The sequence below is a fragment of the Streptomyces sp. NPDC007905 genome (assembly GCF_042959345.1).
Taxonomy (GTDB): domain Bacteria; phylum Actinomycetota; class Actinomycetes; order Streptomycetales; family Streptomycetaceae; genus Streptomyces.
In genome coordinates this window covers 1-115343 of record NZ_JBIBKS010000017.1, presented here as the reverse complement: position 1 = coordinate 115343, position 115343 = coordinate 1, and the positions used below count along the sequence as shown (strand labels likewise).

Sequence of the window (115343 nt, the reverse complement as noted above, 5' to 3'; positions counted from 1 at the left end):
CGGGTCGACCTGCAGGAACTTGCTGAGGTCGTCGAGTATTCGGGGACCGCCCGCGTGGATGATGTAGAAGTCCAGGTCGGAGGCGTCCCAGCCGTGGTTGCCCGCGAGGTCCTTGAGCGCCGGGGCGAGCGGCTCCATGGTGGCCGGCACCCGCTTGTCCAGCAGGAAGTGGAAGCCGGTCGCCCGGACGTCGTACGCGATCCAGTCCTCGGTCTTGGGGATCAGGTACGACCCGTTGCGTTCGAGTTGGACGCCCGTGCCGCCGCGGCCGCGCACCACGGCCGCGGCGATGCCGTCGCCGAACAGGCCGTTGGAGAGCAGTGAGCCGACACCGAGGTCGGTGGGTTGGTAGCACAGCGAGCAGAACTCGCAGGCCACGATGAGCGCGTTGCCCTCCGGGTAGGCCGAGCAGAAGTCGTGGGCCCGGTTGATGGCCGCGCCGCCGGCCGCACAGCCCAGCTGGGCTATGGGGAGCTGCCGGGTGGTGCTCGGGAAGTCCATCTCGTTGATCAGCCACGCGGTCAGCGAGGGCATCATGAAGCCCGTGCAGGACACGTAGATGATGACATCGATGTCGGAGGTCAGGAGCTCCGCGTCGTCCAGCGCCCGCTGGATCACCTCGGGGACGCGGGCCTTGGCCTCGGTCTCGTAGAGTTTGTTGCGCTCCTCGAACCCCGGGTGTTTCAGGGTCTCCTCGATGGGTTGCACGATGTGCCGGGTGCGGACGCCCGTGTTCTCGATCAGCCGGAGGGCGAGCGGGAGCTGGGGGTGGTCCGCGTGGTGCTCACGTGCCAGCTGCAGCGTCTCCTCCATCGTGATCACGTGTTCTGGTACGGACACCGAGGGTCTGCACAAAGTAGCCATGAGCCGTCCCTGCTTTCGCCGTCCGGCAGACCTGCGGCCGCCGGTCAGAAGGTGGTCCACCCAGGTTCACCCGAGGGGGCGACTATCTCTCGTCGGATTACTCCGAATCGGGGACAACAGGTACGTATCGGACCCGGCGTGCCGACGACTCCGAAGAGGGCCCGATGACGCCCGGGGCCGCTGAACCACTGGCCTCGACGACCACCCAACTCGCCCCGGACCCGCAGGCCGGCCGCCTCGCCCCGCTGATCGTCCCGGGACACGGCGAACCACGACACCCTCGCGACCCCGGCCCGGAACCGCAGTGGGTGATCGCCGTGGACCTCCGCTCCTTCCGGCATCCGGCCGAACGCGCGACCGCCGCCCCCGCGACCGCCGCCCCCGCGACCGCAGCCTTCGCCACCTCGCTCGCGGAGGGCGAGGCGGTGGCGGCCGACCACCTGACCGTCTTCGTGACGGCGTGCGACCTGACGGAGGAGCAGATCCGCGCCCACGCCCACGCCCCCGCCCCGGCCGCCAGGTCTACCCCGCCCACGTGGCCTGGCTGGCTCTCAACGGCTCCCCGGCAGGCGTGATCCCGGTCCTCACCGCCAACTTCTCGGCGCGGGGCGGCTCTTGCGCCGTCGTCGCCTACGGACCGCGCCGCCACCACGGCTTCCCGGACGAGGCCTGCGCGTTCTTCTGCTTCCTTGCGGAACCGGCCCCCGACCCGGCCGCGCAGGCGACGGCGAGGTTCAGCAGGCGCGGGAGAGCGGCGGCCTCGACGTGACAGCCGCGCACCGCTACGGGCGTTTGCTCCAGGCGTACGAGGCAATGTTCTGGGCAACGCCGGGGGCAGCCGGCCCGAGGGGCGCGGGGAACCGGGCGACGAGCCACCACACACCGGTGCCCACGACCGATACGACTACGGCGCCCCACTGCTGTGCGCGATACAGGCCACGTCGATACGATCCGCCAGCTTCGCCAGCTCAATGGTCAACGCGGCCACGGTGTCCTCATCGAGCTGCTCCCCGGCCTCGACGAGATGCAGCCACCGCCCGCCCACGGTCCGCAACAACTTACTCACGTCGGCCGCAGCCACCTGCAAGGTACCGCGGTCGTCGACGATCAGAGGCAGAGTCACTTCGCGGTTCACAAACGGGATGGTAGCCGCGCAGCGCTCACGCACCCTGCCAAACCGTGGTGATGTTGCAGAACTCCCGGATTCCGTGCCCGGACAGCTCACGCCCGTACCCGGACCGCTTCACACCACCGAACGGGAACGCCGGATGGGAGGCGGTCATCCCGTTGACGTACACGCCACCCGCCTCCAGGTCGCGGGCGAACCGCTCCACCTCCCTCTCGTCCCGTGTCCACACGTTCGAACTCAGTCCGAACGGGGAGTCGTTGGCGATCAGGAGCGCCTCGTCCAGGTCGCCTGCCCGGTACAGCGTGGCGACCGGCCCGAACGCCTCCTCGTGGTGGATGCGCATCTGACGGGTGATGCCCGCCAGCACGGTCGGCGGGTAGTACCAGCCCGGTCCGTCCGGACGCTCCCCGCCGCACAGCACCTGGGCCCCGCTCCGCTTCGCGTCGTCGACCAGCTCCTCCAGGTCGGCCCGCCCCTGCTCGCTGGAGAGCGGCCCGATCTCGGTGTCCTCCTCCAGCGGGTCGCCGATCTTCAGGGCCTTCATGCCCGCGACGAACCTCTCGGCGAAGGCGTCGTACACGTCGGTGTGCACGATGAACCGCTTGGCCGCGATGCAGGACTGTCCGTTGTTCTGCACCCGCGCGGTCACGGCGACCTGCGCCGCGCGGTCGAGGTCGGCGGAGGGCATGACGACGTACGGGTCGCTGCCGCCCAGCTCCAGCACCGTCTTCTTGATCATTTCGCCGGCGGTGGAGGCGACCGCGCGGCCGGCCGGCTCGCTGCCCGTGAGCGTCGCGGCCTTCACCCGCTCGTCGCGCAGGATGTCGTCGACCGCGGCCGAGCCGATCAGCAGAGTCTGGAAGCAGCCCTCCTGGAAGCCGGCCCGGCGGAAGAGGTCCTCCAGGTACAGGGCCGTCTGGGGGACGTTCGAGGCGTGCTTGAGCAGGCCCACGTTGCCCGCCATCAGCGCGGGCGCGGCGAAGCGGATCACCTGCCAGAGCGGGAAGTTCCACGGCATCACGGCGAGGACGGGCCCCAGCGGCCGGTAGCGGACCCGCACCCGGGAGGCGCCGGAGTCCCTCACGTCCCCCTCGGGCGGTTCCTCGTCGGCCAGCAGGCCCTCGGCACGTTCGGCGTACCAGCGCATCGCCTTGGCGCACTTGCCGGCCTCCGCGCGGGCCTGCTTGACCGGCTTGCCCATCTCGGTGGTCATGACCCGGCCGATCTCCTGCTGATCTTCTTCCAGCAGGTCGGCGGCCTTGTTCAGCAGTCGGGCGCGTTCGGCGAAGGTGGCCGTCCGGTAGGTGCGGAACGTGGCCTCGGCGAGCTGGAGCCGGCGTTCCAGCTCCTCCTCGCCCATGGGCTCGTACGTCTTGAGCGTCTCGCCGTTCACCGGGTTCACCGTCGCGATGGGCATGGCTGACCTCCCTGGGAGCGGGCTTGCTACGACCTTCGCGCGCGACTGCGCCCGTCGCAAGGCGTAGGCCCCTGTTCAGGCCGAGTGCTCCGTCAGCCGGTCCAGAAACGCGGCCTGGGCCTTGATCATCACGTCACGGGCCCGGTCGAGACCGAACCACGCCACCCGGTCCAGTTCGGGGAACTCCTGCATCCGGCCGGACCCCGGCGGCCACTGCATGGTGAAGGTCCCGGGCTCGATCGTCTCGGGGTCCAGGTCCGCCTCGACCGCCCACGCCGTGACGATCTTGCCGTTGGTCTGCGCGACCTCGCCGAGAGGTATGGCCTCCCCGTCGGGCGGCGCCAGCCCCAGTTCCTCCTGGAACTCCCGCCGGGCCGCCTCCCAGGCGGGCTCGTCCGGTTCGTACTCGCCCTTGGGCACGGTCCACGCCCCCGCGTCCTTCTTCGCGAAGAACGGTCCGCCCATATGGCCGAGCAACACCTGAAGCCCCTCGTCGGTGTACCGGAACAACAGCAGTCCCGCGCTGCGCTTCGTCGCACGCACCGTCACGGCCTGACCTCCGGGTGAGCAGCCAGCAGGGCCTCTACGGTATCGGTCTCCTCGGGCCGTTTGTCCTCGCGGTAGCGGACCACGCGCGCGAAGCGCAGGGTGACGCCGGCGGGGTACCGGGAGGAGCGCTGCAGGCCGTCGTAGGCGATCTCCACGACCAGTTCGGGGCGCACCCTGACCACCCAGCCGTTGTCCTCGACGGCCAGTTCCCGCAGCCTCTCGGTCTGCCAGGCGAGCATCGCGTCGGTCATGCCCTTGAAGGTCTTGCCGAGCATCGCGAAGCTGCCGTCCGGGTTGAGGGCGCCGAGGTGGAGGTTGGACAGCTTGCCGGTACGGCGGCCGTGGCCCCACTCGGCGGCCAGCACGACCAGGTCCAGCGTGTGCACGGGCTTGACCTTCAGCCAGGAGGCACCGCGCCGGCCCGCGCTGTAGGGGGCGTCCAGCGCCTTGACGACCACGCCCTCGTGGCCACGGGCCAGCGTGTCGGCGAGGAAGCGTTCCGCCTCGGGAATGTGCTCCGGCCCCGACGCCACGGTCCGGCGGACCCGCATCGGTGCGGGCACCAGATCCACGAGCAGAGCGTGCCGTTCGGAGAACGGCAGGTCGAGCAGGTCCTGGCCGTCGACCAGCAGTACGTCGAAGAAGACAGGGGAGACGGGCACCTCCCGGGCGGCCTTCGCCACGTCGGTCCGGGAACCGACCCGGCCCGCCGTCTCCTGGAAGGATCGGGGCCGCCCGTCCGCGTCGAAGGAGATCACCTCGCCGTCCAGGATGAACCGCTCGCTCGACAACCCCAGGGCGGCCGCGGTCACTTCGGGAAGCCGGTCGGTGATGTCGTCCAGCGTGCGGGTGTGGATCCGTACCGCGCTGCCCTCCCGGTGGACCTGTACGCGGATGCCGTCCAGTTTCTCCTCCACCGCGCACGCGCCGAGCTTCTCGACCGCCTCGGCGACCGAGGAGGCGCTGTGGGCCAGCATCGGCAGCACCGGGCGGCCGACCGTGAGCCGGAACCGGTCGAGGGACTCGGGCCCGTCGGCCAGCAGGGACTGGGCCACCGTCTGCAGCGAACCGGCGAGCATCACCGCCCGCCGTACGTCCCCCGGGTCCGCGCCGGTCGCCTGAGCGAGGCCCTCCACGGCGACGGCGTCCAGCGCGCCCTGCCGGACCTCGCCGGTGAGCAGGCCGAGCAGGAGCCGCTGCTCCTCCTCGGTGGCCGCGCCCATCAGCTCCCCGACGATCCGGGCCCGTTCCGCCTGGGATCCGGGCCCGGACACCTTGCCCAGCTCGCTGAGTCGCGCGTCGACCTCCCGCACGGTGAGGGAGGGCTCGGCGGCCGCCGGCACCGGGCGGCTCAGCACCTTCCAGCCGACGCCGAGCCGCCCCTGCGGGAGCCGTCCGGCCAGATAGGGGATGACGATCGGCACGTCGTCCGCCTCCGCGTCCCGGAACAGTTCAGCGAGCAGGGCGGTCTTGCGGGACCGGGCCGCCGTCGCGGCCACCTCCCGGGAAACCTCCGCGAGCCGGGTCAGCAGCATGCAGTCAGGGTGACCCGGGGGCGTGGGGTCTACACCCGCGCGGCCGCGTCGAGGCCGGCGAACAGCAGCTCCCCGTTGATCGCCGCACCGGCCCGGAACCCACGGCTCACCGCGTTCACCACCTGCTCGGCGAGGCCGCTCGCGTTGCCCGCCGCCCACAGCCCGGGCACGCTCGTCGGGCCCGCTCGTCGATCACCGGGTAGGGGCCGAAGGGCGTCTCGCGCAGCTCCGCGCCCAGCCACACGAGCAGGTCGTTCTGCGGAACGGCGGGCGGGGCGACGTGGAGCACCTCGCGGTCGTGGACCGGGCCGTCCGCGAGCCGGATCCCGGTGAGCCGGTCCTCCGCGGCGAGCACCTCCGCGACCTCGCCGGGTATGACGGCGACCCGGCGGCCGCAGGCCTGCGCAGGTCCTCGTCCGTCAGCCCCGCCTCCCGCACCCGGTGCAGGAACAGCCGCACGTCCTTGGACCACTGGGTGACCATCAGTGCCTGGCGCACGCTCGGCGGACCGGTCGCGAGCACCCCGGTCGCCCGCTCGCGGATCTCCCAGCCGTGGCAAGAGGGGCAGTGGACCAAACTCGGCGGGTGACATGCCGTCCCGGGTCGGACAGCCCTGCGGACGGGCGGACGGCGGAGGGGCGGACGGCGCGTTATGCGGCTCGGTGCGTTGCGCGGCTCGCCCGCGTCGACCACCAGCGGGCGTCCGCCGTGCCCGGCCCGGCACCAGCGCGGCGGACAGCCGGCCGCGCCGCCTCCCACCACGACGGCTTCGTACCTCTCGGTTCCTGGCCGCGGCCGTGCGGAGATCGTCCGGTACGCGTGGAGCTGCCGCCGCGCGCGGACGGCGGTGCCGCTCGCGAGCACGACGGCGAAGTCCTCGCCCTTCGTCGCGTCCACGACCCGGTCCCGGACCACATGTGACCACCTCCGCCGCCGACGGTCGCGCCGGCTGCCGCATTGACAAATGGCTTTGCCGATTCTGCAATACGGTCATGAGCACCGAGACACCCGAGAACGCCGAGAGCACGGACGGTGTTCTGGCGGGCGTGGGCCCCCGGCTCCGGCGGATCCGCAAGGAGCGGGAGGTGACCCTGGCGGCGCTGTCCGAGGCGACCGGCATCTCCGTCAGCACCCTGTCCCGGCTGGAATCCGGCCTGCGCAGACCCAGCCTGGAGCTGCTGCTGCCGATCGCCCGGGCCCACCGGGTTCCGCTGGACGAGCTGGTCGGCGCCCCGCCGGTCGGCGACCCCCGGGTGCGGGCGAAGCCCCTCGAACGCCATGGCCGCACCTTCTGGCCGCTGACCCGCCGGCCCGGCGGCCTCCAGGCCTTCAAGGTCCTCGAACGCGGGCGCGGACAGGAGCCGGAGCCGCGCAGCCATGAGGGCTACGAGTGGCTCTACGTCCTCTCGGGCCGGCTCCGGCTGGTGCTCGGGGAGCACGACGTGGTGCTGTCGGCAGGGGAGGCGGCCGAGTTCGACACCCGGGTGCCGCACTGGTTCGGGTCGACGGGGGAGGGACCGGTGGAGTTCCTCAGCCTGTTCGGACCGCAGGGGGAGAGGATGCATGTACGGGCCCGGCCGGCTCACAAGTGACGCAATCGACTGTTCCCCGATGGGCAAGCGACCGCTTAGTATGCGGTCGACCCCAGACGAAGCTGTCCCGTGGAGGCCCCGCATGCAGGCATGGCAAGTGCACGAGAACGGAGAGCCGAGCGAGGTGATGCGCCTGGCGGAGGTGGAACGGCCCACGCCCCGTGACGGCCAGGTGCTGCTGCGCGTGCGTGCCGCCAACATCAACTTCCCGGACGCTCTGCTGTGCCGGGGCCAGTACCAGGTGCGGCCGCCGCTGCCGTTCACGCCCGGTGTGGAGATCTGCGCCGAGACCGAGGACGGCCGCCGGGTGATCGCCAACCCGGCCCTGCCGTACGGCGGCTTCGCCGAGTACGCCGTCGCCGACGCCCGCGCCCTGCTGCCCGCGCCCGAGTCGCTGGACGACGCCGAGGCCGCCGCGCTGCACATCGGCTACCAGACGGGCTGGTTCGGTCTGCACCGCCGGGCCCGCCTGGAAGCGGGGGAGACCCTGCTCGTGCACGCCGCCGCCGGCGGTGTCGGCAGCGCGGCCGTGCAGCTCGGCAAGGCGGCCGGGGCCACGGTGATCGGCGTGGTCGGAGGTGCCGACAAGGCCGCCGTCGCCCGCGAGCTGGGCTGTGACGTGGTGGTCGACCGCCGCAGCCAGGACGTCGTCGCGGCCGTGAAGGAGGCCACCGGCGGCCGGGGCGCCGACGTGATCTACGACCCCGTCGGCGGCGAGGCCTACGCCCAGTCCGCCAAGCTCGTCGCCTTCGAGGGCCGGATCGTCGTCGTCGGCTTCGCCAGCGGCACCATCCCCAGCCCGGCCCTCAACCACGCCCTGGTGAAGAACTACTCGATCGTCGGCCTCCACTGGGGCCTGTACAACACCAAGAACCCCCAGCTGGTCCAGCACTGCCACGAGCAGCTCACCGAGCTGGCCGCGCGGGGCGCGATCAAGCCGCTGGTGAGCGAGCGGGTGCCGCTGGACGGCGCCGCCGCGGCCGTGCAGCGGGTCGCCGACGGTGTGACCACCGGCCGGGTGGCCGTGGTCCTGGAGAAGGGAGCCGCCGCATGACCGACGCAGCCGAACTCAAGCGCCTTACCGGCGAGCTGCTGGCGGCACACCCGCCCGCCACAACCGACAGCCTGGACTTCCTGCGTGCCCGCTTCGACGCCGGTCTCGCCTGGGTGCACTACCCGCAGGGCCTCGGCGGCCTCGGCGCGCCGCGCTCGCTCCAGGCCGTCGTGGACGCCGAGTTGGGGGCGGCGGGCGCGCCCGACAACGACCCGAGGCGCCTCGGCATCGGCCTCGGGATGGCCGCGCCGACGATTCTGAAGTACGGCACGGAGGACCAGAAGCGGCGCTACCTGCGTCCCCTTTGGACAGGGGAGGAGGTCTGGTGCCAGCTGTTCAGCGAACCCGGCGCCGGCTCCGACCTGGCCGCCCTCGGCACCCGGGCCGTCCGTGAGGGCGACGACTGGGTGGTCAACGGACAGAAGGTGTGGACGTCCAGCGCCCACATCGCCCGCTGGGCCATCCTCATCGCCCGTACCGACCCGGACGTGCCCAAGCACGCGGGCATCACCTACTTCATCTGCGACATGACCGACCCGGGTGTCGAGGTGCGGCCGCTGCGCCAGATCACCGGCGAGGCGGAGTTCAACGAGGTTTTCCTGACCGACGTCCGCATCCCCGACTCCCGCCGCCTCGGCGAGGTCGGCGACGGCTGGCGGGTCGCCCAGACCACGCTCATGAACGAGCGGGTCTCCATCGGCGGGATGCGCCTGCCCCGCGAGGGCGGCATGATCGGCCCGATCGCCAGGACCTGGCGGGAACGCCCCGAACTGCGCTCCCACGACCTGCACCAGCGTCTGCTCAAGCTGTGGGTGGAGTCCGAGGTCTCCCGCCTCACCGCCGAACGCCTGCGCCAGCAGCTCGTCGTCGGTCAGCCCGGCTACGAGGGCTCCGGCATGAAGCTCGCCTTCGCCCGGCTCAACCAGGAGATCAGCGGCCTGGAGGTGGAACTGCGCGGCGAAGAAGGGCTGTTGTACGACGACTGGACCATGCGGCGCCCGGAGCTGGTCGACTTCACCGGCCGGGACGCCGGATACCGCTACCTGCGCTCCAAGGGCAACAGCATCGAGGGCGGGACCAACGAGGTCCTGCTGAACATCGTCGCCGAGCGCGTCCTGGGCCTGCCCGCCGAGCCGCGCACCGACAAGGACGTCGCCTGGAAGGACCTGGCCCGATGAGCACACAGCCGGATCTTCTCTATTCCGAGGAGGAGGAGGCGGTGCGTGCCGCCGTCCGCGACCTCCTCACCGACCACTGCGCACCGGCCGGCGTGATCACCCGCACCGAGTCGGACGCCCCGCACGACCTCGCCCTGTGGAAGTCCCTCGCCGACGGCATGGGCCTGGCCGGGCTGCTGGTGCCCGAGGCGCAGGGCGGCCAGGGTGCCACACACCGCGAAGTCGCCGTCGTCCTCGAGGAGCTGGGGCGGGCGGTCGCGCCCGTGCCGTACCTCACCAGCGCGGTCGTGGCCACCGAGGCCCTGCTGGCCTGCGGGGACGAGGAACTGCTCGGCCGACTGGCCTCCGGGCGGTCCATCGGCGCCCTCGCCGTCGGGCTGCACTCGGCTCCGGGTGCCGCCCTGACGACCGTACGGCTGGAGAACGGCACCCTGCACGGGGAGCTGACCGGCATCGCGGACGCGGCCGTCGCCGACGTCCTGCTCGTCCCGGCCGACGACGGCGGGCTGTACGCCGTGGCCGCCGACGCGGTGACCGTCACTCCGCAGATCTCCCTGGACCTGACCCGCCCGCTCGCCACCGTCGTCCTCGACGGCGCGCCCGGCCGCCGTGTCGGCGACGCGGAACCCGCCGTACGACGGGCCCTGCGCGCCGCCGCCGGACTGCTGGCCTCCGAGCAACTCGGGGTCGCCGACTGGGCGTTGACCGAGACGGTCCGGTACCTCAAGGAGCGCAAGCAGTTCAACCGGCCGGTCGGCGGCTTCCAGGCGCTCAAGCACCGGCTCGCCCAGCTCTGGCTGGAGGTCGTCAGCCTCCGGGCCGCCGCCCGCGCCGCCGCCGACGCCCTCGCCACCGGCGAGGACACCGACGTGAGCGTGGCCGTCGCCCAGGCCTACGCCGCTCCCGTCGCCGTACGCGCCACCGAGGAGGCGCTGCAGCTGCACGGCGGGCTCGGAATGACCTGGGAGCACCCCGTGCACCTGTACCTGAAGCGGGCCAAGGCCGACTCGATCGCCTACGGAACCGCGGGTGCCCACCGGGAGGCGCTGGCCGAACTGGTCGACCTCCAAGCGCCCTGACACACGGCACGACGAAGCCCGCCCCGCCCGGGGCGGGCTTCGTCGTGCGCGCCCGCGCGACGAAGTGAACAGAGGGCAGCAGTCCGGCCAACTCCCTGTCGGAAGGGGCCTTTGGATGGGCGGGGCGCGCATACTCTCCCCGGTCACGTCCGGCACCCCAAGGGAGGCAGCGCATGGCCCTCACCACCCGTCGCACAGCCCTCACCACCCTCGGCGCCGCCCTCGCGGGCGCGATCGCCCTTCCCTCCGCCCAGGCCCGGGCCGGAGGCGGCCACCGCGGCCCGCGCCCGCTGTGGCATGCGCACGCCCACAACGACTACGAGCACCCGAGGCCCCTGTTCGACGCCCTCGACCACCGTTTCGGCAGCGTCGAGGCCGACATCTTCCTCGTCGGCGACCAGCTCCTCATCGGCCACGACGCCTCCGAGCTGGACCCGACCCGCACCCTCGAATCCCGCTACCTCGACCCCCTCGCCGCCCGCGTCAGGGCCAACCACGGCTCCGTGTACCGGGGGTGGCGCCGGTCGCTGCAGCTCCTCGTCGACATCAAGACCGAGGGATCCTCGACGTACCTCGAACTCGACCGCCACCTCAGGCGCTACCCGCACCTGTTCACCAGCTACGCACACGGCCGCGTCCACCCCGGCCCGGTCACCGCCGTCATCTCCGGCGACCGCGCGGCCCGTGCCCCGCTGGAGGCCCAGACCGAGCGCCGCGCGTTCTACGACGGCCGGCTCACCGATCTCGGCGCCGCGGCCCCCGCCTCCTTCATCCCGCTGATCAGTGACAACTGGACGCTGAACTTCACCTGGCAGGGCGAGGGCCCCTTCCCGGACGCCGAGCGGCAGAAGCTGCGCGGCATCACCGGCGCCGCCCACGCGCGCGGCCGACAGGTCCGGTTCTGGGCCACCCCGGACACGCCGGGCCCGGCCCGGGACGCTCTGTGGGCGGAACTGCTCGCCGCGGGCGTCGACTACCTCAACACCGACGACCTCGCCGGCCTGGAGGCGTTCCTCGACGCACACCGGTCCGCGTAAGACCACACGATCGGAGGACACGTCAGCCGCCCGGACGAACCCTCCGCTACGCCACACTTGCGGCCGAACGCCGCTCTTGGGGCGTGGCGGAGGAGGTTCCCATGGCCATTTCCATCTCTGTGGTGCTGCTGCTCCTGATCCTGGCAGTGGTGTTCATCCGCAACGGCGCGCTGAAGATCTCGCACGCCCTGGTCTGCATGCTGCTCGGCTTCTACCTGGCCAGCACCAGCATGGCGCCCACCATCCACAGCGGGCTGACCGCGACCGCCGACCTGGTGAGCAGTCTGCGGCCCTGAGCGGGCGCCGGTCAGGACGAGAAGACGCCGATGCCGTTCGCCACGGGGCGCTCGGCGCCGCCGCTCGGGTGGTTGCGGACCTTCACACCGCTCGCTCCGGTATCGCGGGTGACCATCTCGGTCGAGCCGCCGCCGTCGAGGTTGAAGGCGTCGGACGCGCCGAGTTCACGCATGGTGGCCGCCTCTTCGGCGACGGTCATGCCGGTGCGGTAGGCGGCGGCTCCGTCCAGCGCGAGCAGCAGCAACTGCTGTCCGCCGCCCTTGAAGCCCACCACGGTGCGTACGGCGGAGGTCGCGTCGTCCAGCCCGGACAGCGGCTTGCCGTCCCGGAGGACCGGGTAACCGCCGATCGCGAACGTGAACGGGACCTTGGCCGTGGCCGCCACCAAGGCGTGCGTGACGCTCACCCGCTCGCCCGACGACAGCTTGCGCAACTGCTGTGCGCCCTTCTCGCGCCCCACCAGGACCGTGGTGTCCGCGGCGATCGAGCCGCTGCCCGGGTGGTCCGAGGCGGCGACCACCCGGCCGCCGCGCACCTGCACCTCGTAGGTGTCCGCGCTGCATCCCGCCGCCCGGTCGGTGTCCGTGCCGCAGGTGGCGCGCACCCGGGAGGCGCTGCCCCACCGCGAGGTGAACGCGCCGACGGAGTTCTGCGGCAGCGCGTACTGGTTGAGGCCCTTGAGAGGGAGGTTGCCCTCCGGTGTGGTCACGGTGCCGGTGAGGGTGAGGCGGTCCAGGTGGGCGCGCCGGTCGGTGCCCACGCCGAGGACGTCCCGCGTGGTGGTACCGGGCGGCAGCGCGGGCCCGAACCGCTGGCCCTTGGGCACCGCCGCCTTGAGCACCTGCCCGCCCGCGATCGCCGGTCCCACGCTCGCGCCGGTCGCCTCGACGCCCGGGTGCTGAGTCTCGGTGATGTTGAAGAAGTCACCGTTGACACCGGCGACCGCGCCGGCCGCGTCGGCCAGCTTCGAGACGGTCGCGCGGGCCGCCACCGCTCCCGGATACAACAGGTCCAGGCGGACGTGCGGGTTCGCCAGGTCGACGGTCAGCAGGTGGGCGTGCGCCTTTCCTGCCGCGGCGTCGACGTCGAACTGCCGGTAGGTGACACCCGGTGCGATCCGTCTGCCCAGCGGTACGGCGCCGGCCGGCGCCGCCCCCGTCAGGGCCGCACCGGCCAGCACACCGAACGCGGTGAGAACCGTGAGAACCGATCTGCCTGCCGCCGTCTGCCGCCGATCGCGCGCCACTGCGCCCCCTGATGTCTCGTCAACTGTCCCAGTGCTCGGGGGAAGTGCACCAGACGCCGATGGCCCAGGGGGCGGCTAGGCCTCGACTACGCGAGAACGGGTGAGAAAACGCACCCCCTCGGGTGTCTCGAGGGAGAAACCGCTCCCCCGTCCGGGTACCACGTCCACGATCAGCCGGGTGTGGCTCCAGACCTCGTACTGGCTGCGCGACATCCAGAAGGTCACGGGTTCCTCGACGCCCTCCACGGCCAGCTCCGCCAGCAGCACGTCGGAGCCGCCGGTACGGAACTCGCCGTCCGGGTAGCACATGGGCGCACTGCCGTCGCAGCACCCACCGGACTGGTGGAACATCAGCGGGCCGTGCTCCGCGCGCAGCCGGCGCACCAGCGCGGCGGCCTGCGGCGTCAGTTCGACGCGGGGGACTACCTCTTCCATGGTCACCGTCCTGAAGAGCCGGGGCGTCGGGCGTGCCCCAGTCTCACGGGTCGTCAGTGAGGCGTCCAGCGGGCGTCGTCGGCGAGACACGGGTCAGCCGTGGCTGAGTACGTTGACCACTTTGCCGTTCGGATCCCGTACGAAGAACCGCCGTACCCCCCACTCCTCGTCGGTGAGCGGGTGCACGATCTCCGCGCCCCGCTCCCGCATCGCCGCGTACACCGCGTCCACGTCGTCGACCTCGATGCTCAGGTCCGGTGCGACGGGCGCGGTGCGGTCCTCACTCATGAGACTCAGCTGGACTGCGGGATTCCCGGCGGACGCCGGCGTCACGATCCAGCCGTGGTTCATGACCTCCTCGAAGCCCAGGACCCCGTAGAAACCCCGCGCCCTCCGCCAGTTCGGTCGACTGAATGTTGGGCACGACACGGCGTACGTACATCTCGCGGCTCCGCTGGTCGGCCGGACGGCGAGGGACAGTGCGGGCAGCCTATCCGGAGTCAGTGGCCGCACCCCGAGCCGGCCCGGCCCCATCCCGGTACCGGAGGCCGCGGCCACATCGGGGGATCGGGCAGGGTCTCGCCCGGCCGGTCGGACAGCAGGCCCGTGGTCGGCGCTCGGCCGCTGAGCCGGCAACGTGGCCTGGTCACCGGTGAGGAGAACCTCGCCGGGTCGCCGTCGGTCACCGCGCCGACCTGACCGTCCTGGCCGGGGACCCGCCGGCGGTCCCCGACGGGGGGCCGGCCCACCTTCCGGTCGTCCTCACGGTGGTGGGGGGCCGTCCCACGCCGGGCCGCCTTCTTGCAGAGGGCGGGTCCTCGGCCGGGGCGGCGTCAGGGAGCGGTGGCGGTGTGTCCGGGCGGGGCCGCCGCGGCCGGCGGGTTCACCACGTCCACGTCGCTCGCCCGGACGTAGGCGAGCCGGTGGTCGAACTGGATCTCGTAGTACGCCTCCTGGCCCTTCACGACCGGGGCGGGGGCGTCACCGAAGGACGATCTGTCGACGTAGGTACCGAGGACACGGGACTGCGTCACGTACCGCTGGCCCGCGCGCAGGGAGTACGGGAGCGGCGACTCGGGCTGCTCGTCGACCCCCTCCGGGTAGGCGTCCTCCTCCGGAAGGGCGCGGCCGTACACGGAGATCTCCTTCAGGCCCTCCTTCGGGGTCACCACGCGGCCGCGCGCACCGACGGCCGTCGGGTGGGCCTTGGGGTTCCTGAACCATGCCTTGTGGCCCTGGAACCAGATCGCCGTCCAGTCACCGCTGCGGTCGGCGACCGCGAAGGTCTGGCCCGCGGAGACCCGCGAGCCCAGGTCGTTGACGTCCTCCGTGGAGTCCTGGCCGTCCGGGCGCCGCCCCGGGTCCTGGATGAGCGGGGCGTCGTCGGCGGGCTGGCTGTGCAGGCGAACGGCGCTGGAGCCGTGCGGCGCACACGGCACACCGGGCTTGGCGCACCCCGTGAAACGCGGTTTGTACTGGGTGTAGTCCGGCAGGATCATCACGACGTCGCTGTTCGGCCCGGCCGTGGCCCGCAGCGGCGCACCGAGCAGGTCGAAGTAGTGCCGCCAGTCCCAGAAGGGGCCGGGATCGTCGTGCATCTCCGGGATGCTGTCCTCGGTCGGGGCCGGCACGTTGTCGTGGCCGAAGATGTGCTGCCGGTCCAGCGGGACCTGGTACTTCTTCGCCAGGTACCGCACCAGGCGGGCCGAGGACCGGTACATCTGCTCCGTGTACCAGGCGTCGGGGTGCCGGAGGAAGCCCTCGTGCTCGACGCCGATCGAGCGGGCGTTGATGAACTGGCTGCCGGAGTGCCAGGCCGCGTCCTTGGTCTTGATGTGCTGGGTGACGTGGCCGTCGCTGGAGCGGATGGAGTAGTGCCACGAGGCCTCCTCCGGATCCTGGATGGTCAGGAGCATCGACGCCAGGGGTGCCTCGGTGTCGTGGATGACGATGTAGTCGATCCGCTGGTCCTTGGGCCGGTCGGCCAGGTCGTGGTTGCCGTAGCGGTCGTCGTTGATCCGGACGTAGGGCGCGCCGAGCCAGGAGCAGGACAGCTCGGGCGGGCACTCGACGTTCTTCGGCCGCGGCCCGCCCTGCGTGGCAGGAGCGTGCGGGCGTACGCCGGGGCTCGCGGTGAGGATGACGTGCTGTCCCGCGTCGGTGGTGCGCTCCGCGCCCCGGCGGATCACGTCGAAGACGTCGTTCGCGTACGTCGCCGCGGCCCCGGGGTCGCTCGTGCCCGGGAAGCGCGCCACGGCGTCCCACCAGTCCGCCGGGTTGGCGCTGAAAGGCTTGTGGAGCTGCCGTTGGGTCGCCGCGAGGAGGGCCGCGCCGCCGCGCACGTTGGCGGCGTCGTCCGTCCGCAGCTGCGCGGCCGGGAGTCCGGTCAGGGTCGCGGCCCGCTGCAGGTCCGCCGACTGCGCGGCGGGTTGGGCGGGGGGAGTGGCGTCGTGCGAGGGGGGTGGCCCCGCCGCCACGGCACGCGGCCGGGCGGACGCGTCCGGAGCCTGCGGTGGGGGGGACTTGCGGGTGTCCACCAGGTGCATCGGCCCGTAGCCGCCGACGACACTCGGGGTGCCCGGATGGGAGTCCCACCGCGACTGCAGGTAGGACACGCCCATCAGCACGCTTCGGGGGACGTGGTATTCGTCCGCTGCGGCCGTGTAGTCGTCCTGCAGCCGTTGGTCGGCCGGGGTGCCGGTATCGGCCGAGCGGTCCATCAGCAACGGCACCAGCAGCGCCGCCGAAGCGGTCACGCAGATGATCCGCCGGTGCCCGCGTACGGCACTGGAGACGCGGGGGGCGACGCGTTTTCTCATGCGGGGTGCCTCCAACGAGGTTGAGTGAGGCCGGACAAATGCGACCAGGGCGAGCGGGGTTGCCCTGCGCGTCACCCCTTGTACGTTTCCGTGCCTCGCGCGCCGCGTCGCGCCGAGCGTCACCGGCGTGGACCAGCCGCCGGGCACAGGCCACCCGGTCGGCGGCAGTCCGTCCGCTCCGGCGGGGGAGGGCTCAGTCCTCCTCGACCGGGTCCACCCGCCAGTCGGGATGGCCGGGCATGGGCGGGGTGTGCGGCCCGTACAGCCACGGGGTCAGAAAGGGGTTCAGGTCCTCGCCGGCCACGTGGGACGCCAGCTCGACGAAGTCCCGGGTGCCGGCGACCCGGCCCCGGTACGTCGTCACCCAGGACCGCTCGATCCGGGCGAACGTGTCCTCGCCCACCTTCTGGCGCAACGCGTAGAGCACCAGTGCGGAGCCGTCGTAGCGCATCTGGCGGAACAGGCTCCGCTCGGTGGGCTCGGCGGGCGCGCCGTCGTCGTGTCGCCACTGGTCGTGCTGCTCGTACGCGGCCCGCATCGTGTCCTCGAGGTCGGGGCCGCCGTGGCTGTCGGAGTAGAGGCGCTCGTAGAAGCGGGCGTGTCCCTCGCTCAGCCACAGGTCGGACCACCGCCGGATCGCCACGCTGTCGCCGGTCCAGTGGTGGGTGAGTTCGTGGATGAGGTTGCGTTCGGCCTCGACGCGGTCGCCCAGCAGGTCGGAGCTGGGCACGGCGGACAGCGACTGTGTCTCCAGGGCCACCGGCAGGTCGGTGTCGGCGACCAGTACGCCGTAGCGGCGGAAGGGATAGGGGCCGAGCCGCTGTTCCAGCCACGCCAGGTGCTCGGGGGTGAGCGAGCGGTACGCCTCGGTGTCGCCGACCAGGTTCCGCGGGACCACGTCCCGGACGGGAAGCCCGCGCGGGCCCCTGCCGTCCACGAGGGTGAACCTCCCGATGGCCAGCTGGACCAGCTGGGCGGCGACCGGATGCTCGGAGTCGTACGTCCACCGGATCCGTCCGTCGGGTTGCCGGACGCGCTCCACGAGCCGGCCGTTGGCCACCGCGGTCAGGTCGGGCGGGGTGGTGATGCGGAAGGTGAACGGTGCGCGCAGGCTGGGGTGGTCGTCGGCCGGGAAGATCATCCTGGCGCCGTTCGGCTGGGGAGAGAGCAGGGTGCCGTCGGGCGTGGGTACCCAGCCGTAGTCCTGGATCGCGTCGCTTCGGTGCCGTCGCTGCGTCGGGTCGGCGGTGTAGGCGACCCGGACGGTGAACGTGCTCCCGCGGGTGATCGGCTTCGCCGGAGTGACGACCAGCTCGTCGCCGTCGCGCACGGTCCTGGCCGGTGTGCCGTCGACGCTGACGGTGCGCAGGGTGTTGCCCGCGAAGTCGAGGTCGAAGCGGGACAGGGCCTGGGTGGCGGTGGCACTGATGGTGGTGGTCGCGGGGAACGGCGTGGCGGGGGCCCGCCAGTCGAAGGCGAGGGTGTAGCGGCGGACCGTGTATCCGCCGTTGCCGTCGAGCGGCACGAGCGGGTCGCCGATGCCCGGGGCCCCGGGCGACGGGGCGTCGCCGGGTGAGCGGGCGGAGGCACCGGGGGCCGGGTGACCGGCGCGGGGCGGCGTGCGGTGTTGTCCGTAGGGGACGCCGAGGGTGAGGACGGCGGCGCCGGTGATACCGACGGCGCCGGTCAGGGCGAGGACCGCGTGGCGGGTACGGACGCCACGCCGGGTGGGCGCCTTCACCGGACGGACCGGTGGGAGGGGTGAGTTGTACGGATCGGTCGACCGCCGGCAGTCGTGATGTCCATGGTGGCACTATGTCAGTAAGAGATCATTAATGCGATGTTTGCCCAAATATCGGGGAGTAAGTAAATCGGATATACCAGGCGGTCGCGCTCGAACGGCGACGCCGCCGGCACCGACCCGGCGTGCGCCCTGTCCCCGTACGGCTCGTGCCCGTGGCGGTGACGGCGGGGGCCGGTGACGGTGCCGGTACCGCCACGGGCCGGCGGCAGACGCACGGCGGTGCCCCGGGCAGGCCGCCGTCGGTAGGCGATTCAGCTTGACTTCGAGCGCGCTCCAATTCGTAGCGTTCCGACCATGAGCACTGCACAGCACAAGATCGGTTCGGGTTTCGGCGCCGAGAGCACCGCCGACGAGGTCCTGCGGGGCATCGACCTCACCGGAAAGCTCGCGATCGTCACCGGCGGCTACTCCGGGCTCGGCCTGGAGACCACCCGAGCGCTGACCAAGGCGGGCGCCGAAGTCGTCGTACCGGCACGGCGTCCGGACACCGCCCGGGAGGCGCTGGCGGGCCTGGACGGTGTCGAACTGGACGAGCTCGACCTGGGCGACCTGGAGAGCGTACGGGCGTTCGCCGAGCGGTTCCTCGCCTCCGGCCGGACGGTCGACCTCGTGATCAACAACGCCGGGATCATGGCGTGCCCGGAGACCCGGGTCGGGCCCGGCTGGGAGGCGCAGTTCGCCACCAACCACCTGGGGCACTTCGCCCTGGTGAACCGCCTCTGGCCGGCGGTCGAACCCGGCGGCGCCCGGGTGGTCTCCGTGTCCTCCCGCGGCCACCACTTCTCCGGCATCCGCTGGGACGACATCCACTGGCGGCACGGCTACGACAAGTGGGAGGCCTACGGCCAGGCCAAGACGGCGAACGTCCTGTTCGCCGTGCACCTCGACCGGCTCGGCAAGGAGCACGGTGTGCGCGCCTTCTCGCTCCATCCCGGCGGTATCATCACCCCGCTCCAGCGGCACCTGCCCAAGGAGGAGATGGTGGAGCGCGGCTGGATCGACGAGCAGGGCAACGTGCTCAACCCCGAGGGCTTCAAGTCCCCGCAGCAGGGCGCGGCCACCCAGGTGTGGGCGGCGACGTCGCCTCAGCTGGAGGGTCTGGGCGGCGTCTACCTCGAGGACTGCGACATCGCCGAGCCCGCCTCCGAGGACGACCAGCGCTTCGGCGTCAAGGCCTGGGCGACGGACCCGGAGCAGGCGGCGCGCCTGTGGGCGCTGTCGGCGGAACTGACGGGCGTCGACGCGTTCGCAACCGCCTAGCGCTGTGACCGGACAGGTTCACCGGCTCGCGACGCCCGGCACGGCACCTCGCCGTGTTGTCGCATCACCAGGGTACGTCCCGTACGCGGGCGATGCTCCGCCTTTGCGATGCTTCCCCGCTGCCTGAACGGCGTCGGAGGTGCCCCCAGCACCGGACGCCGCGAGCTTTCCGGGGTGCTGCGCGGAGTCCTCATGGCGGTCGCGCCGCGGGGCCGGGGGAATGCGCCATCAGGGTCTCTGCCGGCGGCTCGGCTGTCGTGGTGCGGACTCGTCCTCCTGCGAGGTGGTGCTCACCTGTTTCGAGTCGAGTACGTGATCGCCGTACAGATCCTGCAGCCAGTTGGTCTGGTAGATGGTGTCCAGGTAGCGCTCGCCGAGATCGGGTGCGATGGCCACTGCGGTGAGGCCACGCGTGTTGTGCCGGGCCAGCCAGTCCGTCGCGCCGCTGACCACCGTTCCCGTGGAGCCGCCGAACAAGAAGCCGCGTCGGGCCATGCGGTGGCAGGTACGGATGGTGTCCGCCTCCTCCACCCGGATCACCTCGTCCACATAGGCCTCGTCGAGCAACGGGGGAACCATGCTCATGCCCAGGCCGGGGATCATCCGGCGGCCCGGTTCACCGCCGAACGCCACCGAGCCCACGCTGTCCACGGCGACGATCCGCACCGGCCGGTGCCACTGCCGGAAGTAGCGCGCACAGCCCATCAGGGTCCCGGCGGTGCCCGCACCGATGAACAGCACGTCCAGCCGCGGGAAATGACCGGCGATCTCCGGCGCCGTCGTGCGGTAGTGCGCCCGCCAGTTGCCCGCGTTGGTGTACTGGCTGAGCCACACGTACCGCTCGTCGGACGCGCACAGCGTGCGCACGTACTCGATCCGCGTGCCGAGGAACCCGCCGTTCGCGTCCAGGTCGGCCACGACGTGCACCTGGCTGCCGAGCGCCTCCATCAGCAGTCTGGTCGACAGGTTGCAACGGGAGTCCGTCACACACAGGAACCGGTAGCCCTTGCTCGCGGCGATCATGCTGAGCGCCACGCCGAGGTTCCCGGAGGAGGATTCGACGAGGATGGAATTCGGTGTCAGGACTCCGTCCCGCTCGGCGCTCTCCACCATCTCGTTCGCGGCCTTCAACTTGATGGAGCCGGCGAAGTTGAAGCCCTCGCACTTCAGGTAGAGGGGGCATCCGAAGATCGACTCGAGGTCGACGAAGAGACGGCCTTCGTTGAAGTCATGGGGAGCGGAAATTACGGGCACGGTGGGCCTCCTGGTGCCAGGGCCGAGGACGAGAGCCTCAGCCGTACCGGCGCAGGTCGTGGAAGAAGTCGTCGATGAGGCGGAGGTTGCCCGCCCCGGCTGCCTCGTCGTAGACGTACTTGCCGACGGCGAGGTCGAGGACGCCGAGTCCGAACGGCGAGAAGATCACTGGACGGTCGGCGGGCGGTGCGGCCCGTCCGAGCATCACGTCGTTGAGCGTGCCGTTCAGGAAGTCGCGGTTGCCGGTGCGCTGCTCCACCAGGTGGGGGGAGGTGTCCGCTTTCAGGCAGTGCTCGACGTCGTCGACGAAGTTGGCCGAGTCCAGCAGGATCTCGGGTGCGAGGTCGCGCAGCGAGATGTGCAGGACCAAGGGGTTGTGGCTGAACCAGGCCGGGTCGGTGACATGGGGCTCGCCGGCCACGGTGGCGAAGACCACGAGGTCGCTGGAGCGGACGAGGTCCTCGGCGCGGTCGTGGACGGTGACCTCCGCGGCCGTGCCGGCCTGGCGCAGGTAGCCGCGGAAACCGGCGGTGCTGTCGGCGGACACGTCGTGCACGCCGATCGTGTCGAACGTCCAGCCGGTGCCGGCCAGGAAGGCGTGGATGTAACGGGCGATCAGACCCGTACCGAAGAACCCGACACGGCTCGGCCGGGGCCGGGAGCGGCTGAGCCAGTCCGCGGCCAGCGCGGCGGAGGCCGCGGTTCTGGTCGCGCTGATGATGGAGCTCTCCAGGCAGGCGAAGGGGTAGCCCGTCTCCGGGTCGTTGAGGATGAGGACCGCGGAGGCCCGAGGCAGCCCGGCACGCACGTTGTCGGGGAAGCTGGAGATCCACTTGAGGCCGTCCACGTGAACCGACCCGCCGACGGAGGCCGGCAGCGCGATGATCCGTGCGCCGGGACGGTCGGGGAAGCGCAGGAAGTACGACGGCGGGTTGACCGAGTCCCCGGCGGCGTGCAGCCGGTACGTGGCCTCGACCAGCTCCACGATCTCCTTCTCGCGCCCGCTGAGCGCCTGCTGCACCTGCGCACCGGAGATCACCGCGAACGTCGGCGACGAGCCCGGGTGAGGCGTGGCCGACCGGGCGGCCGTTGGCAAGGGACGGGTCATCGCCGGCTCGCTTCCGGGGTCGGGCGGCCGTCGGCCAGGCGGCGGGGCTCGGCCATGCCGACCAGTACCTGCCGCTCTCCGGTGAAGGCCTCTCTGCTGTGTGCGGTGCGGATGTTGTCGACGAGCATGAGGTCACCGGCCTGCCAGGGCTCGCGCCGGGTGTGCGCTTCGTAGGTGGTGTTGAGCAGCCGGACGACGTCCTCACCGATCGGGCTGCCGTCTCCGTAGCGGGTGTTGAACGGCAGTCCGTCCTCGCCGTAGACGTCCACCATGTACTCGCGCACCTCCGGGTCCAGCGTCCACTCGTTGAGGAAGGCGATCTGGTTGAACCAGCAGCGCCTGCCCGTGAGCGGGTGCCGTACGACGGCGCTGCGGCGCTGCTCGGTGTGCAGGGAGCCATCGGGCTGCCAGGTGAACTCGATGGCGTGGTCGCGGCAGTACCGCTCGATCTCGGTGCGGTCGTCGGTGCCGAACGACTCGCCCAGGGATGCCCCGATCTCGTCGTTGTAGGTGCGGGTCAGCAGCCAGCCCTCACGTTCGAACCGTTCCGTCAGCCCGGCGGGGAGGGCCTGGAGTACCTGCTCCGCGTCGGCCACCGCGGTCGCCCCGCCCTGTTCGGGCGCGGTGAGACACGCGAACAGCATGAGGCCGGGAACCTCCAGTGTGTAGCTCAGTTCGTGGTGCATGCACATCGGCTGGTTGGCCGGCCAGGTGGTGGAGGAGTACAGCCCCGGGCCGTGCGCCTCACGCGGGGCGAACGCCTCTCTCTCCGGCATGAGACCACCGGCGAGTCCCGTGAAGACGGCACCGACCTGGGCCGCCTCGCGCAGATTGAGGCCGCGGACGACCAGCGCCCCGTGCTCGGTGACCTGCGCCCGCAGCGACTCACGGTGCTCGGCCGCCCAACTCGCCGCATCGGGTGGACCCTCGACGTGCAGGATCGCGGGTCTGTCCGGCCGCAGCTCCACGTCGAGGGGTGCTGCCAAGGGTGAGGACGACATCTCGGTTTCCCTTCGGTTGCGTCTCAGGAGGAGGCCAGTGGTGCCACGACACCCAGGACGGCCTGCGCCGCCTCGGCCGGGCGGGTGCGGGGGAAGTAGTGGCCGCCGTCGGCCAGCTCGTGCAGTTCCACGTGTTCGGCGAAAAGCAGCCAGTCCCGGTAGCGGTGGGCGTGGCCGGCCGTGTGCGAGTCGTCGGCGGCGACGACCACCGAGACCGGCGCGGTCAGCTTCACCGGCGGTGTGCCTTCCAGGGCCTCGCAGAAGTAGCGGTGCGCGGTCAGGCAGTCGTGCCGGTAGGCGGCACCGATGTGTTCGGCGTGCCGCTCGTTCAGTTCCGCGAGTTCGGTGTAGCCGCTGTCCGCGGTCAGCCGCGCGGCGATCTCGGCGTTGCTGCGGCTGGTCAGTTCGCCGATGGCGGCGCGCCGGTCGCCGGCGGTGCCGAGCAGCTGCGCACCGAGAAACACCCGGGTCACGTCCACCCCGCGCTCCTGGAGTTTCCTGGCCGTCTCCAGGGCCGGCGCGGTGCCCGACGAGTGGCCCCACAGCAGGACCCTGGTCAGGCCACGCGCGGTGACCTCGGCGGCCACCCGCTCCGCGACCCGCGCGATCGACGCGAACGGCTCGTGGTGGGCGGCCAGGTCGTGACCGGGCAGGTCCACCGCGAGGACCGCGATGCCGCTGCCCGCCAACGCGCTCGCCATCGGCTGGTAGTTGACCGCATTGCCGCCCGCGTAGGGGAAGCACACCAAGGCGCACTCCGGCGCGCCGCCCGCTTCCGACAGCGGCTGGAGCAGCTCCGGGTGCTGCCGGGCCGAGCCGTCGAGGAGGGCGGCCAGGTCGGCGAGCACCGGGTGCCGGGTGATGTCCTTGAGGGACACCGCGCGGTCGAGCGCGATGGTGAGTCTGACGGCCGACAGGGAGGTGCCGCCGGAGTCGAAGAAGTGGTCCTTCCGGCCGATCCGGTGCTCGGGCACGCCCAGCACATCGGCCCAGGCGGCCGCCAGCTTCCGCTCGGTCGGTGTGAGGGGGGCGCGGTCGTGCTCCGCGGTCGCGCCGCTTTCGGCGGCCGGCGCGGTCCGCTCGGCCAGCGCGGTCAGGGCCTTCCTGTCGGTCTTGCCGTTGGCGGTCAGCGGGAGGCTGTCCTGCCAGTGAAAGGCCGAGGGGACCATGTAGGCGGGCAGTACCGCCCCGAGTGCCTCGCGCAGTACGTCCGGCTGCTGAGGCTCGCCCGTGTAGAAGGCGATCAGGTGTTTGCTCCCGGCGGCCCGCTCGGTGCAGACCACCGCGCCGTCGCGCACCCCGGCCACCCGCAGCAGGGCGTTCTCGATCTCGCCGATCTCGATGCGGAAACCACGGATTTTGACCTGGTTGTCCCGCCGCCCGAGGAACTCCAGCTTGCCGCCGGGCTGCCAGCGCCCCCAGTCACCCCCGAGGTAGAGCCGCTCACCCGGCCGGTAGGGGTCCTCCCGATAGGACTCACGGGTCCGCTCGGGATCGTTGACGTACCCCCGGCCCACGCAGACACCGGAGAACGCGATCAGCCCCGGGGCGCCCAGGGGAACCAACGCCAGATGCTCGTCCACGACGTAGACGCGCACGTTGTTGACCGCACGGCCCAGCAGCACGCGCTCGGGCACGCCGTCCATGACCTCGTGGTTGGTGTCGTCCGACGTCTCGGTCAGTCCGTAGGCGTTGACCAGCTTGATCCCCGGCTGGATCGCGAACCAGCGCTGCACCAGCTCCCGTTTCAGCGCCTCACCGGTCACCGACACACATCGCAGATCCGGAAGGGCGCGGGGGTGCTGCTCCAGGTACGCGGCCACGACCTCCAGATAGGAGGGCACGACCTGCGCCACAGCGGCCCGGCCGCGGACCAGGGTGTCCACGAACCGCTCCACGTCCACAATCACGTCCTGCCCGACCAGCAGCGTGCGCCCGCCCACCAGCAGCGAGGACACCAGCTGCCACAGCGAGATGTCGAAGCACTGCGGGGCGGTCTGCGCCACCACGCACCCCTCGCCGATCCCCAAGTCGTCGATCTTGGCGTAGAGATGGTTGAGCAGGCCAGCGTGCTCGCACATCGCCCCCTTCGGCTCGCCGGTGGAGCCGGACGTGAAGTAGATGTAGGCCAGCTGATCGGCCTCGACCTTCACTCCGGGGTCGGTATCGGCGTGCGGTTCCGCGTACGCGTCCTGAACCAGCAGCCGCCGGGTTCCCGGCAGGGTGGCCAGCGCCTCGTCGAGTGCGTGGGTGCTGCCGGCTTCGGTCAGGACCAGCCGGCACCCCGCGCGCGACAACGTTGCCGCTATGCGTCCGGCCGGGAAGTGCGGTTCGATCGGCAGGTACGCGCCGCCCGCCTTGAACACCGCCAACGTCGCCGCCATCCAGTCGAAATGGCGTTCGGTCACCACGGCGACCACGTCCTCGCGGCCCACGCCCCGCTCCAGCAGTGCCCGTGCCAGCCGGTTCGCGCGCGCGTTGAGTTCCCCGTACGTCCATTCCCGCTCGCCGTGCACGGCCGCCACCGCGTCCGGGTGCGCCCGGGCACGCTGCTCGAACAGTTCGTGGGCCCGTGCGTCAGGGAGCGGACGGTGGGGCCCGGCCAGCCCTTCCAGCTGGTCGCGCACCTCTTCGGCCGACAGCAGGCTCTGCCGCGCGTGCTCGGCGTCCACGTCCGTGGTCATCAGCCGAAGCGCCGTCAGGTGGTACCCGCCGATCCGGGCCGCGGCTGCGGCGTCCAGACGGTCCGTGCGGTACCGGAGCCGCAACCTGAGCCGGCCCTCCCGGTCGGACCACCGCACGTGCAGGACGCCGTGGTCGAGCAGGGCGTCCTCGGCCTCCATCGGACCGCACACGACCTCGTGCGACGGCTCCGCCGCGCCCAGTTCCCGCCACAGCTCGTCCACCGGGAACTCCCGGTGCGCCAGCACCTCGGCCTCGGCGTGATGAGCGGCCGACACCAGCGCACGCCAGGATCCGGGGGGAACCACCAGGCGGCACGGCAGCGGCTCGCCCCGCACCCCGGCGGCGTAACCCGTCACCACCTCGTGCTCACCGGACAGCGCGGCCAGCACCTTGGCATGCGCGGCCAGCAGCAACGCACTGACCGGTACTCCAAGCTGCCGCACCAGCCCACGCGCCGCGTCCGCCACGTCGTCCGGCACCACGGCCTCGTGCTCGGCCGCTCCCGGAGCCGGCTCCCGCACCCACCGGGGCACCGCGGTGGCGCCGCCGGCGGTCAGCACACGGCTCCAGAACTCCCGGTCCGCTTCCACGTGCGTTCCCATCGAATGGCCTTCCTCAACTCGTGGTCGCCGCAGGGGCGTCGGCCGATGACGCTGCCGTTGCCCGGCCGGTGCCGCGGGACTGCTCAGCGGCATCCGGCATGTCCCCGGCAGGGTTGCCGCCCCACCGGGCGTACGGGGGGACTTCCTCGCCCTTCATGAGGAAGGAATCGGGCGCCAGTACCGCGCCTTCGCCGAGCGTCACGCCGTAGTGCACATGGGCGCCGACGCCGAGCGTGCAGCCGGCACCGAGCGTGGTGCCGTCGGACTTGAAGGTGCCGTCCTCCTGCGAGTGGCACTGGATCTTGCTGCCGACGTTGAGGGTGCAGTCGTCGCCGATGGTGGTGAGGGTCCGCTCGGTCAGATAACAGCCGTCGTCGAACACCCTGGTGCCGATGCGCACCCCGAGCAGCCGCCAGATCAGGCTCTTGAAAGGCGTTCCGTTGAAGATCTCGAGGTGCCGGTCCGGAACCTTCCACAGGCGTTCGTGCCACCAGAAGTACGGGTCGTAGATGGAACACAACCGGGGGCGCAGCGAGCGGAACGACGTGATGCAGCGTTCCAGCAGGATGTAGTACCCGGTGGAGAACGCGAGCGTCACCGCCAGATACCCGGCGATCACCACATGCCCGACCAGGCCGTACAGGTCCACGGAGGTGAGCGCGAACAGCGTGAGCGCGAAGGTGTGCAGCCACCGCACGAACAACATGAAGACCATCGAGCGGACGTTGTAGCGGTTCTTCGCGCAGAGACGGCGGCGCAAGGTGTCCCCGGTCCTGAGATGGTCGAACCGTGAGTCACGGTCCACCGAGCGGGGGATCTCGAAGCACGGCGAGCCGAGAAGCCCCACACCTGTGCGGACCTCGCCGTCGATCGGAACCATCACCTTCGTCGCGAGCAGGCAGTTCTCACCCGTCCTGCCGTCGGCGGGATAGGCGATGTTGTTGCCCAGGAAGTTGCGCGGACCGATCGACACCCGGGACAGCCGGAACGACGTGCTGGAGTAGTCGGCATTCATGATGGAGAGCCCGTCGGCCACCATCGTCCCGCTGCCGACCGACACCAGCAGGGGGGTCTCGTGCTGGACTTCGGTGCCGAAGTTGGACCCGGTCTGCTCGACCCGTGACAGGTCGTAGCCGAGGCCGCGGAGGTAGTGCACGATGTAGGAGCTGTCACCGAAGAGCCAGGCGAAGAACCTGATGTTCGTCAGGCCGGCCGTCGCCCGGTGTGCCGCGTAGTGGAATCCGTAGAGCGGATAGACCCGGTCCGGCCTGACGACCAGACCCAGCAGACGCGGAACGCTGTACAGGACGACGAGGCCCATGACGACGAAGCCGAGGAACAGCAAGAGGGAGAGGCTCAGCGCGTCGGTGATCAGCTCCGGCCGGGACAGCGCGGCCATCTGCGGATCGAGCCGCTTGCCGATCGCCGGTACCTCGGTGCACAGCATGTACATCCCGCCGACTGCCAGCGGTATGTACAGGAAGAACATCTGAAGCAGCGTGACGAGACCGAACCACGCCCGGCGCCCCGTGCCGCACGCGGCCGGCGCGACCCGCAGGTAGTCGACCTCCGTGGGCTGCGCCGGTGTTCCGTGCCAGTGCTCACCGTCCGGGACCGCCTGGCCCCGGTACAGGGCGGACGAGTGACCGAGCTGCGCGCCGTCGCCCATCGAGGCGTCGATGTCCAGGACAGTCTTCTCGCCGACGAACACGTCGCGGCCTAGGGTGATGCGGCCGGTCTGGATATGCCCATCGTGCGCCCGGTAACCGAGGAAGAAGGAATCCTTGCGGATCACGGTCCCGGCGCCGATGGTGAGCAGGTCGGTGCAGACCGGGACGGAGCGGGACAGGATCGTGACACCCCTGCCGATCCGTGCGCCGAGCGCTCGGAGATACCACACGTACAGCGGATTTCCGACGAAGAGGATCATCGGATTCGCGTGGAGCAGTACCTTGACGAGCCAGAAGCGCAGATATGGCAGGCCCCAGACGGGGAACTCGCCCGGTTTCCAGCGGCCGACGAGAAGCCATTTGGCGATGACCGGGAACACGCACAGAGCGAGGAAACCGATGTCGCCGAACAGCAGCGACCGCAGATAGATGTCGGCCAGATCCGAACCGGTGGCGATCCACTCGTATCCATCGGCGGTGACGAATCCGGCGACCAGGGAGTATCCCAGGAAGAACAGCAACTGGAGTGTTCCGCAGAGAACATGGTTCGGCCGGCTCGCCCCCGTCACCGGAGCCGGCGACGTCGTCTGCTCCGACGGTGGCGCGGGGACCGGCGACGCGGCGGGATCCGGGGCGGCCTTCACGAGAGCAGCCGTCAGGCTACGGATCGTGGGGTACCGGTAGATGTCCTTCATGGACGGCGACGGCAGGTCCGCTCTCTTCCTGACCCGCGCGCAGAACTGGGCCATCACCAGGGAATTGGCACCGAGGTCGTCGAAGAAGTGGCTGTCGACCGGAACGCGCTCGGCACACACGACGTCAGCCAGGGCATCCGCCAATTCTGTCTCGATTCCCGCCGCTGCCGGGCCGGCGTCGCCCCGTGCGGTGCCGGCGCTTTCGTCCGGGCCGGCGTCGCTCCGCGCGGTGCCGGCGTCTTCGTCCGGGCCGGCGTCGCTCCGCGCGGTGCCGGCGTCTTCGTCCGGGCCGGATATATGGACCGCGGAGGACTGCTCCACCATTCGAACTCCTGGAGGACGTCTGGGTCGCCGAGGGCCGCCGTTGGCGGGACCGGGGCTCTCGGGCACGGAAGAACGGCCTACCGAGCCATCGGGCCCGAGGCACGTGCTCTTTCCTGATCACGAACCGCCAGGTTCAGTCTCGGTCCGCTCTCGTCACGTTGCCACTTCGCATTGACCACCGTTCGAGCGAGGAACGCTCGACGACCCCGTGTTCCCCGGCTCCCCGCGGCATTGGGCCGCGCCACGGATCACCCGAATGGCTGCCCCTCCGGCAGGCGGTGGCGGGGCGCTGTGGGTCGGCGACGGGGCTGGCGCCGTACCGGCCGTGACGCGGTACCTGCCCGTCCTCGGCCGCCTCGCCGCCCGCGCGCACCCGTGAAGGCCGGTGCTGCGCCGTCGGCCTGCGGAAAACGCGAATGGGATGGGGAGGTCTTCCTGCTGCTCACGCGGGTACCCGGTGTCACGGACGCGCACGGGGTCGGCAGACCCGGTGCCCTCGACCGCCGGCCGACCGCCGGCAAGGAGGAAGACAATGAGTACGGTCAAGGAAACAGTGGACGTCGAGGTCCCCCTCCACACGGCCTACAACCAGTGGACCCAGTTCGAGGACTTCCCGAACTTCATGGAGGGTGTCGAGGAGGTCCGGCAGCTCGACGACCGGCACAACCACTGGACCACCAAGATCGGCGGGGTGCGGCGCGAGTTCGACACCGAGATCGTCGACCAGCTGCCGGACGACCGGATCACCTGGCGGGCCGTCGGCGGAGACACGCAGCAGCGCGGGTCGGTCCGGTTCGAACGCCTGGACGACATGCACACCCGCGTGGAGCTCACGATGGAGATCGAGCCCTCCGGTGTCGCCGAGAAGGGCGCGGACATGCTGGGCGTGATCGACCGTCGGGTCAAGGGAGATCTGCACCGCTTCAAGGACTACATCGAGCAGCACGGCGGCGAGAGCGGCGCCTGGCGCGGACGCATCCGGCCCGGAGACGCCGGCTCGACCCTCTGACAGCGCCTGACGCTCCCGCGCTCACGGCCGAGCGCCCCGGGCGGGCCCGCACCCCGTGGGACCCGTCCGGGAGCGTGTCCGCCGCCCTCACGGCCCTCCTGCGCCCTCCGCGTCCCGCGGGCCGAGGACCGGAGCACGCCGTCACGACGACTGGCGTACGACCAGTGCGGGGCGGAGGATCACCGTCGGTTCCGGCACGTCCTCGCTGTTGAGGCGGGCGATCATGAGGCGGGCCAGCTCCCGGCCCATGTCCTCCAAGGGCTGCCGCACCGACGTCAGCGGTGGGTCGGAATCAGCGGCGACGGGCGAGTCGTCGAAGCCGACCACGGCCACGTCACCGGGCACCTGACGCCCCGACTGCCGCAACGCCTGCAGTGCTCCGGCGGCCATGCTGTCCGACGCGGCGAACACCGCGTCCAGGTCGGGGCAGCGCGCGAGGAGCTCGCGCATCGCCTCGGTACCGGACGTCCTGGTGAAGTCACCCTGGGCCTCCGGAAGAGCACGCAGCCCGCTCTCCTCGAGCACGTCGCGGTAGCCGGTGCGCCGGTCGACCCCCGCCTGGATGTCCAGGGGCCCGGTGATCGTGGCGATACGGCGCCGGCCTCGCTCGACGAGATGCCGTACCGCCAGCCGGGCCCCCGCCACGTTGTCCACGTCGACGGACCAGTCGGGGACGTAGCCGGTGGGCCGCCCCACCAGCACGGTCGGAGTCCCGGACTGCTCGAGTTCGCCGGGCAGCGGGTCGTCGCCGCGGAAGGAACTGAGCAGGACCCCGTCGACGTGGCGCGCCTTCAGGAACGCGGTCAGCCGGTCACGGTCCGGCTGGGACTGGGCGATGGCCAGCAGCAACTGGACCCCTTCGTCGGCGAGGCCCGCCGTGGCCCCCCGCACGATGGCCGAGAAGTAGGGCTCCTCCCAGAAGACCCGCTCCTCCGCGACGGCCACGACGAAGGCGACCGTGTCGGTGCGCCGGCGCACGAGTGCGCGGGCCGCCGAATTGGGCACGTAGCCCAGTTCGCGTACGGCACGGAGCACGGCCTCGCGCGAAGCGGCGCTCACCCGGCCGGAACCGTTGATGACCCGTGAGGCCGTTCCCCGGCCCACCCCCGCGTGGGCCGCCACCGCCTCGAGCGTCGCGCGTCGTCCTTCCAACTGCCGCTCTCCCTCCGCACGCCGTAGGGACGACCACGGATGGCACCGCCCCTCGTCAGCCCCCACAGGCCGTGCCCCAGGTTAGCCCGTCGGACGTCCGGTCCTCCGGCCACACCCGAGGGCGGTACGGCGTGCGGAAGAGGGGCGCTCGCCATGTCGCCGCGCGCGGGGCGATCACTCGGGCCTTCGCCGACGCGCCGCGCGGTCGATCCACATCGACGTGGTCAGGCACCACACCGCGATCACGCACAGCACCAGCGGGACCGACCGTGCCCCCGCCCACTGGACCACAGCGCCCAGCGCGGGGCCTGCGGCGACGCCACCCAGCATGGAGGCCGCGATGACATGGGCGCCGGCGCTGCGGGCCATGGGAACGGTCCTGGTGAGCCAGGGCAGGCCGGTGGGGAAGACCGGAGCGATGAACAGGCCCACGCCCGCGTACATGAAGGGTGCGAGGGCGGGAACGGAGGCCGCCGCCAGGCAGACGGCCATGCCCGCACAGCTGACCTTGATGATGACGTGTTCCGGCCGTCGCAGCGTCAAGGGGACCACCAGGAAGCGGCCCACCGTCATCATCAGCCAGAACACCGAGGTGGCCGAGGCGGCGAAGGCCGATCCGTAGCCGATCGTCTCCAGGTGCGTGGGTTCCCAGCCGCCGACGCCCGCCTCCACCCCCACGTGCAGGATGTACAGCGCGACGAAGGCCGCCAGGAGCAGCCTTGCCCGGGACCGTCCCGGGCAAGAGCGGGGCGCGCCCGTCGTCCTGCGGTCGGCTCCTTCGTCCTGCGGCGGGGTCCCGTCGCCGACTCCGCGCAGGAACAGCAGCAGCATGGCCGACACGACGCCGCACGCGGCGAAGGCGAGCGCATGGCGGTCCGGGCCCACCAGGCCGATCAGTGCCGGTCCCGCCACCGCACCGACGCCGAAGAACGCGTTGAGGACGTTGAGCATGGCGGTGCTGCGCTCCCCGAAGCCCACGGCGAACAACTGGTTGAGGCCGTAGTCGATGCCGCCGAAGCCGAGCCCCGCGAAGAACGCGGCGGTCAGTGCCAGTGGCCAGGTCGGGGCGAGGGCGAACCCCAGGGACCCCACCGACATGAGGCCGTAGGAGACGCCCAACAGCGTGCGGTTGCCGACTCGCCGGTGCACCCGGTTGAACGTGAGCACCCCGCCCACCCCACCGATGAAGTGGGCGGTCAGACCGACCCCGGCCGCGGCCGGTGAAAGACCGAACTCCGTGCGCAGGGCCGGGATCGAGGGGCCGTAGAACGACTGCAGCGCACCGATCAGGGCGAAGCCCACACAGGAGGCGACGAGGGCAGGCGTGCTGAACAGGCGGACACGGCGAGCACCGGCCCCCACACCGCTTCGCCTCGCCGACCGGTCGAGCGGGACCGGCCCCGCGCCCGTCGGCTGCTGCTCCCTCATGTGAGGCGCCCTTCCTCGTCGTTGAAACGGGCGACGATCTCATGGGCGAAGGCCATGATGGTTCCCTGCGGACTGATGCCCGTGACCCCCGGCAGCACGCTGGCGTCGCACACCCGCAGGCCCTCGAAGCCGTACGGCCTGCCCCACGCGTCGCACACCCCGCCGCGTTCCGCCCGCCCCATCCGCGCCGACGCCATGCCGTGCACGGAGACCAGCTCCCAGTCGCCCGGCGCCACGCGCAGGCAGAACGCCTCGGCCTCGGCCGGGCTGCGCAGTGCCGGCGCCGCGGACACGGGCGGCGTTATGTGCTCCGCCCCCGCGGCGAACAGGAGCCGCGCGCCGATGCGGAAGGCGTCGCGCAGCACGCTGTGGTCCACGGCCGTCATGCCGTGCCGCACCAGCACTCCGCCGCCGGGCAGCGTCGTCACCCTCGCCGTGCCGTGCAGGCGCACCTGCGTGGTGTAGACGCCCAGGCGGTCGTAGTCGGCCAGGAGACGCTCGACGTCGGCGGGGGAGCGGCCCGCCAGCGCGGCGGCCAGCGCGCCGCGCGAGACGTTGGACGGCATCATCAGGATGCCCCGGTCGCCGAACTCCTGCAGTTGCGCGGTGAAGATGGTGCCGCGTTCCGCCGCCACCTCGTGCGGGAAGCGGGCCACCGTGCGCAGATTGACGTGCAGGGCCAGTCCGCGCCCGGCCCGGTGCCGTTGGATGCCGCTGCGCCGGAGCAGCGCGGGGGTGCCCAGCGGTCCGGCGGCGAGGAAGACCGCGCGTGCCCGGTAGACGGTGCGTGCGCCGTCCGGACCGGTGGCGAGGACTCCGTGTACGGTGCGGCCGTCGTGCAGGAGGCGCAGGACCCGGGTGCCGGGGAGGATCCGCGCGCCCAGCGCTTCGGCCCGCGGAAGGTAGCTGACCGCCATGCTCTGCTTGGCGCCGCTGGTGCATCCGGTGGTGCAGCGGTTGCGGTGCGCACAGCCCCGTACCGCGCGGCGGGCGTGCTGCCAGCGCCAGCCCAGGAGGTCGGCCCCCTCGGTCAGGAGCCGGGAGTCGCGGTTGTCGTCCGGACCGCCATGGCCCTGCACGAGGGCGCCCAGGCGGGTGCCGACCGTCTTCAGGTGCGGGGCGAGGTCCGCCGCGCGGTAGCCGTCGATGCCCGAGACCGCCGCCCAGCGGGCGAGGAGCGCGGGCGGAGGCTCCCACAGCAGGCCGCCGTTGACCAGCGTGGTGCCGCCGACGGCCCGCCCCTCGCCGTAGGCGATGGTGGGTGTCCCGAACACGGGTGTCAGCCCGCCGTTGCGGTACAGGGTGCGCATGTTCTCGGCCGGGCCGGCCGCGGCGAGGCGCGCGGTGTCGGCCCGCGGACCCTCCTCCAGGACCGTCACCTCACGCCCCGCCGCCGCGAGTTCGAGTGCGGCCACGCTGCCGCCGGCGCCCGAACCGACCACCAGCACCTCCGTGTCGACGGTCCGCCGCCGCCGGGCCGGGAACGTCCTCATCGCGGTGTCCCCTCTCCCGTCCGGCCGTCGAGGGCGCCCAGCAGGGCGAGCGCCGTGCTCGACCGCACCACCTCCGAGAAGCCGGGCAGCGCGGCCAGGACCCGCATTCCGTGCCGTCCCTCCTCGTCCGTCGCCCTGCGCAGTGACCGCCCGCCGTTCGCGAGCCGGTATGCCAGCGGCAACGCGCGCAGCACGGTCATGTATCCGACGCGCTGGGACAGTGGCAGCGTGCGCAGGGTCTCCACCACGTGTGTCTCGGCGGCCGCCCGGGCCGCCGGTGCGCGCAGACAGGGGTACTGGCGCGCCCAGTACGAGCGCAGGCCGCTGGAGCGCAGCGCGGCGCGCAGCAGCCTCGGTCCGGGCCTCATCGCACCCCCCTCGCCGCCGTCGCCTTCTCCCGCACGAAATCCGCCAGCAGCCGTGGCGCGCCCTTGCCGAGCACGGTGTCCAGGGCCTCCAGGAAGAGATGGGCCTCTGCCTCCCCCGCCACCAGCGGGGGCGACACGATCAGGGCGATGTGCCGGTTGGAACCGAAGAAGGTGAGGATGCCGTGCTCGCGGTAGAGCGCGGCGATCACCGCACCGGTGAGCACCTTGGCGAACGCCTGGGGATCCTTGGCCAGTTGGACCGGGACGAGGTCGCGTACGGCCGAGGGCAGCCGGGGGCCCTGGTGCAGTCGCAGCCCGTGCAGCGCGCCCCGGCCCGCGGCCCCCGCGACCATCTTGGGGTGCCGGGCGGCGATGCCGGCGAGGCCGGGCGAGAGGATGTCGCCGAGTTTCCGGGCGCGCGCCGGGAAGTCCTCCTCGACGGCGACGGCCACCGCTTCCAGCGCCGTGGCCGTCTCCTCGCCGAATCCGTAGTACGTGGTGCTGTGCAGCGTGGCGTCGCGCAGGTTGTCGTACGCCCGGCGGAAGACCGGCTCGCGCGCGACGTACCCGGAGATGGAGGACTTGCCGCCGCCGAACGACTTCGACGTCGTCACGACGTCGGGGACCAGGCCGGGGTGGTGCATGAAGTGGAACAGCTCGCCCGTCTTGCCCCAGCCGGTGTACACCTCGTCGAAGACCAGCACGATGTCCTGCTCGGTGCAGATGCGACGCACCTCGCGCAGGAACGCGCCGGAGCACTCACGCAGGCTGGAGGCGCTGAACGGCTCGACCACCACCGCGTAGACGTCGCTGCGGCCGCGCCCGTCGGTGTGACGCTGCAGGGCGAGCCGGAACGACTCGAGGTCCCCGTAGGCGAAGGAGTCCGTGCCCGGCAGCCTCGGGTACTCGAAGTGGATCTCCGGGGAGGCGGTGAGGCTGCCCGCGCCGAGCAGCTTGCCGTGGAAGGCGATGTCGGTGTGGAGCACGGTGCCGCGGCGGCCGCCGTGGTACTTGTACGCCAGCTTGACGGCGCCCTCCACGGCCTCGGCCCCCGAGTTCGGGAAGTAGGAGATGTTCAGGTCCCCCGGGAGCAGAGCGGCGAGGTTGTGGCTGAGCGCGGCGACGTAGGGGGACAGGTAGTTCTTGTGGACCTCCATGCGCCGCAGCTCACGGAAGTGGTCGCGGGCCTTGAGGATGCGGGGGTGGTTGTGGCCGTGGTTGAGGACGCCCACGCCGCCGGTGAAGTCCAGGATGCGGCGCCCGTCCCGCAGCCGAATCCAGGCGCCTTCGGCACTGTCGACGAGGTCGCGGCCGAAGCCGAAGGTGCCGGTCAGGGAGACCTGACTGCGGCTGACGTACCTTTCGTACAGGCTGTGGACCTGGTCGATGCCCAGGCGTTCGGCCTGGTCCACCGTGAGCAGCTCAGGCACCGTACGCCTCCTGGGTGCGCAGCCGGTCGGCGATGAGGCGGCCGGCCCTGCGGCCCTCGCGCACGGCGTAGTTGGTGCCGCGGTCCTCCGGGAACACCTGGGCCATGCTCGCCAGGTACAGCCCGGTCAGGCCGGTCTGCAGCGGTGGCATGTCCCTGGTGTAGCGGGGGGTGATCACGGGCTGGGCGTACTCGGCGCGCCAGACGTGGTAGTCCTCGACCCAGGAGCGGTCGAAGCCGGGGAACATCCGGCGCAGGTGCGGGAGGCTGTACGCGAAGACCTCCTCGTCACTCATCCGGTACAACGCGTCGTCGCGAGGCAGGTACTTGGAGAGATAGACGACGTGGCGGCCTCCGTAGTGCTCCGGGGCGTCCATGTTGGTGTGCTCGATCACGCCGACGTAGGGGAACGACGGGTCGTTGACGTTCAGCCAGTACGTGTCGGAGAGCCTGCGGTTGTTCTCCAGCACCAGACAGACGTTGGCCAGGTAGCGGATGCCGCGCAGCCGGCGTACGAGGGCCGGGACCGCGGGATGGCCGGCGGGGCTGTCGGAGCCGACGGGGTCGAGCAGGTCGGCCGCCTGTTCGGGGGCGTTGGTGAGCAGCACATGCCGCGCGGGGACGACGTCGCCCTCGCGGGTCCGGACGCCGGTGACGCCGGTGCCGTCGGTGACCACCGAGTCCACGACGGTGTCGGTGCGCAGGTCCGCGCCGAGCTCGGTCAGCCGTTTGTGCAGCGCGGTGATCAGGGTCTCGCTGCCGCCGCGCAGATAGTGCAGGACCTCGCTGCCCGACCGGGTGCGGCTGCCGCCGCGCAACCGCAGTTTCGTCCACATCCAGGTGGCGCCGACCTGCTCGGCGTGCTCGCCGAACTTCCCTTCCAGCAGGGGCCGCCACACCACGTCGTAGACCCGGCGTCCGCCGAGCGAGACCAGCCACTGCTCGGCCGTGAGGTGCTCCAGGGCGCGCCAGTCGTCGACCCGCCGGGCCCGCAGCGCCATGACGCCGAGCCGGATCCGGTCGAGCAGCGGCAGGGGAACGAAGCGCAACAGGTCCAGGGGGCTGGAGAGGCGGTAGATCGCATTGGCGTAGTACATCCCGGTGCGGGTGAGATGGGGCTCCACCGCGTCCGACAGGCCCAACCGGGCGCACAGGTCGAGGATCTCCCGGTCCGAGTCGAACCAGTGATGGTAGAAGCGCTCGATGCGCCTGCCGCCGCCGACGTCGAAACTGCCGGCCAGCCCGCCCAGTTCCGGCTCCCTCTCCAGGACCGTCACGGGACGGCCCCGCTCCGCCAGTTCCAGGGCGGCGGCCAGGCCGGTGAAGCCGCCGCCCACGATCACGGCGCCGGGCGTGCCGGCCTCCTGCGTGTCCTGCGTGTTCACGAGTACTCCTCAACGTGGGCGGGGAAACGCGCCTCGGCCGTGCCGTGCTCGGAGCCGGTCCGTTCCATGACGAGATAGGACGGGCGGCCCTGCACCTGCCGGAAGACGGCGAGCAGGTACTCGCCCAGCACCCCGCAGGCCAGCAGCTGCATCCCCAGCGCGCCGAGCGGGGCCGCCTGCCGGGCGCTCCCGCGGACCACGCCGACCCCGCCGGCCCCCAGCAGCAGGGCGACGCCGAGGTAGGCCGGGATCCGCAGGGGCAGGGCGGCCGTGCCCGCCAGGACGCCGGTGCGGGAGAGCGCCAGCATCTTGCGCAGCGTGTACTTCGTCGTGCCCGCGGCCCGGGGGTCACGCTCGTACGTGATGCTCGTCTCGGGGAAACCGGTCCAGCTGATCGCGCCGCGCAGGAACAGCTCACGCTCTGCGAGCGAGGTCACGAAGTCGACGACCTTGCGGTCCAGGAGCCGGAAGTCGCCCGTGTCGAGGGCGACGGGCTGGTCGCAGATCCGGGACAGCAGGCGGTAGTACAGGTAGGCGGTGGCCCTCTTCCGGCGTGTTTCACCGTGCCGGGCACCGCGGCGGGCGGACACGACCGACCAGCCCCTGAACCACAGCTCCGCCATGCTCGGTATGAGTTCGGGAGGGTCCTGAAGGTCCGCGTCCATCAGGACGACGGCGTCGCCCACGGCCTCGGCGAGGCCGGCCAGACATGCGGCCTGGTGCCCGAAGTTGCGGCTGAGGCGGACTCCGCGGACCCGGGAGGACACGGAGCCCGCGGGGGCGTCGGCGAGGAGCTTCTGGATGAGCGCCCAGGTGGCGTCGGAGCTGCCGTCGTCGACGTAGATGATCTCGTGCGGCAGGTCGCGCAGGGCGCCGGTGACCCGCGCGTGGGTCCTTTGCAGCACCTGCTCCTCGTTGTAGCAGGGCAGGACGACGCTGATGAGATACGAGCGCGGGGGTGCGCTGCTCGGCTGGTGCGTAGCGATGGGAACCCTCCTTGCGGTGCGGCACGGAGCAGGTCGGCATGCGCTGTACGGGGCCGGGTGGCTGAGCCGGGTTCGCGGGCGTCGCTCACAGGTTCCGGAGCAGCGCGAAAGGCGGCCGGGGCACGAGGTAGAAGTGGTCTCCCGTGACCCGGTGTTCGCGGTGCGCGGCGACGGTCAGCTCGCTCCAGGGCCGTCGGTCCGCGTCCTCGTCGGCGTCCCCGACGATCGTCGTCACGGGGCAGTGCAGGGGCGGATCGTCGTGGCGCGGGGTGTAGCCGTGGAACATCAGGCCGTCGGCGCGGACATACGGGACCACGAGTTCCCGGAACTCGGGGTCCGCCGCGAGCTCCGGGTCGGTCCCGCCCAGGGCGAGCAGGCGGGCGACCACGGCGTCGTCGTCCTCGTCCTGCTCGGTGGCGGCCTCATCGGGTTCCGGGTAGGGGGCGTCGCGGGAGCCGGACGCCACGAGGTGGGTCACCCGGATGCCGCGCCGCTCCAGGCAGCGGGCCGCCTCCAGCGCCACGGCGGCGCCCATGCTGTGGCCGAACAGCACGATCGGCCGGTCGGCCAGCGGTTCCACGGCGTCCGCGATCGCGTGGGCGAGCACGCGCAGATCCGTGGCCGCCGGCTCCGCGATCCGCTCGGCGCGGCCCGGGTACCGCACGGCATGCACCTCGGTCCCGGGCAGCCGCCGCCCCCAGGTGCGGAAGAAGGCGGCGGATCCCCCGGCGTGGGGAAAACAGATCAGCCGTCGCGCGGGATCGGGCAGGGGATCGGGGCAGTGCAGCCACAGGGTCCGAGGGCTCTGCCCGGGGCCCGGGGGACGAGGAGGCCGAGCGGCCGGGACGAAGGAAGCGGTCGCGGCGGACCGGGCGGTCGTGAGGCGGTCGGTGGGGGTCACTTCGCGGACTCCTCCTGCGTGCGGTGGCGGCGTGCCCGCAGAGCTCGGGCGCGGCGGGCCGCGGACCGTCGGGCTTCGGCGTGGGCGTCGATCGCGTCCGCGCCGCCGCCGCGGATCAGCGCGGCCTGTGCCGAGACCGTCGTGTGCCGGAACAGCGCGACGATCGCGGGGCGCCTGCCCGTGTGCCGTTCCAGTGCGTCCTGGAGCTGGAACATCGCCAGCGAATGGCCGCCCAGGTCGAAGAAGTTGACGTCGGCGGGTACGTCCGCGATCTGCAGCACCTCGGCCCACGCCGCCGCGACCGCGGCTGCCGGATCACCGCCGCGGCCGGGGGCGGCCGTCGCCGCCGGTGCGGGCTGCGCCGCGGGGTGCGGCTCGTCGGCGCGGGAGCGCAGCCGCGTGCGGTCGGCCTTGCCGTTGACGGTGCGCGGGAAGGAGTCGAGCACCTCGATCCTGGCCGGCACCATGGGCGCCGGCAGTGATCGTGCCAGCTGTTCCCGCAGGTCCTGGGCGGGGGGCAGCGAGGGCGCGAGCACGAACCCGGTCAGACCGGTGCCCGCGGCGTCGGGTACGACGACCGCCTCGCGCACTCCGGACAGCGCGCACAACGCGGCCTCCACCGCGCCGAGTTCGATACGGTGACCGCGAATCTTGACCTGGTGGTCGCGGCGGCCAAGGAAGTCGAGCGTGCCGTCGTCCCGCCGGCGGACGAGGTCGCCCGTGCGGTACATCCGCGCGCCGGGCTCTCCCGCGAAGGGGTCGTCGAGGAAGGACCGTGCGGTGGCCTCGGGGCGCCCGAAGTAGCCGTGGCTCACCCCGGCGCCGCCGATGAACAACTCGCCCTCGGCGCCGCGCGGTACCGGGCGCAGCCGGTCGTCGAGCACGTACAGCCGTACGCCGGGCACGGGACCACCGATCGAGACCGGCCCCGGGGCGTCGTAACGGCGGTAACTGGCCCAGACCGTCGCCTCGGTCGGCCCGTACTCGTTGACCAGGGCCACCTGACCGGTGTGCGTGGCGAAATGACGTTTCATCAGGTCTGCGGTGAGCGGCTCGCCCGCCGTGATGACGGACTCCAGCGTGCGCAGCCGCCGGGGCCCCAGCCGCTCGGCGGCATCCAGCACGACGGAGTACAGGGACGGCACGCACAGCAGCCGTGTCACCCCGTGGTGTTCTATGAGGCCGACCAGCCGTTCGGGGTCACGGACCTCGTCGGGCGTGGCCACGACCAGGTGCCCCCCGGCCGTGAGGGTGCCCCACAGCCCGGCGACGGAGGAGTCGAAGGCGAGGGGCGAGACGAGCAGGAAGACCGGGCTGCCCGGATAGACCATGCGTCGGGCCAGCGTCGACGCCGCCAGCTGGCGGTGCCCGACCTGGACGCCTTTCGGCTCGCCCGTGCTGCCGGAGGTGTAGATGAGGTACGCGGGGTCGTCCCCGGTGCCTTCTGCCCAGTCGTCCGCGAGGGCCTCGACTGCCGGGGCGTCCGCGAGGGCCCCGGCCGGCTCCTCGTCCTCGTCCTCGGTGTCGTCGTCGCTACCGGGCTCCCGCCCGGCTCCACGGTCCGCACCGGGCCCCGCCACGTCCTCCAGCCGGATCAGCGGCAGGTTCAGGCCGGCGAGGCGGCCCGCCGTGTCCCCGGTGACCACGACCGCGCCGACCCGGGCGTCGGCCAGCACATCGGCGATGCGGCGGTCGGGGTGGGCCGGGTCCACGGGGACGTACGCCGCCTTGGACCGCAGGACGCCGAGCACCGCGGCCACCGTCGCGGTGGACGGTGGGACGAGGATGCCGACGCGGCAGCCGCGGCCCACGCCCGCCTCGGCGAGCCGGGCCGCGATCCGGCCGGCCCACGCGTCCAGCGACCGGTAGTCGAGGGCGCCGTCCCCGCTGCTCACCGCGGGGGCGGCGGGTGTGACACGGGCGAAGCGCGCGACGAGTTCGTGCACCGGCCTCAACCCGTCGCGGGGCAGGGGAACGCCACTGTCCCCTGCCTCCGTCCCGTCCGGCGGCTGCGCCGCGGGTGCCGGACGGTGGGAGAGCACGTCGGCGCCGGTCTGGAGCGATGTGGTCATCAGGACTCCTCTGCTGAGCGTCGGTCAGGTCGGGCGGTCAGGGGCGGCCGGTGTGCGAGGCGAGAGACCGGCGAGCCGGGGCGTGTCGTCACACGGCACGTGTCACGGCGCGGCACGCAGCCCGGCGAGTGCGGCGCGGTGCGGCGAGTGTCATGGCGAGGCACGCGGCGCGGTGCGGTGCGCGTCATGGTGAGGCACGCGGCGCGGTGCGGCGCGCGAGGAGCAGCAGCAGGCCGGTGACGGCCAACGTGACGAAGGCGAGCGCGTCCCAGTACAGCCGGCCGCGGCCCTGGCCATGGAGCGCGACGAACAGCGTGCCGCCCGAGAACGCGCCGAGTGCCTCGCCGAAGGACCAGCACACCTGGCGCAGGTTGAACGCCTCCAGGCTGGACTCGATGGGGAGCCCGGCGTACGCGGTGCTGATCATCGGCCCGAACGCCATCTCGGCCACGGAGAACACGAGGATGGCGAGGACGGCGCCGACGGCCGGTTCGAGGTGCAGGCCCAGCGTCAGCATGGAGAGCCCGAAGAGCAGGTTGGCGCCACCGAGCACGGCGAAGGGCGTGACACCCGCTCTCATCAGCCTGCTGACCACCGCGGTCACGCCGGTCTGCAGGACGACGATCCAGAAGGCCGGCCCCGCCAGGAGGAAGGAGCGCAGCGTCGCCGAGTCGAACTGCCGGGCCACGTAGTACGCGAAGGCCGAGTAGAACTGGGCGTACACGAACGTGCCGAGGACGCCGGCGACGACCGTGCGCCGTATCGCGGCCGTGGTGACGACCTGCCGCAGCACCTTCCTGCCCACCGGCCATCGACCCGACGACGCCGGCGGCCTGACTCCGCGCGGGAGCCCGGGCAGCATCACGACCGCGGCCGCCACGTAGCACAGTGCCACGACGCCCATCAGTTTCTGCGGCTGCGAGGGCGAGTACAGCGCGTTGGCGATGAACGGCCCCAGCGCCGCGGCCGCGTTCACGGCTATCTGGAGCAGGGAGAAGACGCGGTTGCGGCCGATGTCGTCGTGTACCACCTCGGCGACGAGGACCCGTGAGTACAGGAAGTGGGCGCTCACGCCGCATCCGGCCAGGACGAGCAGCCCGCACAGCATCCAGTCCGCGTCGGCAAGGGGCAGCAGGCCGAACGCGGCGGCCGAGAGCAGGACGGACCCCACCATGCCCGGTGCGTAGGAGATCCTGCGCAGCCGGCGCGCCGCGAGCGTGGCCGACAGGCCTGCCGAAGCGGTGTAGCAGAACAGACCGGCACCGACGACCGCGGTACCCGACCCCGGGGACCGGGCCGCGAGCAGCGGACCGAGCACGGGGATGACGCTGTACAGGCCGAGGCTGCCCACGAGCGTCTCCAGCGCGAGCGCCGCGCGCAGCGGTCGCTGCCCACCGGCACCGCCGTCCCCTGGCGCGGACGTCGACGCGGTCACCGCCGTCGGTGCGGTCCCACTCATGGACGGGCTCCTTTCTGTGCGCTGCGGTCCCCGCTCTCAGGACCTCGATGGGCAATAGGTTGCCATCATTGGCACAGTGAAGGCAATCTCTGTGGAGCAGATGAAGTGATTGCTCGCGCGGCAGGCCATCAAATGTCCCGTTATGTATGGCAGTCGCTACCTTCAACAGGGAGGCAAATTTTGGCAACCACAACCTCGCATGAGACAGCGGTGCGCATCGCCCCGTACGGCACGTGGACCTCGCCGATCCAAGCGGCCGACGCGGCGGTGGGCGAGGCCCGCAGGGAATGGGTCGGCTTCGTCGGCGACCAGGTGTGGTGGACCGAGACCAGGCCGTGGGAGGGCGGGCGCGCCGCGCTGGTCGGCCGCACCCCCGACGGTTCCGTCTGCGACGTCCTCGGCACCGGGTGGAACGTCCGCTCCCGGGTCATCGAGTACGGCGGACGCCCGTGGCTCGCCCTCGGCCGGGACGCCTCGGCCGGGTTCGTCTTCACGCAGGGGGACGACCAGCGGGTGTACCGGTCCGTGCCGGGATCCGTTCCCGCGCCGCTCACGGCCGAGCCCCCGTTCGCCGCCGGAGCGCGCTACGCCGACTTCGCCCGGGTGGGCGAGGAGGTCTGGTGCCTGCGCGAGACGCTCGCCGACCCGGCGGGCACCAGGGTCCGCCGGGAGCTGGTGGCGCTGCCCCTGGACGGCAGCGCGGCGACCGACCCGGCCGCGGTCCGGGTCCTCGCCGCCAGCCACCACTTCATGACCGGCCCGAAGGTGTCGCCGGACGGCCGCCGGGTGGCCTGGATCGGCTGGGACCACCCGCACATGCCGTGGGACACCACGGCCGTGCTGTGCGCCGACGTGCGACCCGACGGAACTCTGCGGCCCGCCGTGCAGGTCGCCGGCGGCCCGGGGATCTCGGTCGGCCAGGTGGAGTGGGCCCCGGACCGGCCCGGGGCGCTGTACGTCCTGAGCGACCCGGACGGCTGGTGGAACATCCACGAGATCGGCCCGGCCGGGGACAGCCGCTGTGTGTGCTCCCGCGCGGAGGAGTTCGGGGAGCCGCTGTGGCGGATCGGCGCGCAGTGGTTCCTGCCGGCGGACGACGGACGGCTGTTCGTGGTGCACGGGACGAGCGAGCGCCGGCTCGCCGTCCTGCGGCGCGACGGCTCACTGCGCGACGTGCCCGCCCCGTACAGCGAGTGGGCGGCGCTCGCGACCGACGGCCGCCGGATCGCGGGGACCGCGGCCGGGCCGCGCCGGCACTCTTCGGTGGTGCTCGTCGACCCCGACCCGCCCACCGGCACGGCCCGCCTGGAGGTGCTGCGCGGCGCGGAACCGGAGCACGCGGACTGGTTGCCCCACGGCCGCCACGAGGTCTTCACGAACGATGACGGCGAGGACGTGCACGCGTTCGTGTACCTTCCGCACAACCCCGAATTCACCGCTCCGGAAGATGAGTTGCCTCCCTTCCTGGTGCAGGCGCACGGGGGACCCACCACCCGCAGCCAACTGGTGGTGAACCACGAGATCGCCTACTTCACCAGCCGTGGCATCGGGATCGTCGACGTGCAGTACGGCGGCTCGACCGGCTTCGGCCGGTCCTACCGCGAACGGCTGCGCGGCAACTGGGGCGTGGTCGACGTGCGGGACTGCGCCGCCGTGGCCCGTGGCCTGGTGGCAAGGGGCCTCGCCGACCCCGAGCGCATCGGCATACGGGGCGGGAGCGCGGGCGGCTGGACGGCGGCGGCATCGCTGGCCTCCGAGCCGGGGCTGTACCGCGTGGCGGGGATCTACTACCCGCTGCTCGACCCCGAGGAGTGGCGCGACCGCGGCACGCACGACTTCGAGTCCCGCTATCTGGACAGCCTGGTGGGCCCCTGGCCGCAGGCAGCCGGGCGCTACGCACAGGTCTCGCCGCTGCGCCGCGCCGACCGCATCCGGGCCCCGTTCGTCATCATGCAGGGCACCGAGGACCCGGTCTGCCCTCCGCGTCAGGCGGAACGGTTCCTGGAACGGCTGCGCGGTGGCGACGTCCCGCACGCCTACCTCGCCTTCGAGGGCGAGCGGCACGGGTTCCGCAGGGCCGAGACCGTGGTGGCCTGCCTGAACGCGGAACTCTCGGCGTACGGGCAGGTGTTCGGTTTTGACGCACCCGGTGTGCCGCGACTCGACCTGTCGGTCTGACGCGGCACGCGTCGGCCGGTGTCCCCGACGGGGGGACACCGGCCGAGTGTCCGGCGAACCGCTCGTCGACCGCGGAGGGTCACACCGCGCGGTCGGCGGGTGCCGGTTGTTCCGCCGTCACGACGTGACGCGCCACACGGGCCGCCTCGCGCAGCACGGTCCCCCGGTACCGTCCGCTCAGCCTCCCGACGGCCGGCAGCACCCGGCACTCCTCGACGCTCCGGTCGGCGAAGGGAAGTGCGAGGCCGATCAGTGGGAGCACGCGGAGCGGGGAGCGGTCGTCGAAGAGCGCGCTCAGTTCGGGGTCGGTGATCCGGGACCGCCCGTCGAGCGGGGCACCGACGACGAGGGTGTCCTTGCCGCCGACGGTGCCGCGCACGACGCCGAGGGTCCCGTCCGGATCGGGAACCGCGGCCGCGACCTCCCGGCGGATCTCCTCGTAGCAGCGGTTGGCGTCCCACATGTCGAAGGCCCGGTACAGCTCGACGTCGAGGGCCGGCCACTTGGCAAGGAAGTAGTCCGCGTTGACGCCGAACTCGCGGAAGTTGGACGAGACGTCGCGGACGTGCGGCAGGTGCAGCCCGTACACGTCCTGCCCCCGCACGATCGGAACGCCCGCGGCGTGCACGCGGTAGCCCCATTCCTGGTCCTCGCCGCCCCAGCCCCGGAAGTTCTCGTCGAAGAACAGCGCGTGCCGTCGGACGGTGGCGGCGGGCAGCGCGATGAACGCGCCCCAGACCTGCGTCCACGGCAGGACGAACGGATCGAAGCACCACCGTTTGTCGTGGCGGGCGCCGGGCGAACTCTCCAGGTCCGCGAGCAGCTTCCGGTAGTGCCGGTGTTCCGGGAGATCCGTGGTTTCGGCCGGCCGGTCCGAGCGGCCGTCGAGGCCGACGATCTGACCGACCACGCAGACGGTTCGACCGTCCGCGTAGTACCGGTCGTACAGGGACTCCAGGCACCGCGGGGGCAATGCCAGGTCGGCGTCGAGGAAGACCACGACCTCTCCCGAGACCTGCCGCAGTGCCAGGTTCCGGGAGCGGCTCAGGTTCCACTCCTCGTCGACCAGCACGGAGACGATGGTGAGCCGGTCGGCGAACTCCTGGCAGGCGGCGACGTATTCCGGCGTGTACTCAAGGGCCCCGACGACGATCTCGAACTCCGAGCCGGGCAGGGTCTGTTCGGCGAGCGCCGCGAGCGCGATGCGGAAATTGCGCAGGCGCTGTTTGTACGGGATCACGATGCTGAACCTGGGATCACCCATCACACGCCTCCTTTGGCCCACACGATGCAGGCAATACATTGCCAGGGGCTTGCCTTGATTGGCAACCCCTGGTTGGATCAGGGCGCGTCGGCTCCACACGGGAGGGAAGGGAGAACCGCATGCACAAGGACACGATCGGGGTCGTGACGGTGACGCGAGGGCGTCCGCACCTGCTCCGGCGCGCCATGGACTCCGTGTACAGGCAGGACTTCGACGGTCTCATCGAGCACGTCGTCGTCATCGACGACGACCCCGGGAGCGTGCCGGCGGCCCTCGGGGCCCCGACCCGGCCGGGACTGCGGGTGACCGTGCAACAGGTGCCGCGCCCGGCCGCCGAGCGCGACGAGCCCCCCGGGGACAAGCGCCGGATCTACCCGCGCCTTTCGCGGCTGTTCAACACGGGCGTCCGGCTTTCCTCGGCGGACTGGACAGCGTTTCTGGACGACGACAACGAGTACGAGCCCCACCACCTCAGCAGCCTGCTGGCGTGCGCCCGGCAGCACGGCGTCGAGGTCGCCCACTCCGGCCGGACGCTGTGGCACGCCGACGGCTCCCCCTATCTCGACAAGGCCTGGCACACCGTCGACGATCCGGCCGAGGCGGCGCGGATCCACCAGCTCATGTGCGACAAGGGCGTCCGCGTCCCCGGCACCAACATCCTGCTGGACCGCGCCGATCCGCGGCAGCCCGGAGGGGCCTTCCGCACCAGCAGCGTGATCCAGCCGCAGGACCCCGTCTCCCTGGTGGACCAGAGCGTGTGGCTGGTGCGCCGGGAGCTGCTGCTGCGGCTGCCGATCCCGGAAACGTTCACCGAGGCGGAGCACGAGGCCAACACCGCTCCCGACGACAAGCTGTTGCGGACGCTGCAGGACAACGGCATCCCCATCGTGTCGACGAAGCTGCCCACCGTGCGCTACTACCTCGGCGGCGTGTCGAACAGGATCACCCAGCCGGCGGCTACCACGGTGACCGAGTAACCCCGGTCGCCGAGGCGCCGAGGCGCCCGGTCGCCAGGTCACCGGGCGCCCGGGTACACGGACGGCCGGCCGCGCGGCTCACGGCGCCTGCGCACCGAGGGGCCCGGGCCTCCCGCCGAGGGCGAGCAGCACCGCCGCGAGCGCCGTGAGCAGCGCGCACACCCAGAACACACGGGCATAGCCGGCCCATTCGGTGACCACGCCCGCGGTGGCGCCGCCCAGCATCACCCCGACCTGGAACGCTCCGGTGAACAGCGACGAGGCCGCCCCGACCCGGTCGGGCATGGCCTCCTGCAGGATGGTCACGGGAATGCTCAGCACCACCGCCATGAAGAAGGCGTTGAGCGCCTGGAGCGCGAGAAGCGCGGCCTTGGACTCGGCCAGCGGAAGCGCGGCGAAGAACAGCGTCCCGAGGACGGCGGCGTACGTCACCAGCCGCCACTTCCCGATGCGTTCCGCACGGGCGCCCAGGTACATCATCACCGGGATCTCGAGCGCGGAGGCGAGCCCGAGGAGGAGTCCGGTGAAGCTCGTGTCGTACGCGAGCTGCTTGGTCACGAACAGCGCGATGTCGATCTGGTAGACGCTGTTGACCGTCAGAAGCAGCACGGTGGCGATGAGCAGGATCCACGAGGACCGTCCGGTGCCGGAGAACGGGTTGCCGTTCTTGGGGCGTGCCTCGACCGCCCTGGGCTCGTTCGGCAGCAGCCCGAGACACAGGCCGCCGGCCAGCAGGTACATCGCCGTGACGACGAGGTACATGACCCCGAATCCCCGGGTGCCGATCAGCAGGAAGCCGAGCGGGGGGCCGATGACCCAGGTCATCGAGGTGAGGGCACGCAGCAGGGAGTTGAAGAACGTGGCGTCCAGCGACCGCGTCCGGGCGAACTCGCGCGTGTAGGCCAGCAGTTGGGGGAAGCAGGCGCTGCCGAGGGCGAAGAAGACCGCTCCCACGGCGAAGAGCAGGTAGTAGTCGCGCACCACGACGTAGGCGAAGGTGCCGACCGCGGACAGCAGGGTGCAGACGGCGAGCAGCAGGCGCCTGTTGCCGATCCGGTCCGACAGCGCACCGAAGGCGAGTCCCGAGAAGACCCCGAGGATGCCTCTGCCGAGGAAGAACAGACCGATCATCAGCGGACCGACGCCGATCTCGTCGGCCAGGAACAGGCTGCCCGAGGTGCTCATCATGGCGCCTGAGACACCGATCAGGCCCGTGTTGGCGACCAGGCCGGTGAGAGCGCCGTCCTCGGCCAGTCCCACCGCCCCCGTGCACACCGCCAGGGCGCGCGAGCGGACGGACTCGCCAAGAGGCCGTGCCTTGCGTTCGTGAGGGGAAGCGCTCACGTGTGGCTCCTCGGTGGGTGGGGGCTGCGGAGCCGCTCGGCGCCTCCGTAGGGCAAAACAGTGTCCCCCGATATTGCCAATCGGGTTGAGGTATAGGCAACATTGGGGGCAAGTATTTGACAAGCGAGGAGGATCATGCGAGTCGTCATCACCGGCGGGGCCGGCTTCCTCGGATCCCACCTGTGCGATCTGCTGCTGCGACGGGGCGACAGCGTCGTCTGCGTCGACGACCTGTCCACGGGCCGGCTGGAGAACCTGGAGGAGGCGAGGCAGAACCCGGCCTTCCGATTCATCGAGTGCGACGTCACCCGGGCGCTGGACGTCACGGGTGCCGTTGACGCCGTGGCCCATCTGGCCAGTCCGGCCTCTCCACCGGACTACCTCCGGCGCCCTCTGCAGACGCTCGCCGCGGGCAGCCGAGGCGCCGAGAACGCGCTGGTGCTGGCCCGGCGGCACGGCGCGCGCTTCCTCCTCGCCTCCACCAGCGAGGTCTACGGCAGCCCCGAAGTGCACCCGCAGACCGAGGACTACTGGGGGCATGTGAACCCGATCGGGCCGCGCAGCGTCTACGACGAGAGCAAGCGGTTCGCGGAGGCCCTGACCACGGCCTACCGCACAAGCCTCGGTGTGAACACGGGGATCGTCAGGATCTTCAACACCTACGGCCCGCGGATGAGGGAGGACGACGGAAGAGTGGTCAGCAACTTCATCACCCAGGCGCTGGGCGGGCAGCCTGTCACCGTCTACGGCAGCGGCCGGCAGACCCGCAGCTTCTGTTACGTCGACGACCTCGTCCGCGGGCTGGCGGCCATGCTCGACTCCGACGAACCGGGGCCGGTCAACCTGGGCAATCCTGCGGAGTTCACGGTCGGGCAACTGGCCGATATGGTACGGCGCATGACCGAGGTCTCCGCGCCGGTCCAGTACCGGCAACTGCCTCAGGACGACCCGCCGCGGCGTCGCCCGGCGATCGACCGGGCCGCCCGGACCCTGGGCTGGCGTCCCGCCATCGGCCTGGAGGAAGGGCTGCGCCACACGATCGACCACTTCCGGGCGCGATCGGAGGAACTGCGCGGCGCGGAACTGCGCGGCGCGGACCTCACCGTCGCCGGATAGCCCCTGCCCGCGCAGCTGCGGCCGGGCCACCGCCGAGGTGCTCGACGACGCGATCGCGCCACGTCGTCGAGCACCTCGGCGGACCGGCGTCAGGCAAGGCCCGGAGGATGGCTTGCGGAGCATGCCTGCGGCGCGATCGGGCCGGCCGGACAGGTGCCGTTCCTGCCCGCCGACCTGATCCGGAGGGCACCCACTAGGCGAAGCGTGCGTGATCGGCGAGGACCTCCTCGATCACACGCAGGTGGGTGGTGGCATGTTCCTCATCGGTGTCGATGCACTCGGACAGGACCAGCATCGCCTTCCACAGGGCCCAGCCGCGGGCCCGGGCCCACATGCCGTCGTCCTGGCCGATCGTGTTCCGGAACGCGTCCCGGCTGTCGCCGGAGAACATCGTCCATGCGATCACCAGATCGCAGGCGGGGTCACCGACCCCCGAGGTGCCGAAGTCGATGACGGCCGTCAGTTTGCCGTCCATGACCAGCAGGTTGCCGCCGGCGATGTCCCCGTGGAACCACACGGGCACACCTCGCCATTCGGCGGCGAGGGCGGACTCCCAGACCTCGGCGGCCCGTTCCGTGTCGACCCGGCCTTCGAGGGCGGCGAGGCAGCGGCGGGTCTCCTCGTCGTAGTGGGCCGGCGACGCTCCCCGGTACCAGCTGTGCTCCCCGGCGGCAGGGCCGCCGGTGGTGTCGCAGCGCTGCAGGGCCAGCAGGAAGTCCGCGACGGCGACCGCGAACTGCGCCATGTCGGCGATGCGTTCCGGGGAGGAGGTCCGGCCGTCCAGCCAGCCGCGCACGGACCAGGGAAAGGGGTATCCCTCGCCCGGGGCCCCCTTGGCCAGAACCGTGGGAACGGCGAGGGGCAGCGACGGAGCCAGGCGTGGCAGCCACTCGCACTCCTTGTCGACCGCGGGGACGTAGCCGGACGCGGTGGGCAGCCGGACCGACATGTCGTCACCGAGGCGGTACGTGCGGTTGTCCCAGCCGTCGACCTCCACGGGGACCACGGGTAACCCGGCCCACTGCGGGAACTGAGCGGCGATCAGTCGTCGGACCAGCGCGGCGTCGATGCCCGCGCGGCCGTCGGGGGGTGTGTTGACCATGCAGCGATGATTGCCCGAGACGGCGGCGTCCCGCAACGGACTTGACAACTTCCGGTCAGAACGGCCCGTCCGGGGAGGGTAGAAGGTTGCCATGATATTGCCCATCGAGGCAATATTGGGGAACGGATGCGGTGTGGGTGGGACCGCACCCGCCCCGGCGGGTCGGCCCGCAGCCCACCGAGTGAAAGGGTTCTCATGGCCACCAGAAGGAAGTTCGGAGATCCGGCGCTCTTCGGCGAGGTGTGGGCCGACGACTACGACGAGCAGACCAGCCTCGACCCCACACCCGCGGTCGACTTCCTGGCCGGTCTCGCCTCCGGCGGACGCGTCCTCGAACTCGCCGTCGGCACCGGCCGGGTGGCGCTGCCACTGGCTGCCCGCGGCGTCCGCGTCGAAGGGGTCGAGGGGTCCCCGAGGATGGCCGCACGACTGCGCGGGAAGCCGGGCGGCGACGGCGTCCCGGTGACCGTCGGCGACATGGCCGACGTCCCCGTGGAGGGTCCCTTCACCCTCGTCTACCTCGTGTACAACACGCTCTTCAACCTCCTGGAGGCCGAGCGTCAGCAGGACTGCTTCCGCAACGTCGCACGCGTACTGGGCGAAGACGGCGCCTTCGTGATCGAGGCGTACGTCCCCGACCCGTCCTTCTTCGACCGCGGCCAGTGCGTCCGGGCCCTCTCCGTCACGGAGGACTCCGCCACCATCGAGGTGTACCGCTTCGACCTGGCCGCCCAGCGCTTCCGCAGCCAGAAGATCACCTTCGATGCCGACGGTGTACACCTGCGCCCGCACGCCGAGCGCTACTGCTGGCCGGCCGAACTCGACGTGATGGCGGCTCGGGCGGGCCTGCGCCTCGACCGGCGCCTCGCGGACTGGTCCGGCCGGCCCTTCGGCTCCGACAGCACCGGGCACGTGTCGGTGTACCGGCCCGCCCGATGAAGCCCGGCGCGCTCGCCCTGGTCACCGGGGCCAACCGCGGCATCGGTCTGGAGACCGCCCGGCAGCTGGCGCAGCGGGGTGCCGTCGTCCTCCTCGGCAGCCGCGACGCCGTACGGGGCGAGGCGGCCGCCCGGTCCCTGGACCCGGACGGCGCGCGGATCCTGCCCGTGGCGCTCGACGTGACCGACACGCGGAGCGTCGCCGCGCTGGCGAAGCGGCTGGAGCGGGACCACGGGCGGCTCGACGTCCTGGTCAACAACGCCGGCGTCTTCGTCGGCGCCACCGCGGCCGACACCACGGCCGAGGTCACGCGGGACATCCTCGCCGTCAACGTCGTCGGTGCGGTCGCCGTGATGCACGCCATGCTGCCGCTGCTCCGCCGCTCGTCCGCGCCCCGTGTCGTCAACGTCTCCAGCACCACGGCGTCGTTCGGTCTGACCAGCTCGGGTGCGGACCTTGCGGGCGATGCCTCGGTACGCCTGGCGTACACCGCTTCGAAGGCGGCGCTCAACATGCTGACGGTCCAGTACGACAGGGCGTTCCGGCAGGACCCGGACCTGGCACACATCAAGATCAACTCAGCGTCGCCCGGCTGGACGGCCACCGGCATGAACGGCTTTCGCGCACCGCGCACCGTCCGGGAAGGCGCACGGGCCGTCGTCACCCTCGCCACCCTCCCCGACGAAGGCCCGAGCGGTGGCTTCTTCGACGAGCACGGCCAACTTGTCTGGTAGGCCCGCCGGTTCGCCGGACCGCTCAGCGCGTGCGGCCGCAGTGCCCGACGAAGCCAAGGAACCCGACACGCCCGGAAGAGAGCACTCATGAACGCATCCCGGACATTCCCTGCGTCCGGCTGGTCTCCGGCGCCGACGACCGACCCCGAAGCAGTGCGGGACCGCGACCGGCGGCACGTCTGGCACACCTGGACGCCGCTGGCCGCCGACCGCTCTGCGCTGACCCTCTCGCACGGCTCGGGCCACCATGTGTGGGACATCGACGGTCGCGCCTACGTCGACGCCTCGGCGCTGAACTCCACGTGCGGCTACGCGCATCCCGACGTGCTGCGGGCGGTAGTCGACCAGGCGTCCCGGCTGCACCACTTCGACCTCTCGGTGGCCGGACACGAGCCCGCCGGCCTGCTCGCCGAACGCCTCGCCGGTCATCTGCCTCCCGGCCTCGACAAGACCCTCTTCGTCAACAGCGGATCCGAGGGCTTCGACGCCGCCGTCATGATCGCCGTGTCCTACTGGGCCCACCTCGGCCGGCCCCGTTCCCGGGTGGTCACCTTCGCCCGTTCCTACCACGGCGCCACCCTCCTCAGCCGCAGCCTGTGCACGCTGCCGCGCAACCGCCACCTCCTCGACTCCCCACTGCCCGTGACCCGGGTGGAACTGCCCGTCGAGCCGCGGCTGCTGCGCCGCGAGGAATCGCTGCCCGCCCTGCTCACCGCGTTCGAGGAGGCCATCGGGGACGAACCCGGCGACCTGCCGGCCGCCGTCGTCGTCGAACCGTTCCTCAACGTGGGGGGCGCGGTCGTGCTCCCGCCCGGGCTTCCTGCGGGAGCTGCGGGCGCTGTGCGACGCCTCCGGCACGCTGCTGGTTCTCGACGAGGTGTTCACAGCGTACGGCCGTTGCGGAGCGATGTTCGCCACTCTTCGGGAGCAGGTCACCCCGGACATCCTCGTCAGCAGCAAGGGGCTCAGCGGCGGCTATGTGCCGATCGCGGCGGTCACCGTGCGCCGGCACGTCCACGACACCTTCGACCGGGACCCGGTCATCGGGGGGCTGCGCTACGGGCACACCACCTCCGGCCACGCGGTGGCCTGTGCCGCGGCGCTCGCGACCCTCGACGTCCTGGAGAAGCAGCGCCTGCCCGAACGCGCCGAACGACTCGGCACCGACCTGGTCGGCCGGCTGGCACCGCTGACCGGCACGCCGGGGGTGCGGGACGTGCGCGGACTGGGCCTCATCCTGGTCGTCGAGACCGATTCCCCGGACCGGGCGAGCCGCATCCTGGCCCGGGCCCGGGAACGGGGCCTCCTGCTGCGTCAGGTCGGTGCGGCCGTCATGGCGGTGCCGCCCCTGGTGATCGACGACGCGGGGGCGGCCGCCGTGGTCGACGGCCTGACCGAAGCGGTGGTGGACACGGCGGCCTGACACCGTCCACAGGAGCCGGAGACGGAAGGAGGGGAAGGCCCGGCGGCCTTCCCCTCCTTCCGTCTCCGGCAGCTGTCAGCGGATGCCTTCGCCGTACGCCGTCATGTCGCCGCTGAGCACCGTGCTCGGGCGCCCGTCCGCGCCGACCGGGACCGAGCCGGCCACCGTGCACCGCTCCGCGCGCCGGTCCCGGTCGCCGTAGTCGAAGACGGCGTAGTGCTGCGTGGCCCGGTTGTCCCAGATCGCCAGGTCGCCCGCGCGCCAGCGCCAGCGGACGGTGTGCTCGGGCAGGGTGACGTACTCCTGCAGTACGCGCAGCACGTCGCGCGAGGCCTGCGGGGTCAGACCGACCGCCCTGCGCGCGAACCCGCCGAGCAGCAGGGCGCGTTCCCCGGTCTCGGGGTGGACGTGCACCGCCGGGTGCTCGGTCTCGAACAGGGTGGAGATGTACTCGCGCCGCGCCGCCACCGTGGCGTCCGTGTAGTCGGAGTCGTTGCTGTGCACGATCCGCAGCCGGTCGGCCAGCGCCCGCAGCGGCTCGGGCAGCGCCTCGTACGCGGCCACGGTGTTGGCCCACATGGTGTCGCCACCGACCTCGGGGGCGGTCTTGTTGTGGAGGAAGGCGAGCGCGGGAGGCCGGTCGACGAAGGTGAGGTCCGTATGCCAGTGGTTGGCGCGGGTACCCTGCCGCGAGTCGATCTCCCTGACCTCGGGCCTGTTCTCGGGGGCACGGTAGATGGGATGGCCGAGCGTCAGTTCGCCGAATGCCCGCGCGAAGGCGGCCTGGCTCGCGTAGTCCAGCCGCTGGTCCCTGAGGAAGACGACCTTGTACCGGAGCAGGGCCTGGCGCACCTGCTCGACGGTGGCCGCCTCGGGCGGACCGGCCGTGTCCACGCCGCTGATCTCGGCGCCGATGCGGCCGGCCAGCGGGGTGACGGTCAGGCGGGTCGGCTTCAAGGGGGTCATGGTCATGATGTGTGCCTCTCTGTCGGGCTGTCTGTCGGGCTGCCGGTCACGTCCCGTGGGGCCGCGGGCCGAGGGCGCTCACCGGGCCGCGACCGCTCCCCGGTTCGCGAGCTCGTCCAGGAGCTCGGCCTGTTGCCCAAGGGAACGGGCGGTCATCAGGTCTCGGACGGAGACCGCGACGCCCAGCTCCCGGCTCGCCGTGCGGGCCAGGCGGGTGGCCAGGAGCGAGTCCCCGCCGAGGTCGAAGAAGTCGGAGTCCGCACCGAGGGCGCCGTGGCCGAGCAACTCCGCCCACAGGCGGGTCAGCAGGGCGCCGGTGTCCGGTGCGGGAACGGGGCCGCCCTCCGGTGTTCCGGGTACGGGCGAGGCGGGTTCGGCCACCCGGGGCGTCCCCGCCGCTGCCGCTGCCGTTTCCCTGTCCCTGGCCGTTCCCTTGGCGAACCGTGACGCGTCCGTCGACGGCGCGGCCTCCGGGGCGATCCAGCGCGGGCCGGCGAACGGGTAGCCGGGCAGGTGGACCCGGCGGTGGTGGCCGGGGGACAGGGCGCGGCGGGGGAGGGGCTGGCCCTGGGCCCACAGGGTGCCGAGGGCGGTGAGGACCTCGTCGGCGGGGCGGGCCGTGCGGGACGGGGAGAGCGGGACGGACGCGACACCCGCCGCCTCCGCCAGTGCCGACAGGACACGGCCGGGTCCCACCTCCACGGCCAGGGCGCCGGGGAAGTGCTCGGCGATCGAGGCCATGGCGTCACCGAACCGTACGGTGCGGCGGGCCTGTTCGACGAAGAGCTCCGGCCTGATGTCCGCCCCCGGCAGCACGAGCCGTCCGGTGACGTTCGTGGCGAAGGGCACGGCGGGAGCGCGGACGGTGAGAGTGGCCAGTTCCTCGGCCAGCAGCGGCAGCGCGGGCTCGACGAGCGCGGTGTGGAAGGCGCGGTTCGCGGCGAGCCGGCGAGCCGGGACGCGGCCCGCGAGGCGCCCCGCGAACTCCTCCACGGCCTCCTTTGGGCCGGCCACCACACAACCGTCGGGAGAGTTCACGGCGGCCGGCTCCAGGTCGAGGCCGGAGACGGCGATCAGTTCGCGGGCGCGGGACTCGTCGCAGTTGAGAGCCAGCATGGCACCCTCCGGGCACCGCTGCATGGCTCGTCCGCGAGCGGTCACCAGGCGGGCGGCGTCGGGGAGTTCGAAGACTCCGGCGACACAGGCGGCCGTGATCTCGCCGAGGCTGTGTCCGGCCAGCGCCGCGGGGGTGACGCCGAGCGACGTCAGGGCGGTGGCGGCCGCGTACTCGAAGGCGAAGAGGACGGGCTGGGCCAGCTCGGTGGCCGCCAGTTCGTCGGCGGGGAAGTCCGAGTCGAACAGCGCGCGGCGCATCCGCTCCGCACGTGCCGGTTCGAAGGCCTCAAGGCACCGTTCCAGCGCGGCCGGGAAGGAGGGCAGGGCCTCGGCGACCGGCACGGCCATGCCGACGGACTGGGTGCCCTGCCCGGGGAAGAGGAACACCACGGGCGCGGGCCCCGACGCGGGGCGGCTGCCGCGTACCACGGCTGTGTTGCGCGCGAGGCGTTGCGCCACTTCGGCGCAGGTGCGCCCGGTCACGGCGAGCCGCTCGGACAGCTCGGCCCGTCCCGTGGCGAGCGTGGCCGCGACGTCCGCCAGGTCCGCGCTCTCCCCGGCCAGCCGGGCGGCGAGCCGGGCGGCGGAGCGGTTCAGGGCCTCGGTGTCGGCCGCGGACACCAGCACCAACCGCGTACGTTCCTCGGGTGCGCGTGCGGCCGGGGGCGCGGGTGGCTGCTCGACGACCACATGGACGTTGGTGCCGCCGATCCCGAAGGAGCTGACTCCGGCGCGCCGCGGCTCCGGTCCCGTCCACGTTCCGCACTCGGTGGGGACGTACAGCGGCGAACCGTCCGTCTCGAGCAGCGGGTTGACGCGGGTGAACCCGGCCACCGGCGGGACCACGCCCTTCCGCACGACCAGCAGTGCCTTGATCAGGGCGGCCAGCCCGGCGGCGTTGTCGAGATGGCCGACGTTGGCCTTGAGGGCCCCCACCGCGACCTGGCCCGGACGTGCGCCCGCCCCGCTCAGCGCGGCCGAGGCCGCCGACCACTCGATGGGGTCGCCCACGCGGGTGCCGGTGCCGTGCGTCTCCAGGTAGCCGATCGTGTCACCGCCCACGTCCGCCGTGGTCAGGGCGGCGCGGATCACGGCCTCCTGCCCCGCGACCGACGGGGCGTAGAAACCCGCCTTCGCCCCACCGTCGTTGTTCACGGCCGTGCCGAGCACGACGCCGTAGGGGGCACAGCCGTCCTCCAGGGCGTCGGCGAGGCGGCGCAGCACCACGCAGGCCACCCCGGCGCCGGCGACGACGCCGTCGGCCCGTTCGTCGAACGGACGGCAGCGGCCCGACACCGAGTGGATGCCGCCGGGTACGGCGAGGTGTCCCGCCTGCGGGTGGGCGATCCCGGCGGCGACGACGAGGGCCTGGTCGCAGTCGCCGTTCAGCAGCGACTGGACGGCCATGTGGAGCGCGACCAGGGAGGAGGAGCAGGCGGTCTGCACGGCCACGGCGGGCCCGGTCAGGCCCAGCTTGTACGAGATGAGGCCCGCCATGAAGTCCGGCTCGGTGCCGTGGATCGCGTCCTCCAGGGTCAGCGGATCCAGCTCCCCGCTCGCCACCATGGCGCGCAGATAGCCGCTGCCGCTGGCCGAGGCGAACACCGCTGTCCTCGACACGTCCGCATCCTGTCCGGAGCCGCCGGCGAGGGGGGCGACCCCGGCGTCCTCCAGCGCCGCCCAAGCGGCCTCCAGCATCAGCCGGTGCTGCGGGTCCATCATCTCGGCCTCGCGGGGGCTGACCGAGAACAGCGCGTTGTCGAACCGGTCGGCCTCGGGGAGATGGCCGTAGACGGGGACGTAGTCGGGGTCGTCCAGCAGGTCCTTGGGCACCCCCGCGGCAAGCAGGTCGGACTTCTCGTAGCGCGTGGTGAGGACACCGCCCTCGGTCAGGGCCGTCCACCACGTCTCGAGGTCCGGGGCGCCGGGGAACCGCGCGGAGATGCCGGTGACGGCAATGTCCAGGGATCGGTCGCGTGTCATCGAAACCACCTTCGGCGTTGGGGCACACCCGCAGGTTGCCAGTAATGGCAACGTCATGGCAACCTGTTGTCAATTGCTGGCAATGAGTTGGGCTGCGCCCGTACGCCGTAGGAGCAGCCGAGGGGAGAGGGACCGCTTGCAACCGAAAGCCGAGTGGGCCGCAGGCCGCCCGAGTGCCGCACCCGACGAGGGCCTGCACGAGACGTTCGCCCGCCTCGCCCGGGCCCGGCCGGACGCGGTGGCCCTCATCGAGGGCGAACGCGCCCTCACCTACGGGGAGTTGGATCGCACCGCCGACGCCTGGGCCGCACGCCTCGCCACTGCGGGAGCCGGGCCCGGCGACCTGGTCCCCGTCCTGCTGCCCCGCGGCACGGACCTGGTCGCCGCGCTGCTGGCCGTCCTCAAGACGGGGGCCGCGTACGCGCTGTTGGACCCGGCCTGGCCCGAGCACCGCCTCGGTGACATCCGCGCCCAGCTCGACCCGCCGCTCGTGGTGGCCGACGCGGGGACCCGGCCTCCCCTGCCGCCGCTGCCCGTCTGGTCGCCACCGCGAGGATCCCGTACCACCGGGGCACCGCCCGGTTTCCGGCCCGCAGCGGTCCATGGCTCCGACCCGGCCTGCGTCTTCTTCACCTCGGGCACGACCGGCCGCCCCAAGGGAGTGGTGAGCCCGCACCGAGGGACGGCACGACTCTTCCCGCCGGACGGTTTCGCGTCCTTCACCGCCGGCACGGTGATGGCCCTGGCCGCGGCCGTCTCCTGGGACGCGTTCTCGCTGGAACTGTGGTCGGTGCTCCTGAACGGCGGCACCTCACTGATCATCGACGAGCCCTACCTGTCACCCACCGCGCTGCGGGCCGGCGTGGATCGGCACGGGATGAACACCGTGTGGCTCACCAGCAGCCTGTTCAACATGGTGGTGGACGAGGACCCGGACGCGTTCCGCGGCCTGCGTCAGGTGCTCGTCGGCGGTGAGCGGCTCTCCGTCTCCCACGTCCGCCGCTTCCTGCGCCGGCACCCCGGCATCACCCTGCTCAACGGGTACGGGCCGGTCGAGTCCACCGTGTTCGCCACCACCCACCGAGTCACGGAGGCCGACTGCGAGCTGCCGGGCGGCATCCCGCTCGGCCGTCCCGTCCCAGGTACCCAGCTGTACGTCGTGGCCCCGGACGGCACCCGTCCCTGCGCGGTGGGCGAGACCGGCGAACTGCACGTCGCCGGTGACGGTCTGGCGCTCGGCTATCTCGGCGCGCCCGCCCTGACGGCCGAGAAGTTCGCCCGGCTCCCCCTCGGCCCGGCCACCGACGGCACACGGGTCTACCGCACGGGCGACCTGGTGGAGTGGGGCACCGACGGGCTGCTCCACTACCGGGGCCGGGCCGATGGGCAGGTGAAGATCCGGGGGCACCGCGTCGAGCCCGCCGAGGTCGAGAGGCAGGTGGAACAGCTGTTGCCGGCCGTACGCACCTGCCGGGTCCTGGCCCGCCCGGACGCTTCCGGTACGAGCCTGGAACTGGTGGCGTTCTGCACGCCCGAGCGGCCCGGCGACCCGCTGACCGGCGCCCTCCCCGCACTGCACAAGGCGCTCGTCCCCTACCAGCGGCCCACCCTCCTGGTCAGCGTCGACGGCTTCCCGACGACCGACCGCGGAAAGCTCGACGAACGGGCCCTGCTGGCCCGCGCCGAGGACGTGCCCGGGACCTTGACGCCCGGTCCGGCTCCCGACGGCGCGGCGCGGGACGGCGGCCTCGGCACGGACCCCCTCGTCCAGGCGGTGGCGGAGACCTTCGCGGCCGTCCTCGGCCGTGCCGCCGTGCCGCCCGACGTGCCCTTCGCCGAACTCGGCGGAACCTCGCTCGGGGCGGGCCGGGTGTGCGCGCGGCTCGCGGACCGCCTCGGCCGTCCCGTGCCGGTCTCGCAGTTCTACCTCCGCCCGACGGTCACGGCGCTCGCCGACTGGCTGCGGGACACGGCCGGAGCGCCGGCCCCCGAGACACCCGCCGCGGACGGTGCCACACCGCTGACACCCCTGCAGATCGTCTATCTGACCCGCCACCTCCTGGAGCCCGCCGACCGGACCTCGCACTGCCTGCTCACCTGGCGCATCGGGGGCGAGCCGGACCGAGCGGCCCTGCACGCGGCCGTCACCGCCGTGCACCTGCGGCACGAGGCGCTGCGCGCCGCCTACGTGGCGGACCCCGGGCCGTCGGCCGTGCTCGTGGACATCCCGCCCCCCGACCTCGAGGTGCTGCCCGAGGAACCGTCCGTCGACGCCGCCGTCCGGGCGCTGCGAGAGGAACTGGCCGACGCACTCGACCTGACCGGGGGAGAGGTGTGGCGTACGGCCTTGGTGCCGGTGGCCGCCTCGGACACCACCGTGTTCGGCTGCGTGGTGCACCACATCGCCTTCGACGGCTGGTCGGAGTCGGTGCTCGCCCGCGACCTCGGCACGGCCTACGCCGCCGCGCTTCCCCGCCCCCGCCTCCGCCCGGACGGCAGGGGCCCCGACCGCGCGGGGACCCCCGCCGCCCCGGCGGCCCCACCGCCCTCCCTGCACCGGCTGCACGCGGAGCGCACCCTGCGCCGGACCCTGACCGAACCCGACGCCCACCGCAGCTACCTCGTCGACGAGCTCACCGGCGTACCGGAGTTGCGCTGGCCGCCGGACCCGGCCGAACCCGTATCCCTCGGCCGCGGGTCCACGCCCGGCCGGGTGACGGCGCACGTGGCCGCGTCCGTCCTCGCCACGGTCGACTCCCTGGCCGCCGAGTGCGGGGTGACCCGGTTCGTCGCGTTGCTCGCCCTGTGGGCGCGGACCGTCGCGGAGGTGACCGGGCAGCGGGACTTCGCTGTCGGCGTCCCCGTGGCGCAGCGCGACGGGGCAGCGCTCGAGGATGTCGTCGGATGCCACATCACCATGCTGTGCCTGCGGCTGCGGGGCACCGCCCTGGGCGGCGGCGCGGCGGCCCTGCGGGCGACCGGCCGGATCGTCGCGCGCGCCTTCGCCGCGCAGGACGTGCCCTTCGGGGACGTCCTCACCCTCGTGGACCCGCCCCGCACCGGCCGCCCGCCTCTCTACCAGGCACTCTTCGCGCTCCAGGACAACCCCGTCCCGGAGCTCGAACTCCCCGGACTGCACAGCACGTTCCTGCGTCAGCCCTACCTGGACCTGCCGCTCGAACTCCACACCGAGTGCTGGCCGGACGGCAGCGGGGGACTTCGCGTGGAGACCGCGTACCGGCCCGACGCCGTGCCGCCCGCCGCCGCCCGTGAAATCGCCGAGCGCTTCTCGGACCTGCTGCACCGGCTGGGCCGGCCCGGGCGAGGGGGCGCGGTCCCGCCGGACGCCCCGGACCGGCGCGCCGGACAGCCCGGCCGTCCCGTGCCCCCCGCCCTGTCGACGACGGGCCCGTCTCCCCGCCGGACGCGCCCGGCCACGGCCCGGCCCACCTCCCGGAGGTCTCCGTCATGACGGCCACCATCGCCTCACCCACGCACCTCCTCGACCGCATCGCCGACCCCGAACTGCATGTCAGCGGCGACCCGCACGCGCTGTGGCGCTGGATGCGGGAGTTCTCACCGGTCCACCGGCACGAAGCGGGCGAGCTGCCCGCCTTCTGGTCGCTGACCACGTACGAGGACATCCGCGCGGTCTACCGCGACCCGGTCACGTTCAGCTCCGCTCGCGGGGTCCTGCTGCGTCCCGCCCGGCTCGGTGACGACCCCGGTGGCGGCCTGACGCTCGCGCTCTGCGACCCGCCGCGCCACAAGGAACTGCGTTCCCTCATGGCCGACTGGTTCAGCACCCGGGCCGTGCGCGGGCTGGAGGAGTCCATCCGCGCCGCGGCGCGCACCGCCGTCGAGCGCGCCCTGGAACAAGGCACGTGCGACTTCGTCGACCTCGCCGGACGCCTGTCCCTCTCCGTCATCTCCGGCGTCATCGGCATCCCCGAGAAGGACCACGACGCGCTGTACCAGTGGACCGAGGAGGCGTTCGCCGCGCACACGTCGCTGGCCGCGCACCCGCTGCTCATGGAGTACTTCATGGAGCTGGTGTACGCGCGTATGGCCGAACCGGCCGACGACCTGGTGAGCGCCCTGGTCAACGGAACCGTGCACGGCGAACTGCTGTCCGAGCACGAGATCCTGCTCAACTGCGAGAACCTGATCGGCGCCACGGAGAACGGACGTCTCGCCCTGATCGGCGGCATGCTCGCCTTCCTCCAACACCCCGACCAGTGGCAGCGGCTGGCGGCGGACCGCGATCTGCTGCCCGGCGCCGTGGAGGAGATCGTGCGCTGGACCTCCAGCGCGACGCACAGCATGCGCACCGCCACCCGGCCGTGCACCCTCCGCGGGCAGCGCATCGAGACCGGTGACCGGGTCGTGCTGTGGCTGCCGTCGGCCAACCGCGACGAGAACGTCTTCGACGACCCCTACCGCTTCGACATCGCCCGCCGGCCCAACCGGCACATCGCCCTGGCCTCCGGGGAGCACTTCTGCATCGGCAGCACGCTGGCCCGCGCCGAGATGCGCGCCCTGTTCACGGAGCTGCTCGACTCGGCCGGCGTGATCGAGCAGGCGGGCCCCACGACCCGCGTGCGGTCGAACGCCGTCAACGGCCCCGCCACCCTGCCCGTACGCCTGACGGCGAGGGGCCGCACCCCCGCCGCCCACGAACCGCGATGAGTTCAGGAAGCAGGAGACCCATGTACGACGGTGACTTGGCGCAGCAGCGCACCGTGCTACTGATCGGCTGGCGGCCCGACGCCGTCAAGGCCCTCGAACGCCTCGGCGCCGAGGTGACCTGTGTGCTCGCCACGAGCGACGACACCCGCGAACGGGCCCTGCTGCTCGACGACGCCCACACCGTGCCCGTACGGGACCCTTCGAGCACGGAGGAGACCCTGGCCGGGCTCGAACGGTGCGGCATGTCCGCCGAGGACTTCGACGTCGTCTGCAGCCAGTTCGAGTTCACCCTGGTCAACGGCGCGATCGTGGGCGGCGCACGCAGCGGTACGACACCGCAGGACGCGCTGGCCCTGCGGGACAAGGACCTGCAAAAGCGCCGGATCCGTGCCGCGGGCATCCCCGTCGCGGACTTCCGCCTGATCGTGCACGCCCCCGAACTGCGCCACTTCCCCCACGCGCGCGGGGTGCTGAAACCGCTGGCGAACTCCGCCACCCGGGGTGTGCACGCCTGGCGCGGCGAGGACGAACGCGCCGCCCTGGCCCGTCATCTCGAAGAAGCGGGCGCCTTGGGGCCATGGCTCGCCGAGGAGTGGGTGGACGGCCCGGAACTGCACGTCGACGGTGTCGTACGCGGTGGGCAGGTGCTGTTCACCTCGGTGGGGCGGTACGTGCAGAACGTGCTGGCCATCAGGGACGGCGGCATCGTGGCGTCGGTCATGGAGCATCCGCGGCACCGGGCCGGTCTCTACGACCGCGCGCGGGCGGTGGCCGAGCAGGCCATGAAGGCGCTCGGGCACCATGACGGCGTCTTCCACATGGAGGTCTTCGAGCAGGGCGACCGTCTCGTCTTCGGCGAGTGCGGGGGTCGCATCCCCGGTGGCTCCTTCGACGAGATGATCCGCCTCCAGCACGGCGTGGACCTGCACGAGGAGTGGGCGAGGGCTGTGCTCGGCCTGGCACCGACGGTGGCACCGGCGCCCGCCGAGCAGTGGTACGGCGACGTGTTCCTGGCGACGGATGCGGGCACCCTGCGGTCCTTCCCCGGCGAGCGGGAGGTGAGCGAACGGGACGGCGTACGCCACGTCGTGCTCACGGCCCGCCCCGGCGACACGCTCGGCAGCGGCAGGGAGGCCTCCTGCACGTTCGCCGGCACGGCCGTGGTCGAGGGCCCGGACCCGTGGCAGACGGGGCAGCGGCTGCGGGACCTCGCGCGCTGGTTCGCGGCGAACACCGTGGTGACGCCCGAGCGGGAGAAACAGCCCATGACACAAGGAGCATCCGCATGACACGACGCACCCTCACCCACATCTCGGCTCCGGCGGGCGTCGCCCCGAGCGACGGCTACACCCATGTGGTGACCGGGCCGGGCCGGCTGGCCGCCGTGGCCGGCCAGATGCCGTTCGACGAGAAGGGCGACCTCGTCGGCGAGGGGGACCCGGCCGCGCAGGCCCGGCAGATCTTCGAGAACATGCGCGGCTGTCTGGCCGCCGCGGGGCTCACCTTCGACGACGTCATCAAGCTCACCTACTACGTGACCGACATCGCCCATGTGCCGGCCGTTCTGGCCGTGCGCGACGAGTTCATCGACCCACGTCGGCCCCCGGCGAGCACGGTGGTCCAGGTGGTGGCGCTCTACCGCCCCGACCTGCTGCTCGAGGTCGACGCGTTCGCACTGGCCGGCGAAGAGGCCACGGCCTGACCCCGTCCGGGGCATTGCCCCCGAGCACTCCAGGAGCAGCATGTCCATCACCTCAGCACAGCCACGCCCGCTCGAAGGACACGGCGGTCCGCCGCCGTTCGACCGGCAGCTGGCGGCGCCGCTGCGCGCGGCCCTCGACGACCTGCCGATGCCGCTGACCGCCGAGCTCGTACCGGACCGGCGCCGCAGGTCGGCGGCGGGCCGACTGACCGACGCCGAGATCCGCCGTGACGGGCGGTTCGAGATCGAGGAACGCACCGTCCCGGGGCCGCCCGGAGCCCCGGACGTGCCGCTGCTCGTCTGCCGTCCGACGGCCCCGGCCGGGCCGTACCCGGTGATCTACCACACGCACGGCGGTGGCATGGTCGCAGGCAGCCATCGCAGCGCCGAGCTGGCCGGTGAGCTCGACCGGGCCCAGGAGCTGGGCCTGGCCGTGGTCGCGGTCGACTACCGACTCGCCCCCGAGCATCCGGACCCCGCGCCGGTGGAGGACTGCTACGCCGGCCTCGTCTGGCTCGCGGCGCACGCCCCCGACCTCGGTATCGACCCGGCGCGGATCGTCGTGAGCGGCAACAGCGCAGGCGGTGCCCTCGCGGCCGGGCTCGCCCTGCTCTCCCGGGACCGCCGGGGGCCGCGCCTGCTGGGGCAGGTGCTGCAGTTCCCCATGCTGGACGACCGGTGCGCGACGTTCTCCCACCAGCAGATGGAGCGCGTGGGGCTGTGGGACGGTGCCTCCAACCGTGCGGGCTGGACATCCCTGCTGGGCGGCCGGCGCGGCACGCGGGACGTCTCGTGCTACGCGGCGCCGGCGCGGGCGGCGGACCTGGCCGGCCTGCCGCCCGCCTTCATCGAGGTCGGCTCGGTGGAGGCGCTGCGGGACGAGGGCATCGCGTACGCGTCCCGGATCTGGCAGACGGGTGGTCAGGCCGAGCTGCACGTGTGGTCCGGCGCCTTCCACAGCTTCGACGAGTGGGTGCCTCGGGCGGAGGTCTCCCGGGCCGCTCACCGCACCCGCGTGTCGTGGCTGCGGCGCGTGCTCGCGGCGCAGGGGCGGGAGACGTCGTGAACCGCCCAGCGCCCTCTTCCCAGCCGTCGCTGCTGCTCGTCGGCGGGGCGAACCCGCTGCCCTCCAGCATCGACATCGTCACGCACGCGATCGAGGAGGCACAGGTCCGGGGCATCCGGGTCCATCTGATCCACAGGGAGGCCGCACTCGCGGCGACGGCCGAGGTGGGCGCACTGGCCGACGCGGTGTCCGCCGTCGAACCGGACGATCCGGAGCGGTGCGAGCGGTGGGTGCGTGAACGCCTGGCGGAGGGCGAGCGGTTCGACCTGGTGCTCGGGCTGCGCGACGAGGTGCAGGAGTCGGTGGCCCGGTGTGCCGCCGCCCTCGGCACGCCGGGCAATTCCGTGGAGGCGGTGCGGCGGACGCGGAACAAGGACGCGTGCCGGGCCGCGCTGGCCGCCGCCGGTTTCCGTCAGCCGGCGGTGCGGCTGTGCACGTCGGTCGAGGGGGCGCAGGCGTTTCTCACCGAGTCCCGCGGGCCCTGGGTGGTCAAGCCCCGGGACGGCATGGCGAGCATCGGCGTCCGCAAGGTGCGGGGCCCCTCGGAACTGCCGTCGGCCCTCGACGAGTTGCCGGACCGGAACCTGTTCCTGGTGGAGGAGTTCGTCGAGGGAGCCGAGTACAGCGTGGAGGGCGTCATCCTCTCCACGGGACCCAGGGTCCTGGCCGTGACGGCGAAGGAGGTGCTGCCGCCGCCGCACTTCGTGGAGATCGGTCATGTGCTGCCGGCCGAACTGCCCGAGGACACCCGTGCGGAGATCGACCGTCAGGTCACCGACGCGCTCGGTGCGCTCGAGCTGCGGTTCGGGGTGTTCCACGTCGAACTGTGGCTGACCGGGGACGGCATCGTCCTGGGCGAGGTGCATGTGCGGCCCGGGGGCGACTGGCTGCACCGGCTGCTCGGGCACGCCCTGCCGGGCCTCGAACTGTTCGGCCTGCTCTACGACGACCTGCTCGGGCGCCCCGGGCAGGCGCGGCACCCCGTCGCGACCCGGGCGGCGGCGGTCCGCTTCCTCGTGGCGCCGCCGGGGCCGCTCGCCGGTGTCGACGGCTGGGACGCGGTACGGGACCATCCCTCGGTGCTGCGCGCGGAGTTGACCGCGGCACCCGGTGACGTCCTTGCCCCGGTACGGCAGTCCGGGGACCGCGCGGGATTCATCGTGGTCGGCGAACGGACCCCGACGCGGGCCCGTGCCCTCGCGACGCACCTGGCCGCGTCGGTCCGCTTCCGTACCGGCCCGCCGCCTTCCCGCGGACGCATGCGGAGCGCGGCCCCGACCGCCGCCGCACCGCCCCGCTGACCCCGTTTCACCCTGACGGCCCGCCGGACCACCCGGCGGGCCGTCACGGCGTGCCGGACGCCGGCGCCCAGGAGCCCGGGCAACGGAAGGCCCGGGACGCGGTGTTGCTGCGCCCCGGGCCTTCGGCTTGCCGCTGTTCGAGTGGTCGGCGGTGTCCGGTGTCCTGCGCCTCGTTCCTGCCCTGCCCCGGACGGCCGCCGCCGGTGTGGCCCACCTCGGTGGTCGGGCTCGCGGCGGCGCCGTACCCGCGCTGTCGGCAGCCGGGCCCGTCAGGACTTGGCGCCCTGCCGCGACTGGCTGACGCCCTCCAGGGATTCGGCCAGTATGCGCCAGATCTCGGCGGCCAGGTCGATGTTGGACTGCTGCCCGGCCTGCTCGCCCAGTTCCTTGAGCCGGCGGATGCCCTCCTCCTCGCGGCCCTCCGTGAGCATCAGGCGGCTGTCGAGGATGTGCAGCCTGACCTGGTCCCGATAGGTGAGGAGCAGCTCGCTCTGGTGGAGTTGGTCGTGCAGCGCCCGCGCGTCCGTGTACCGGCCCTCCTCGAACGCGAGCTGCGTCTGCAGGGTGAGCAGTTCCTGGCGCAGCACCGGCGTGCCGACCAGCGCGAGGGCGCTGGCCGCCTCCTGGAGGCATTCCCGGGCGCGGTCGATCTGCGGCGACGTGCTCTGCAGGTTCAGGGAGGCGGCGGCCAGCCGCAGCCGCGCCCACAGGGTCAGATCGACGCTGCTGTCCAGCTCCTTCATGGCCCGCTCGAGATAGTTCCGCGCGACCTCGTGGTCACCCTGCCGGGACCGTACGGTGGCGGCCGACCACAGGGCCTGGGCGGCCAGCGGGTCGGACCGCCCCTCCACGAGCTGGACCAGTTCGTCGACATGGGCCCGGGCATCGGGCAGCCGGCCCGCCTCGGCCTCCACGGAGACGAGGGTGAGCAGCGCGCTTCCGGTGTCGGTGACGGAAAGACCGGCGCTCTTGGCCAGTTGGTATGCGTTGACCGCGATGCCCAGTGCCCGGGTCACGTCACCGGTCGCCCTCAGGGAACGGGCGAGCTGGAAGCCGGCCCTGCACTGCAGCTCGGGAAGGGCGAGTTCGTCGGCGACCTTGCCCAGCTCCGCCAGGCATGCCTGCTCCTTGCCCCGCTCGCCGCGGCGGTGCCAGTACTGGGAGATCAGCCACAGGGCCTGCCAGCGCAGAAACGGTGTCTCCTCGCGAACCTGGCCGAGCACGGCGATGAGGGTCTCGATCCCCTCGTCGTCGTCCGTGGAGCTCGCGATGGACAGGGCCTGGGCAAGGGAGCCGCCGCTCGGCGGGGTGTCGAAGGCGGACCGGTCGACCCCCAGAACCTGGGCAAGGTAGGTGACCACGCGCTCTGTGGGCTGCCGTGCGCCCGATTCCAGACGTGACAGGTATCCGGTGGAGATTTCCCTGCCTGCAAGAGCGGCCTGCGAGAGACCGCGCTCCAGCCGGAGCTCTTTGAGGCGTCGTCCGAAGGTCGGCTGTTCCAGCATATGAATCTCACTATTCACAGTGTGTGGTGACAGGTGCGTGGCTCGACCTCCCCCGCGGCTGTCGGTGAGTAGCCCAAGCTCCTGATTACGTAGGAGTTTAGCGACAGCTGAACCGCCCCGGCAAGTAGGTTGCCCTCCCGGTTTGCCCATACATCGGCGGCTCACCAGCGCGTGTCTGGCACCGAGTTGCCGATTTGAGGCAAACAGTTGCCAGAGTTTGTTCGCGCCCGATACATTGGACATCACTTCGGGCCGTCGGCCCACGAATCCCCTCTTCACCTGTGCCTTCTCTACAGGAGCAGACATGCGCAAGCGCCTTCGCACCGCGTCCGCCGCCGCCTTCTCCGTCCTCACACTGGGCGTCCTCTCGACCGTTGTGCAAGGGGACATTGACTGGCCGCACAAGGAGGGCGCGTCCATCTCTGCCAGCGTCCAGAGCACTGGGATTGACTGGCCGGCTCAGCAGAGCGCGGCCGCCTCTGCCAGTGCAGGCAACGACGGCATCGACTGGCCGTAACCCCCCCGGGCAGGAGCTCGCTTCCCGTAAGGGGCAGTACCGCAGCTCGCTTTCCCGGGGTGCGGTAGCGCGTCGCCCCTCCGGGGCCGACCCCGCCTGCCCGACCCGATGGCGTGACGGGTCCGCCACGCCCCCTCCACCCGCGCTGCCGGACCGGGCCGGGTCACCTGGCCGGGCCGGCTTCCGCGCGCCCCCGTGAACGGGTCTCGCCCCACTCCGCGGCGCACCGCCACGAGAGCCTGCCCTGTGCGGGCCCGCAGGGCCGCGCTGCCCGCAGGCCGCTCACCGGGCCCAGGCCCTCGACGGCGGCCTCGCGCGGCCGAGGAGCGGCTCGGGTTCGTCCGTCCGTTCTCGGCGGGCCCACTCCCGCAGCTGCCTCCCGTCACGGGTGCGCCGTCGTCCTTCCTCCGCAGGGCGGTTGCCCCTGGTTCCCCCGGCACCGTTGCCGGCCGACAGCCGCGCGCGGACCGCGCACCGGCTCGGCGGCCGGTGCGGCGGCGAGGTCCCGTCCGGACCGTATGGCAGGCACAACTCGCGCCCGGGCGGCCGTGTCGGACACGGCCCCTGTCGCGCGTACCGCGTCCTGACCGAGCGCCGCCTCACCGCGTGCCCGTGGGCCGTGAGCGTGCACCCCGTGCCCGTTCACCGCCACCGGGCGCCCGGGTCCTCGGGGCCGCGCCCCGGGACCGGCTCCGCACCCGATCACCCCGTACGTCAACCCTGGAATGGAGCGCGTTTCTCATGACTCCGCACGTCACTCTCCCCCTCGCGCGGGGGATGAGCCTGAGCGCCGAGCAGATCGACACCTTCGCCCGGCTCGGCTACCTGATCCTGCCCGGTTTCCTGCCCGAGGAGCTGGCATCACGACTTCGCAGCGAGGCGGACCACTGGGTCGACCAGGGGCTGCGGGCGAAGTCGATCGCCTGCACCGCCGACCCCGACGCCCACGGCCTGCCGCCCGTCATGGAACTGGAGCTGGCCGCGCACGGCGAACTCGTCGCGTACGAGCCGCTGATGGACGCGCTCAGCCAGTTGATGGGCTCCGACTTCGTCTTCCACCACCTGCACAGCGACCGCCAGAAGCCCGACCTGCCCGGCAAGGCCTGGCACCACGACTACGAGCAGCGGCCACAGACCGATCGTGCCCACACCATGATCCACACGCTGCACTACCTGGACGGGCTCGATGCCGGCACGTCCTCCCTCGTCGTGCTGCCCGGTTCCCACCGCGAAGTGGCCGAGAAGGACGCCCGAGCACACCTGGACACCCAGGAAGTGCCCGGCGAAGTCGTGATCGACCACCTGCCGGCCGGCTCCACCGTCGTCGTGCACTCCGCTCTGTTCCACGCCCGCCGAGCCCTGTCCGGCGGCAAGCGCGGCAAGGACCGCTACTTCGTCGACGCCTCGTACTGCCAGGTCGGTCCCCAATGGCCGCCGGTGAAGCCGTACTGGCGTCACATGCTGCGCCGCGCGCGGGCGCTCGGCCTCGACCGCGGCACCTGGCCGGAGCTGTTCGCGGAGCGCCACTTCTCGGAGTACGTCAGGCCGGCCTGAGCCACCGTCACGAGTACCGGAGGAACCCATGTTGTATGCGGGAATCGCCTGGGACGCCGGCGGATTCGAGGTCGCGGTGGTCGACGAGGCCGGCAGGCCCGCCGCTCCCCGGGCCCGGTTCGGCGGTGGACGGGTGACGGACCTGATCGGCCACCTGCGTGGCCTGGGCCGGGAGCGGCTGGTGACCGTGGTGGAGAGCACCAACGGGATACTCGACGGCCGCATGATGGCCGCGGGCCTCGCGGTGTACCGCGCGGACGCGCGCCTGCTGCCCCCGCGGCCACGGTTCGGCTCGGTCCCGGCCGAGGTGATCGCACGGGCCGCGCTGCGCACCCCCTCCGCTCTGGCCCGCCTCGAACGCACCCGAGGCACCCAGACCGGTCGTGAGCCTGAGCTGGAGGCATGGATCGCGAGCACGACGTCCGAGGTGGCCGAGCTGACCGCCGCGGGACACCTGGTGAGCCACGGCGGCCGTGACCGCAAGGAGGTCGCGCTCACCTTCGACGACGGGCCGCAGCCCGGGAACACCGAACGAATCCTGGACGTCCTCGACGGCTACGACGTGCCGGCGACGTTCTTCTGCGTCGGCATGAACGCGTCTGCCCATCCGGGCATCCTGACGCGGATGCGCGAGCGGGGACACGGGCTCGGCAACCACACCTGGTCGCATCCGTTCCTGCCCGAGCTGACGCGGTCCCAGCTCACCGAGCAGATCGAACGCACCCAGGAGGCCATCGCCGAGGCGTCCGGTGGCCCCGCGCCGACGCTGTTCCGGCCGCCGTACGGCTCGCGCACCCCGGAAGTCCTCGGCTGGCTCGCCGAGTCCGGCCTGACGACCGCACTGTGGGACGTGGTGCCCGACGACTGGTCGATGCCCGGTGCGGACGCGGTCGCCCGTGTCGTGCTCGAGCAGGTGGCGCCGGGCTCCATCGTCCTGCTGCACGACGGCGGCGGCGACCGCTCGCAGACCGTGGCCGCACTGCCCGCCGTGATCGAGGGCCTGCTCGAACGCGGCTACCGTTTCACGCTGGTGGACGAGATGGCACCCCGCGTCGAGCAGCCGGCACCGTCCGCGACGTCCGTCGTCTGACCGGGCGCCGCTCGTCGGCCGCCTCGGTGGGCTGCGGCTTCCGGCCCACCGAGGCAGCCTCCGGGGGAACCGCGCCGATTCCGCCCCGCTGGTCGGGTTCCAGCGGGGCGGAGTGCTGCGTGTGCACTGCGTGCGGCCGGAAGGCGAGGGACCGGCCGGTGACCCGCCGGAGGGGAAACGACCGTCCTTCCGGCCGGGCCGAGCCGGGGAGGCGTCCCACCGACGGCGCTCCTGCGGGAACACCGCCGGCGCCGCCCGCGCGGTCTCCCCTGCAAGCCCCGCCGACTGCGCCCCGCCGCAACGAGCGAACCCGGCAAGAAGACGGCGACCGCCTTGCCGCCGCGGGAGCGCCGTCGCCACAGCGGGTGGGGCCGTACGGCCCTCGTCACGGGGCCCTCGATCTCGCCAACGGCGTTCCGCCGCGCGCGTGGCGTTCAGAGCTTCCTGAGTCCCGCCCCGAGGGCCGCGGCCAGCAGGACCAGCAGTCCGCAGAGGGTCGTGCGGAGTCCGAGGCCGCCCGCGCACCAGCCGACGAGAACCGGACCGATCAACAGGCCGCTGTACGTCATGGTGTTGACCTTGGCGAGGGCGTCCGCCGCGCTCGCCGCGCCCAGGTCCTCGCCCCCGTGCCCCACCGCGCTGAAGATGACCGGCACGAGTACGGACAGCCCGAGGCCGAACAGCGCGAAGCCCGCGACGGCGGTCACCGGACCCGGGGCGAGCACCACGACGGCGAGGCCGAGGACGGCGACACCGCCGCCCCAGCGGACCAGGACCCGCGCGCCGTACCGCTCGTGCAACCGGTCGCCCACCAGCCTGGCGCCCGCCTCGCAGGCGCTGTAGGCGATGTAACCGAGGGAGGCGGTGGCGAGTGAGGCGCCGAGTACGTCGTGGAGGTAGATACCGCCCCAGTTGCCGACGACGCCGCTGCACACCAGGACGACCGTGCCCGTCAGGCCGAGCAGCAGCAGCCGGGTGGACCATCCGGCCCAGACGCCGGAGCGGGACCCCGACGCGGCGCCGGCCTCCTTCCGGTCCGCGGCACGCCGCCCGATGCGGTCGACCCGGGCCGGCAGCAGGTGCCGCCCCGCGGTCAGGGTGAGCGCGACCATGGCCGCCCCCACGGCCGCGTAGTGCGCGGTGAGCGAGTAACCGGCCTTCAGCGCGGCGCCACCGAGCAGGGAACCCACGGCGGAGCCGATGCTCCAGGCCGCGTGGCAACCGTTCATGACGTGCCGTCCGGTCTCCTTCTCCACCGCGATGGCGTGGGCGTTCATGGAGACGTCGATGAGGCCGTCGGCCGCGCCGAACAGGGCGAGCGTGAGGCCGAACCACACGAGGGAGTGCGCCGAGGTCGCCGGGACGAAGGCAACGAGCGACAGCGGCAGCGCGAGCGCGGCCACGCGCACGACGGGCGCACTGCCACATCGCCCCACCAGGCCGCCAGTCGCCTGCATGGCCAGTAGACCCGTGACAATGGGCACCATCAGCAGCAGGCCCAACTCGCCCTCGGACAGCGAGAAGCGGGACTTCCACAACGGAATCCGCACGAAGTAGCTCGCGAAGACGAATCCCGTCAGGAAGAACGGCGCCATCGACGCCCAGCGGATCCGGCCCAGTTCCGGCGCGGCGCGGTCTCGCACGCCGGGTCCGCTCCGCACCGCGCCCTGTCCGGTCACGCTCTTCTCTGCTTCTGCCATGGCCCCTCCGCCTCGTCGTCTCGTCACGGGAAAGCTCGCCGACCATTCAGTCACATGGTTGCCAAGATAGGCAACATGGGGTCACACTCATGGCATGGATGAAGTGAGGTTCAGCATCGTGATTCCCTACAAGCAGCGACTGGACAACATCCGGCTTGTCCTGTCGGCCCTGGCCGAACAGACGATGGACCGCTCCCGGTTCGAGGTCCTCATCGGCGCGATGGAGTACTCCCCGGAGTTCGTCTCCCTGTGCGGGGAGTTCACCGACCGGCTCACCATCGTCTCGACCCTCTCCGCTGACGACTGGAACATCTGCCGGGCCAGGAACCTCGCCCTGCGCCAGGCCCGCGGCCAGGTGACGCTCATGCTGGACGCGGACATGGTGCTGCCTTCCCGGTTCCTCGAGAACCTCTACGAGCGGTACTACGCGCACGGTCAGAACGTATGCGTCATCGGGCAGATGATCGGTTACGACGACGTGGTCGAGACGGACGTCGAGCAGGTCGAACTCGCCCCGTTCAGCCACTACCGGGAGGTCCTCGCGGGGCTCGAGGCGCAGGAACACGTCGTCATGGACGAACGCTGGAACGCCCAGCACGTGTCCGCGTTCAGTCGCTTTCCCTGGGTCTACGCCCGTGGCGCCCTCGTGGCCGTCCCGACGGCGGTGGTCGGGCAGCACGGACTCACCTACGACGAGGGCTTCCAGGGCTGGGGCCCCGAGGACCAGGAGTGGGCCCTGCGCGTCGCCCTGACCGGCACACCCCTCGTGCTCGGCCAGGAGGTGTACGGCATCCACCTGCCGCATCGGCGCAGCGTCAAGGACAACGGGCGCACGGCACACCGCAACAACCGCTACTACCTGGCCAAGTGGCCCCGTCTGGAACTGGAACTCGCCCTCGCCTTCGGCTGGCTCGAGACGGACCGGATCCTGCCCGACGTCCGTCGCGAACTGGACGCGGCCGCGGCGGGAATGGACGCCGGCTACGCCCCGGGCACCGTCCTCGGGGCGGCGGGCGGCAGGAGCCTGCTGGTCGTCGGAGCGGCCGTCGACCACTCGACGCGGACGCCCGCCCCCGAGGTCGCTGCCCTGTTCGACGCCCACGCCCGGCTGACCGTGCTGCCGCTGGCCGGTTTCGCGTTGCCCTACGCGGACGACGGCATCGACGAGTGTCACGTCCTGCCGCCGGTCGCGGAGCTGGACGACCGGTACCGCGACGCCGTCCTCCGCGAGGCGGAGCGGGTCGCCGTGAAGGTGTCGGCCTCCCTGGGCGGGGCCGGGCGCTGAGCACCACCCTGCGATGGGCCGCCGCGGCGGGCCCCGTCCGGTTTCACGACGTCTGCGGATCGGAGTGATCATGTCCATTTTGCTGGAGACGGCCACCAACTGGGCCGGCAATCTCGTGTTCTCGGCCGCCCGATGGCACCGGCCGCGGAGTGTCGACGAGCTGCGGCGGCTCGTCGCGAACAGTGAACGCATACGCGCCGTCGGCAGCGGCCATTCCTTCAGCGCCGTCGCCGACACCCGGGGGGACCTGGTCCGCCTGGACGGCCTCCCGCAGGCGATCGAGCTCGACACGGCGGCCTCGGCGGTCACCGTCTCCGCCGGCCTGCGCTACGCGGACGTCATCGCCGCGCTCGAGCGCTCCGGTTGGGCCCTGTCCAACCTGGCCTCGCTGCCGCACATCTCCGTGGCGGGCAGCGTGGCCACCGGTACCCACGGCTCCGGTGACACACAACGCTGTCTGTCCGCTTCCGTCCGGGCGCTGCAACTGATCGGTCCGGAAGGCGACCTGATCGAGCTGAGCCGGGACACCGACCTGGACGTGTTCCCGGGCTCGGTGGTGGCGCTCGGCGCACTCGGAGTCGTCACCCGGCTGACCCTCGACATCGAGCCGAGCTACGAGATGGCGCAGCGCGTGCGTGTCGCGGTGCCGCTCGACGAGGTGGCGGCGGACTTCGACGCGGTGTCCGGCGCGGCCTGCAGCGTCAGCGTGTTCACCGACTGGGGCCATGACGAGGCCGACGTCTGGCTCAAGCGCAGAACGGACCGGCCGGGCAACGGCTGGAGCGGCGGCCGCCCTGCCGAGCGGCCGATGAACCCGGTACCCGGCATGCCGCCGGAGTTCAGCACGCAGCAGCTCGACGTGCCGGGCCCCTGGTGCGAGCGCCTGCCGCACTTCAGGCCCGAGCTGACCCCGGGAGCGGGCGAGGAGCTGCAGTCCGAGTACTACCTGCCCCGCGCCGCGGCCCCCGCCGCGATCGGCGCGCTGCGAGACCTGGGACAGCGCCTCGCACCGGCCCTGCACATCGCGGAGGTGCGCACGGTGCGCGCGGACGACCTGTGGCTGAGTCCGGCCCACGGCAGGGACTCCGTCACCTTCCACTTCACCTGGGTCAAGGACCCGGACCGCGTCCGGTCGCTGATCGCCGCGGTCGAGGAGGCGCTGATGCCGCTCGGTGCCCGGCCGCACTGGGGCAAGCTGACCGCACTCGCCCCGCGGGACCTGGCCGCGCTGTACGAACAGGCGGGTGCCTTCGGGCGACTGACCCGCGCGTACGACCCTGCCGGCAAGTTCCGCAACGACTTCACGGACGAGCTCCTCGGTGCCGTGTGACGTCCTCCGCACGGCTGTGGCCCACGGTGACACACCGTGGGCCACAGCCGTGCGAGGGCGCCGTCACCAGCGGTCGTGCACCAGAGTCCTGATCCGGCGGTCGTACAAGTCCTCGATCGCCTTCAAGGTCGGCTCGGGCAGCTCGGGCAGCCGTGCCGCCTCCGAGTTGGCGCGGGCCTGTCGCGGCGTGCGCGCGCCGGGGATCACCGAGCTGACTCCCGGTTGCTGAACGACCCAGCGCAGCGCGGCCTGTGCCGGGGTCATGCCGTCGGGCACCAGAGCGGCGAACTCTGCGGCCGCCTCGACGCCCACCTCGTACTCCACGCCCGAGAACGTCTCGCCGACGTCGAACGACTCGCCGCGGCGGTTGTAGGTGCGGTGGTCGTCGGCCGCGAAGACCGTGTCACGACGGTACCGCCCGGACAGCAACCCCGAGGCCAGCGGGACTCGGGCGATGATGCCCACGCCGGCCGCGCGGGCCGCCGGCAGGACACGCTCGAGGGGTTTGCGCCGGAAGGCGTTGAGGATGATCTGCACGCTGGCCACATGGGGCCGGGCGATGGCGGTGAGCGCCTCCTCGCAGGTCTCCACGCTCACCCCGTACGCGGCCACACGCCCTTCGTCGACCAGCACGTCCAGGGCGTCGTACACCTCCTGCGCGGAGAACACGGGTGTGGGCGGGCAGTGCAGCTGGACCAGGTCGAGGGTTTCCACGCCCAGGTTGGCCCGTGAACGGTCGGTCCACCTACGGAAGTTGTCCAGAGTGAACTCGGACGGGTGCTGGGCGGCACGCCGCCCCATCTTCGTCGCCACGAGGATGCCGGCGGCGCGCGCGGGGCCCAACTGCCGCAGGAACGAGCCGATGAGCCGTTCGCTGCGGCCGTCGCCGTAGACGTCCGCCGTGTCGAGGAACGTCACGCCCGAGTCCACGGCGGCACCGAGGACGGCCAGGGCCTCGTCCTCGTCCACCGCGCCCCAGTCGGCGCCCAGTTGCCAGGTGCCGAGCCCGACCGTCGAGACGCTCCGCCCCAGCCTGCCGATTTCCCGCTGCTCCACGGGTACCACCTTTCCGAGGGTCGTTGCCGTCGATACTTGCCATCATTCTGGCAATTGATTTGCCAACTCGCAATGGGTAGCGTTGCCTTGTTGGCAAGGTTCGTCGGAAACCCGGACCAAGGAGGCCGCGTCCATGCGTATCGCTGGAGCGACAGTTCTGCTCACCGGCGCGACGGGGGGTATCGGACGTGCCCTGGCGCGCCGGCTGGCCCGCTCGGACGCCACGCTGGTGGTGACCGGGCGGCAGCCCGAGACACTCGAGATCCTGGCCGCGGAGGTCGGTGCCCGGCCGGTGGTCGCGGACCTCTCGGACCCCGGCGCCGTGGCCCGGCTCGCCGAGCAGTGCCCTGACGTCGACGTGCTGGTGGCCAACGCGGCCCTGCCCGCCAGCGGCGACCTCCTCGACTACACGCCCGCGCAGATCGAGCGCGCCCTCACCGTGAACCTGACCTCGCCCGTGCTGCTGTCCCGGCTGCTCGCCCCCCGCATGGTCGCGCGGCGCCGCGGCCATCTCGCCTTCGTCGGCTCCATGTCCGGCAAGGCCGCGACCCCGTACTCCTCCCTCTACACGGCATCCAAGTTCGGCCTGCGCGGCTTCGCCCACAGCCTGCGCGTGGACCTCCACGGCAGCGGCGTCGGCGTCTCCCTCGTGCAGCCCGGCTTCGTGCGCGAGGCGGGCATGTTCGCCGCGACCGGCGCAGAGGTGCCGAGCGGCGTGCGCACGGTCTCCCCGGACGAGGTGGCCGCCGCCGTCGTTCGCGCGGTCGAGGAGAACCGGGGCGAGATCAATGTCGCGCCGCTCGAGCTGCGGCTGCGCTGTGCCGTGGCCGTCCAGTTCCCGGACTTCGCGGCTCGGTCCCAGCGGCGTGTCGGGGACAACCCGGCCGTCCAGCAGGTGATCGAGGCCCAGCGGGCCTCCCGCTGACACCCCACCACCCACGGAGGCAGCCACCATGACGGACGGCCGCACGAGAGCCTCCCTCCCGGGTACGGGCGGCCTCGGTGTCGCGGAGCAGGCCGTTACGCGGTGGCGTCCGTCTGCGTCAGACCCGCCGACGTCGCGTCGGCGGCGACGGAGCTGAGCGGGAGCGGGGTTGCCGTGGGGACGGTGACCGGCTTCCTGTGCGGTCGGTCCGCCACCTCGGTCGAGGCCGCGGAGACGGGCAGAGCGCTGGCGGACGGGGCCGCGGAATTCGACATGGTCATCGACGTCGGCCGGCTCCGGGCGGGGGACGACGCATACGTGGCCGCCGACATCGAGGCCGCGTCGAGGCCGCTCGGGGAGGACTCGTCAAAGTCGTCCTGGAGAACTCCCGTCTGACGGACCGGGAGAAGATCCGGGGCTGCGCCCCGGCGGAACCGGCCGGCGCGCACTTGGTGAAGACGTCTACGGGGTGAAGACGTCTACGGGTTTCGCCCCGAAGGGAGCGCCCCTGACGGACGTCCGGCTGATTCGCTCTCACGTGCCGCCCACCATGGGTGCCAAAGCCGCCGGAGGCGTGCGCAGTCTCGACGCCATGCCGGACATGGCCGAAGCGGGAGCCGGCCGAATGCGCCACGGCCACCGCCGCCATACTCGACGAACCCGCTGCGGCGAGGTGACTGGTTTCCGGGCGCGCAACCGGTCGGCGGAGCACCCGGAAAGTGCCGGTCGACTACAGGCAACTTCTCGGCAAGACCCGGCAAAGCGGACGGCAACTTCACGCCAACTCTCGGCAGCCGTGCTGCCGGGCGGCGACCGCCCTTTCGTGACGCGCCACGGAATCCCAACGCGCCTGGTGCCACCGGCCGACGACGGGCAGGCCCCCGGCTCCCCCCGTCGCCCCACCCCCCGGAGTGAACGGTCCCGAAACGGGTGATTGGGGGGTGTTTTCCCGGGGCTGACAAGTACCTTTCCACCGGATACCGGCGTTGACCGGAACGAGTCATGCACGGTTGCATGATCTTCATTGGCGAGACTTCTCGCGCACAGTTGGATTGTCTTTCGTTCTGCACGGCCGGGAGGAATCATCCCGGCAGGCGTCATGGGGGAGTACGTTGACTCGCACCGTCGGTATCGCGCTCGTGGGCTGCGGATACGTGGCCGATTTCTACATGGCCACCCTTCCCAATTACCCAGACATTCGGCTCATAGGTGTCCATGACATCGATGCCGAACGAGCGAGGAAGTTCTCGGCGCACCACGGTGTGCCGTCCTACGCGTCCTTAGGGGAACTGCTCAGCGACGAGTCCGTCGACATCGTCGTCAATCTCACCAATCCGCACAGCCACTACGACGTGTCCCGCCGCGCTCTGGAGGCGGGCAAGCACGTCTATTCGGAGAAGCCTTTCGCACAGGAGTGGGAGCAGGCCAAGGAACTGGTGGAACTGGCCGAAGAGCGTGGCCTCATCCTCTCCTCCGCGCCGTGTTCCCTGCTCGGGGAGACGGCCCAGACGCTGTGGCGGGCCCTGCGACAGGATGCCATCGGCCGACCGCGCCTGGTGTACGCGGAGCTCGATGACGGGGCCGTCCACCAGATGCCCTACAAGAACTGGATCAGCCCGTCAGGTGCCCCCTGGCCGTACGCCGACGAGTTCCGGGTCGGCCCCACGCTCGAACACGCCGGGTACTACCTGACCTGGCTGACCGCGTTCTTCGGCCCGGCGGCGGAGGTCGTGTCCTTCGCCGCTCTCCTGCAACCGGAAAAGCTGGAGGACCAACGGCCGCACGCCTGGGCGGCCGATTTCACATCCGCCTGCATCACCTTTCACTCGGGTGTCGTGGCCCGTCTCACGTGCAGCACGGTGGCCCCCGAGAACCACACCCTGCAGATCGTCGGTGACGGGGGTGTGCTGTCCACCTCGGAATGCTGGGACTACGGTGCCGAAGTGGCCCTGCGCAAGCGGGTCGCGGACGGCGACTCGGCGCACCATTACCTGACCGAGCCCCAAGTGGTCCCTCTCGTACGGCCCGCCGACTACCGGTTCCGGTATCACGACACCCACGACATGGACTTCGCGCGCGGTGTCGCCGACGTGGGCGCCGCTCTCCTCGATGACGGGGCGACTCCGCTGCTCTCGGCCAGGCACGCCCTTCACGTCCTGGAGATCGTCCTGGCGATCGGCCATCCGTCCGACGGTGGCCGCACGGTGATCAGTTCGAAGTTCGACGACCTGGAGCCGATGCCTTGGGCCCTGTGACCACCGCGTGCGGCGGACGGTAGGACATCCAGGATCTGCACCGTGCAGTACCGGACTTTCGGCGAAAGATGAGGCAGAGGGAATGGCTTCTCCGACAACTGCGACATTCGTCATGCCGCACTACGCAGACGCGGCCGGTGCGGACACGTACCTGACGCAGACTCTGCAGAGCCTGCACCGGCAGACCGACCAGGACTGGCAACTTGTCATCATCGACGACGCCTCGCCGCGAACGGAGGACCGGGAACGGCTGCGGGCGTTACAGGACCTCCACCCGGACCGCACGGTCGTCCTGCAGCAGAATGTGAACCGCGGTCAGGGATTCTGCCGCAATGTGGGCGTCCAGTGGGCCTGGGAACACGGTTCGCCTTTCGTTCTGTTCCAGGACGCCGATGACATCGCTCATCCTCGGCGACTGGAGGTGACCCGCCGAACCTTCGACGAGCGCGCCGATGTGGATTTCGTGTATTCGACGTTCTCCGTCATCGACGAACTCGGCGCCTCCGTCCCGCCCGCCCGCCTCACGCCGTCGCTGCTGGAAATCATCGAGTCGCACCGGGAGGACCCGGTCGAGGGGCCGGACGCGTGGATCCGCATGGGCGTCGACACGGGTTACACCACGCTGACGTCGACGGTCTCGGTGCGCACCGAACTGGCCCTCAGCCACGCTTTCCCGCACGTGCGCGCCTCCGAGGACGCGCATGCCTGGTTCCGGATGTCCGCAGGAGGCACGTCGGTTGCCTACCTGCCGTCCATTCCCTGTCTGTACCGTGTGCCGCAGGGCGTGGCGGGATCGTCCGACCGCAGCCGCATCGGCGCGGACTACTACCGGCGCAAGGCCGAGGTCGACACCGACGGATTCCTCGAAGCGATCTCCATATCCCTTCAGCGGCAGACCATCCGGCCCGACGAGGTGAACGCCCTGAAGAGCGCCTTTCTACGGCGTCTGGCAGTCACCATGGAGAGGGAGGGCCAGCACGGTGTGGCCCAGGAGATACTGAGCACGATCGACCAGGTCGGCGTCCGGTAGCCAGCCCGCCTCCTCATGACACCGCAGCCATCGTCACCCGCCAAGCACCTCAGCCGCGCACGCCGGTCGGTCGCGGGCTACTTCTTCGTCAACGGCGTCGCCTTCTCCTCCTGGGTGGCCCGCATCCCCGACATCAAGGCACGGCTGGAACTCAGCGACGGGCTCCTGGGGGCCGCCCTGCTGGTCGCCGCGATGGGCACGGTGGCGGGGCTCGCGTCGGTCGGGCGCGTCGTCGACCGGCTGGGCGCGGACACCATCAGCAGATGGGCTTCGCTCGGCGTGGCGTTCGGTCTCGTCGGGCCGGGCCTGGCGCCGAACCTGGTCGTCCTCATGGCCTCACTGCTGCTCTTCGGCATCGCGGGAGGCGCGTACAACGTGTCGATGAACGCTCAGGCCGTCGCGGTGGACCGGGCCTACGGACGGCAGATCATTACCTCCTTCCACGCCGTCTACAGCATCGGCGGCCTCCTCGGATCCGCGCTGGGCGGCCTGGCCGTGCGCCTCGGCATCGGACCGGCCCTGTCCTTCCCCGTACTGGCCGCCTCGCTGGCCGCAGGCGCATGGGTCTGCGGTCGCGGAGGGCAACTCACCGTCACCTCGCCGTCCTCCCCTTCGCCACCGGCGGCGGGGCGACGTACGGGAGGGCTCGACCGCCGCATCCTCCTGCTCGGCGCGTGCTGCTTCGCGTGCCTGCTCGCCGAGGGGGCCATCGCCGACTGGAGCGGGGTCTATCTGAGAGAGGACGTGTCGCTGCCCGCCGCGCTCGCCCCGGCCGGCTTCATGGTCTTCTCCATCACCATGGCGGCCGGCCGGCTCGTCGCGGACTTCCTGGCGGCCTCGCTCGGCGCCATGCGCCTGGTCACCTGCTCCGCGCTGCTGGCGAGCGTGGGGCTGTCCGCCGGCCTGCTCAGTGGACGGGGCACGGCGGCACTCGTGGGTTTCGGTGCCTTCGGGGCGGGCCTCGCCTGCGTGATGCCCCAGATGTTCAAGGCGGTGGGAAACCTGTTCCCCGAGAGCACGGGCAGTGCGGTCGCCGCCGTCGCGACGCTGGGCTACGCCGGTCTGCTCACCGGGCCCCCGATCATCGGGCTGCTGTCCCACGCGCTGGGCCTGCCGAGGGCGCTGGGCCTGCTGGTGCTGCTCATGCTGGCCGTCGCGACCGCATCGCGCACCATCGCCTCATGGGCCCCCGCCGTCGGAGAGGTCCGGAGCAAGGCCTGATACCGGATCGCGATCCCCGCAGGCGGTGCCCACGCGGCTCCTCGGGCGACTCGGCGGACTCCGCCGCCGTCGCGTTCGGTGCCGTGGTACAGGACCGACTCGGCGCGGGTGAGCCGCTGTTCGGCGAGCTCGACGGCGATGCGGGGGTGCGGTCGAGGACGCCGGTGTGGTGCGTGAGTGGGGGTCTCCGGATCAGCCTCCCCGCTGGAGGCAGTGCGTGGAAGGCGGAGGGGCCGGACGCCGTCCCGGTGTCGGCCGGGGCGGCCGGGAGCTAACGGACGCCGTGGGGCACGGCGGGACCGGTCGATGTCGTGCGCGGTGACGATGCCGTCGAGGTGGCCGCCGTCCATGACCAGGATGGGCAGGCCGCCCCCTGTGCCGAGACGCTCCAGAACGGAGTTCAGCAACTCGTCGGACGCGGCGAGCGTGCACTGCGACAGCGGGGTGGCCAGGTCCCGTACCCGCAGCGCATCCCGCTGCCCGGAGGGTACGGCGGCCAGCCGGCGCAGCCGTACGACACCGCTGGGGCGGCCGTCGAAGTCCAGCACCGGCAGGACCGAATGCCCGGCACCGGCGGCCACCTCGGTCAGGAAGCGGTCCACGGTCATCCAGTCGGGACCGGCGACCACCGGAGTGGTCATCGCCTCCGCCACCCGCACGCCGCGCAGGTTCATGGACAGCTCGGCCCACCGTCGTTCGGCCGCCGCGGCGCCCGCCACGAACAGGCCGATGACCGTCAGCCACAAGCCGCCCGGCACCCCCCTCACGAACGCCAGCCAGCCTACGGCGCCGAGAGCGACGCCCAGCACCTGACCGCTGCGCCCGGCTGCCCGCTGGGCCCGTTCGCGGTCCCCCGTACGCCACCACAGCACCGCCTGGAGCACCCGGCCCCCGTCCAGCGGCGTGGCGGGCAGCAGGTTGAAGACGCCCAGGAGCAGGTTCATACCACCGAGCCAGCCCAGTACGGCGACCGGAATCTGCCGGCCCAGCGCCGCCTCCGCCCCGGCCGCCGCGCCCAGTCCGACACCCCCGAGCAGCAGGCTGGCGAGCGGCCCGCTGACGGCGACCGCGAACGCCGTCCGTGCCGTCGTCGGCCGGTCCATCCGGGTCAGTCCGCCGAGCGCCCACAGCGTCACGTCCCGCACGGGTATCCCGGCCCTGCGAGCCGTCAGCGCATGTGCCGCCTCATGCACCACCAAGCTCACCAGCAACAGCAGGGCGCCGACGACTCCGGCGACCGCGTACACCACCGGCGCCAGGCCCGGCGCGTACCCGGGCAGTGTCCGGTGGGCCAGACCGTACGCGAAGAACAGCATGATCAACGGCACACTCCAGTGCGCCCACACCGCCACCCCCCGCACACTCCCGACGCGGACCGAACCCTTCATCGCCATCACCGCCGACCGGACACGCCGCGGCCACCCGAACCGGCGAACCGCCCTCCGCCCCCTTCCATGGTCCGCCACCGGCCCCGACGACCGGAAACGGCAGACGACACCAGTCCGATGCGGGCCGGAAACGGGCCAGGGCTCCCCGGCAGCGCCCCGATCGCCACGCAGGCGGAACCGGTGCATCGCGCCTACCGTGGTCCGAGAAGCAGAGGCAGGCGGGAACGGCGTTGTTGAGGAGGCCGTGATGCAGGAGCACTTCGTCTGGACAACCACGCGCCGTCTGCGGCCGGGCACCTTGGCGGAGTTCGAGAGGGCATGGCGCCCCGCCGCCCAGCCGCCGGGGCTGCGCCGGGCCTTCGCGTACTGGTCCGAGGACGGGCAGGAGATCACCGGGGTGTCGTTCTGGGACTCCAGGACGACATGCGACACCTATCGGGCCTCCGAGTCGGAGGCCGAGCGCCGTGCCCACATGGCCCCGTATGTCGTCGAGGAGCGGGAAGCCTTCTACCGGGGCCGTGAACTCGGCATCCCCCAGTCGTAGCCACCCGCGGCCACCCGTGCCTCACCCGCGTGACCGGTGCGGCAGGGGCACCGGGCGGGGCCGCAACGCGGACACGCCGACCAGGCAGCCTCGACGGCCGGGCCGCACGCGTCCCCTACCCTCGGCGCCGTGGCACTGACAGACGGAACGTATCGGCTCGGGCCCCCGACCGGCCGCCTCCAGATCAAGACAGGCCGTGCCGGGCTGGGCCGCAAGGCGGGGCACGACCTCACGATCGAGGCCCTGCGATGGTCCGGGGAGGCGGTGGTGGCCGTCGGCGACCCGGACCGGTCGTCGGTGCGGGTGACGGTCGAGACGGGCTCGTTGAAGGTCCGCGAGGCGACGGGTGGGCTGAAGGCGCTCACCGATGCCGACCGGGCCGAGATCGAACGGACCCTGGCGGACAGGGCTCTGCTGCACACCGCGGAGCACCCCACGATCACCTTCCGTTCCACCCGCATCACGGGAACGCCGCAGTCCTTCGAGATCACCGGGGACCTCACGGTCAAGGGCCGGACCCACCCGGTGACGGTCCACGGGAAGGGGAACGGGGACGGGCCGCTGCGCGGCTGGGCGACCGTCACGCAGTCCACCTGGGGAATCAAGCCGTACACCGCGTTCCTGGGCGCGCTGCGGCTGGCCGACGACGTCCGGGTGGAGTTCGAGGTGGTCCGGCTCGAATCGGCAGACGGGCCCCGGTAGCCGGACGCCGGCTGCCGCGGTCGCCCGGGCGTACGGACGTCTATCGTGGAGGTATGGGCGAGATCGTCGTCGTTTACGAGGTCGACAGGGTTGCGGCCACGCGCATATCGCGCGGTGAGCCCGGTGAAGTACGGCCCGTCCGCCGCGTGCACGCGGCGCCCACCGCCCCGGGATCGCCCACCGCGACCGGACCGCGGACCCTCTGCGGCAAGGACACCTTCGCCATGGAGAGGACCGGCCGGAAGCCCTCCGAGAACCCTGGGACGCCGTGGTATCCCGAGGAGCACGCCTCCGCGGTCTGCCCCGACTGCGATGCCGTGATGGAGATCTGACCGGCGCGCCGACCGCCCCGGCATGCGTCCTCCCCGTGCTCAGATGTCCGTTCCTCCACCCTGTTGCGGGTCGATGCGCAGGACTGCGGCTCCGTTGATCCGGCCGCCGGCAAGGTCGTCCAAGGCCCTGTCGGCACGCGCCAGGTCGTACACGGTCAGTGTCGGTCTCAGCCGGTGCGCCGCCGCTGCGGCAAGGAACTCGCGGCCGTCCTGCCGGGTGTTGGCGGTGACGCTGCGGAGGGTCCGTTCGCGGAAGAGGTGCCGGTCGTAGTCGAGGGAGGGGATGTCGGACAGGTGGATGCCGGCGATGGACAGCGTGCCGCCGCGCTCCAGCGCTTCCAGAGCGAGCGGTACCAGGCTGCCGACGGGGGCGAAGAGGATCGCCGCGTCGAGTGGTTCGGGTGGTCCGGCCTGCGCATCGCCCGCGGAGGCGGCCCCGAGTTCCAGGGCGAGCGCCTGGGCGGTGGGCGAGCGGGTGAGGACGTGGACGACGGCGCCCCGCGCGATCGCGAGCTGCGCGGTGAGGTGGGCGGACGCGCCGAACCCGTAGATGCCGAGACGTCCGCCGTCGGGCAGCTCGGCGCGGCGCAGGGCCCGGTAGCCGATGATGCCGGCGCACAGCAGCGGGGCCAGTTCCTCGGCCGTGTATCCGGCGGGCAGCCGGTAGGCGTAGCCCGCGGGCACGACCGCGTACTGGGCGTAGCCGCCGTGGGCGTCCCAGCCGGTGTAGGCGGAGGAGGGGCACAGGTTCTCCTGGCCCCGGGCGCAGTGGCGGCATGTTCCGCAGGTGTTGCGCAGCCAGGGGATGCCGACCCTGGCGCCGACCGAGGGCGCGGTGACCCGAGGGCCGACCGCGACGACCTCGCCGACGGCCTCGTGGCCCGGCACGACCTGCTCCAGATGGGGCGCCAGGTCGCCGTCGCGTACGTGGAGGTCGGTCCGGCACACCCCGCAGGCGTGCACCCGGACCAGCAGTTCGTCCGGGGCCGGCGCCGGGACGGGCAACTCGGCGCCCTCGATCCTTCCCGGACGGCCGGCGGGGGCCACCCATGCCCGCATCGTCTTCGGAATCCACGGAGCCACGCGCGCCACCTCCTTCGAGATCGGCCCTCCTCCGTACCCCGCGACAGCGCCGGTGCCGTGAGCCGTCTACCGCGTGCAAAGCCTCTCCTCCGGCTGCTGTCAGGGGCAGGCGCCGGCGTGACAACGCGTCAGAACGGCCCGCTGAGATTGCCCAGCCTGTCGGTCAGGCGCAGGTTCTCGGAGTAGTCGACGGGGCAGGCGATCACGGAGACCGCGTCGTCGTCGAGGGCACGGCGCAGGACGGGCAGCAGTTGGTCGGCGGTCTCGATCGCGTAGCCGCGGGCGCCGAAGCTCTCGGCGTAGGCGACCAGGTCCGGGTTGGTGAACCGGGTGTGGCTGTGGCGGCCGAGTTCCAGTTCCATCTTCCACGTGATCAGACCGTACTCCTCGTCCACCAGGACGAGCACCGTCAGCGGGACGCGTTCACGGACGGCCGTCTCCAGTTCCTGGGAGTTCATCAGGAACGAGCCGTCGCCCATCATCGCCAGGACGCGCCGGTCCGGCCGGGCGAGCTTGGCGGCGATGGCGCCGGGCAGCGCGAACCCCATGGTGGACAGGCCGTTGGAGACCAGACAGGTGTCCGGTTCGTAGGCCGGGTAGAGGCGGGACATCCACATCTTTCCCGCGCCGGTGTCGGCGAGCACGATGTCGTGACGGTCCAGTGCGGTGCGGACGTCGGTCACCACGCGCTGAGGCACCAGGGGAAAGGCGTCGCTGTCGCGTCCGTACTGGAGTTCCTCGTCGAGCAGCGTACGGATCTTCTCGCTGCTCGACGATGCGAAGGTGAGCCCGTCGGGCAGCGCTGCCGAAAGGGCGTCCAGCGCCTGCGACAGGTCGCCCGCGACGCCCACCGCGACCGGGTAGTGGGCGTCCACCTCGGCGGGGAAACGGTGCACGTGAAGGATCCGCTTGTCGCTGTTCGGGTTGATCTTGACTGGGTCGAACTCCTGGATCTCGTAGCCCACGCAGACCAGCACGTCGGCTGCGTCAAAACCGAAGTTGCCGTAGTCGTGACGCATGAACCCGACCGCACCGAGGGCGTTGGGGTGGTCGTCGGGGAAGACGCCCTTGCCGTGGAATGTGGTCGCGACCGGGATGTTCAGCCGTTCGGCGAAGCGTACGAGGGCGGCCGAGGCCCCGGCCCTGGCGGCGCCGTGGCCCGCCAGCACGACGGGATGCCGGGCGGCGGAGAGTACCTCGGCGGCCCGGGCGATCTGGGAGGAGGACGGCGCGTCCGCGTGCACCATGTCGATCTGCAGCGGTCCGAGTGGCTCGGCGGGGCGTGCGGCTTCGATGTCCTCCGGCACCGCCAGGAACACCGCGCCGGGGCGCTCGCTCTGCGCGGTCTTGAACGCCTTGCGCGTCATCTCCGGCACCGCGTCCGGACACTCGACGCGCGCCGACCACTGGGTGACGGGAGCGAACATGGACACCAGGTCGATGACCTGGTGCGACTCCTTGTGGGTGCGGCGCAGGGAGCCCTGGGCGGCCAGGGCCACCATCGGCGCGCTGTTGGTCGTCGCGTCCGCGGTGCCGAGCAGCAGATTGATCGCGCCGGGCCCCAGCGTCGCCGAGCACACCCCGGCCCGGCCGGTCAGCCGTCCGTAGACCTCCGCCATGAACGAGGCCGCCTGCTCGTGACGCACCAGGACATAGCGGATCCCGGAGCCGTCCAGCGCGTCGACGAACCGGATGTTCTCCTCGCCCGGGATCCCGAAGACGTACTCCACGCCCTCGGCCCGCAGACAGCGCACCAACAGATGCGCCACGTCCTCCACGGCTGCCGTGTTCCGCGACTCGGTCGCGCTGTCGATTCCCATGGGACGAACGTAGGCATGCCCTGCCCTTCCGGGCCATTCATCGGCCGCTGGTCGGGGCGGCCCGTGGTGGAGGCCGGGCGGCCACCGTGATCGCCCGGCGTGAGTCACTCGGCAGCCTGCCGACGCGGTGCCCTCGTGTCAGGCTCTCGAGCCCGATGCGGCGATGGGGCTTCGGCCGGCCGGCAGGGTTCGCGCCGCGACGGGATCCCGCTTTGGCGGCAGACTCACTGCGAAGGCGCGGCGCTCGTCGCTCGGCCAGCCGATCACCTGGGCCTCTGCGACGCGCCTGGGCCTTTGTGGTGCCGAGTGCCTGGGCTTCTGCGACGGGCCTGGGCTTCTGCGATGCGCCTGGTCCTTTGCGGCGCCGAGCGCCTGGGCTTCTGCGATGCGCCTGGGCCTTTGTGGTGCCGAGTGCCTGGGCTTCTGCGATGCGCCTGGGCCTTTGTGGTGCCGAGTGCCTGGGCTTCTGCGACGGGCCTGGGCCTTTGCGGTGCCGAGCGCCTGGGCTTCTGCGACGTGCCTGGTCCTTTGCGGCGCCGAGCGCCTGGGCTCCTGCGAGGCCCCTGGGCCTCTGCGGCGCCGGGCACTCGGGCCTCTGAGACGGCTTGGCCCGCCACCTCGACCCAGTCGCGCACCGGGCGACCGGTCACACCGAACGCCGCGCGCCAGGCCGGGCCAGGTGTCCCACTGCCGATGCGCGATCAGTGGCGGAAGCGAATAATCGGAGCATGGGGCGTCGACTCACCGACGTGAGCACTCCCGGCCGCCTGGCCGCGGCAGGTGAGGGCCTGGGGCAGGACGAACTGGCACTGGCCGCCCGGAATCACGGTCTGCCGTTGGAAGCCATGCGCTACGACGTGACCCCGCCGGGCCTGCACTACGTCCTCACGCACTACGACATCCCCCACGTGCCGGACGAAGCCACCTGGCAGCTGACAGTGGGCGGAAGCGTGCGGCACGCGCTGACACTCTCGACCGCCGACCTGCGCACCTACCCTCCGCTCACCACGCGGGTGACCCTGGAGTGCGCCGGCAACGGCAGGGCCCTGCTGGTGCCGAGGCCGGTGAGCCAGCCGTGGCTGCTCGAAGCGGTGGGCACGGCGGAGTGGACAGGGGTGCCCCTGCGCCTGCTGCTGGAGGAGGCCGGTGTCGCGTCCGACGCGGTCGACGTCGTGTTCACCGGCGCCGATCACGGTGTGGAGCGCGGCGTCGAGCAGGACTACCAGCGCAGTCTTCCCGTCGGCGTCGCCCTGGGCGACGAGCCCGAGGTGCTCGTCGCCTACGCCATGGACGGCGCACCCCTGCCGCCCCAGCACGGCAGGCCACTGCGCCTGGTGGTGCCCGGCTGGTACGGGATGACCCAGGTGAAGTGGCTGCGTGGCATCACCGTCATCGACACCCCCTTCACCGGCTTCCAGCAGTCCGTCGCCTACCGGATCAAGCGGGACCCGGACGAGGCGGGAGAGCCGGTCACGCGTATCGCTCCCCGGGCGCTGGTGATTCCGCCCGGCTTCCCCGACTTCATGTCCCGCACGCGGGTGGTCGCGCCGGGCCCGGTCCTCCTCGAAGGGCGGGCGTGGTCGGGAGCTGCCCCGGTGACGTCGGTGGACGTCAGTACGGACGGCGGCGCGACCTGGCAGCCGGCCGCGCTCGAACCGGATCACGGCCACCACTGGGCCTGGCGCCGGTGGTCCTTCAGGTGGTTCGCCGTCCCCGGCGACCATGTCCTCGGCGCCCGGGCCCACGACGGGGCGGGGAACACCCAGCCACTGGAACAAGCCTGGAACCGAGGCGGCTTCGCCAACAACCTCATCCAGCGCGTTCCGGTGTTCTGCCCCGACGACACCGCATGACAGCGGAGGCGGTGGTTCGGCCGTTCGGCTGGCGATGGACACCCTGTTGCACCTCAGGTCCGGACAGTCCACCTGACCTGTGTCAGCTTGTACGTGTCCTGTTTGTCCGGCATGCATCGCGGCATGTGGCCGTACTTGCGAGCACCACTCGAAGACTGGAGGGCCGATGGCGGGTGGCGGACAGCCATCGGGTTCCGCCCCCTCCAGCGGGTCGCGACGCCGGAGATCGGACGAGAAGCCGGCCTCGGAGCGACTGAAGCGCGTGCGCGGTGCCGTGGCCGCTGCCGCGGCGGCGGGCGGTGCTCGGACCCGTGCGGCGGCGCAGCGCATCGGGCGGATGCCCCCGCCCCCGGGTCCGTTCCGGCCCGGATTCTGGCGTAGTCCGATCCGCGGCCCCTGGCTGACCTCGGTGTTCGGTTCCGTGTTGCTGATCGGCATTCCGCTGCTGTTCGTCACCGGACTGCTGTCCTACGCCTCGTACAACCCCGGGCTGAGCCCCCTCAACGACGAGACACCCGACAAGGGTGTGCTGGGCTTCTACCTGTTCAGCTGGCCCACGCACCCGTCCTGGCTGTACCGGCTGAACCAGGGCGTGCACGTGACGTCGGGTGTGGTCCTGGTTCCGGTACTGCTGGCCAAGTTGTGGTCGGTGATCCCTAAGCTCTTCGAGTGGCTGCCGGTGCGCTCCGTCGCCCACGGGTTGGAGCGGTTGTCCTTGCTGATGCTGGTCGGCGGGGTCATCTTCGAATTCGTCACCGGCATCTTCAACATCCAGCTCTACTACGTCTTCCCGGGCTCGTTCTACCGCCTGCACTTCTACGGCGCCTGGGTGTTCATCGCCGCCTTCGTCGTCCACGTGTGCCTCAGACTCGGCCGCATGACACGGGCCCTGCGCTCTCGCAGCCTGGGCACCGAACTGCGCACCGACCTCGCCCACACCGTGCCCGAACCACCCGACCCGGACGGCCTGGTGGCCGCTGCGCCCGCCCCGCCGACGATGACCCGCCGCGGCGCGGTGGGCATGGTGGGAGCGGGCTCGCTGCTCCTCCTCGTGGTGACCGCCGGGCAGAGCATCGGCGGTTGGCTGCGAGGCACCGCGCTCCTCGCACCGCACAACCGCGATCCGGGCAGTGGCCCGAACGCCTTCCAGATCAACAAGACGGCGGCGGCCGTCGGCGTCACCCCCGCGCTCGTCGGCCCCGACTGGCGGCTGGAGGTGCACGGACGCGGGGCGCCACTGGTCCTCACCCGCGAGCAGCTCCTGGCGATGCCACAGCACGCCGCCGCACTGCCGATCGCCTGCGTGGAGGGATGGTCCACCGACGACCAGCACTGGAGCGGCCTACGGCTGGCCGACCTCGCCACCATGGCCGGACTGCCCCACGCCCGAAGCGTTCTGGTCCAGTCCACCCAACCTCCCGGCCCCTTCACCAGGGTGGTGCTGCGGGGCAATCAGATCCACGACCCCCGAGCGCTGCTCGCCCTCCGCGTCAACGGCACGGACCTCTCACTCGACCACGGATACCCGGCGCGCATCATCGTCCCGGCCAACCCGGGCGTGAACAACACCAAGTGGGTCCACCGACTCACCTTCAGGGCGTGACCATGGCACGATTCGTTCGCTGGTACGGCTCCGGCCCCCTGCACCTTCTCGCCCTGCTCGCCTCGTTCGCCCTCACCGGCTACGCCATGGTGCGCCTGTTCGCCGTCCGGCCGCCGGAGGTGGCGGTCTGGTTCATCGGTGCGGCCATCCTCCACGACCTGATCCTGCTGCCCCTGTACTCGCTTGCCGACCTGTCGGCTCTTTCCGTGCTGCGGCATCGCGCCGCCGACGCACCGACGGTGCCGTGGATCAACTACCTGCGCGTCCCCGCCTTCCTGTCGGGTGTGCTCCTGCTGGTCTGGTTCCCCCTCGTCTTCCGTCTTGCGGTCCCCTACCCCGGTGACACCGGGCTGTCCGACAACGTCTACCTCGGCCGATGGCTGGTGATCACCGGCGTGCTCTTCGCTGCCTCCGCGGTGGCCTTCGCGCTCAGACTTCGCGGCACGCGGCGGGTCGACCGCGGCGACGGGAGCCCGCCCGCCCCAGGTCATGGCGCCACACCGTGACGACCGACGAAGACGAGCTGTACAGCGCCGCCGACGATCCCTACGCGCTGGCCCTGCGACCCGGCCGTGAACCGGTGTATCTGCGGCTGGTCGACGGGCGCCGGATCCGGATGCCGGTGCACCGCTGGCATGCGCAGCCCACGGTGGCCGACCGGACCGTGCTGGACCGCTGCGTCGGCCCCGTCCTCGATGTCGGCTGCGGGCCCGGCCGGTTGTGCAGAGAACTCCTGAGCCGGGGGGTCTTCGCCCTCGGGGTCGACATCGCGCCTCGCGCGGTCGCCCTGACCACCGCCCGGGGCGGCCTCGCACTCTGCCGGTCGGTCTTCGACCGGCTGCCGGCCGAGAGAGGATGGCAGACGGTTCTGCTCATCGACGGCAACATCGGTATCGGAGGCGACCCCCGCGGCCTGCTGCACCGCTGTCGCGGGCTCATCGCCCCGGCGGGGCGCATGGTCGTCGAAGTCGACCCCCACGACGTCGAAGAGCTCTGCACCGCCCGGTTCGAGGACCTCCAGGGCCGCAGCGGTCCACCCTTTCCCTGGGCGCGGGTGGGACGACGAGCGCTCCACCGGGTCGCCGAGGACCTTGCCCTCGGCGTCACCGACCAGTGGACGAGCGGGCACCGGTGCTTCGCCGCCCTCACCATGGCGGGGTGACCGACCTGCTGTGGGATGACGTGAAGTCTCCGAGGTTTGACCTGCTTGTTTCCTCTCCTGGAGGGCTGTTGGCCGCGGATGGATGAGCCCGAGCCGTGTGTCGCCGGGCGAGACCGGCGCAGGCGGCGAGGTGGCCGGCGGTCGGAGGTGCGCGAAGGGGGCGCTTGACGACCACCTTGCCCGGCAGGACGCCCTCGCCGCGCGACAGCGACCGCCGTCACCCGCGCTCCTGCGGCCGGGGGCTCCCGCCGTGGATAGGGTGACCCGCGTGGACATGCTGCATCTGCGCTACTTCGTCGCCGTGGCCGAGGAACTCAACTTCTCGCAGGCGGCGCGCAGACTGCACATGGCGGCTTCTCCGCTCAGTCAGCGGATCAAGGACCTCGAACGCGAACTCGGTCATGAGCTCTTCGAGCGCACCACCCACCGCGTCGATCTGACCCCGGCGGGCGCCGCGCTGCTGCCGATGGCGCGCGATGTCCTGGAGCGGGTCAACTCGATACCGTGGCGGCTGAGCGAAGCGGTGCGCCCGCGGCTGGACCGGCTGTTCATCGGGATGCCCGCCGGTGTGCACCCGCTGCTGCGGGAGCGGGTCCGGCTGCTGGAGGACGCGTGCCGGGAGGTGTGCGAACTCAAGCGCTGGCCCGGCACGTCGGCGGACCTCGCGGACGCGGTGCGCGACGGCAGGCTGGCCATGGCGCTGGCCCGGCTGCCGGTCTCCGACCCGGCGTTGGAGATCATCGAGGTGATGCACGAGGTGCTGGGTGCCGCGGTGCCGGCGGACCGGTTCGAGGGGCGGGCGTCCGTCACCCTTGAGGAGCTGGCCGACCTGTCATATGTGGCCACGCCGAACGACGCCACCCCGGCCTATTTCGAGGAAATCGATGCCCGTCTTCATTCGCTCGGCGTGAAGAAGAGAATCCGCATCAATATCGCCGACTATTCCGGAAGCTCGGAACTGATCTCCTCCGGTATCGCCTTTTCGATGACCATGCTCTCGCCGGAGAGCCCCATGCATCTGTACCGGTTGGACAACGTGGCCGTGCTGCCCGTCGAGGACTTCCAACCCACCCTGAAAACCGGCCTGTTGGTCCGCTCCGATCGGGCGGGCGCCGACGGGGACCTGAATGACGTCGCCGCCCGGGCCCGCCGGATATTCAACGAGGTCATCACCGTCTGACGGATTTCCGGAGACCCTTTCAGTAAAATCCCGAACTCGGCGTGACCGCTGTGGTCATACCCTTGTTCGCCAGTTGATCATTCCCTTTCGGTCTGCTCACGCATAACGTCGGCGGTGGAAATATTCGCCATGAAATTACTGCGTGAACAGGAGTGATGATGGACATCACGGCCGCCGGCACCACAGGTCCGCTGGACGGCGTGCGGGTGATCGATCTGTCAACGGTGGTGATGGGGCCCTACGCGGCGCAGATCCTGGGCGACCTGGGCGCCGACGTCATCAAGATCGAGTCCCCGTCCGACACGGTTCGGGTGGGCCCGTACCGCACCACGCCCGGCATGACCCCGCTCAACCTCAACGTCAACCGCAACAAGCGCAGCGTGACCTTGAACCTCAAGGACGACGCCGACCGCGCACGGGCCCTGGAACTGATCGACAGCGCCGACGTACTGGTCACCAACATGCGCGCCGGCGGACTCGCTCGCCTCGGCCTCGGCCACGCCGACATCGCCGCCCGCAACCCCGGCCTGGTCTACGCCCACGCCCAGGGATTCCGCAGCGACTCCGACCGGGCCGGCAACGCGGCCTACGACGAGACCGTGCAGGCCGCCTCCGGCCTGGTGGACGTGGCCAACCGGGCGCTGGGCACCCCGGCGTACCTGCCGACGATCATCGGCGACAAGGTCTGCGCGCTGACCATCGTCTACTCGGTGCTCGCCGCGCTGATCCACCGTGCCCGCACCGGCGTCGGCCAGTACGTCGAGATCCCGATGACCGACACGCTCATCGCGTTCAACCTCGTCGAGCACCTGGCGGGCCATGTCTTCGAACCGCCGGAGGGGCCCACCGGGTTCCCGCTGTCGATGAAGAGGGGGCACCGCGCGGTACCCACCAAGGACGGTCTCGCCTGCGTCATCCCCTACAACCCGCAGAACTTCCGGGACTTCTTCCACGCCGCCGACCGCGCCGATCTTGCCGCGGACCGGCGTGTCAACGGCGATTCCATCGCCGATGACGACGTCGATGCCCTGATGGAGCTGGTGGGGGAGTGCTCGCCGAGCCTCACCACCGAGGAGTGGGAGCGGGTCTGCGCCGCGCACAGCATCCCGATGGCGCCCGTACTCGAACTCGACCGGGCCGCCGAGGACCCGTACGTGCGCAGCGGCCGGCTGCTCGACGTGGTGGACCACCCCAGCGAGGGGGCCATCCGCTCGGTCGGCATCCCGGTGCGGTTCTCCGCCACTCCGGGTTCCGTCCGCCGGCTCGCCCCACTGCCCGGGCAGCACACCGAAGAGGTCTTCCAGGAACTCGGCGCCGGCCGCTGACCCGCCGTCAAGCAAGGACGTACACCATGCACAGCACCACCGAGGTGCGGACCGAGACCATCGGTTCCTCACTGCTCATCACCATCGACCGGCCGAAGGCGCGCAACGCGGTCAACGCGGCCGTCGCCGCCGGACTGTCCACGGCCCTGGACCAGCTGGAGGCCGACCCCGGCCTGCGGGTCGGCGTGCTCACCGGCGCAGGCGGCACGTTCAGCGCCGGAATGGACCTCAAGGCCGCGCTGGCCGGTGAATCGCCCGAGATCCCGGGGCGCGGCTTCGGCGGCCTGACCCAGGCCCGCACCACCAAGCCGCTGATCGCCGCCGTCGAGGGCTGGGCCATGGGAGGCGGCTTCGAACTGGCCCTGGGATGCGATCTGATCGTCGCCGCGGACGATGCCCGGTTCGGCCTCCCCGAGGTCGGCCGCGGGCTGATCGCGGCGGGCGGCGGAGTGATCCGGCTGCCCAAGCGCATCCCGTACCACCTCGCGATGGAAATGCTGCTGACCGGCGAACCGGTCACCGGCGAACGGGCCGGGCGGCTCGGCATCGCCAACCGAGTGGTGCCGGCCGGGGAGAGCGTCACCACCGCCCTGCAACTGGCCGAGCGGATCGCGCAGAACGCCCCGCTGGCACTGGCCGCCGTCAAGGAACTCGCCCGCGCCGCCGACGGCGCGCCCGAGGACGAGGCGTTCGCCCTCCAGGGGCGGCAGATGGCCCGGCTCGCCGCCTCCGCCGACGTACGCGAGGGCATGACCGCCTTCACCGAGCGCCGCTCCCCGGTCTGGCAGGGCCGGTAGGACCCGAGGGAGAACACACGATGCATCAGCACGACGTACCCCGGCACATCGCGTCGCCGCTCGCCAACCCGGCCTACCCACCGGTCGTGCCGCGCTTCACCGACCGCGAGTACCTCAACATCGTCTACCGCACCGACCACGCGGCACTGCGCGCCGTCGTGCCCGAACCGCTGGAGATCGACGAGCCGCTGGTGCGCTTCGAGATCATGCGCATGGGCGACGTCAGCGGGTACGGGCCGTACACCGAGTCCGGCCAGGCGATCCCGGTCCGCTACGAGGGCGAGCGGGGCGAGTACCTGCACGCGATGTACCTGGACAACCTTCCGGCCATCACATCCGGCCGCGAGGCCAGCGCCTATCCCAAGACCGCCGGATCGCCGGCCCTTTACGTCGACCACGGAGCACTGGTCGGTGTCCTCGACGTCGGCACACTGCGGGTGGCGACCGCCACGATGGGCTACAAGCACTACGAGCTGTCGGTCGAGGAGGCCGTGGCCCAGGTCGGTGTGCCGACCTACATGCTGAAGCTGGTCCCCGGTTTCGACGGGGCACCCCAGGTCGCGCAGTTGGTGCGCACCGAGATCACCGACATCACGGTGAAGGGCGCCTGGACCGGCCCCGCCCGGCTGCAGCTCTTCGCGCACGTGCTGGCACCGCTGGCCGATCTGCCGGTACGCGAGATCGTCTCCGCCAGCCACATCCTGACCGACCTGACCCTGGCACCGGTCAAGCCCGTCCACGACTACCTGGCCCACCCCGCCCGCCCCGTGCGCTGAACACGGCCACGGACGCAGAAGGAAGACATGTGATGACCAAGCCATTCACCACCGCCGCGGTGGTCGGCGCCGGGACCATCGGCCTGTCCTGGGCCGCACTCTTCGCCGGCCACGGCATGCGGGTACGCGTCACCGACCCGCGACCGGACCTGGCCGAGGCGGTCGCGGAGGCGCTCGACCGGGCGGCCGGGCAGCTGGCCGCGCAGGGCCTGGACACGCACGGCCTCGCCGGGCGGGTGCACATCGCCGACGGTCTCGCCGACGCGGTGCGCGACGCCGACATCGTCCAGGAGAACGGGCCGGAGAACGCCGACTTCAAGCGGGAGTTGTTCACCACCCTGGTCGGCGCGGCCCCCGCACACGCGCTGCTGCTCAGCTCGTCCTCGGCGATCCCCGCCACGGCGTTCACCGACACCATCGAGCAGGCCGACCGGATCCTGATCGGCCACCCCTTCAACCCGCCGCACCTGGTGCCGCTGGTGGAGGTGGTGCCGGGGGAGCGCACCTCGCAGGAGAGCGTGGCGCGGGCCGTGGACTTCTACCGCTTCGTCGGCCGGGTCCCGGTCGTGGAACGCAAGGAGATCCCCGGCTTCGTCGGCAACCGTCTGCAGAACGCCCTCAGCCGGGAGGCGATATACCTGGTCGAGCAGGGCGTGGTCGGCCCGGCGGAGCTGGACACCGTGATGGTGAACTCGCTCGGCCTGCGCTGGGCGACGGTGGGGCCGTTCCTGGGCGCGCATCTCGGCGGCGGCCCCGGCGGCTACCGGCACATGGCCGAGCACATCGGTGTGTCGATGCAGAGGATGTGGGACTCGCTCGGCCGCCCGGAGCAGAGCCCCGAACAGACCGAACGGCTCGTCGCGGCCGTCGAGGACGCCTACGGCTCCCGCTCCTACGCCGACCTCAGTCAGGAACGCGACGCCAAGCAGATCGCCGTGCTGTCCGCCCGGGACAGCGCCGCCGGCATGGAGAAGGAGACCCGGTCATGACCGCCCTGCTGCCCGAGAAGGCATCCGACAAGGCATCCGAAAAGGCTTCCGCCGACGAGCCGCCGACCGCCGACTTCTACGACTTCGAGTCGCTGCTTCCGCCGCACGAGCGCGAACTGCTGCTGCGCGCCCGGTCGTTCATGCGCACCGAGGTCAAGCCGCTGGTCAACGAGTACTGGGCCAAGGGGGAGTTCCCCCGCGAACTCATCGACAGGTTCCGCGAGCTGGGACTCGCCGGCGTCCCCTACGAGGGGTACGGCGACCCCCTGCCGGCCGGAAGCAACCTGCTGGTCGGCATGCTCTCGATGGAGTACACCCGCACCGACGCCTCCAGCGCCACCTTCTTCGGTGTGCACAGCGGCCTGGCGATGTACAGCATCTACCGCGGTGGCGACCAGGAACAGCGGGACCGCTGGCTGCCCTCGATGGCCGCGCTGGAGACCGTCGGCGCCTTCGCGATGACCGAGCCGCTCGGCGGCTCCGACGTGGCGGGAGGTATGCGCACCACGGCCCGCTGGGACGGCGAGAACTGGGTGCTCAACGGCGCCAAACGGTGGATCGGCAACGCGACCTTCGCCGACCTGGTGGTGGTCTGGGCCCGCGACAAGGCGGACGACAAGGTCAAGGGCTTCGTGGTGGAGAAGGGCACCCCGGGCTTCTCCCCGGTGAAGATCGAGAACAAGATCGCGTTCCGGATCGTGGAGAACGCCGAGATCACCCTGACCGATGTCAAGGTGCCCGAGGCCAACCGCCTGCAGCGGATCGACTCCTTCCGCGACGTGGCGGAGATCCTCCGCGCCACCCGCAGCGGGGTCGCCTGGCAGGCCCTCGGCGTGATGATCGGCGCCTACGAACTGGCGCTCCACTACGCCAGGGAACGCAGGCAGTTCGGCCGCCCGATCGCACGGTTCCAGATGGTGCAGGACCTGCTGGTCAAGAGCCTCGGCAACATCACCGCCTGCTGGGGCATGCTGGTCCAGCTCGCCCGGCTGCAGGACGCCGGCGTCTTCCGCGACGAGCACTCCTCCCTCGCGAAGGCGTACGTCACCTCGCGGATGCGTGAGGTGGTGGCGTGGTGCCGGGAGATCTTCGGCGGCAACGGCATCGTGCTCGACTACGACATCGCCCGGTTCTTCGCCGACGCCGAGGCGATCTACTCGTTCGAAGGCACCCGCGAGATGAACACCCTCATCGTCGGCAAGGCGGTCACCGGCGAGAGCGCCTTCGTCTGACCCGGACTCCCCACGACCCCGCGCCGGCCCCGAGTGAAGCGTGCCTCGGGGCCGGCGCGGACCAGTGCGGGCGTGCCGGACCGGTTTCGTGCGCCGCGCACAAGTCGCGCCGCGAGCGTCGTCGTCCGCGCCCATGGGCCGCGAGCCCCGCCGATTCGTACCGTCTCTCCTCATGTACCGGACATCCCTGTCGCGTCGGGACGGGCACCCCGTCCGCCCGGCGTCCGTCGACGTACTACGAGGAGCCGACATGCACATCGCGGAACTGCCGGATCTGCGGGCCCTGCGGGACGCGGGCGGTCCCTGCACAGCCGACGAGGCGTCAGCCATGGACAACGCGGCGTTCGCCCGCCGGGTCCGCCGAGCCGCGGCGGCCCTGCGGGCGCGTGGGGTGGGTCGCGGGGAGGTGGTGGCACTGCTGCTGCCCAACACGGCGGACTTCGTCGTCGCACTCTTCGCCGCCTGGCGGCTCGGCGCGGCGGTCACCCCGGTCAATCCGGCGCTCACCGAAGGCGAGGTGCGCCACCAGCTCGACGACGCGGGTGCCACCGTGGTCGTCACCGCGGAGCCGTCGCCTCTCGCCAGGAGGGTCACGGTCGCCGAACTGGGCGCAGCGCACGAAGACACCGCCGCACCGGAGACCGACGCGGAGGCGCTCGCCCTGCTGATCTACACCAGCGGCAGCACCGGGCGCCCGAAGGGCGTGATGCTCGACCACGCCAACCTCGCCGCCATGGCGGGGATGATGATCGAGACCGCCCGGCTCTCCGATGCCGACCACAGCCTGCTGATCCTGCCGCTCTTCCACGTCAACGGAATCGTGGTCGGCGTACTGTCCCCGCTACTGGCCGGCGGACGGGTCACGGTGGCCGGGCGGTTCCGGGCCGAGACCTTCTTCGACCTGGTCGCCGCGGTGCGTCCGACCTGCTTCTCCGCGGTCCCGGCGATCTATTCGATGCTGGCCGAACTGCCTGAACACGTACGGCCCGACACCTCCTCGGTGCGGTTCGCCGCCTGCGGGGCGGCCCCGATGCCGCCCGCGCTCATCGAGCGGTTCGAGCGCCGCTACGGCATCCCCGTCCTGGAGGGCTACGGCCTCTCCGAGGGCACCTGCGCCTCCACCACCAACCCGCTGGACGGCCCCCGCAAGCCCGGCACGGTCGGACGGCCGCTCCCCGGCCAGCAGGTCACCGTGATGGATCCGCAGGGCCGGATCCTGCCGGCGGGGGCGACCGGTGAGGTGGTGGTGCGCGGCCCCAACGTGATGCGCGGCTACCTGGGCCGCCCCGAGGAGACCGCCCGCACCCTGGTCGACGGCTGGCTGCACACGGGCGACATCGGCCGCTTCGACGAGGACGGCTATCTGGTGCTGGTCGACCGCATCAAGGACATGATCATCCGAGGTGGCGAGAACATCTACCCCAAGGAGGTCGAGACCGTCCTCGGCGACCACCCCGCCGTGCTCGAAGCGGCCGTGGTCGGCGCCACCGACCCGCGGCTCGGCGAAGTGCCGGTGGCCTTCGTGGCTCTGCGCCCGGGCGCGGCCGCCGACGCCGGCGAACTGCTCGACCACTGCCGGGCCCGTCTGGCCAAGTTCAAGGTGCCCACCGAGATCAGCTTGGTCGACCGGCTGCCCAGGAACGCCGTCGGCAAGACGGACAAGCCCGCGCTGCGGGCCAGGACCACCGCCGTCACCGTGGCCGGCTGAACAGAGGCGGGAGAGCAGTCATGGGATTCCTCGCACCGAACACGGCGGACGTCGACACACAGCAGTGGCGCACCCGTCCGTACCTGCAGCGGATCAGGCCGCTGGCCGAGCACTGGGCCACGAACGGCTTCGGCACCCCCGGCATCGTGCACCTGCTGTACCTGGTGAAGATCACGGCGTACGGACTCGGCGGCATCGCGGTCGTCTCCGCGACTCCCGGAGCCGGCACCATCGCGGATTTCGGTGCCTGGTGGGCCGAGCCGGTCGTCTATCAGAAACTCGTCATCTGGACACTGCTGTGGGAGGTGCTGGGCCTCGGCTGCGGCTCGGGCCCGCTCAGCTCACACTTCCTGCCGCCGGTGGGCGCCTTCCTGCACTGGCTGCGCCCCGGCACCGTACGACTGCCACCGTGGCCCGGGCGGATCCCGTTCACCGCGGGAACCCGGCGCACGGTGGCCGACGTCGCCCTGTACGCGGCACTGCTGGGGGCGGCGGTGTGGCTGCTGTGCTCGCCGGGCGACCCGGGCGCGTCCGGCGTGTTGGCTCCCTGGCGCGTCGCCGTCCTCGCCGCGCCGCTCGCGCTGCTCGGGCTCCGCGACAAGACCGTCTTCCTCGCCGCCCGCGCGGAGCACTACGGGCTGACGCTGCTGGTGTTCCTCTTCCCGGTGAGCGACCTGGCCCCCGCACTGAAACTGGTCATGCTCGCGCTGTGGTGGGGCGCCGCCTCCTCCAAGCTCAACCGCCACTTCCCGTTCGTGGTGGCGGTGATGATCAGCAACAGCCCGCTGCGCCCGGCCTGGTTCAAGCGCCGGCTGTACCGGCACCACCCCGACGATCTCCGGCCGTCCGCTCTCGCCGCCGCGGCCGCGCACGGTGGCACGGTCATCGAGTACGTGGTGCCGCTGGTCCTGGTGCTCTCGCACGGCGGGACCGTCACCGCGATCGCCCTGGCCGTGATGGTCGTCTTCCATCTGCACATCCTGTCCACCTTCCCGATGGGCGTGCCGCTGGAGTGGAACGTCTTCTTCATCTACTCGGCACTCGTCCTCTTCGGCCATGACGCGGCGGTCGGCGCCTTCACCCTGCACTCGCCGCTGCTGGCCGCGGTGCTGGTGCTGGGCCTGGTGGTGGTCCCGCTGATCGGGCACATCCGCCCCGACCTGGTGTCGTTCCTCCCCTCGATGCGCTACTACGCCGGCAACTGGCCCACCAGCCTGTGGTGTTTCCGCAAGGGCACCGAAAACCGGCTCAACGAGCACATCGTCAAGGCCTCCGGTCTGCCGGTCGACCAGCTCACCCGCCTGTACGGCGCCGAGGTTGCCGAGCTGATGCTGCACCAGGGACTGGCCTGGCGCGCGATGCACAGCCACGGCCGTGCGCTGATCGGGCTGCTGCCGCGGGCCGTGGACGACGTGGAGTCCTACGATGTGCGCGAGGGCGAGATGGTGGCGGGAGTCGTCCTCGGCTGGAACTTCGGCGACGGCCATCTGCACAACGAGCAGCTGGTGGCCGCCGTACAGCAGCGATGCGGCTTCGCGCCGGGCGACCTTCGCGTCGTCCTGCTCGAGTCCCAGCCGACGCACCGGCAGCGCCAGCACTACCGCATCGTGGACGCGGCGAGCGGCCTGATCGAGGAGGGCTATGTGAACGTACCGGAGATGGTGGTCCGGCAGCCCTGGCTCGACGACGACACGCCTGCGATTCCCGTCGAGCCCTTCGCGCGCCCGCGACCGGCGACCGAGGTGGCGGCCGCACATGAGTGACGCGATCGTGGTGGGGGCCGGCCCGAACGGGCTGGCCGCCGCCGTCGCCCTGTCCCAGCGGGGGCTGAAGGTGACCGTCCTGGAGGCCGCCGACGAGATCGGCGGCGGCACCCGGAGCGGCGAACTGACCCTCCCCGGACTGCTGCACGACCACTGCTCCGCGGTCCACCCGCTGGGCGTCGGCTCGCCGTTCCTGCGGACCCTCGGCCTGGAGCGGTACGGCGTGGACTGGGCGTGGCCCGAGGTCGACCTGGCCCACCCGCTGGACGGCGGGCGGGCCGGGGTGCTGGTCCGGTCCGTGGAGCGGACCGCGCGCGGACTCGGCGCGGACGGCCCGGCCTGGGAACGGCTGTTCGGGCCGCTGGCCGACGACTTCGACGCGCTCACCGAGGACGTGCTGCGCCCGGTGCCGCATCTGCCCGCCCACCCACTGGCGCTGGCCAGGTTCGGGCTCAGAGCGCTCCAGCCCGCCACGGCGGTGGCCCGGCGCTGGCGCACCGAGGAAGCCAGGGCGCTTTTCGCGGGGGCGGCGGCGCATCTGATGTATCCGCTGACCGGGCCGGCCAGTTCCGCGGTCGGGCTGATGCTCGTCGGCGCCGCCCACCGCTTCGGCTGGCCCGTCGCCCGCGGCGGGTCGCGGACCATCACCGACGCGCTGGCCGCACTGCTCACCCAGCTCGGCGGCACCATCGAGACGGGGGTGCGGGTGGACTCCCTGGCCGAACTCGCACCCGCCCGGATCGTCATGCTCGACACCGCGCCCTCAGCCGCGGCACGCATCTGCGGCGACCGGCTGCCCGTCCGGGTGCGCCGGGCCTACCGCGGCTGGCGGCACGGCCCGGCGGCGTTCAAGGTCGACCTCGCCGTCCAGGACGGCATCCCGTGGACCCATGACGCATGCCGCCGCGCCGGCACCGTGCACCTGGGCGGCACCCTGGAGGAGGTCGTCCGTGCGGAGGCGCAGACCGCCGCCGGGCGGCTGCCCGAGCACCCGTTCGTTCTGGTCGGCCAGCAGTACCTCGCCGACCCCGGCCGCTCCCGCGGCGACATCCACCCCGTCTGGGCGTACGCCCACGTCCCGCACGGCTACCCCGGTGACGCCACCGAGGCGGTGCTGCGCCAGCTGGAGCGGTTCGCGCCGGGGGTCCGGGAGCGGATCGTGGGGCTCTCGGCGCGCTCGGCCACCGAACTGGCCCGGTACAACGCGAACTTCGTCGGTGGCGACATCGTCGCCGGTGCCAACACCGCACGGCAGGTCGCGCTGCGCCCCCGGATGTCCCTCGACCCCTACAGCACCGGCATCCCCGGCGTGTACCTGTGCTCGGCGGCCACTCCGCCCGGCGCGGGGGTGCACGGCATGTGCGGTGCGAACGCCGCCCGCTCCGCACTGCGGTACCTGGACCGGTGAGCGGTCCTGTGCAGCGGCCGGACGAGGCACCGGATCCGGTCGTCCTCGCGGCCCAGGTGATACAGGCCAACCGGGACGACGTCATCGCCAGGCTGGTCGCCACCACCGAGGCGGAGATCGCCCAACTCGAGCACGACGAACCGCTGCACAGGCTCCTGGAAGCCAGCATCACCGAGAACATCGTCACCGCCCTGCACGTCATCATCAACCGCATCGATCCGCAGACCGTGGACGCGCCGGCCTCGGCCGTCTCCTACGCCCGCAGGCTCGCCCAGCGCGACGTTCCGCTCTCGGCCCTGCTGCGCGCCTACCGGCTCGGCCACGCGCAGAGTCTGGACCTGGTCCTCGCCGAGGCGGTCCGACTGGGGCTGCCGGACCCGGCCGGCACCGTCATCACCCTCGTCAGCCTCACCTCGGCCTTTCTGGACCGGGTCTGCGACCAGATCGGCCGTGTCTACGAGGAGGAACGCGAACGCTGGGTGGGCAGCCGAGGCGTACTGCGCCAGTACTGGGTCAACCAGCTCCTCGACAACCCCAGGGTCGATCTGCGGCAGGCCGAGGCCGCCCTCGACTACCGGTTGTCCGGCAGCCACCTGGCCGTCGAGGGCTGGCTCCACGGCACGACGGCGACCTCCGACCCCGCAGCCGTCTTCGACCGGCTGACCTCGCTGCTGTACTCCGTCCTGCACGCACAGGGCCGCCCCCTGACGGTCCTCACGGACGAGGCGGGCGCCCGGATCTGGCTCGCCGTCAGGCCTGGCTGCCCGGTGGACCCCGACGCCGTCGCCGCCGAACTGGCCGAGGCCGCGCTACCGGTACGAGTCGCTCTCGGTACCGTCCGCCCGGGCCTCGACGGCTTCCGCCGCAGCACCCGAGCCGCCGCCCGCGCCAAGGCCCTCGCCCTCTCCGCGGGGGCCGGCACCCCCCAAGTGGTGGCCTTCACCCGCGTCGCCCCCGTGGCTCTCCTCGCCGACGAGCCCCGCGAACTGGCCGACTTCGTCTTCGACACCCTCGGCGACCTCGCCGTGGACGACCGCCGCCGCGAACTCCTGCGCGAGACGCTCCGCGTCTTCCTCGCCACCCATCGCAGCTACGCCGCCACCGCGGACCAGCTGATGGTGCACCGCAACACCGTCCACTACCGCGTCCAGCGCGCCGTCGACCACTACCACCTCGACCTCGACGCCGACGCCTTCGACCTCCACTTCGCGCTCACCATCTGCCGCTGGCACGGATCCAAGGTCCTGCGCGCAAGTGGAGACGACGGGCACGGGCCGCGACCACGGTGATCCACCCGGACACCCGGCCGACGGCCACGCACCCGCCACCTCCCTCATCCGGCGCGGGCCGATCGGTGTGAGCGGGAAGCGAATCGGCCTGAGAAGGTGCGCGGCCCAACCGGTCTCTAGACGCTTCCCAGCCCGTCCTCCTCCGCCCGCTCGCCGCCCGCCGGGCGGGGGGCTCCCAGGCGCACGCGGATCACCGCGTACGTCTCTCCCTCCTTGGGTGGCCTTGTCCAGGAGCGGGTGGTGAACGTGTGCAGGCGCCCGTTCACGATGGCGTGACGCGGCAGATGGGCACCGAACTCCCCGGTCACGGCTTCCAGCAGCGACCGTTCCGCCTCGGCACCGTCCCTCAGGTCGCCGAAGAACCGGCTCGGATCCAGCGCCCGCGGTATCTCCCCGCTCTTGTGGATCTCTCCGTCGGCGTACGTGAATGCGTACTGCTCGGCACCGTCTCGCGCCACCGAAAGGTGGAAGAACGGGTCTCCGTGCCCTGTCCTCAGGCCGCTCCACACCACCACCGCGCGGGTGCCCGCGCTGGCGGCCGCGGCGGGGGAGACGAACCGCTGCCGGTGGAACGGCGCAGGGTCGCCGTCGAAAGCGAAGCTCCAACGGGTGCCGGCCCGGCCGACCGCCATGAGGGCCCTGTCGTCGTAGGACGAGAACTCCCGCTGGTGGTGCAGGACCAGGCGGCGCGCCTCCCAGAAGGTCATGGGTTCGTGCAGCACGGTGCCGTCCCGGTCCGCGAGACGTCCGGGCACCTCCTCCGGCTCCACCCCCTCCACCAGGACAAACCGGTAGGACGTGCGGTTGGTGCCCGGGTCCGGGTCGGCGAGCCACGCCATGTTGCCCAGGTCGAGCCCGGCCGTCGGCGTCGGTCCCTCACCCGCCTGCCCGCCCCTGGGCGTGGACAGCAGCTCGCGACCCCGCTCCGGGGTCAGCAGCGGCCCGAGCACCGGGTCGGCCACCCACCCCACCGGCGCCAGGTGGTCCGGTCCCAGCGGCTCCCACAGCGGCAGAGCGTTCACCAGCGTCCGCCACGCCCCGTCGGTGTCTCCCCATCGCGCCAGCTCCCGCGCCCGCTCAACCGCTTCCCCGAACGGTCCGGCCGCCGTGTACCGGTAAGTGCCGTTGCGTACCTGCTCCAGCGTCTCGTAGGCCAGGGACACCAGGTCGTCGTCGGCGCCCCGCAGATGGAAGGTCAGCGTGGAGTCGTCCCGGTACGAGTGCGCCGCGTGCTCGGCGACCAGCGGTGGCAGCAGTTCGGGAGCGTACTGCGGGTCCGTCGCCAGTCCGTCGAAGTACACCATGTAGGTCTGTCCGAGCAGGCGGCGTATCTGGTCTCCCAGCCCGGCGGCCCGCGGCCGACCGTATTCCTTGGCCTCGTCCAGCGCCTTCCCGGCCGGTTCCCAGCCACCGCGCAGCGCCTCCAGCCGGGCCTCCTCCACCCGGGCGTCCAGCTCTCGCGTCGTGTCATTGGCGAACACCGGCTCCCCGTCACTCCGATGCGCCTTCAGGCTGTGGAACTCCCGGTACATGTCCCGCATGAACTCAAGGAAGTTCGCGTGCCGCTCGGGTGGAGCGGCCCGCCAGCTCGCCCACGTGTACACGGCCCACTCACCGTCCTCGTCCACGTCCTCGGGATCCAGCAGGACGTGGGTGATGTCGGACTCGAGATCAAGCTGCAGCCCGCGCCGCCAGATGTCCGCCTCCCGCCGCTCCTCGGGCCCGGCGTCCTCGTCCAGGTACTCCTCGAACATGTCCGCGAGTTCCGACTCGTTGTTGTGCCAGCGCGCGTCCTTGGTCCCCGCCAGCAGCCACACGAACCCGCCGGCGTGCCGCCACCCGTCGCTGACCTTGAGGAACTCCCGGTACGACGGGGGCATCCGTCGGCCGAGGCGTTCCTCCATGGCTGCGATCCGCTCTTCGGACGCCGGCGGGAACCCCAGCCAGCGCGCCCGTCGCGCGGCCTCGTCGTCCTCGCCCCGCGTCTCGCCGTCCGGCAGGGAATCCGCCCACTCCCCGCTCCACCTGAGCAGGAAGGACCGCCAGTCGAATGCCGTGGTGTCCGTCATGTGCCCGATGCTGCCACCCGCCACTGACATTGATACTCGTAGGCGGCTTCCGGCGGTCGTGGCCCAGCCACTGACTGACGCCCTGCTGGGCTGTCTTCGCGTTGTTCTGCCCGACCGCCGGAGCTGGGTCAGCGCTGCGCCGCTCGCTGCGGCCACCGGGCTCCTCTCGCACGCGACCGGCCCGGCGGACTGCGCCGGCGTGCTCGAACCTGTTCACCACGGCGCCGACGTCGCCCGAGCCGAGGCACGCCCCGGCGGCCGGTGGCAGTTCAGCGTCCGCATGACTCCGCCGAGCCGTCATCCGCCGGTGCGCCTGACGCCGCCCGCGGCGGGGGACCGGCACTGCAAGCCATGGCTGTGGCACGGCAGTGCCGTAGTTGGTGGCAGCGACCTCGGGCTCCATCCGGCCGGGAATCCCCGGCGCCGTGTGCAGGGCGATCGCCCTCCAGACCACCTCGGCGGCGCTGTGGGAGAACCCGCGGTCGAGCAGGAACTTGCGCGCGTGGTCGGCGCCGTCCGGCTCGAAACGCTGCTGCGTGTCGGAGAACGCGATCAAAAGGCCCGCGTCGTGGAACATCGCCGAGACGTAGAGCAACTCGGGATCGGGCCGGAGGTTGAGTTCACGCGCGTGGAGGGAACCGAAGAGAGATACCCGCCGGGAGTGGTGGAAGATCAGGGGATTCGTCCTTTCCCGGAGAAAGTCCGTGGCCTCCGCGACAGCCGAGGTCTCGGGTATTTCCACCCTGCGATGATGTCGGTCATGATGTCCGTGCTTTCCGATGCGATGTACGACGAGTGGACCGTGCGTCCGTACTCCACGGTGCCGACCACGCGGCCCCCGGCGCCGCCCCGGTCCGGCCATGAACCACTCGAATCCGGTCACCTCAGGATGGGCCTGTGAGCTCCGCCACGCATCGGGTGGCGGAGCTCGTCCACGACGGGGTCAAACTGCTGGACGTCGCCGGCCCGGCCGAGGTGTTCGGGGAGGCGAATCTGCTCGGAGCCGACTACCGGATCTCTCTGGTGTCGACGACGGGCGCCGACGTCGCTTCCTCGATCGGCATGCGGATCGCCGTCACGGCAGCGCCGTCACGCAGCCGGACCCCGACACGTTCCTGATGCCGGGCGGAGACGACCATCCCAGGAACCCCGTCACGCGCGACCTGGCCGAAGCGGCCGGGGATCCGGCAGCCCGAGCCGGCCGGGTCGCCTCCCTGTGCTCCGGTGCCTTCGTCCTCGGCGCGACGGGCCTTCTCGGCGGCAAACGGGCGACCACCCACACGTGTGTCTCGGGCACGCGGTGAGACGTTCGGAGGGCGCGGCGGTGACGGTGGCGTCGAGGCCGAGGGTGCTCGGCGAGGACGCCGACGGCTTTTCGAGGTAGTGCGGCCGATTGCGCTACGCGGGCCGAGACGGGGTAGAGGCACGGCGAGCGGCCGAGGAGCCGGCTGGGAGGAGCTGAACATGACTGATGACGCCTACCTGTTTCTCGTGGACGAGACGACCGTGCACCTGGGCGTGCCGCCGACCGCGCTCGGCGAGTTGTCGTGCATGGACACCTCGGCGGTCAGCGCCTGGCTCGCCGCTCACGACGTGACCGCGACATCGCCGCGGCTGCGGGTGCTGCCACCCGAGAAGACAGGGGCGATCCCGCCGCACGCGGAACGGCTGCCCGTTCCGCTCACCGACGAGGAACTGAGCCGGCTGCGCCACCAGTCGGCACCCGAGTCCGTGGCCACGCTGGAGGACGAACTGCTCGCCTACCGCGACTGCGCCGACGGCCGTGACACGTTGCTGTCCCGGGCGCTGGCCGCCGGGGTACCCTCGCACCGTGTCTCCGAACTGACCGGAGAGAGTCTTTCCGCGGTCGAGGCGGCCGCTCGGCAGTGACCGACGGCGCCGACCGAGTCGGCAAGGGGGTGGGGGCTCTTTCGCGCCGACGAGAGCGCTACCGGTTCCGCACGGCCGGGCCCGTCCCCGACGACGCGGGCAGCGTTCAGCGCCGCACGGGGCACGCATTGCCGACGGCCGGCAGGGCGGCGCGTGGCCGCCGCGCAGCGAGTGGTGAGAGCCAGTAGGGCAAGTCCGACCGGATCTTGGTCGTGGGTTGGTCAGGCCGGAGTACGGAGCGGGCATGTCGCTCTGTGGGTCCGCGGGCCCGGTCGGCCACGCCGTGGAGTTCGGTGCTTGCTTCGGTATTGCGCTCGGCTGCTGCGGCGACGTCGAGGGGATCGTTCGAGGGCGCCGTGGTCATACGAATCTGATGGCCGCTGTCGGGCACCGCTCGACGGCCGCTTTCACCGCCGCCCGCTGCTCGGCGCCGGGGGTGGCGTGGAGCAGGATCACCGTGCCGTCGTCGTCGTTCTGGTCGAAGACAGCTGGGGCGGCGAGCACACAGGTGCCTGCGCCGCAGCAGAGGTCCTTGTCGATCTCGATCCTCATCACCGGCGTCCTCTCACCACCGCACGGGCAGTTCATGGACGCCGTACGTCACCATCATCTCCCGGGTGCCGATCTCCTGGGCCGCAACGGCGAGCTCCAGCCGGGGAAAGCGGCGCAGCAACGACTCGTAGCCGATGGCGAGTTCCAGGCGGGCCAAGTGGTGACCCATGCACTGGTGGGGACCGCTGCCGAAGGCCACGTGCCGGGTCGTGCCGCGACGGATGTCGAAGGTGTCGGGGTCTTCGAAGCCCAGCGGGTCACGGTTGGCTGCGGGCAGCGACACCGTGACGACCTGGCCCTTGCGGATGGACTGCCCTTCGAATACGAAGTCCTCGGCGGCAACGCGGATCGGTCCGATCTGCACCACGCTGAGGTAGCGCAGCAGCTCCTCGACGGCGTCGTCCATGAGCGACCAGTCGGCGCGCAGAGCGGACAGCTGCGCGGGGTGGCGCAGCAGGGCGTAGGTGCCCAGCGCCAGCATGTTGGTGGTGGTCTCCAGCCCGGCGATGAGAAGAACGATCGTGATTCCGAGCAGCTCTTCGTCGTTCAGGTCGGTCTCGACGGTGAGCCTGCCGAGGATGTCCGGGCCCGGGTCCTTGCGTGCGGCTGCGATCAGGGCGTGGAGCATGCCGCCGAGGGTCGTCATCGACTGCTGCATCTCCTCTCCGCTGCTGGAGAGGCTGAAGAGAACGTCGACGTGATGCTCGAACTGTGCACGGTCCGTCTCCGGCAGCCCGAGCAGTTCCGAGGTGACCAGCGTGGGCAGGGGCTTGGCGAAGGCCTGTACCAGGTCGACGGGGCCGCCCCTGTCCGCCATGCCGTCCAGCAGGTGATCCGTCATCTCCTGGATGCGCGGGCGGAGTTCCCGCACGCGACGGATGGTGAAGTGTTTGCTCAGCAGGCGCCGGTAGCGGCTGTGCTCGGGCGGGTCCATATTGACGAACATGCCCGCGGGCAGTGCGTCAGTGCTCAGCTCGGAGCCGGGCACCTTCACCGGGGAGCGTTTCCCGGCGGGCAGGGAGCTGAACCGGGAGTCGGTCAGCACGGACCGCGCGGTCTGTAGGCCGGTGACCAGGTGGCCGACGTGCCCGTCGGGGTACCGCAGCGGGGTCATCGGGCATTCCTCGCGCGCTTGCGTGAGGAGGGCGGGCGGGTCGAAAGGACAACCTGTGGGGCGCGCTGTAGGAAAGGGCAGGGCCGAGTGATTCCCGGCTGCCGGCAAATGCACCATGAAAGACCTGGGACCTCATCATCAGAGGAGAATGGGGGGAGGCTGTACAAGCTGCAGTTCTCCCACAAGTGTCCCTAGGGTTCTCCTTAGAGATGTCCCTGGCTGTCAGTGCTCGTGCATGTCGACCATTGGGGATTCCCCTAAATTCGATCCGCTGCAGCGGCGGAGCGCGGCTGTGGGACCGAAACTGGGGTCACACCGCAACGTGTTGTCGCCCGGTCGCGCCGATCGTGTGCCGTGGCCGCCACGGGGCGGTGCCTTTTCATTCTCTGTGTGGGTGGGTGGAGTGCAACATGGTCGCGTCCGAGCTCAACGGAATGGGTAATCGGGCCGGTTCGGCCGCGGCGGATTCGACCGATGGCATAGCTGTCATCGGCTTGGCGTGCCGACTGCCGGGGGCCGCCGACCCGGCCGCCTTCTGGCGGCTGCTCAGCGAGGGCGCGGACGCGATCACCGACGTCCCCCCGGACCGGTGGGACGGGGCCGCGGTGGCTGACGCCGACCCGTCCGCACCCGGCAGGACCGACGTCCGCCGGGGCGGATTCCTCGACAGCATCGGCCACTTCGACGCCGGGTTCTTCGGGCTCTCCCCCAAGGAGGCCGCCGCCATGGACCCGCAGCAGCGGCTCGTGCTGGAGTTGGCCTGGGAAGCGCTGGAGGACGCGCACGTGCGCGCCGAGACGCTGCGCTCCACCCGCACCGGAGTGTTCGTCGGCGCCATCTGGGACGACTACGCGACCCTGCACCACCGCTCCGGACTCACGGCCATCTCCCCGCACACCGTCACCGGCCTGCACCGCAGCATCATCGCCAACCGGGTCTCGTACTTCCTCGGTCTGAACGGCCCCAGCCTGACCGTGGACTCCGGCCAGTCCTCTTCCCTGGTCTCGGTCCACCTCGCCTGCGAGAGCCTCCGCAAGGGCGAATCGACGATCGCCCTCGCGGGAGGCGTGAACCTCAACATCGTCCCCGAGAGCACCCTGGGCGCCGCCAGGTTCGGCGGCCTGTCCCCCGACGGCCGCTGCTTCACCTTCGACGCCCGCGCGAACGGCTACGTCCGCGGCGAGGGCGGCGGCATCGTCGTCCTCAAACCTCTTGCCCGGGCCGTCGCGGACGGCGACCCCGTCTACTGCGTGATCCGCGGCAGTGCGGTCAACAACGACGGTGGCGGCGACGGGTTGACCGTGCCCCTGCAGTCCGGGCAGGAACAGGTGCTCCGGCTCGCCTACGAACGGGCCGGGACCGACCCCGCCCACGTCGGCTACGTGGAGTTGCACGGCACCGGCACCAAAGTCGGGGACCCCATCGAGGCAGCCGCGCTCGGCGCGGTGCTCGGCACGGGACGTGAGCCCGGCCGCCCTCTGCGGGTCGGCTCGGCCAAGACCAACGTGGGCCACCTGGAGGGCGCCGCGGGCATCACCGGCCTGCTGAAGGCGGTCCTGTCGCTCAACCACCGTGAACTGCCCGCCAGCCTCAACTTCGAGACGCCGAACCCGGCGATCCCGCTGGACCGGCTGAACCTGAGGGTGCAGACCGAGCACAGCGAATGGGCCGCCGTGGACGGCCGCCCGCTGCTCGCCGGCGTCAGCTCGTTCGGCATGGGCGGCACCAACTGCCACATCGTGCTGGCGGAACACCAGGCGACGGCGTCGGGCGCGGCTGTGGAGGCGGGTGCGGGTGCGACGGCGGGCGCGGCTCCGACCTTGTGGCCGCTGTCCGCCAAGACCGCCTCCGGGCTGCGCGCCCAGGCCGCCGCACTGCTCGCCCACACCGAGGCGCCCCCCGGTCTCGCCCTGCCCGACGTCGGCTGGTCGCTGGCCACCGGCCGCACCGCCTTCGAACACCGGGCCGTCGTCGTGGGCGAGGACCGTGACGACTTCCTGCGCGCCCTGCGCGAGCTGTCCACCGGCGGCATCGACGCCGCACTGACCACGGGCCGCGCGGGCCCGCGCGGCGAGCTCGCCTTCCTCTTCTCGGGCCAGGGCAGCCAGCGGGCCGGCATGGGCCGCGAACTGGCGAAGTCCGTCCCGGCGTTCGCCTCCGCGCTGGACGAGGTGTGCGCACACCTCGACCCCTTGCTGCCGCGGCCGCTGCGCGAGGTCATGTTCGCCCCTGAAGGCACCGAGGAAGCGGCCGAACTCGACCGGACCCTCTTCACGCAGACCTCGCTGTTCGCCGTCGAGGTCGCCCTGTTCCGGCTTCTGGAGAGCTGGGGCATCACCCCCGGCGTGCTCATGGGCCACTCCATCGGCGAACTCGCCGCCGCGCACGTGGCCGGCGTCCTCTCGCTCGCCGACGCCTGCGCCCTCGTGGCCGCGCGCGGCCGCCTGATGCAGGCGCTGCCCGCCGGCGGCGCCATGATCGCCGTCCAGGCCGCGGAGGACGAGGTGCGCGCCCGCATCGGCGAGCGCACGGACCGCGTGGGCATCGCCGCGCTGAACGGCCCGGACTCCGTCGTCGTCTCCGGCGACGAGGACCTCGCCACCGAGATCGCCGACGCCTTCGCCGCCGTGGGCCGCAAGACCAGCCGGCTGCGGGTCAGCCACGCCTTCCACTCCCCGCACATGGAACCCATGCTGGCGGAGTTCCGCAACGTGGCCGAGGGCCTGACCTTCCACGCCCCGCGCATCCCGATCGTGTCCAACGTGACGGGCCGACTGTCCGAGGAGCCCTCGGGATACGAAGGGTGCACGGCCGCGTACTGGGTCCGCCACGTGCGCGAGGCGGTCCGCTTCGCCGACGGCGTCACCCGCCTCGACGAGCGGGGCGTCCGCACGTACCTGGAGCTCGGCCCCGGCGGCGTGCTCACCTCCATGGCCCGCGCCGGCACCGACAGCGAGTCCCTGTTCGTCCCCGCCCTGCGCGCCCGCCGCCCCGAGGCGCAGGCCCTGCTGGCGGCGGTCGCCTCGCTGCATGTCCACGGCGTGGAGCCGGACTGGGACGCCCTGTTCGGCGGCGGGCGAGGCGCACGCCGCAAGGTCGCGCTCCCCACCTACGCGTTCGAACGGCAGCGGTACTGGCTGGACGCCGACACCACGTCGCCCGTCACCACCACCGGCTGGGCTCCGGCGGCTCCGCAGCCGGACACCATCGCCGAGACTGGCAACGCGCCTGTCGGAGCCCTGGGTCGGCGGCTGGCCAAACTGGCCGAGTCCGAACGCGACGAGGCCGTGCTCGACCTGGTCCGCGCACACATCGCCGCCGTCCTGGGCCACGCCGAAGCCCGCCAGGTCGAGACCGAGTGGACGTTCAAGGACCTCGGCTTCGACTCGCTCAGCTCGGTGGAACTGCGCAACCAGCTCAGCGAGGCCACCGGCCTGCGCCTGGCCAGCGGGCTGCTGTTCGACCACCCGACCCCTGCCGCGCTCGCCCGCCACCTCGCCGCCCAGTCCCTGGGCGGCGGGGACGCGGCGGCCGCCGCGCCCGCGATGGTGGCCGACCCCCACGAGCCCATCGCCATCGTGGCCATGAGCTGCCGCCTGCCCGGCGGCGTGAGCTCCCCCGAGGACCTGTGGCGGCTGCTCGCCTCCGGTGGCGACGCCATCTCCGGATTCCCGACGGACCGTGGCTGGGACGTCGAAACACTCTACGACCCGGAGCCCGGCACGCCCGGCAAGTCCTCGACGCGGCACGGCGGCTTCCTGCACGAGGCGGCCGAGTTCGACGCCGGCTTCTTCGGCATCAGCCCCCGCGAGGCCGCCGCGATCGACCCGCAGCAGCGGCTGGTCCTGGAGACCGCGTGGGAGGCCTTCGAGCGCGCCGGCATCGACCCGGCCACGCTGCGCGGGAGCCGGGCGGGCGTGTTCATCGGCGCGACGGCACAGGACTACGGCCCCCGGCTGCACGAGCCGGCCGACGGCGTCGAGGGCCATCTGCTGACCGGCACGACGACCAGCGTCGCCTCGGGCCGCGTGGCCTACTCGTTCGGCCTCGAAGGCCCCGCGGTCACGGTGGACACGGCCTGCTCGTCGTCCCTGGTCGCCCTGCACCTGGCCGTCCAGTCGCTGCGGAGCGGCGAGTGCACCATGGCCCTGGCCGGCGGCGTCACCGTGATGTCCACGCCTGGCATGTTCGTGGAGTTCAGCCGTCAGCGCGGACTGTCGGCGGACGGCCGCTGCAAGGCGTTCGCGGCCGGCGCGGACGGTACGGGCTGGGCCGAAGGCGTCGGCATGCTCCTGGTGGAGCGGCTCAGCGACGCCCGGCGCAACGGCCACCAGGTGCTGGCCGTCGTGCGGGGCAGCGCGGTCAACCAGGACGGCGCGTCGAACGGACTCACGGCGCCCAACGGCCCCTCCCAGCAGCGCGTCGTCCGCCAGGCGCTGGCAGCCGCCGGACTCGCGCCCGCGGACGTCGACGCCGTGGAGGCGCACGGTACGGGCACGCGGCTCGGCGACCCGATCGAGGCGGAAGCCCTCATCGCCGCTTACGGCCGGGGACGGGACGGCGACCGGCCGCTGTGGCTGGGTTCGCTGAAGTCGAACATCGGTCACACGCAGGCCGCGGCGGGCGTCGCCGGCGTGATCAAGATGGTCATGGCGATGCGGCACGGTGTGCTGCCGCGGACCCTGCACGTCGACGAGCCGACCCCGCACGTGGACTGGTCGGCAAGCGGCGTACGACTGCTGACCGAGGCCGTGGAGTGGCCGGTGACCGACGGGCCGCGCCGCGCGGCGGTGTCCTCCTTCGGCATCAGCGGTACCAACGCCCACGTCGTCGTCGAGCAGGCCGCGACGAGCGAAGAGCCCGCCCGCGGGACGGCCGTTGCCGGACCGGTCCCGTGGGTGGTGTCGGCGAAGAGTGATGTGGCGCTGCGGGAGCAGGCGGGCCGGTTGTTGTCCTTCCTGGACGCCGAGGGCGTCGGGGGTGGCGGGGGTGCCGGGGTTCGGCCGGAGGACGTGGCGTTGTCGCTGGCGACGTCGCGTGCGGTGCTGGAGCGCCGTGCGGCGGTCGTGGGCGGGGATCT

General features: G+C 71.9%; 91 protein-coding genes and 5 pseudogenes (1 of these 96 running past the window's edge). 55 read left to right on the top strand and 41 right to left on the bottom strand.

The window, feature by feature from the left end; translation table 11 throughout:
- Positions 1 to 864, bottom strand: partial view of a 3-oxoacyl-[acyl-carrier-protein] synthase III C-terminal domain-containing protein gene (locus ACFZDC_RS28185; RefSeq protein ID WP_391328278.1) — the 5' portion only. 201 nt of this gene lie to the left of the window's left edge; 864 of the gene's 1065 nt are visible here — the first part of the coding sequence; its start codon is at positions 862 to 864; the stop codon falls past the left edge of the window.
- A 164-nt stretch (positions 865 to 1028) separates the two neighbouring features.
- Between ACFZDC_RS28185 and ACFZDC_RS28180 the strand changes: the two genes are divergently transcribed.
- Both ACFZDC_RS28180 and ACFZDC_RS28175 read left to right on the top strand, forming a co-directional pair.
- Positions 1029 to 1439 carry a hypothetical protein gene (locus tag ACFZDC_RS28180; RefSeq protein ID WP_391328276.1) on the top strand — a complete coding sequence of 137 codons (411 nt, stop codon included), beginning with the start codon at positions 1029 to 1031 and terminating at the stop codon, positions 1437 to 1439.
- The gene (locus ACFZDC_RS28175) at positions 1400 to 1633 is read left to right on the top strand and encodes a hypothetical protein (protein ID WP_391328274.1); all 234 of its coding nucleotides are present in this window, start codon (positions 1400 to 1402) and stop codon (positions 1631 to 1633) included. The genes ACFZDC_RS28180 and ACFZDC_RS28175 overlap by 40 nt, the downstream gene beginning before the upstream one ends.
- Positions 1634 to 1768: 135 nt before the next feature.
- Here ACFZDC_RS28175 and ACFZDC_RS28170 read toward each other — a convergent pair whose 3' ends face one another.
- The 5 genes and pseudogenes from ACFZDC_RS28170 to ACFZDC_RS28150 all read right to left on the bottom strand — a co-directional run bounded on the left by ACFZDC_RS28170 (position 1769) and on the right by ACFZDC_RS28150 (position 6301).
- The gene (locus ACFZDC_RS28170) at positions 1769 to 1999 is read right to left on the bottom strand and encodes a DUF6213 family protein (protein ID WP_043477773.1); all 231 of its coding nucleotides are present in this window, start codon (positions 1997 to 1999) and stop codon (positions 1769 to 1771) included.
- Between the two features lie 25 nt (positions 2000 to 2024).
- Positions 2025 to 3410, bottom strand: coding sequence for an NADP-dependent succinic semialdehyde dehydrogenase (locus tag ACFZDC_RS28165; protein ID WP_391328272.1), 1386 nt, complete (start codon positions 3408 to 3410; stop codon positions 2025 to 2027).
- 75 nt (positions 3411 to 3485) lie between these two features.
- Positions 3486 to 3959 carry an NUDIX domain-containing protein gene (locus ACFZDC_RS28160; RefSeq protein WP_391328270.1) on the bottom strand — a complete coding sequence of 158 codons (474 nt, stop codon included), beginning with the start codon at positions 3957 to 3959 and terminating at the stop codon, positions 3486 to 3488.
- Complete coding sequence (locus ACFZDC_RS28155) at positions 3956 to 5494, bottom strand: ATP-dependent DNA ligase (protein ID WP_391328268.1); 1539 nt, start codon at positions 5492 to 5494, stop codon at positions 3956 to 3958. Before ACFZDC_RS28155 ends, ACFZDC_RS28160 begins: the two co-directional genes overlap by 4 nt.
- Positions 5495 to 5523: 29 nt before the next feature.
- Positions 5524 to 6301 (bottom strand): annotated as a pseudogene (locus ACFZDC_RS28150) (thioredoxin reductase).
- Positions 6302 to 6486: 185 nt separating this feature from the next.
- Here ACFZDC_RS28150 and ACFZDC_RS28145 point away from each other — a divergent pair.
- From ACFZDC_RS28145 to ACFZDC_RS28120, 6 genes are all read left to right on the top strand, one after another.
- Positions 6487 to 7086 (top strand): cupin domain-containing protein, encoded by a 600-nt coding sequence (locus ACFZDC_RS28145; protein WP_391328266.1) that lies wholly within the window; start codon positions 6487 to 6489, stop codon positions 7084 to 7086.
- An 82-nt stretch (positions 7087 to 7168) separates the two neighbouring features.
- On the top strand, positions 7169 to 8140 hold the full coding sequence (locus tag ACFZDC_RS28140; RefSeq protein WP_391328264.1) for a zinc-binding dehydrogenase: 972 nt from the start codon (positions 7169 to 7171) through the stop codon (positions 8138 to 8140).
- On the top strand, positions 8137 to 9318 hold the full coding sequence (locus tag ACFZDC_RS28135) for an acyl-CoA dehydrogenase family protein (protein WP_391328262.1): 1182 nt from the start codon (positions 8137 to 8139) through the stop codon (positions 9316 to 9318). Before ACFZDC_RS28140 ends, ACFZDC_RS28135 begins: the two co-directional genes overlap by 4 nt.
- Entirely contained in the window at positions 9315 to 10397 is a 1083-nt protein-coding gene (locus tag ACFZDC_RS28130) for an acyl-CoA dehydrogenase family protein (RefSeq protein WP_391328260.1), read from the top strand. Before ACFZDC_RS28135 ends, ACFZDC_RS28130 begins: the two co-directional genes overlap by 4 nt.
- A 173-nt stretch (positions 10398 to 10570) precedes the next feature.
- On the top strand, positions 10571 to 11434 hold the full coding sequence (locus ACFZDC_RS28125; RefSeq protein WP_391328258.1) for a phosphatidylinositol-specific phospholipase C/glycerophosphodiester phosphodiesterase family protein: 864 nt from the start codon (positions 10571 to 10573) through the stop codon (positions 11432 to 11434).
- A 101-nt stretch (positions 11435 to 11535) separates the two neighbouring features.
- Positions 11536 to 11730 (top strand): hypothetical protein, encoded by a 195-nt coding sequence (locus ACFZDC_RS28120; protein ID WP_020938562.1) that lies wholly within the window; start codon positions 11536 to 11538, stop codon positions 11728 to 11730.
- 11 nt (positions 11731 to 11741) lie between these two features.
- On the opposite strand, the gene ACFZDC_RS28115 is transcribed toward ACFZDC_RS28120, so the two are convergent.
- From ACFZDC_RS28115 to ACFZDC_RS28095, 5 genes and pseudogenes are all read right to left on the bottom strand, one after another.
- The gene (locus tag ACFZDC_RS28115) at positions 11742 to 12911 is read right to left on the bottom strand and encodes a phosphodiester glycosidase family protein (protein WP_391328497.1); all 1170 of its coding nucleotides are present in this window, start codon (positions 12909 to 12911) and stop codon (positions 11742 to 11744) included.
- Between the two features lie 141 nt (positions 12912 to 13052).
- Positions 13053 to 13412: a DUF779 domain-containing protein gene (locus tag ACFZDC_RS28110; protein ID WP_391328256.1), complete on the bottom strand. Its 360-nt coding sequence runs from the start codon at positions 13410 to 13412 to the stop codon at positions 13053 to 13055.
- Positions 13413 to 13505: 93 nt separating this feature from the next.
- Positions 13506 to 13854, bottom strand: a pseudogene (locus ACFZDC_RS28105) (VOC family protein).
- Positions 13855 to 14245: 391 nt separating this feature from the next.
- Entirely contained in the window at positions 14246 to 16231 is a 1986-nt protein-coding gene (locus tag ACFZDC_RS28100; protein ID WP_391328254.1) for an N-acetylmuramoyl-L-alanine amidase, read from the bottom strand.
- 193 nt (positions 16232 to 16424) lie between these two features.
- Complete coding sequence (locus ACFZDC_RS28095) at positions 16425 to 17972, bottom strand: M1 family aminopeptidase (protein ID WP_391328252.1); 1548 nt, start codon at positions 17970 to 17972, stop codon at positions 16425 to 16427.
- 357 nt (positions 17973 to 18329) lie between these two features.
- On the opposite strand from ACFZDC_RS28095, the gene ACFZDC_RS28090 reads away from it, so the two are divergent.
- Positions 18330 to 19295, top strand: coding sequence for an oxidoreductase (locus ACFZDC_RS28090; RefSeq protein ID WP_391328250.1), 966 nt, complete (start codon positions 18330 to 18332; stop codon positions 19293 to 19295).
- Between the two features lie 228 nt (positions 19296 to 19523).
- On the opposite strand, the gene sbnA is transcribed toward ACFZDC_RS28090, so the two are convergent.
- From sbnA to ACFZDC_RS28065, 5 genes are read right to left on the bottom strand one after another with little or no spacing between them, the layout of a single operon-like run.
- Positions 19524 to 20549, bottom strand: coding sequence for a 2,3-diaminopropionate biosynthesis protein SbnA (sbnA, locus tag ACFZDC_RS28085; RefSeq protein WP_391328248.1), 1026 nt, complete (start codon positions 20547 to 20549; stop codon positions 19524 to 19526).
- Between the two features lie 37 nt (positions 20550 to 20586).
- A complete protein-coding gene (sbnB, locus tag ACFZDC_RS28080) occupies positions 20587 to 21657 on the bottom strand; it encodes a 2,3-diaminopropionate biosynthesis protein SbnB (RefSeq protein WP_391328246.1) in 1071 nt (356 codons plus the stop codon).
- Positions 21654 to 22658, bottom strand: a complete 1005-nt coding sequence (locus ACFZDC_RS28075) for a TauD/TfdA family dioxygenase (RefSeq protein ID WP_391328244.1) — start codon at positions 22656 to 22658, stop codon at positions 21654 to 21656. The genes sbnB and ACFZDC_RS28075 overlap by 4 nt, the downstream gene beginning before the upstream one ends.
- Before the next feature lie 23 nt (positions 22659 to 22681).
- Positions 22682 to 25945, bottom strand: a complete 3264-nt coding sequence (locus ACFZDC_RS28070) for an amino acid adenylation domain-containing protein (RefSeq protein WP_391328242.1) — start codon at positions 25943 to 25945, stop codon at positions 22682 to 22684.
- Positions 25946 to 25958: 13 nt separating this feature from the next.
- Positions 25959 to 28634 carry a Pls/PosA family non-ribosomal peptide synthetase gene (locus tag ACFZDC_RS28065; protein WP_391328241.1) on the bottom strand — a complete coding sequence of 892 codons (2676 nt, stop codon included), beginning with the start codon at positions 28632 to 28634 and terminating at the stop codon, positions 25959 to 25961.
- A 256-nt stretch (positions 28635 to 28890) separates the two neighbouring features.
- Between ACFZDC_RS28065 and ACFZDC_RS28060 the strand changes: the two genes are divergently transcribed.
- Both ACFZDC_RS28060 and ACFZDC_RS28055 read left to right on the top strand, forming a co-directional pair.
- The gene (locus ACFZDC_RS28060; protein ID WP_391328240.1) at positions 28891 to 29013 is read left to right on the top strand and encodes a hypothetical protein; all 123 of its coding nucleotides are present in this window, start codon (positions 28891 to 28893) and stop codon (positions 29011 to 29013) included.
- 153 nt (positions 29014 to 29166) lie between these two features.
- Positions 29167 to 29643 (top strand): SRPBCC family protein, encoded by a 477-nt coding sequence (locus ACFZDC_RS28055; RefSeq protein WP_391328239.1) that lies wholly within the window; start codon positions 29167 to 29169, stop codon positions 29641 to 29643.
- Between the two features lie 141 nt (positions 29644 to 29784).
- Here the strand turns inward: ACFZDC_RS28055 and ACFZDC_RS28050 are convergent, their stop codons facing one another.
- The 10 genes from ACFZDC_RS28050 to ACFZDC_RS28005 all read right to left on the bottom strand — a co-directional run bounded on the left by ACFZDC_RS28050 (position 29785) and on the right by ACFZDC_RS28005 (position 42316).
- A complete protein-coding gene (locus ACFZDC_RS28050) occupies positions 29785 to 30795 on the bottom strand; it encodes a substrate-binding domain-containing protein (RefSeq protein WP_391328237.1) in 1011 nt (336 codons plus the stop codon).
- A gap of 174 nt (positions 30796 to 30969) precedes the next feature.
- Positions 30970 to 32223: an MFS transporter gene (locus ACFZDC_RS28045; protein WP_391328235.1), complete on the bottom strand. Its 1254-nt coding sequence runs from the start codon at positions 32221 to 32223 to the stop codon at positions 30970 to 30972.
- Positions 32220 to 33716 (bottom strand): FAD-dependent oxidoreductase, encoded by a 1497-nt coding sequence (locus ACFZDC_RS28040; RefSeq protein ID WP_391328233.1) that lies wholly within the window; start codon positions 33714 to 33716, stop codon positions 32220 to 32222. Before ACFZDC_RS28040 ends, ACFZDC_RS28045 begins: the two co-directional genes overlap by 4 nt.
- Positions 33713 to 34084, bottom strand: coding sequence for a hypothetical protein (locus ACFZDC_RS28035; RefSeq protein WP_391328232.1), 372 nt, complete (start codon positions 34082 to 34084; stop codon positions 33713 to 33715). The genes ACFZDC_RS28040 and ACFZDC_RS28035 overlap by 4 nt, the downstream gene beginning before the upstream one ends.
- The gene (locus ACFZDC_RS28030; RefSeq protein WP_391328230.1) at positions 34081 to 35514 is read right to left on the bottom strand and encodes an aminotransferase class III-fold pyridoxal phosphate-dependent enzyme; all 1434 of its coding nucleotides are present in this window, start codon (positions 35512 to 35514) and stop codon (positions 34081 to 34083) included. Before ACFZDC_RS28030 ends, ACFZDC_RS28035 begins: the two co-directional genes overlap by 4 nt.
- Positions 35507 to 36898, bottom strand: coding sequence for an FAD-dependent oxidoreductase (locus tag ACFZDC_RS28025; RefSeq protein WP_391328228.1), 1392 nt, complete (start codon positions 36896 to 36898; stop codon positions 35507 to 35509). The genes ACFZDC_RS28030 and ACFZDC_RS28025 overlap by 8 nt, the downstream gene beginning before the upstream one ends.
- Complete coding sequence (locus ACFZDC_RS28020) at positions 36895 to 37827, bottom strand: glycosyltransferase (RefSeq protein ID WP_391328495.1); 933 nt, start codon at positions 37825 to 37827, stop codon at positions 36895 to 36897. Before ACFZDC_RS28020 ends, ACFZDC_RS28025 begins: the two co-directional genes overlap by 4 nt.
- A 142-nt stretch (positions 37828 to 37969) precedes the next feature.
- Positions 37970 to 38785: an alpha/beta fold hydrolase gene (locus tag ACFZDC_RS28015; RefSeq protein ID WP_391328227.1), complete on the bottom strand. Its 816-nt coding sequence runs from the start codon at positions 38783 to 38785 to the stop codon at positions 37970 to 37972.
- Complete coding sequence (locus tag ACFZDC_RS28010) at positions 38782 to 40857, bottom strand: amino acid adenylation domain-containing protein (RefSeq protein WP_391328226.1); 2076 nt, start codon at positions 40855 to 40857, stop codon at positions 38782 to 38784. Before ACFZDC_RS28010 ends, ACFZDC_RS28015 begins: the two co-directional genes overlap by 4 nt.
- A gap of 184 nt (positions 40858 to 41041) precedes the next feature.
- Positions 41042 to 42316: an MFS transporter gene (locus ACFZDC_RS28005; RefSeq protein ID WP_391328224.1), complete on the bottom strand. Its 1275-nt coding sequence runs from the start codon at positions 42314 to 42316 to the stop codon at positions 41042 to 41044.
- Between the two features lie 210 nt (positions 42317 to 42526).
- Between ACFZDC_RS28005 and ACFZDC_RS28000 the strand changes: the two genes are divergently transcribed.
- Positions 42527 to 44494 (top strand): prolyl oligopeptidase family serine peptidase, encoded by a 1968-nt coding sequence (locus ACFZDC_RS28000; RefSeq protein ID WP_391328222.1) that lies wholly within the window; start codon positions 42527 to 42529, stop codon positions 44492 to 44494.
- A gap of 79 nt (positions 44495 to 44573) precedes the next feature.
- Here ACFZDC_RS28000 and ACFZDC_RS27995 read toward each other — a convergent pair whose 3' ends face one another.
- Complete coding sequence (locus ACFZDC_RS27995) at positions 44574 to 45758, bottom strand: glycosyltransferase (RefSeq protein ID WP_391328220.1); 1185 nt, start codon at positions 45756 to 45758, stop codon at positions 44574 to 44576.
- Between the two features lie 119 nt (positions 45759 to 45877).
- Here ACFZDC_RS27995 and ACFZDC_RS27990 point away from each other — a divergent pair, with 119 nt between their 5' ends.
- The gene (locus tag ACFZDC_RS27990; protein ID WP_391328218.1) at positions 45878 to 46735 is read left to right on the top strand and encodes a glycosyltransferase; all 858 of its coding nucleotides are present in this window, start codon (positions 45878 to 45880) and stop codon (positions 46733 to 46735) included.
- Positions 46736 to 46813: 78 nt separating this feature from the next.
- On the opposite strand, the gene ACFZDC_RS27985 is transcribed toward ACFZDC_RS27990, so the two are convergent.
- On the bottom strand, positions 46814 to 48079 hold the full coding sequence (locus tag ACFZDC_RS27985) for an MFS transporter (RefSeq protein ID WP_391328217.1): 1266 nt from the start codon (positions 48077 to 48079) through the stop codon (positions 46814 to 46816).
- Positions 48080 to 48214: 135 nt separating this feature from the next.
- Here ACFZDC_RS27985 and ACFZDC_RS27980 point away from each other — a divergent pair, with 135 nt between their 5' ends.
- Complete coding sequence (locus tag ACFZDC_RS27980; RefSeq protein WP_391328215.1) at positions 48215 to 49195, top strand: NAD-dependent epimerase/dehydratase family protein; 981 nt, start codon at positions 48215 to 48217, stop codon at positions 49193 to 49195.
- Between the two features lie 193 nt (positions 49196 to 49388).
- Here ACFZDC_RS27980 and ACFZDC_RS27975 read toward each other — a convergent pair whose 3' ends face one another.
- Complete coding sequence (locus ACFZDC_RS27975; protein WP_391328212.1) at positions 49389 to 50297, bottom strand: phosphotransferase; 909 nt, start codon at positions 50295 to 50297, stop codon at positions 49389 to 49391.
- A 195-nt stretch (positions 50298 to 50492) separates the two neighbouring features.
- Between ACFZDC_RS27975 and ACFZDC_RS27970 the strand changes: the two genes are divergently transcribed.
- The 4 genes and pseudogenes from ACFZDC_RS27970 (at position 50493) to ACFZDC_RS27955 (ending at position 53393) form a co-directional block, all read left to right on the top strand.
- Positions 50493 to 51236, top strand: a complete 744-nt coding sequence (locus tag ACFZDC_RS27970) for a methyltransferase domain-containing protein (RefSeq protein ID WP_391328210.1) — start codon at positions 50493 to 50495, stop codon at positions 51234 to 51236.
- Complete coding sequence (locus ACFZDC_RS27965; protein ID WP_391328208.1) at positions 51233 to 51970, top strand: SDR family NAD(P)-dependent oxidoreductase; 738 nt, start codon at positions 51233 to 51235, stop codon at positions 51968 to 51970. Before ACFZDC_RS27970 ends, ACFZDC_RS27965 begins: the two co-directional genes overlap by 4 nt.
- Before the next feature lie 87 nt (positions 51971 to 52057).
- Positions 52058 to 52732: pseudogene (locus tag ACFZDC_RS27960) on the top strand (aminotransferase class III-fold pyridoxal phosphate-dependent enzyme); the annotation flags it as partial.
- Positions 52733 to 52847: 115 nt separating this feature from the next.
- Entirely contained in the window at positions 52848 to 53393 is a 546-nt protein-coding gene (locus tag ACFZDC_RS27955; RefSeq protein WP_391328206.1) for an aminotransferase class III-fold pyridoxal phosphate-dependent enzyme, read from the top strand.
- Positions 53394 to 53468: 75 nt separating this feature from the next.
- Here the strand turns inward: ACFZDC_RS27955 and ACFZDC_RS27950 are convergent, their stop codons facing one another.
- Together ACFZDC_RS27950 and ACFZDC_RS27945 are read right to left on the bottom strand one after the other, a co-directional pair.
- On the bottom strand, positions 53469 to 54365 hold the full coding sequence (locus ACFZDC_RS27950) for a TauD/TfdA family dioxygenase (protein ID WP_391328204.1): 897 nt from the start codon (positions 54363 to 54365) through the stop codon (positions 53469 to 53471).
- A 72-nt stretch (positions 54366 to 54437) separates the two neighbouring features.
- The gene (locus ACFZDC_RS27945; RefSeq protein WP_391328202.1) at positions 54438 to 57458 is read right to left on the bottom strand and encodes a beta-ketoacyl synthase N-terminal-like domain-containing protein; all 3021 of its coding nucleotides are present in this window, start codon (positions 57456 to 57458) and stop codon (positions 54438 to 54440) included.
- A 136-nt stretch (positions 57459 to 57594) separates the two neighbouring features.
- Here ACFZDC_RS27945 and ACFZDC_RS27940 point away from each other — a divergent pair, with 136 nt between their 5' ends.
- The 6 genes from ACFZDC_RS27940 to ACFZDC_RS27915 are packed head-to-tail and all read left to right on the top strand — an operon-like array spanning position 57595 to position 66216.
- Positions 57595 to 60930, top strand: a complete 3336-nt coding sequence (locus ACFZDC_RS27940; protein ID WP_391328200.1) for an amino acid adenylation domain-containing protein — start codon at positions 57595 to 57597, stop codon at positions 60928 to 60930.
- Positions 60927 to 62147 carry a cytochrome P450 gene (locus tag ACFZDC_RS27935; RefSeq protein WP_391328198.1) on the top strand — a complete coding sequence of 407 codons (1221 nt, stop codon included), beginning with the start codon at positions 60927 to 60929 and terminating at the stop codon, positions 62145 to 62147. The genes ACFZDC_RS27940 and ACFZDC_RS27935 overlap by 4 nt, the downstream gene beginning before the upstream one ends.
- Before the next feature lie 20 nt (positions 62148 to 62167).
- Complete coding sequence (locus ACFZDC_RS27930) at positions 62168 to 63436, top strand: acetyl-CoA carboxylase biotin carboxylase subunit family protein (RefSeq protein WP_391328196.1); 1269 nt, start codon at positions 62168 to 62170, stop codon at positions 63434 to 63436.
- Complete coding sequence (locus ACFZDC_RS27925; protein ID WP_391328194.1) at positions 63433 to 63849, top strand: Rid family hydrolase; 417 nt, start codon at positions 63433 to 63435, stop codon at positions 63847 to 63849. The genes ACFZDC_RS27930 and ACFZDC_RS27925 overlap by 4 nt, the downstream gene beginning before the upstream one ends.
- A 40-nt stretch (positions 63850 to 63889) precedes the next feature.
- Complete coding sequence (locus ACFZDC_RS27920; RefSeq protein WP_391328192.1) at positions 63890 to 64915, top strand: alpha/beta hydrolase fold domain-containing protein; 1026 nt, start codon at positions 63890 to 63892, stop codon at positions 64913 to 64915.
- Complete coding sequence (locus ACFZDC_RS27915) at positions 64912 to 66216, top strand: ATP-grasp domain-containing protein (protein WP_391328191.1); 1305 nt, start codon at positions 64912 to 64914, stop codon at positions 66214 to 66216. Before ACFZDC_RS27920 ends, ACFZDC_RS27915 begins: the two co-directional genes overlap by 4 nt.
- Positions 66217 to 66485: 269 nt before the next feature.
- Here the strand turns inward: ACFZDC_RS27915 and ACFZDC_RS27910 are convergent, their stop codons facing one another.
- Positions 66486 to 67721, bottom strand: coding sequence for a helix-turn-helix domain-containing protein (locus tag ACFZDC_RS27910; RefSeq protein ID WP_391328189.1), 1236 nt, complete (start codon positions 67719 to 67721; stop codon positions 66486 to 66488).
- Between the two features lie 304 nt (positions 67722 to 68025).
- Here ACFZDC_RS27910 and ACFZDC_RS27905 point away from each other — a divergent pair, with 304 nt between their 5' ends.
- The 3 genes from ACFZDC_RS27905 (at position 68026) to ACFZDC_RS27895 (ending at position 70882) form a co-directional block, all read left to right on the top strand.
- On the top strand, positions 68026 to 68238 hold the full coding sequence (locus ACFZDC_RS27905; protein WP_391328187.1) for a hypothetical protein: 213 nt from the start codon (positions 68026 to 68028) through the stop codon (positions 68236 to 68238).
- Between the two features lie 741 nt (positions 68239 to 68979).
- Complete coding sequence (locus tag ACFZDC_RS27900; protein ID WP_391328185.1) at positions 68980 to 69792, top strand: phytanoyl-CoA dioxygenase family protein; 813 nt, start codon at positions 68980 to 68982, stop codon at positions 69790 to 69792.
- A gap of 28 nt (positions 69793 to 69820) precedes the next feature.
- On the top strand, positions 69821 to 70882 hold the full coding sequence (locus ACFZDC_RS27895; RefSeq protein ID WP_391328183.1) for a polysaccharide deacetylase family protein: 1062 nt from the start codon (positions 69821 to 69823) through the stop codon (positions 70880 to 70882).
- Between the two features lie 434 nt (positions 70883 to 71316).
- On the opposite strand, the gene ACFZDC_RS27890 is transcribed toward ACFZDC_RS27895, so the two are convergent.
- Entirely contained in the window at positions 71317 to 72582 is a 1266-nt protein-coding gene (locus tag ACFZDC_RS27890) for an MFS transporter (RefSeq protein WP_391328182.1), read from the bottom strand.
- Positions 72583 to 72676: 94 nt separating this feature from the next.
- Between ACFZDC_RS27890 and ACFZDC_RS27885 the strand changes: the two genes are divergently transcribed.
- The gene (locus tag ACFZDC_RS27885) at positions 72677 to 73867 is read left to right on the top strand and encodes a glycosyltransferase (protein WP_391328181.1); all 1191 of its coding nucleotides are present in this window, start codon (positions 72677 to 72679) and stop codon (positions 73865 to 73867) included.
- A 70-nt stretch (positions 73868 to 73937) separates the two neighbouring features.
- Positions 73938 to 75197 carry a D-arabinono-1,4-lactone oxidase gene (locus ACFZDC_RS27880; protein ID WP_391328179.1) on the top strand — a complete coding sequence of 420 codons (1260 nt, stop codon included), beginning with the start codon at positions 73938 to 73940 and terminating at the stop codon, positions 75195 to 75197.
- Positions 75198 to 75260: 63 nt separating this feature from the next.
- Here the strand turns inward: ACFZDC_RS27880 and ACFZDC_RS27875 are convergent, their stop codons facing one another.
- Positions 75261 to 76253 (bottom strand): aldo/keto reductase, encoded by a 993-nt coding sequence (locus ACFZDC_RS27875; protein WP_391328177.1) that lies wholly within the window; start codon positions 76251 to 76253, stop codon positions 75261 to 75263.
- Positions 76254 to 76386: 133 nt separating this feature from the next.
- Between ACFZDC_RS27875 and ACFZDC_RS27870 the strand changes: the two genes are divergently transcribed.
- From ACFZDC_RS27870 to ACFZDC_RS27850, 5 genes and pseudogenes are all read left to right on the top strand, one after another.
- Entirely contained in the window at positions 76387 to 77178 is a 792-nt protein-coding gene (locus tag ACFZDC_RS27870) for an SDR family NAD(P)-dependent oxidoreductase (protein ID WP_391328175.1), read from the top strand.
- A 174-nt stretch (positions 77179 to 77352) separates the two neighbouring features.
- Positions 77353 to 77574: a hypothetical protein gene (locus tag ACFZDC_RS27865; protein ID WP_391328173.1), complete on the top strand. Its 222-nt coding sequence runs from the start codon at positions 77353 to 77355 to the stop codon at positions 77572 to 77574.
- Positions 77575 to 78290: 716 nt separating this feature from the next.
- On the top strand, positions 78291 to 79433 hold the full coding sequence (locus ACFZDC_RS27860; RefSeq protein ID WP_391328171.1) for a Gfo/Idh/MocA family oxidoreductase: 1143 nt from the start codon (positions 78291 to 78293) through the stop codon (positions 79431 to 79433).
- Between the two features lie 112 nt (positions 79434 to 79545).
- Complete coding sequence (locus tag ACFZDC_RS27855) at positions 79546 to 80463, top strand: glycosyltransferase (protein ID WP_391328169.1); 918 nt, start codon at positions 79546 to 79548, stop codon at positions 80461 to 80463.
- Positions 80464 to 80478: 15 nt separating this feature from the next.
- Positions 80479 to 81333, top strand: a pseudogene (locus ACFZDC_RS27850) (MFS transporter); the annotation flags it as partial.
- 182 nt (positions 81334 to 81515) lie between these two features.
- Here ACFZDC_RS27850 and ACFZDC_RS27845 read toward each other — a convergent pair.
- A complete protein-coding gene (locus ACFZDC_RS27845) occupies positions 81516 to 83072 on the bottom strand; it encodes a site-2 protease family protein (protein WP_391328167.1) in 1557 nt (518 codons plus the stop codon).
- Between the two features lie 247 nt (positions 83073 to 83319).
- On the opposite strand from ACFZDC_RS27845, the gene ACFZDC_RS27840 reads away from it, so the two are divergent.
- From ACFZDC_RS27840 to ACFZDC_RS27830, 3 genes are all read left to right on the top strand, one after another.
- On the top strand, positions 83320 to 83616 hold the full coding sequence (locus ACFZDC_RS27840; RefSeq protein ID WP_391328166.1) for a hypothetical protein: 297 nt from the start codon (positions 83320 to 83322) through the stop codon (positions 83614 to 83616).
- A gap of 129 nt (positions 83617 to 83745) precedes the next feature.
- Positions 83746 to 84318 carry a YceI family protein gene (locus ACFZDC_RS27835; protein ID WP_391328164.1) on the top strand — a complete coding sequence of 191 codons (573 nt, stop codon included), beginning with the start codon at positions 83746 to 83748 and terminating at the stop codon, positions 84316 to 84318.
- Positions 84319 to 84371: 53 nt separating this feature from the next.
- On the top strand, positions 84372 to 84650 hold the full coding sequence (locus tag ACFZDC_RS27830; RefSeq protein ID WP_391328163.1) for a hypothetical protein: 279 nt from the start codon (positions 84372 to 84374) through the stop codon (positions 84648 to 84650).
- A gap of 39 nt (positions 84651 to 84689) precedes the next feature.
- Here the strand turns inward: ACFZDC_RS27830 and ACFZDC_RS27825 are convergent, their stop codons facing one another.
- Both ACFZDC_RS27825 and ACFZDC_RS27820 read right to left on the bottom strand, forming a co-directional pair.
- Entirely contained in the window at positions 84690 to 85709 is a 1020-nt protein-coding gene (locus ACFZDC_RS27825) for a zinc-binding alcohol dehydrogenase family protein (protein WP_391328492.1), read from the bottom strand.
- 152 nt (positions 85710 to 85861) lie between these two features.
- A complete protein-coding gene (locus tag ACFZDC_RS27820) occupies positions 85862 to 87553 on the bottom strand; it encodes an acetolactate synthase large subunit (RefSeq protein ID WP_391328161.1) in 1692 nt (563 codons plus the stop codon).
- A 728-nt stretch (positions 87554 to 88281) separates the two neighbouring features.
- Here ACFZDC_RS27820 and ACFZDC_RS27815 point away from each other — a divergent pair.
- From ACFZDC_RS27815 to ACFZDC_RS27750, 14 genes are all read left to right on the top strand, one after another.
- The gene (locus ACFZDC_RS27815) at positions 88282 to 89406 is read left to right on the top strand and encodes a molybdopterin-dependent oxidoreductase (protein WP_391328159.1); all 1125 of its coding nucleotides are present in this window, start codon (positions 88282 to 88284) and stop codon (positions 89404 to 89406) included.
- A gap of 337 nt (positions 89407 to 89743) precedes the next feature.
- Positions 89744 to 91009, top strand: coding sequence for a molybdopterin-dependent oxidoreductase (locus tag ACFZDC_RS27810; RefSeq protein WP_391328490.1), 1266 nt, complete (start codon positions 89744 to 89746; stop codon positions 91007 to 91009).
- Between the two features lie 2 nt (positions 91010 to 91011).
- Positions 91012 to 91515, top strand: a complete 504-nt coding sequence (locus ACFZDC_RS27805; protein WP_391328488.1) for a hypothetical protein — start codon at positions 91012 to 91014, stop codon at positions 91513 to 91515.
- Positions 91512 to 92171: a methyltransferase domain-containing protein gene (locus ACFZDC_RS27800; protein WP_391328158.1), complete on the top strand. Its 660-nt coding sequence runs from the start codon at positions 91512 to 91514 to the stop codon at positions 92169 to 92171. Before ACFZDC_RS27805 ends, ACFZDC_RS27800 begins: the two co-directional genes overlap by 4 nt.
- A 274-nt stretch (positions 92172 to 92445) precedes the next feature.
- Positions 92446 to 93351, top strand: coding sequence for a LysR family transcriptional regulator (locus ACFZDC_RS27795; RefSeq protein WP_391328486.1), 906 nt, complete (start codon positions 92446 to 92448; stop codon positions 93349 to 93351).
- 155 nt (positions 93352 to 93506) lie between these two features.
- A complete protein-coding gene (locus tag ACFZDC_RS27790; RefSeq protein ID WP_391328156.1) occupies positions 93507 to 94676 on the top strand; it encodes a CoA transferase in 1170 nt (389 codons plus the stop codon).
- 26 nt (positions 94677 to 94702) lie between these two features.
- Positions 94703 to 95473 (top strand): crotonase/enoyl-CoA hydratase family protein, encoded by a 771-nt coding sequence (locus tag ACFZDC_RS27785; protein WP_391328155.1) that lies wholly within the window; start codon positions 94703 to 94705, stop codon positions 95471 to 95473.
- Positions 95474 to 95493: 20 nt separating this feature from the next.
- On the top strand, positions 95494 to 96249 hold the full coding sequence (locus ACFZDC_RS27780) for an acetoacetate decarboxylase (protein WP_391328153.1): 756 nt from the start codon (positions 95494 to 95496) through the stop codon (positions 96247 to 96249).
- A complete protein-coding gene (locus ACFZDC_RS27775) occupies positions 96246 to 97238 on the top strand; it encodes a 3-hydroxyacyl-CoA dehydrogenase NAD-binding domain-containing protein (protein WP_391328484.1) in 993 nt (330 codons plus the stop codon). Before ACFZDC_RS27780 ends, ACFZDC_RS27775 begins: the two co-directional genes overlap by 4 nt.
- Entirely contained in the window at positions 97235 to 98470 is a 1236-nt protein-coding gene (locus tag ACFZDC_RS27770) for an acyl-CoA dehydrogenase family protein (protein WP_391328151.1), read from the top strand. Before ACFZDC_RS27775 ends, ACFZDC_RS27770 begins: the two co-directional genes overlap by 4 nt.
- Positions 98471 to 98720: 250 nt before the next feature.
- Entirely contained in the window at positions 98721 to 100178 is a 1458-nt protein-coding gene (locus ACFZDC_RS27765; protein ID WP_391328149.1) for an AMP-binding protein, read from the top strand.
- A gap of 20 nt (positions 100179 to 100198) precedes the next feature.
- Positions 100199 to 101941 carry a DUF3556 domain-containing protein gene (locus tag ACFZDC_RS27760; protein WP_391328147.1) on the top strand — a complete coding sequence of 581 codons (1743 nt, stop codon included), beginning with the start codon at positions 100199 to 100201 and terminating at the stop codon, positions 101939 to 101941.
- Complete coding sequence (locus ACFZDC_RS27755) at positions 101934 to 103349, top strand: FAD-dependent oxidoreductase (RefSeq protein ID WP_391328145.1); 1416 nt, start codon at positions 101934 to 101936, stop codon at positions 103347 to 103349. The genes ACFZDC_RS27760 and ACFZDC_RS27755 overlap by 8 nt, the downstream gene beginning before the upstream one ends.
- Entirely contained in the window at positions 103346 to 104638 is a 1293-nt protein-coding gene (locus tag ACFZDC_RS27750) for a helix-turn-helix domain-containing protein (RefSeq protein WP_391328144.1), read from the top strand. Before ACFZDC_RS27755 ends, ACFZDC_RS27750 begins: the two co-directional genes overlap by 4 nt.
- Positions 104639 to 104754: 116 nt before the next feature.
- Here the strand turns inward: ACFZDC_RS27750 and ACFZDC_RS27745 are convergent, their stop codons facing one another.
- Together ACFZDC_RS27745 and ACFZDC_RS27740 are read right to left on the bottom strand one after the other, a co-directional pair.
- On the bottom strand, positions 104755 to 106707 hold the full coding sequence (locus ACFZDC_RS27745) for an SMI1/KNR4 family protein (RefSeq protein ID WP_391328142.1): 1953 nt from the start codon (positions 106705 to 106707) through the stop codon (positions 104755 to 104757).
- Between the two features lie 472 nt (positions 106708 to 107179).
- A pseudogene (locus ACFZDC_RS27740) lies at positions 107180 to 107569 on the bottom strand (HD domain-containing protein); the annotation flags it as partial.
- Between the two features lie 35 nt (positions 107570 to 107604).
- Here ACFZDC_RS27740 and ACFZDC_RS27735 point away from each other — a divergent pair.
- From ACFZDC_RS27735 to ACFZDC_RS27725, 3 genes are all read left to right on the top strand, one after another.
- Positions 107605 to 107826, top strand: a complete 222-nt coding sequence (locus ACFZDC_RS27735) for a hypothetical protein (RefSeq protein WP_391328141.1) — start codon at positions 107605 to 107607, stop codon at positions 107824 to 107826.
- Positions 107826 to 108011: a DJ-1/PfpI family protein gene (locus ACFZDC_RS27730; protein WP_391328140.1), complete on the top strand. Its 186-nt coding sequence runs from the start codon at positions 107826 to 107828 to the stop codon at positions 108009 to 108011. The genes ACFZDC_RS27735 and ACFZDC_RS27730 overlap by 1 nt, the downstream gene beginning before the upstream one ends.
- Positions 108012 to 108171: 160 nt before the next feature.
- Positions 108172 to 108597, top strand: coding sequence for a DUF6003 family protein (locus ACFZDC_RS27725; protein ID WP_391328138.1), 426 nt, complete (start codon positions 108172 to 108174; stop codon positions 108595 to 108597).
- Positions 108598 to 108957: 360 nt separating this feature from the next.
- Here the strand turns inward: ACFZDC_RS27725 and ACFZDC_RS27720 are convergent, their stop codons facing one another.
- Both ACFZDC_RS27720 and ACFZDC_RS27715 read right to left on the bottom strand, forming a co-directional pair.
- On the bottom strand, positions 108958 to 109149 hold the full coding sequence (locus ACFZDC_RS27720; RefSeq protein ID WP_391328136.1) for a 4Fe-4S domain-containing protein: 192 nt from the start codon (positions 109147 to 109149) through the stop codon (positions 108958 to 108960).
- Between the two features lie 13 nt (positions 109150 to 109162).
- A complete protein-coding gene (locus tag ACFZDC_RS27715) occupies positions 109163 to 110263 on the bottom strand; it encodes a cytochrome P450 (RefSeq protein ID WP_391328134.1) in 1101 nt (366 codons plus the stop codon).
- Positions 110264 to 110697: 434 nt separating this feature from the next.
- Here ACFZDC_RS27715 and ACFZDC_RS27710 point away from each other — a divergent pair.
- A partial coding sequence (locus ACFZDC_RS27710) for a beta-ketoacyl synthase N-terminal-like domain-containing protein (protein WP_391328132.1) occupies positions 110698 to 115343 on the top strand: 4646 nt, incomplete at its 3' end.

Bases quoted from the DNA above. Each gene is read 5' to 3' on its own strand.
- ACFZDC_RS27730 (WP_391328140.1), top strand. From the start codon at position 107,826: ATGCCGGGCGGAGACGACCATCCCAGGAACCCCGTCACGCGCGACCTG.
- ACFZDC_RS27720 (WP_391328136.1), bottom strand. From the start codon at position 109,149: ATGAGGATCGAGATCGACAAGGACCTCTGCTGCGGCGCAGGCACCTGT.
- ACFZDC_RS27845 (WP_391328167.1), bottom strand. From the start codon at position 83,072: ATGAAGGGTTCGGTCCGCGTCGGGAGTGTGCGGGGGGTGGCGGTGTGG.
- ACFZDC_RS27725 (WP_391328138.1), top strand. From the start codon at position 108,172: ATGACTGATGACGCCTACCTGTTTCTCGTGGACGAGACGACCGTGCAC.
- ACFZDC_RS27905 (WP_391328187.1), top strand. From the start codon at position 68,026: ATGCGCAAGCGCCTTCGCACCGCGTCCGCCGCCGCCTTCTCCGTCCTC.
- ACFZDC_RS28090 (WP_391328250.1), top strand. From the start codon at position 18,330: ATGAGCACTGCACAGCACAAGATCGGTTCGGGTTTCGGCGCCGAGAGC.
- ACFZDC_RS27820 (WP_391328161.1), bottom strand. From the start codon at position 87,553: ATGGGAATCGACAGCGCGACCGAGTCGCGGAACACGGCAGCCGTGGAG.
- ACFZDC_RS28070 (WP_391328242.1), bottom strand. From the start codon at position 25,945: ATGGGAACGCACGTGGAAGCGGACCGGGAGTTCTGGAGCCGTGTGCTG.
- ACFZDC_RS28120 (WP_020938562.1), top strand. From the start codon at position 11,536: ATGGCCATTTCCATCTCTGTGGTGCTGCTGCTCCTGATCCTGGCAGTG.
- ACFZDC_RS27840 (WP_391328166.1), top strand. From the start codon at position 83,320: ATGCAGGAGCACTTCGTCTGGACAACCACGCGCCGTCTGCGGCCGGGC.
- ACFZDC_RS27760 (WP_391328147.1), top strand. From the start codon at position 100,199: ATGGGATTCCTCGCACCGAACACGGCGGACGTCGACACACAGCAGTGG.
- ACFZDC_RS28155 (WP_391328268.1), bottom strand. From the start codon at position 5,494: ATGCTGCTGACCCGGCTCGCGGAGGTTTCCCGGGAGGTGGCCGCGACG.
- ACFZDC_RS28135 (WP_391328262.1), top strand. From the start codon at position 8,137: ATGACCGACGCAGCCGAACTCAAGCGCCTTACCGGCGAGCTGCTGGCG.
- ACFZDC_RS27900 (WP_391328185.1), top strand. From the start codon at position 68,980: ATGACTCCGCACGTCACTCTCCCCCTCGCGCGGGGGATGAGCCTGAGC.
- ACFZDC_RS27975 (WP_391328212.1), bottom strand. From the start codon at position 50,297: ATGGTCAACACACCCCCCGACGGCCGCGCGGGCATCGACGCCGCGCTG.
- ACFZDC_RS27920 (WP_391328192.1), top strand. From the start codon at position 63,890: ATGTCCATCACCTCAGCACAGCCACGCCCGCTCGAAGGACACGGCGGT.
- ACFZDC_RS28075 (WP_391328244.1), bottom strand. From the start codon at position 22,658: ATGTCGTCCTCACCCTTGGCAGCACCCCTCGACGTGGAGCTGCGGCCG.
- ACFZDC_RS28180 (WP_391328276.1), top strand. From the start codon at position 1,029: ATGACGCCCGGGGCCGCTGAACCACTGGCCTCGACGACCACCCAACTC.
- ACFZDC_RS27770 (WP_391328151.1), top strand. From the start codon at position 97,235: ATGACCGCCCTGCTGCCCGAGAAGGCATCCGACAAGGCATCCGAAAAG.
- ACFZDC_RS27925 (WP_391328194.1), top strand. From the start codon at position 63,433: ATGACACGACGCACCCTCACCCACATCTCGGCTCCGGCGGGCGTCGCC.
- ACFZDC_RS27825 (WP_391328492.1), bottom strand. From the start codon at position 85,709: ATGCGGGCATGGGTGGCCCCCGCCGGCCGTCCGGGAAGGATCGAGGGC.
- ACFZDC_RS28060 (WP_391328240.1), top strand. From the start codon at position 28,891: ATGGCTGCCCCTCCGGCAGGCGGTGGCGGGGCGCTGTGGGTCGGCGAC.
- ACFZDC_RS27795 (WP_391328486.1), top strand. From the start codon at position 92,446: ATGCTGCATCTGCGCTACTTCGTCGCCGTGGCCGAGGAACTCAACTTC.
- ACFZDC_RS27880 (WP_391328179.1), top strand. From the start codon at position 73,938: ATGTCCATTTTGCTGGAGACGGCCACCAACTGGGCCGGCAATCTCGTG.
- ACFZDC_RS28130 (WP_391328260.1), top strand. From the start codon at position 9,315: ATGAGCACACAGCCGGATCTTCTCTATTCCGAGGAGGAGGAGGCGGTG.
- ACFZDC_RS28040 (WP_391328233.1), bottom strand. From the start codon at position 33,716: ATGAGGACGTTCCCGGCCCGGCGGCGGCGGACCGTCGACACGGAGGTG.
- ACFZDC_RS27785 (WP_391328155.1), top strand. From the start codon at position 94,703: ATGCACAGCACCACCGAGGTGCGGACCGAGACCATCGGTTCCTCACTG.
- ACFZDC_RS27950 (WP_391328204.1), bottom strand. From the start codon at position 54,365: ATGACCATGACCCCCTTGAAGCCGACCCGCCTGACCGTCACCCCGCTG.
- ACFZDC_RS27930 (WP_391328196.1), top strand. From the start codon at position 62,168: ATGTACGACGGTGACTTGGCGCAGCAGCGCACCGTGCTACTGATCGGC.
- sbnB (WP_391328246.1), bottom strand. From the start codon at position 21,657: ATGACCCGTCCCTTGCCAACGGCCGCCCGGTCGGCCACGCCTCACCCG.
- ACFZDC_RS28065 (WP_391328241.1), bottom strand. From the start codon at position 28,634: ATGGTGGAGCAGTCCTCCGCGGTCCATATATCCGGCCCGGACGAAGAC.
- ACFZDC_RS27890 (WP_391328182.1), bottom strand. From the start codon at position 72,582: ATGGCAGAAGCAGAGAAGAGCGTGACCGGACAGGGCGCGGTGCGGAGC.
- ACFZDC_RS28005 (WP_391328224.1), bottom strand. From the start codon at position 42,316: ATGAGTGGGACCGCACCGACGGCGGTGACCGCGTCGACGTCCGCGCCA.
- ACFZDC_RS27815 (WP_391328159.1), top strand. From the start codon at position 88,282: ATGGGGCGTCGACTCACCGACGTGAGCACTCCCGGCCGCCTGGCCGCG.
- ACFZDC_RS27970 (WP_391328210.1), top strand. From the start codon at position 50,493: ATGGCCACCAGAAGGAAGTTCGGAGATCCGGCGCTCTTCGGCGAGGTG.
- ACFZDC_RS27755 (WP_391328145.1), top strand. From the start codon at position 101,934: ATGAGTGACGCGATCGTGGTGGGGGCCGGCCCGAACGGGCTGGCCGCC.
- ACFZDC_RS28110 (WP_391328256.1), bottom strand. From the start codon at position 13,412: ATGGAAGAGGTAGTCCCCCGCGTCGAACTGACGCCGCAGGCCGCCGCG.
- ACFZDC_RS27990 (WP_391328218.1), top strand. From the start codon at position 45,878: ATGCACAAGGACACGATCGGGGTCGTGACGGTGACGCGAGGGCGTCCG.
- ACFZDC_RS27965 (WP_391328208.1), top strand. From the start codon at position 51,233: ATGAAGCCCGGCGCGCTCGCCCTGGTCACCGGGGCCAACCGCGGCATC.
- ACFZDC_RS27910 (WP_391328189.1), bottom strand. From the start codon at position 67,721: ATGCTGGAACAGCCGACCTTCGGACGACGCCTCAAAGAGCTCCGGCTG.
- ACFZDC_RS27855 (WP_391328169.1), top strand. From the start codon at position 79,546: ATGCCGCACTACGCAGACGCGGCCGGTGCGGACACGTACCTGACGCAG.
- ACFZDC_RS27765 (WP_391328149.1), top strand. From the start codon at position 98,721: ATGCACATCGCGGAACTGCCGGATCTGCGGGCCCTGCGGGACGCGGGC.
- ACFZDC_RS28010 (WP_391328226.1), bottom strand. From the start codon at position 40,857: ATGACCACATCGCTCCAGACCGGCGCCGACGTGCTCTCCCACCGTCCG.
- ACFZDC_RS27780 (WP_391328153.1), top strand. From the start codon at position 95,494: ATGCATCAGCACGACGTACCCCGGCACATCGCGTCGCCGCTCGCCAAC.
- ACFZDC_RS27935 (WP_391328198.1), top strand. From the start codon at position 60,927: ATGACGGCCACCATCGCCTCACCCACGCACCTCCTCGACCGCATCGCC.
- ACFZDC_RS27945 (WP_391328202.1), bottom strand. From the start codon at position 57,458: ATGACACGCGACCGATCCCTGGACATTGCCGTCACCGGCATCTCCGCG.
- ACFZDC_RS27810 (WP_391328490.1), top strand. From the start codon at position 89,744: ATGCCCCCGCCCCCGGGTCCGTTCCGGCCCGGATTCTGGCGTAGTCCG.
- ACFZDC_RS28165 (WP_391328272.1), bottom strand. From the start codon at position 3,410: ATGCCCATCGCGACGGTGAACCCGGTGAACGGCGAGACGCTCAAGACG.
- ACFZDC_RS27895 (WP_391328183.1), top strand. From the start codon at position 69,821: ATGTTGTATGCGGGAATCGCCTGGGACGCCGGCGGATTCGAGGTCGCG.
- ACFZDC_RS28140 (WP_391328264.1), top strand. From the start codon at position 7,169: ATGCAGGCATGGCAAGTGCACGAGAACGGAGAGCCGAGCGAGGTGATG.
- ACFZDC_RS27995 (WP_391328220.1), bottom strand. From the start codon at position 45,758: ATGGGTGATCCCAGGTTCAGCATCGTGATCCCGTACAAACAGCGCCTG.
- ACFZDC_RS27805 (WP_391328488.1), top strand. From the start codon at position 91,012: ATGGCACGATTCGTTCGCTGGTACGGCTCCGGCCCCCTGCACCTTCTC.
- ACFZDC_RS28035 (WP_391328232.1), bottom strand. From the start codon at position 34,084: ATGAGGCCCGGACCGAGGCTGCTGCGCGCCGCGCTGCGCTCCAGCGGC.
- ACFZDC_RS27715 (WP_391328134.1), bottom strand. From the start codon at position 110,263: ATGACCCCGCTGCGGTACCCCGACGGGCACGTCGGCCACCTGGTCACC.
- ACFZDC_RS27980 (WP_391328215.1), top strand. From the start codon at position 48,215: ATGCGAGTCGTCATCACCGGCGGGGCCGGCTTCCTCGGATCCCACCTG.
- ACFZDC_RS28100 (WP_391328254.1), bottom strand. From the start codon at position 16,231: ATGAGAAAACGCGTCGCCCCCCGCGTCTCCAGTGCCGTACGCGGGCAC.
- ACFZDC_RS28145 (WP_391328266.1), top strand. From the start codon at position 6,487: ATGAGCACCGAGACACCCGAGAACGCCGAGAGCACGGACGGTGTTCTG.
- ACFZDC_RS27870 (WP_391328175.1), top strand. From the start codon at position 76,387: ATGCGTATCGCTGGAGCGACAGTTCTGCTCACCGGCGCGACGGGGGGT.
- ACFZDC_RS27885 (WP_391328181.1), top strand. From the start codon at position 72,677: ATGGATGAAGTGAGGTTCAGCATCGTGATTCCCTACAAGCAGCGACTG.
- ACFZDC_RS28055 (WP_391328239.1), top strand. From the start codon at position 29,167: ATGAGTACGGTCAAGGAAACAGTGGACGTCGAGGTCCCCCTCCACACG.
- ACFZDC_RS27830 (WP_391328163.1), top strand. From the start codon at position 84,372: ATGGGCGAGATCGTCGTCGTTTACGAGGTCGACAGGGTTGCGGCCACG.
- ACFZDC_RS28045 (WP_391328235.1), bottom strand. From the start codon at position 32,223: ATGAGGGAGCAGCAGCCGACGGGCGCGGGGCCGGTCCCGCTCGACCGG.
- ACFZDC_RS27745 (WP_391328142.1), bottom strand. From the start codon at position 106,707: ATGACGGACACCACGGCATTCGACTGGCGGTCCTTCCTGCTCAGGTGG.
- ACFZDC_RS28125 (WP_391328258.1), top strand. From the start codon at position 10,571: ATGGCCCTCACCACCCGTCGCACAGCCCTCACCACCCTCGGCGCCGCC.
- ACFZDC_RS27790 (WP_391328156.1), top strand. From the start codon at position 93,507: ATGATGGACATCACGGCCGCCGGCACCACAGGTCCGCTGGACGGCGTG.